The sequence below is a fragment of the Streptomyces sp. NRRL S-350 genome (assembly GCF_000719705.1).
Classification (GTDB): Bacteria; Actinomycetota; Actinomycetes; order Streptomycetales; family Streptomycetaceae; genus Kitasatospora.
This window is the reverse complement of sequence record NZ_JOHO01000005.1, coordinates 1-112,866: the sequence shown is the minus strand read 5'-3', so window position 1 is coordinate 112,866 and position 112,866 is coordinate 1. Positions and strand designations below refer to the sequence as shown.

The following is a 112,866-nucleotide window of genomic DNA, read 5'->3' as shown; positions in this document are numbered from 1 at the left end:
CGCCTTGGAGGCGGCGCGGGCCAGCACGGCGGCCTTCTCGGTCTCGCCGGCGGCAGCGGCCTCGCGGGCCTTGCGCAGAGCGGTCTTCAGCGAGGACTTGACGGCCTTGTTGCGCAGGCGCGCCTTCTCGTTGGTCTTGTTGCGCTTGATCTGGGACTTGATGTTCGCCACGAAGGAGCCTCAGTCTGTCTAAAGGTTTGAACGGGGTCGCACCCGACGGCCGTCGGACCAGCTGAGAGGGCATGCCGAGAGGCCAGGTGCAGCAACCCACGCTACCAGGGGCCCGCCGCCCGCCCCAAACCGGCCTCTCGCAGCCCCCGAACCGGCCTGCCGCCGCCCCGGAACGGATCTCCCGCTGCCCTGGAACCGATCTCCCGCGGCCCCGCCACCGGAGCGGCCGCTACGCGCCGAGCAGCGGTTCGCCGTAGTGCTCGACCTCCGGGAACGGCTGGTAGTAGTGGTGCAGCAGCTCCCGCCAGCGCCGGTACTCGGGGGAGGTGCGGAACCCCTCGGTGTGGTCGGTGAGCGTCTCCCACCGCACCTGCAGCAGGAAGCGCGAGCCGCGCCCCACGTCGAGGCAGCGCCGTAGCTCCAGTGAGTGGAATCCGCGTTGGACGGCGATCAGCGGCCGGGCTTCGGAGAAGGCGGAGAGGAACTCGTCCTCCCGGCCGGGCAGGACGTCGAGCAGGGCGTTTTCGAGGATCACGGAAGGCCATCCTGCCGCCCGGGCGCCTGCGGGGGAAGGCCGACGGACGGGGCCGGAACAAGCCCGAGGCGGGGCCGGCGGACGAGACCGAGCGGGGCCGGGACGGGCCGCCGGACGGGGCTGGGGCGGGACCGGGACGGCCCTGGGAGGGACCGGACGGTGCCCGAACGGCAGCCGGGCCCGCGCTCGTGGGAGGATGGGAGGAACTATTTCGATCGGACGAGACTGTCCGGTCCCCGGGAAACCGGTCAGCGATGACCCGGACACCCCCGGCCCCGGACCAACGGAGAATCGGACCAAGGTGCCCGCGACCCCCAGCAATGTGCCAGAGCCCAGCCGTACCGACCCGGCGCTGATCCGCAACTTCTGCATCATCGCCCACATCGACCACGGCAAGTCGACGCTCGCAGACCGGATGCTGCAGATCACCGGTGTGGTCGACCCCCGGCAGATGCGTGCCCAGTACCTCGACCGCATGGACATCGAGCGTGAGCGCGGCATCACCATCAAGTCGCAGGCGGTCCGCCTTCCGTGGGCGCCGACGACCGGGCCGAACGCCGGGACGACGCACATCCTCAACATGATCGACACGCCCGGTCACGTGGACTTCACGTACGAGGTGTCCCGTTCGCTCGCCGCGTGCGAGGGCACGATCCTGGTGGTCGACGCGGCCCAGGGCATCGAGGCCCAGACCCTCGCCAACCTGTACCTGGCGCTGGAGAACGACCTCACGATCGTCCCGGTGCTGAACAAGATCGACCTGCCGGCCGCCCAGCCGGAGAAGTACGCCGCGGAGATCGCGCACATCATCGGCTGCGACCCCTCGGACGTGCTGCAGGTCAGCGCCAAGACCGGTCTCGGTGTCGAGGACCTGCTGGACCACATCGTCAACACCATCCCGGCCCCGGTCGGCGTCAAGGACGCCCCGGCCCGCGCGATGATCTTCGACTCGGTCTACGACTCCTACCGCGGCGTGGTCACCTACGTCCGGGTGGTCGACGGCCAGCTCACCAAGCGTGAGCGGATCGCGATGATGTCCACCGGCGCAACGCACGAGCTGCTGGAGATCGGCGTCATCTCGCCCGAGCCGAAGGTCGCCGACGGCCTCGGCGTCGGCGAGGTGGGCTACATCATCACCGGTGTGAAGGACGTCCGGCAGTCCAAGGTCGGTGACACCATCACCTCGATGCACAAGGGGGCGACGGAGGCGCTGGGCGGCTACAAGGACCCGCGCCCGATGGTGTTCTCGGGCCTGTACCCGCTGGACGGCTCGGACTACCCGCTGCTGCGCGACGCCCTGGACAAGCTGCGGCTCAACGACGCCGCGCTGGTCTACGAGCCGGAGACGTCGGTCGCGCTCGGCTTCGGCTACCGCTGCGGCTTCCTCGGCCTGCTGCACCTGGAGATCATCCGGGAGCGCCTTGAGCGCGAGTTCAACCTCGACCTGATCTCGACCGCGCCCAACGTGGTCTACCGGGTGATCATGGAGGACGGCACCGAGCACACCGTCACCAACCCGAGCGAGTTCCCCTCCGGCAAGATCGCCGAGGTGTTCGAGCCGGTGGTGCGCGGCACCATCCTGGCGCCGAACGAGTTCGTCGGCGCGATCATGGAGCTCTGCCAGTCCCGCCGCGGCAACCTCCAGGGCATGGACTACCTCTCCGAGGACCGTGTCGAGCTGCGCTACACCCTGCCCCTCGCCGAGATCGTCTTCGACTTCTTCGACCAGCTGAAGTCCAAGACCCGCGGTTATGCCTCGCTCGACTACGAGCCCATCGGCGAGCAGAGCGCCCAGCTGGTGAAGGTCGACATCCTGCTGCACGGCGACGCGGTGGACGCCTTCTCCGCGATCGTGCACAAGGACAAGGCCTACGGCTACGGCGTGATGATGGCCGGCAAGCTGCAGAAGCTGATCCCCCGCCAGCAGTTCGAGGTGCCGATCCAGGCCGCCATCGGCTCCCGGGTGATCGCCCGTGAGACGGTCCGCGCGATCCGCAAGGACGTCCTCGCCAAGTGCTACGGCGGTGACATCTCGCGTAAGCGCAAGCTGCTGGAGAAGCAGAAGGAGGGCAAGAAGCGGATGAAGATGGTCGGCCGGGTGGAGGTCCCGCAGGAGGCCTTCATCGCCGCGCTGTCCACCGACGCCGAAGCGCCCAAGGACGGCAAGAAGTAGCCGCGAGCGGCACCGGAAGGGCTCGGGCGGTGGCCCGGGCCCTTCCGCGTTCCCGGCGGCTACTTCAGCGCGCCGAGGACGGCGGTGACGATCCCGGCCTTGGCCAGCCGGCCCGCGGTGCCGGTGAGGACGGTGGGCTTCATCGAGTCGTCCGGGTGGACGAGTTGGAGCAGCCCGTCGCGCCGGCCGAGGCTCAGGCACTGCACGGCGTACCGGAACGAGAACGGCGCCGCGGTGCGCCCGTCGAGCAGCTTGCCGACGTACTGGCCCTGCGGCAGGGCGGTGGCGCAGCCCATCCGCAAGGTGCCGACGCCGGGGACGGTGACCGCCGCGGCGTCGCCGACCACGTGGACGTCGGGGTGGGAGACCGACCGCAGGTGGTCGTCGACGAGGGCCCGGCCGCGGTCGTCCACGGCCAGGCCGGCCTCGGCGGCCAGTGGGTGCGGTTCCATGGAGGCGGCCCAGACGGTGAGGTCGGCGTCGATCGGTCCGGCGGTGGTGCGCAGCCCGTCCGGGGTGACCTCGGTGACGGTGGCGTTCTCGTGGACGGTGACGCCCAGCCGGTCGAGGACGCGGCGGATGTGGGCGCGTCCCTTGGGCGAGTAGCTGCCGCCGACCTGGCCGGCGGCGACGATCCGCACCTGCCGGCCGGGGTGGGCCTCGGCGAGTTCGGTGGCGAGTTCGATGCCGGTGGCGCCGCCGCCGACGACGGCGAGGGTGCCGAACCGGTCGTTCTCGCGGAGCAGGCGCCGCACCTCGGCGGCGCGCTCCACGGGGTGGGCGTGTTCGGCGGCGCCGGGGACGTCGTGCCAGGCGGTGCGGCTGCCGAGGGCGTAGACCAGGGTGTCGTAGCCGAGGGTGGTGCCGTCGTCGAGGACGATCTCGTGTCCGGCCGGGTCGAGTGCGACGGCCCGGGCCCGGCGGTGCCGGATCCGCCGCCCGCGCGCCAGTTCGCCGATGGCGGGCCACTCGCGTCCGCGGCCGGCCGCCGTCTCGTGCTGGCGGATGCGGTGCAGGAGTCGTTCCTCGGGGGCGACCAGGGTGACGGTGCGGTGCCGTCCGGCGCCCTTGGCCGCGGCGAGTCCGGCATAGCCGGCGCCGAGTACGACGATCCGCTTGCCGGTGTCGGTGGTGCTGCTGCTCATCTCGTCCGCCTCCTCGTGAGGCGCTCCGGGGGAGCGCCGTCCGGCTCCTGTGGAGCGCTGGTCGGGAGGGGGACGACGCGGGAGGCCGGGGTGTGACAGTGGTCCGCGTCACACGCCCGGCGGGAGGGTGGGCAGGGGGCCTCAGGGAGCGGTGACGGGGCTGATGTGGCCGAGCTTCTCGGGGTTGACCACGACGAACGCCTCGGTGACCCGCCCGTCGGCCACGGTGAAGGCCAGCACGCCGCCGATGGTGCCGGTGGTCCGGTCGTACCAGACCAGGCCCGGTTCGCCGTTGACCACCGCGTGCCTGGTCGCCACGTCGGGGGTGAACCACTTGGCGACCAGGCCGGTCACCAGGCGGGCGACCCGGTCGGCGCCGCGGACCGGGCGGACGGCGGCGCGGACGATGCCGCCGCCGTCGGCGTGCCAGACCACGTCGGGGTCGAGGACCTCCATCAGGGCGAGGATGTCGCCCCGGGTGCTGGCGGCGGCGAAGGCCCGTACGGCCTGGCGGTGCTCGGCCGGGTCGGCGCCGCCGGGGCGCCGGCCGCCGTCCCTGACCCGGCGGCGGGCCCGGGAGGCGAGTTGGCGGGCGGCGTCGGGGGAGCGGTCCAGGGAGGCGCCGATCTCCTCGAAGTCGACGGCGAAGACGTCGTGCAGGACGAAGGCGGCCCGCTCGGCCGGGGAGAGCTGTTCCAGGACGGTGAGCAGGGCGAGGGAGACGGACTCGCCGCGTTCGGCCAGGTCGGCGGGGGAGTCGGGGGTGTCCGTGCAGGAGACGGCCGGTTCGGGCAGCCATTCGCCGTAGTAGGCCTCGCGGCGGGCGCGGGCGGAGCCCAGCTGGTCGTAGCAGAGCCGGGTGACGACGGTGGTGAGGAAGGCGCGCGGGTCGCCGACGGCGGAGCGGTCGGCGGCCTGCCAGCGCAGCCAGGCGTCCTGCAGTACGTCCTCGGCGTCGGTGAAGGAGCCGAGCAGCCGGTAGGCGACCGAGCCCAGGTAGCGGCGGTGCGCCTCGAAGGCGTCCGAGGCGTGCGGAGCGTCCGGGGGCTGCGGTGTCTCGGGTGCGTCCGGGGCCGGGTCGTCGGTCACGGTGCCCAAGGTAGCGCCGCCCGGCGGCCGTGGCGAAGACCGGGGGCCAGGGCCGGGGCCAGGGCCAGTGCCTGGGGTGGGCTCAGGGGCGGGGCCGGGGGCGGGGCGCCGGAACGCGGGGGCCGGAGCGGGACCTCCCGCTCCGGCCCCCGGCGCCCCGGCCCCCGGTGGCGCGGTGTCAGTCGACCTCGGCCACGGCCTCGGCGAACTGCGCCTGGTAGAGCCGGGCGTAGGCCCCGTCGGCGGCGATCAGTTCGTCGTGCGAGCCCTGTTCCACGATCGAGCCGTTCTCCATCACCAGGATCACGTCGGCGTCCCGGATGGTGGAGAGCCGGTGGGCGATGACGAAGCTGGTGCGGCCGGTGCGCAGTCGGGCCATGGCCCGCTGGATCAGCACCTCGGTGCGGGTGTCGACGGAGCTGGTCGCTTCGTCCAGGACCAGGATGGACGGCTGGGCGAGGAACGCCCGGGCGATGGTGATCAGCTGCTTCTCGCCGGTGCTGACGCCGGTGCCCTCGTCGTCGATGACGGTGTCGTAGCCGTCCGGCAGGGTGCGGACGAAGCGGTCGACGTGGGCGGCCTTGGCGGCTTCGACGACCTGTTCGTGGGTGGCGCCCTGGGCGCCGTAGGCGATGTTGTCGGCGATGGTGCCGCCGAACAGCCAGGTGTCCTGGAGCACCATGCCGATGCCGGAGCGCAGGTCCTCGCGGGACATCGCGGCGATGTCGACGCCGTCGAGGGTGATCCGTCCGGAGCTGACCTCGTAGAACCGCATCAGCAGGTTGACCAGGGTGGTCTTGCCGGCGCCGGTGGGGCCGACGATGGCGACCGTCTGGCCGGGTTCGACCTTGAGCGAGAGGTCTTCGATGAGCGGCTTGTCGGGGTCGTAGCGGAAGGCGACGTCCTGGAAGGCGACCCGGCCGCGGAGGGTGTCGGGCTTCTCGGGCATGGCCGGCTCGGGGCTCTGCTCGGCGGCGTCGAGCAGTTCGAAGACGCGTTCGGCGGAGGCGACGCCGGACTGCACCAGGTTGGCCATGCTGGCGACCTGGGTGAGCGGCTGGCTGAACTGCCGCGAGTACTGGATGAAGGCCTGCACGTCGCCGATGGACAGGGCGCCGCCGGCCACCCGCAGGCCGCCGACGACCGCGACCAGCACGTACTGCAGGTTGCCGATGAGCATCATCGCGGGCTGGATGATGCCGGAGATGAACTGGGCCTTGTAGCTGGCCTCGAACAGCGCCTCGTTGTGCTGGCGGAAGGTCTCGGCGGCTTCGCGTCGGCGGCCGAACACCTTGACCAGGGTGTGGCCGGTGTACATCTCCTCGACGTGGGCGTTGAGTTGGCCGGTGGACTTCCACTGCTGGACGAACTGGGGCTGCGCGCGCTTGCCGACCTTGGTGGCGACGACCACCGAGACCGGCACCGAGACCAGGGCGATCACGGCGAGCAGCGGGGAGATCCAGAACATCATGGCCAGCACGCCGACCACGGTGAGCAGCGAGTTGACGACCTGTCCCATGGTCTGCTGCATGGACTGGCCGATGTTGTCGATGTCGTTGGTGACCCGGCTGAGCACCTCGCCGCGCGGCTGCTTGTCGAAGTAGCTGAGCGGCAGCCGGGACAGCTTGGCCTCGACGTCCTGGCGGAGCCGGTAGCTGGCGAGCTGGATGGCCTTGGTGGCGAGCCGGCCCTGGAAGATGCCGAAGACGGCGGAGGCGACGTAGATGCCGAGGACCCAGAGCAGGACGGAGCCGATGGCGTCGAAGTCCATGCCCTGGCCGGGGGTGAAGTCCACGGCGGAGAGCAGGTCGGCGATGCCGCCGTCGCCGTGGGCGCGCAGCCCGTCGATGACCTGGGCCTTGGTGGTGCCGGCCGGGAAGCGGGCGCCGACGACGCCGGCGAAGATCAGGTCGGTGGCGTCGCCGAGCACCTTGGGGCCGATGACGGCGCAGCCGATGCCGAGGACGCCGAGGAGCAGGACGCCGACGAGGAGGTTGCGTTCGGGGCGCAGCAGGCCGAGGACGCGCTTGCCGGAGCCCTTGAAGTCCATGGACTTCTCGACGCCCTGGCCGCCCATGAAGCGGCCCGGTCCGGCGGGGCCGCGGCGGGCGGCGGCGGCCTGGGAGTCGCTGGGGAGTTCGGCGTCGTCCTTCTGCTTCGGGTCGCTCTTCTTCAGGTCGGCTCTCTGCTGCGGGCCTGCCTTCTGCAGGTGGTCCTTGTCCTGCGGGCCGGCCTTCGCGGCGTCGGCCGTGGGCTTTCCGGGGGTGGTCACGCCGCCTCCTGCTCGGTGAGCTGGGAGAGCACGATCTCCCGGTACGTCGGGTTGTCGGCCATGAGTTCGTGGTGGGTGCCGGTGCCGACGACGGCGCCTTCGTCGAGGACGATGATCCGGTCGGCGTCGCGGATGGTGGACACCCGTTGGGCGACGATCAGGACGGTGGCGTCGGAGGTCTCGCGGGCGAGGGCCTTGCGCAGTCGGGCGTCGGTGGCGTAGTCGAGCGCGGAGAAGGAGTCGTCGAAGAGGTAGACGGAGGGTTTGCGGACCAGGGCCCGGGCGATGGCCAGGCGTTGGCGCTGGCCGCCGGAGACGTTGCTGCCGCCCTGGGCGATGGGGGCGTCCAGGCCTTCGGGGAGCTTTGCGACGAAGTCCTTGGCCTGGGCGGTCTCCAGGGCGTGCCAGAGTTCCTCGTCGGTGGCGTCGGGCCGGCCGTAGCGGAGGTTGCTGGCGACGGTGCCGGAGAACAGGTAGGGCTTCTGCGGGACGATGCCGACGGTTTCGGCGAGTGCGTCGGCGTCGAGTTCGCGCACGTCGATGCCGTCCAGCAGGACGCGGCCGGAGGTGGCGTCGAAGAGGCGGGGGACGAGGCCGAGGAGGGTGGACTTGCCGCTGCCGGTGGAGCCGATGATGGCGGTGGTCTCGCCGGGGCCGGCGGTGAGGTCGATGCCGCGCAGGACGGAGGCTTCGGCGCCGGGGTAGCGGAAGTCGACGGCGCGCAGTTCGAGGTGGCCGCGGCGCGGCACCTCGGTGACGGGCGTGGCGGCGGGGACGACGCTGGATTCGGTGCCGAGGACTTCCTGGACGCGTTCGGCGCAGACTTCGGCGCGGGGCACCATCATGAACATGAAGGTGGCCATCATGACGCTCATCAGGATCTGCATCAGGTAGGAGAGGAAGGCGGTGAGCCCGCCGATCTCCATGTCGTGGCTGTCGATGCGGTGGGCGCCGAACCAGAGCACGGCGACGCTGGAGACGTTCACGACCAGCATGACGGCCGGGAACATGATGGACATCAGCCGGCCGACCTGGCGGGCGACCTCGGTGAGGTCCTCGTTGGCGTCGGCGAAGCGGGCCTGCTCCTGGTCGTCCTTGACGAAGGCGCGGATGACCCGAATGCCGGTGATCTGTTCCCGCAGGATCCGGTTCACGGTGTCGATCCGCTTCTGCATGCTGCGGAACTTGGGGCGCAGCGCGCGGACGAGCAGGACGACGACGACGCCGAGTGCGGGGATGACGGCGAGCAGCAGGCCGGAGAGCGGGACGTCCTGGTTGAGCGCCATGATGATGCCGCCGACGCACATGATCGGTGCGGCGACCATGAGCGTGAAGCTCATCAGGGCGAGCATCTGGACCTGTTGGACGTCGTTGGTGGTGCGGGTGATCAGGGAGGGCGCGCCGAACTGGCCGACCTCGCGGGCGGAGAAGCTCTGGACCTGGTCGAAGACGGCGGCGCGGACGTCCCGGCCGAAGGCCATGGCGACGCGGGCGCCGATGTAGACGGCGCCGATGGCGCAGAGCGCCTGGACGATGGTGACGCCGATCATCACCCCGCCGATGCGCAGGATGTAGCCGGTGTCGCCCTTGACGACGCCGTCGTCGATGATGTCGGCGTTGAGTGTCGGCAGGTAGAGGGCCGCGAGGGTGGACACCAGCTGGAGTACCACCAGCAGGGTGATCGGTCGGGAGTAGGGGCGCAGGTACGCCCGGAGCAGTCTGATCAGCACTTGCACACTCTTGTCGTCGCCGGTCGGGTTCGCACCCCAATTCTCGTTGTTCTGTAGCGTCGTACAGGCCATTCGGCGTGTGGGAACCGGGGGTTTGCCGGGCTTTTGCCGAACTGCCCGGCGGCCCGGCCGTCGATGCCGCGGTTTCCCCCGCGGTCGGCGTCTTCGCCGGGGCCGCCGCCTCCGCTCCCGCCTCCTCTCCCGCCTCCGCCCTCGCTCTGTCGGTCGCCGCGGTGCGGCTGTCACCGGGGCCGCGGCGGCGTGCCGACTGGAGCCGCCCTCTTACGGAATGACCGGTTTCCCCCTAGGCTGCTGATTGCCCCCTTGTTACTGACCGGTACCGCTCAGGTGAACCGGGGCCCGGCGACCGCCCCCACGGACGCCGCGACAATCCCTCAGACGGCCACCCGCCCCCGGAGGTCCTCGTTGAGTTCCGCGCAGTCCCTGATCGACTCCGGCAGGCCCGACCTCGTCGCCGGGCGTCCCGCCTCCGTCGCCCACCTGTTCCTGGAGCGGGTCGCCGCGACCCCGGACGCCGAGGCCTACCGCTACCCGGCCCCGGTCGACGAGCAGGCCGCGGACGGCGCGCCCGGCGCCGAGCAGTGGCGCTCGCTGACCTGGGCGCAGACCGCGACCCGGGTCAAGGCGGTGGCCGCCGGCCTGATGGCGCTCGGCATCCGGCCGGAGGACCGGGTCGCCCTGGCCTCCTCCACCCGGATCGAGTGGATCGTCGCCGACCTCGGCGCCATGTGCGCGGGCGCCGCGATCACGACGGTCTATCCGAGCACCAACACGGACGAGACCGCCTTCATCCTGTCCGACTCCGGCTCCCGGGCGCTGTTCGCGGAGAACACGGCCCAGCTCGCCAAGGCCGTCGAGCAGATCGAGCAGCTGCCCGAGCTGCGTACCGTCATCCTCTTCGACGCCCCCCACGGGGCCCCCGAGACGGCCGGCCTGGAACTGCTCACCCTCGCCGAGCTGGAGCGGCGCGGCGCCGAGTACCTGGAGCAGCACCCGGACGCGGTGGAGAAGGCCGTCGACGGGCTCGGCAAGGAGCAGCTGGCCACCCTGATCTACACCTCCGGCACCACCGGCCGCCCCAAGGGCGTGCGCCTGGTGCACGACTGCTGGGCGTACGAGGGCCGGGCGCAGGAGGCCAGCGGGCTGCTGCGCCCCGACGACGTGCAGTTCATGTGGCTGCCGCTGTCCCACGTGTTCGGCAAGACGCTGATCTCCGGGCAGATCGCCACCGGCCACGTGATGGCGGTGGACGGCCGGGTGGACCGGATCATCCACAACCTGCCGGCGATCCGGCCGACCGTCATGGCCTCGGCGCCGCGCATCTTCGAGAAGGTCTACAACGGCATCGCGGGCAAGGCCCGGGCCGAGGGCGGCGCCAAGTACAAGATCTTCCTGTGGGCCGCCAAGGTCGCCCGCGAGCACGCCCGGGTCGTCCAGGAGAGCCGGATCGCCACCGGTGCCGGCCGCGCCCCGCTGGGCCTGCGGGTGCAGCACGCGCTGGCCGACCGGCTGGTGTACGCGAAGATCCGGGCGGCCTTCGGCGGCCGGCTGCGCGGGGCGGTCTCCGGCAGCGCCGCGCTCGCCCCCGAGATCGGCTACTTCTTCCTCGGCGCCGGGGTGCCCATCCTGGAGGGCTACGGCCTGAGCGAGACCAGCGCCGGCTCCTGCGTCAACCGCGAGGAGGACGTGCGGATCGGTACGGTGGGGCGCCCGCTGCCCGGCACCGAGGTCCGGATCGCCGAGGACGGCGAGATCCTGCTGCGCGGCCCGGGCGTCATGCGCGGCTACCACAACCTGCCGGAGAAGACCGCCGAGGTGCTGGAGCCGGACGGCTGGTTCCACACCGAGGACATCGGCGAGCTCGGCGCGGACGGCTTCCTGCGGATCACGGACCGCAAGAAGGACCTGTTCAAGACCTCCGGCGGCAAGTACGTGGCGCCCAGCGAGGTCGAGGGCAAGTTCAAGGCGGTCTGCCCGTTCGTCAGCAACATCCTGGTGATCGGCAACGGCCGCAACTACTGCACGGCGCTGATCGGCCTGGACGAGGCGGTCCTCCTGCCCTGGGCGGCCGAGCACGGCCTGGCCGGCAAGTCGTACGCGGAGCTGGCCGTCGAGCCGGCCGTCCACGAGCTGGTGGACGGCTTCGTGCAGCGGCTCAACGCGGGGCTGCAGCGCTGGCAGACGATCAAGAAGTTCCACCTGCTGCCGCGCGACCTGGACATCGAGCACGGCGAGCTCACGCCGAGCCTGAAGATCAAGCGCCCGGTGGTCGAGCGGACCTACGCGGACGCCGTCAGCGCGATGTACGCGGGCGCCAACGAGGCCTGACCGCCCCCTCCCGTACGGTCCGCGCAGGCTTCGCGGGCCGTACGGGACAATGGGGTCATGCCCTCCGCACTCCCCGACGGCGAACCGGTGCCGTCCGACGGTTCCCTGCCCGCGTCCGCCCTCGACGGGCTCGGCCGCCGGCCGTTCGGCTTCTACCTGCACGTGCCGTACTGCGCGAGCCGCTGCGGCTACTGCGACTTCAACACCTACACCGCCACCGAGCTGCGCTCCTCCGGCGCGGTCGCCTCCCAGGAGACCTACGCGGACAACGTGGTCGCCGAGGTGCGGCTGGCCCGCAAGGTGCTGGGCGACGCCGACCTGCCGGTGCGGACCGTCTTCCTCGGCGGCGGCACCCCCACCCTGCTGCCCGCCCGAGACCTGGTGAAGATGCTCGCCGCGATCCGCGAGGAGTTCGGGCTCGCGGACGGCGCCGAGGTCACCACCGAGGCCAACCCGGAGTCGGTGGACCCGGCGTACCTGGCCGAACTGCGCGAGGGCGGCTACAACCGGATCTCCTTCGGCATGCAGAGCGCCCGCCCGCACGTCCTGAAGCTGCTCGACCGCCACCACACCCCGGGCCGCCCCGAGGCCTGCGTCGCCGAGGCCCGCGCGGCCGGCTTCGGGCACGTCAACCTCGACCTGATCTACGGCACCCCCGGCGAGTCCGACGACGACTGGCGGGCCTCCCTGGCCGCCGCCGTCGGCGCCGGGCCCGACCACGTCTCCGCCTACTCCCTGATCGTCGAGGACGGCACCCGGCTCGCCGCCCGGGTCAAGCGCGGCGAACTGCCGATGATCGACGACGACGTGCACGCCGACCGCTACCTCATCGCCGAGGAGGCCCTGAGCGCCGCCGGCTACTCCTGGTACGAGGTCTCCAACTGGGCCGCCGCCCCCGAGGGCCGCTGCCGCCACAACGAGCTGTACTGGACCGGCGCCGACTGGTGGGGCGCCGGCCCCGGCGCCCACAGCCACGTCGGCGGCGTCCGCTGGTGGAACGCCAAGCACCCCGCCGCGTACGCGCAGGCCCTCACCGAGGGCCGCACCCCCGGCCTGGGCCGCGAGGTCCTGGCAGCGGAGGACCGCCGCGTCGAGCGCATCCTCCTGGAGCTGCGCCTCGTCGAGGGCGTGTCGCTGGACCTGCTGACGGACACCGGCCGCAAGGCCGCCGACCGGGCCCTGGCCGACGGCCTCCTCGCCGCCGGCCCGTACGGGCTGGGCCGCGCCGTCCTCACCCTCCGGGGCAGGCTGCTGGCGGACGCGGTCGTGCGCGACCTCGTGGACTGACGTCGGCTGGCGCGGTGCCGGCCGTCCGAGGGGGGGCGCGCCGTGACCGCCGTCGACGACCGGAGGACGGGGATCCCCGAGAACCCGGATGCCGACCTGCTCGGCGCCGTCCCCGACACCTCGGCGTTCCGGACCTACGCCTGCTCCGGCAGCGTCACGAAGTCGATCAGTTCCTCGACGCGGCCCAGGAGTTCGGGTTCCAGGTCCCGGTAGCTGTCCACCTTCGACAGGATGTGCTTCCACGCCGCCGGGGTGTCCGCCGGCCAGCCGAGGCGGCGGCAGGTGCCCTCCTTCCAGTCCTCGCCGCGGGGGACGGCCGGCCAGGCGGGGATGCCCACGGAGGACGGCTTCACGGCCTGCCAGATGTCGATGTAGGGGTGGCCGACGACCAGGACGGACTCGCCGGTGACCCGGGCCGCGATGCGGTGCTCCTTGGTGCCCGGCAGCAGGTGGTCGACCAGGACGCCGAGGCGCCGGCCGGGGCCGGGGGCGAAGTCGGCGACGATCGACGGCAGGTCGTCGATGCCCCGCAGGTACTCGACGACGACGCCCTCGATGCGCAGGTCGTCGCCCCAGACCCGTTCGACCAGTTCGGCGTCGTGCCGGCCCTCGACGTAGATCCGCGACCCGCGGGCGACCCGGGCGCGCGCCCCGGGCACGGCGATCGAGCCGGAGGCCGTCCGGGCCGGCGCCCGGACGGGGGCCGGGCCGGACGGGCGGACCAGGGTGACGACCCTGCCCTCCAGCAGGAAGCCGCGCGGGACCATCGGGAACACCCGGTGCTTGCCGAAGCGGTCCTCCAGGGTGACGGTGAAGCCCTCGGCGGTCTTCTCGCAGCGCACCACCGCCCCGCAGAAGCCGGTGGCCGCCTCCTCGACGACCAGGTCCGGCTCGGCGGGCACCTCCGGGGCGGGCTGCTGCTTCTTCCAGGGCGGGGTGAGGTCCGGTCCGTACCGGTGGCTGCGCATACGGGTGATCATAGGGAGGGCGGACGGCCCGTCAGAGGCCGGGCGCGCCCCAGACCGGGAACCAGCGGCCGAGGTCCTTCTCCAGCCGCAGGTCGTTGCCCAGCATCGCGTTGACCTGCAGCTCCAGCGGGCTGTTGCGCTTCTCCCCGCCGCCCGGCACGGGGGCGAAGGGGTAGAAGGTGCCGCGCTTGAAGAGGTAGACCAGGGCCAGCGACTGCCCCTCCCCGTTCCGGAAGCCCACCAGCGAGCAGAGCAGCTGCGGCCCGAAGCCGTTCGCCTCCAGCTCGCTGTTGACCGCGTGCAGGTCGTTCACCAGCTCCGGCAGCTCCTCGGGCGTGTGCCGGGCGAGCAGCCAGGAGTAGCCGTAGTCGTCCTTGGAGGCCTCCACCGGCACACCGCCGCGCTCGGTGTCGGCGTCGAGCAGCGCCCGGACCTGCTGCTCCACCTGGACGAATGCGGCGCCCTCGACGGCCGCGAAGCAGACCGAGCCGAGCCCGGTGGGCCGGAACCCGGCCCCGGCCTCCAGGGTGAGGGCCGCGGAGGGCACGCCGAACAGCTGGTCGAGGTCGGGCTTGACGGGCTTGGTGCGGCCGAACAGGGTGTCCAGGAAACCCACGGCGGTCCTCTCGGGTCGGAGCGGCGTCAGCGGCCGAGCTGCTCGGAGATCTTCGCCAGCTGGGCCAGCCGCTTCTCCAGCGTCGGGTGCGTGGAGAACAGCTGGGAGGCGGTCTCCCGGGCGTTCAGCGCGGGGGCGAAGTAGAAGGCGTTGTAGGGCTGCGACCTGCGCAGGTCCTCGGTGGGGATGGCCGCGATCTGCCCCGTCACCTTGGTGAGCGCCGAGGCGAGCGCGCTGGGCCGTCCGGTGAGCTGGGCGGCGGCGCGGTCGGCGGCCAGCTCGCGGTAGCGCGAGAGCAGCCGGGTGAGCAGGAAGCTGATCGCGTAGACGACCATCGAGACCAGCGGGATGACCAGGGCCGCGATGGCCGCGTTCTGGTCGTTGCTGTTGCGGCTGCCGCCCATGAACCCGCCGTACATGGCGATCCGGGTCATCGCGCCGGCGAGGACGCCGAGGAAGCCGGCGATCGTCATCACCGCGACGTCGCGGTGGGCGACGTGGGACAGCTCGTGCGCGAGGACGCCCTCCAGTTCCTCCGGCTCCAGGCGGCGCAGCAGGCCGGTGGTGACGCAGACCACCGCGTTCTGCGGGTTGCGGCCGGTCGCGAAGGCGTTCGGCATGTCGTTGGCGGCGACCGCCACGCGGGGCTTGGGCATGTCGGCCAGCGCGCAGAGCCGGTCGATCGTGCCGTGCAGTTGGGGGAACTCCTCCGGGGACACCGGGCGGGCGCCCATCGCCCGTTCGGTGATCTTGTCGCTGAACCAGAACTGGGCCACGAACAGCCCGCCGGAGATCAGGACGATCAGTGGCCAGGCGCCGCGCAGCAGCGCGATCAGCAGGCCGGTGAAACCCACGTACAGCAGCCCGATCACGAACATCGTCGCGACCATGCGGCCGGTCAGGCCGCGGTCGGGAGCGAAGCGGGTGTGCTGGCCCGAGCTCGACATCGCTTGGTCCTCCATTCGCCGTCGCTTTCGATGCTGCCACCCGGACGGCCCCGGGGCACCACCCCCGCGCCGGGAACCGTGAACGGTCGGCGTCGGGCGGGACGTTCCCGGAACTGCGGGCAGGATCACGCCGGTCGGGCCGTTCCTGCCGTAGGACCCGGGCCTTACACTGGCAGGTACGGTTCTGGCACTCGGGCGTTCAGAGTGCCAGAGGCGGGGCCCTTCGGAGCCCCGCGACAGGACACAGGGACACAGACGGACAACGTGCGAAGACGGAGGTGCGTGCCCCATGGCCGGTGAGGTCCGCCAGCTGGACGACCGCAAGCTCGCCGTGCTCCGCGCGATCGTGCAGGACTACGTGGGCACCGAGGAGCCGGTCGGCTCCAAGGCCCTGGTGGAGCGGCACAACCTCGGTGTCTCGCCGGCGACCGTCCGCAACGACATGGCGGCGCTGGAGGAGGAGGGCTACATCCACCAGCCGCACACCAGCGCCGGGCGCATCCCGACCGACAAGGGGTACCGCCTCTTCGTCGACCGGCTCGCCGAGGTCAAGCCGATGAGCGCCCCCGAGCGCCGGGCGATCCGGCACTTCCTGGACGGCGCGGTCGACCTGGACGACGTGGTCGCCCGCACCGTGCGGCTGCTCGCCCAGCTGACCCGGCAGGTCGCGGTGGTGCAGTACCCCTCGCTGTCGCGCTCCACCGTCCGGCACATCGAGCTGGTGGCCCTGGCCCCGGCCAAGGTGATGCTGGTGCTGATCACCAACACCGGCCGGGTCGAGCAGCGGATGGTCGACTGCCCGGGCACGGTCGGCGAGACGCTCCTGGCGGACCTGCGGTCCGTGATCAACACCAGAGCCGCCGGCCGGCGCCTCCCGGAGGTCCCCGGCCTGCTGGAGGAGCTCCCGGCGCAGTTCGAACAGGCCGACCGGCCGACCGTCAGCACGGTCCTGGCGACGCTCTTCGAGACGCTCGCGGAACAGAACGAGGAGCGGATCATGCTGGCCGGCACGGCCAACCTGACCCGCTTCGGCCACGACTTCCCGCTCACCATCCAGCCGGTGCTGGAGGCCCTGGAGGAGCAGGTCATCCTGCTCCGCCTCCTGGGTGAGACCGGGGACGCCGCGATGACGGTGCGGATCGGGCGCGAGAACGCCTACGAGGGGCTGAATTCCACCTCCGTCGTGTCGGTCGGTTACGGTTCGGGCGAGGAGAGCGTGGCCAAGCTGGGTGTGATCGGTCCGACCCGGATGGACTACCCGGGCACAATGGGGGCGGTGCGGGCGGTGGCACGGTACGTGGGCCAGATCCTGGCCGAGTCGTAGCAAACGGCCGCTCGTCAGATATGTGACGCGCGGTGACCAGTCGCAGCACTACTACAGGCGGAACAAGCGGAGCATTTGGTGGCCACGGACTACTACGCGGTACTCGGCGTCCGACGGGATGCGGGGCAGGACGAGATCAAGAAGGCGTTCCGGCGCCTGGCACGCGAACTGCACCCGGACGTCAACCCGGACCCGAAGACGCAGGAGCGGTTCAAGGAGATCAACGCCGCCTACGAGGTGCTCTCCGATCCGCAGAAGCGCCAGGTCTACGACCTCGGCGGCGACCCGCTGTCGCCGGGCGGCGGCGGTGGCGCGGGCGGCTTCGGCGCCGGCGCGGCGGGCTTCGGCTTCTCCGACATCATGGACGCCTTCTTCGGCGCCGCGGCCGGCCAGCGCGGGCCGCGCTCGCGCACCCGCCGCGGCCAGGACGCCATGATCCGGTTGGAGATCACCCTGGAGGAGGCCGCCTTCGGCACCACCAAGGAACTCCAGGTCGACACCGCCGTCACCTGCACCACGTGCAGCGGCGAGGGCGCGGCCCCGGGCACCTCCGCGCAGACCTGCGACATGTGCCGCGGCAAGGGCGAGGTCTCGCAGGTCACCCGGTCCTTCCTGGGCCAGGTCATGACCTCCCGCCCCTGCCCGCAGTGCCAGGGCTTCGGCACCGTCGTGCCGACCCCGTGCCCCGAGTGCGCCGGCGACGGCCGGGTCCGCGCCCGCCGCACCCTGACCGTCAAGATCCCGGCCGGTGTCGACAACGGCACCCGGATCCAGCTGGCCGGCGAGGGCGAGGTCGGCCCCGGCGGCGGCCCGGCCGGCGACCTGTACGTCGAGATCGCCGAGACCAGCCACGCCATCTTCCAGCGGCGCGGGGACGACCTGCACTGCACCGTCACCATCCCGATGACAGCGGCCTCGCTCGGCACCCAGGTGCCGCTGCAGACCCTGGACGGCCTGGAGGAGGTCGACATCCGGCCCGGCACCCAGTCCGGCCAGTCGATCCCGCTGCACGGCCGGGGCATCACCCACCTGCGCGGGGGCGGCCGGGGCGACCTGATAGTGCACGTCGAGGTGAAGACGCCCACCAAGCTCGACGCCGAGCAGGAGGACCTGCTGCGCCGCCTCGCGGTGCTGCGCGGCGAGGAGCGGCCGTCCGGCCAGTTCGCGCCGGGCCAGCAGGGCCTGTTCTCCCGCCTGAAGGACGCCTTCAACGGCCGGTAGCCGTCCGCACGGGGGTGCCGGGGGCCTGCCCCGGCACCCCTTTCGCGTCCCCTCCCTCGGACCCCTCGGACCCCTCGGCCCGTAGGCCCCACCCCGGAAAGGCCCCCCGCATGACCGCGCCCGTTTTCGTCGTCGAGACCGAGCGGATCGCCGCCGCCGCCCCCGGGGCCCTGGTGCGCCTGGACGGCCCGGAGGGGCGGCACGCGGCCGCGGTGAAGCGGCTGGAGCCGGGCGAGGCGCTGACCCTGGCCGACGGGCTGGGCCTCGGCGTGGACGGGACGGTCGCCGGAGTGCTCGGCAAGGACGCGATCGACGTGGCGGTCACCGCCGTGCGCCGGGAGCCGGAGCCGGCGCCGCGGATCGTCGTCGTCCAGGCACTGCCCAAGGGCGACCGCGGCGAACTGGCCGTCGAGACCATGACCGAGGTCGGCGTGGACGTGGTGATCCCCTGGGCGGCCTCCCGCTGCATCACCCAGTGGAAGGGCGAGCGCGGCGCCAAGGCGCTCGCCAAGTGGCGGTCCACCGCCCGGGAGGCGGGCAAGCAGTCCCGCCGGCTGCGCTTCCCCGAGGTCCGCGAGGCGGTGACCACGAAGCAGCTGGCCCCCGTCCTGGCGGGCGCCGCGTTCGCCGCCGTGCTGCACGAGGAGGGCGCCGAGCCGCTGGCGCAGGCCGGGCTGCCGCAGGGCGGCGACCTCGTGCTGGTGGTCGGCCCGGAGGGCGGGGTCTCCCCGGAGGAGCTGGCCGCGTTCGCCCAGGCGGGCGCCAAGCCGTACCGGCTGGGCCCCTCGGTGCTGCGCACCTCCACCGCCGGGGTGGCCGCCGGCGCGCTGCTGCTGGGGCGCACCGGCCGCTGGTCGTAGGCCCCCGGCGCGCGGCGGGGCGCGGCGGGCCCGCCCGGGCGGGCGAGTCTGCGGAAAGGCGGGCGGCTCGTGCGCGTACGTGCTTACGCTGGCCGCGTGACGGACTCCCTGAGCACCCCCGCCGGCGCCTACCTGCGCCACCCGCACCTGCACGGCGACCTGGTCACCTTCGTCGCCGAGAACGACATCTGGCTCGCCCCGCTGGAAGGCGGCCGGGCGTGGCGGCTGACGGCCGATCACCAGCCCGTCCGGGATCCCAGGTTCTCCCCGGACGGGCGGCACATCGCCTTCACCTCCACCCGGGACGGCGCGCCCGAGGTGCACGTGGTGCCGGCGGACGGCGGGCCGGCCCGCCGGCTCACCCACTGGGGCAGCGGCCAGACCCGGATGCAGGGCTGGACGGCCGACGGCCGCCCGATCGCCACCACCACCGCGGGCCAGGCCACCGCGCGCCGCACCTGGGCGCACGCCGTACCGCTGGACGGCGGCGAGCCGGTGCGGCTGCCGTACGGGCCGGTCGGCGGGATCGCCGTCGAGCCGGGCGGCGACCGGGTGCTGCTGGCCAGCGCCGCGATCCGCGAACCGGCCTGGTGGAAGCGCTACCGCGGCGGCCGGGCGGGCAAGCTGTGGATCGGCCGGGAGGAGTTCGCCCGGATCCACGAGGACCTGGACGGCCAGCTGTCCTCGCCGCTGTGGGTGGCCGGCGGCCCGTCGGCCGAGGGCGGGCCGGGCGGCGGCAGGATCGCCTTCCTGTCCGACCACGAGGGCGTCGGCGAGCTGTGGTCCAGCCTCCCGGACGGTTCCGACCTGCGGCGCCACACCAGTGGCCCGGACGGCTTCTACGCCCGGGACGCGACCACCGACGGCACCCGGGTGGTGTTCCACCGGGCCGGGGACCTGTGGCTGCTGGCGGGCCTGGCGGAGGGCGTCGAGCCGCGCCGCCTGGACGTCCGGCTGGCCGGGCCGCGCAGCGGCCGCCGCCCCCGCCCGGTGCACGCCGCGCACTGGCTGGAGTCCGTCGCCCCCGACCGCACCGGCCGGGCCAGCGCCGTCGTGGTGCGCGGCAGCGTCCACTGGCTGACCCACCGCGAGGGCCCGGCCCGGGTGCTGGACGAGACGCCGGGCGTGCGGGGGCGCCTGGCCCGGGTGGTGCCCGGCGAGGACGGTGCCCAGGGCGTGCTCTGGGTCTCCGACGCCGAGGGCGAGGACGCCCTGGAGTTCGCTCCCACCGTGCACGGTGCCGAGCGCCGCCGGCTCGCCGCCGGGCAGCTGGGCCGGGTCGACGCGCTGGCCGTCTCCCCGGACGGCAAGCAGGCCGCGCTCGGCGTGCACGACGGCCGGGTGCTGCTGGTGACGCTCGCCGACGGCGCCGTCCACGAGCTGGACCGCAGCACCGACGGCCAGGTCAGCGGGCTCGCCTTCAGCCCGGACTCGGCCTGGCTGGCCTGGTCGCGCCCGGTGCCTGGGCTGGGCCCGTACTCGCTGCGCCAGATCGTGCTGGCCAACCTGGCGACCCGGACGGTGAGCGAGGCCACCCAGCAGCGCTTCATCGACACCTCGCCGGCCTTCACCGCGGACGGCCGTTACCTGGCCTTCCTGTCGGTGCGGAACTTCGACCCGGTCTACGACTCGCACGTCTTCGACCTGTCCTTCCCCAACGGCTGCCGCCCGTACCTGATCACACTGGCCGCCGACACGCCGTCCCCGTTCGGGCCGCTGCGGGCCGGGCGCCCGCTCGGCGGGGAGGAGGACGAGGCGCGGGCCAAGAAGGCGGACGGCGAGGAGGGCGGCGCCGAGACCGGGCCGGTGACCAGGGTGGACCTGGACGGCATCGCCGACCGGATCGTCCCGTTCCCCGTCGAGGGCGGCCTGTTCGGCACCCTGCGGACCGCCCGGGACGGCGTGCTGTGGACCAGGGCCCCGCTGATCGGCGAACTCGGCGACGAGGCGGCCTCGTTGGAGGACGAGCGGCCCCGGCCGGTGCTGGAGCGCTTCGACCTGAAGAAGCGCCGGGTCGAGCAACTGGTGCACGACGTCGACGGCTTCGCGGTCAGCGGGGACGGCGGCCGGGTGGCCGTGCTGGACGAGGGCGAGCTGCGGATCGTCCCGGCCGACCACAAGGCTGGCGGCGAGGACGACGAGACCACCGTCGACCTCGCCCGGCTGCGGGTCACCGTCGACCCGGCCGCCGAGTGGCGGCAGATGTACGACGAGAACGGCCGGCTGATGCGCGACAACTTCTGGCGCCCCGACCTCTCCGGCGTCGACTGGGCCGGCGTCCTGGCCCGCTACCGGCCGCTGGTGGACCGGGTCGGCTCGCACGACGACCTGATCGACCTGCTGTGGGAGGTGCACGGCGAACTGGGCACCTCGCACGCCTACGTCATCCCGTACGGCCCGCACACCGAGCCCGCCCGGCGCCAGGGCCTGCTCGGCGCCGACCTCGTCAAGGACGGCGGGCAGTGGCGGATCGCCCGGATCCTGCCCGGCGAGTCCTCCGACCCGAGGGCCCGCTCGCCGCTGGCCGCGCCCGGAGCGGCGATCCGCCCCGGCGACGCCGTCCTCGCCGTCAACGGCCGTCCCGTGGACCCGGTCACCGGGCCGGCCCCGCTGCTGGCCGGCACCGCCGGGCAGCCGGTCGAGCTGACGGTGGCCGGCAAGGACGGCACCGACCAGCGCCACCCGGTCGTCGTCCCGCTCGCCGACGAGGAGGCGCTGCGCTACCACGACTGGGTGGCCGGGCGGCGGGCCGCGGTGCGCGAGCTGTCCGGCGGCCGGCTCGGCTACCTGCACATCCCCGACATGCAGACCACCGGCTGGGCCCAGATCCACCGAGACCTGCGCTCCGAGATGGCCAAGGAGGGCGTGATCGTCGACATCCGGGAGAACCGCGGCGGCCACACCTCGCAGCTGGTGATCGAGAAGCTCGCCCGCCGGATCGTCGGCTGGAACGTCAGCCGGGACACCGACCACCCGGTCCCGTACCCCGGCGACGCCCCGCGCGGGCCGGTCGTCGCGCTCGCCGACCAGGACTCCGGCTCGGACGGGGACATCGTCAACGCCGCCATCCAGGCGCTGGGGATCGGCCCGGTCGTCGGCACCCGCACCTGGGGCGGGGTGATCGGCATCGACAGCCGCTACCGGCTCGTCGACGGCACCCTGGTCACCCAGCCCAAGTACGCGTTCTGGCTGGAGAACTACGGCTGGGGCGTGGAGAACCACGGCGTCGACCCGGACGTCGAGGTGCCGATCGCCCCGCACCAGTGGGCGGCCGGCGAGGACCCGCAGCTGGCCGAGGGCGTCCGGATCGCCCTGGCCGCGCTCGCCGGGACCCCGGCGCGCACGGCACCGCCGCTGCCCTGGCAGTAGCGGGCGCCCCCCGGATCGGAGCGGGAAGTCGGACGGGCCGACTTCCCGCTCCGACCGGTGAGTAGGATGCGGGGCTGTTCTTGATCGCGAATTCGACCGACAGCTCACGGGGGAGCACATGGCGCAGGGCTATCCGCCGCCGCAGTACGGCCAGAACCCTTACGCACAGCCGCAGGCGCAGCCGTACCCGCCGCAGGGGTACGCACCGCAGGGGTACGCGCCGCAGCCGCAGCAGGGGTACGCACCCGCGCCGCAGCCGTATCCGCAGCAGGAGCACGGCGGGCAGCAGTACGGCGGGTACGGCCAGCCGCAGCCGCAGCCTTACCCGAACCCCTACCCGGTGCAGCCGCACCCGCGGCCCGCCGCGGCGCTGCCGCCCTGCCCCAAGGAGGCGGGCGGCGGCCGGCGCTTCCTGGCGATCGTGCTCGACTTCTGCCTCGCCGTCGGCCTCGGCTTCGCCGCCGCCATCGCCGCCGACCGTCCGAAGACGGTGTCGCACGCGGCCGGCCACACGGCGCACACCAGCGGCGGCCCGGTGGTGCCGTACTTCGTGGCACTGGTCGGGGTCGGCCTCCTCGCGTCCTTCCTCAACCAGGTGGTGCTCGCCCGCCTCGTCGGCTTCAGCGTCGGCAAGGGGATCATGGCGATGCGGGTGGTGCGCACCAAGCGCGTGATGCGCCCGAACACCTGGCGGCTCACCAGGCGCTGGCTGCTCGGCTTCGTCTTCCTCGCGGTGGCGTTCCTCTCCGAGGACTTCGACCTGGACGACGGCGACTTCGTCGGCATGCGCGCGGTGCGCTGGAAGCACCTGCGGGAGTACCGGCAGGCCGTGGCCGGGCTCGGCTAGGCTGCGCCCGTACCGCCCCACCGCCCCACCGATCACGAGGAGAATCCGATGGCCGGCGAGCCGCAGTCCGACTGCCTGTTCTGCAAGATCGTGGCGGGCGAGATCCCGGCGACGGTGGTGCGCAAGACCGAGCGCACCCTCGCCTTCCGCGACATCGCCCCGAAGGCCCCCGTGCACGTCCTGGTCATCCCGCACGTCCACTACCCGAACGCCGCCGCGCTGGCCGCCGCCGAGCCGGAGATCGCCGGCGAGCTGCTCGCCGAGGCGGGCCGGGTGGCCGAGGACGAGGGCATCGCGGACTACCGGCTGATCTTCAACACCGGTGCGGGCGCCGGGCAGACCGTCTTCCACGCGCACGTCCACGTGCTCGGCGGCACCCGCATGACCGAGAGCATGGTCTGATCCCAGGTGTCCCAGCGCGAACTCGTCGTCCTCGGCACCGCCAGCCAGGTGCCCACCCGGCACCGCAACCACAACGGCTACCTGCTGCGGTGGGACGGCGAGGGCCTGCTGTTCGACCCCGGCGAGGGCACCCAGCGCCAGATGCTGCAGGCTGGGGTCACGGCCACCCAGATCACCCGGATCGCGGTCACCCACTTCCACGGCGACCACTGCCTGGGCCTGGCCGGGGTGATCCAGCGGATCAACCTGGACCGCGTCCCGCACCCGGTGGACGTCTACTTCCCGGCCTCCGGCGAGGTCTACTTCGAGCGGCTGCGGCACGCCACCGCCTACCACGAGACGGCCGTGCTGCGGCCCCGGCCGATCGACGGGCCGGGCCCGCTGCCCGCGCCCGGCGCCCGCTTCGCGCTGGACGCCGTGCGCCTGGACCACCCCGTGGAGTCCTTCGGATACCGGCTGTCCGAGCCGGACGGCCGCAGCCTGGTGCCCGAACGGCTCGCCGCGCTCGGCGTCTCCGGTCCGGCGGTGGGCCGGCTGCAGCACGAGGGCGCGATCGAGGCGCACGGCCGCCGGGTCACCCTGGAGGAGGTCAGCGAGCCCAGGCCGGGACAGCGGTTCGCCTTCGTGATGGACACCCGGCTGTGCGAGGGCGTGTACGCCCTCGCCGAGGGCGCGGACCTGCTGGTGGTCGAGGCCACCTTCGCCGACGCCGACGCCCGCCTCGCCGAGGAGCACGGCCACCTCACCGCCGGGCAGGCGGCCAAGGCTGCCGCCGAGGCCGGGGTGCGCACCCTGGTGCTGACCCACTTCTCGCAGCGCTACCCGGACCTGGGCCAGCACCTGGCCGACGCCCGCAAGCACTTCGACGGCGAGCTGGTGCTGGCCGCCGACCTCGCCCGGGTGCCCGTGCCCGCCCGCCGCCGGCCGTGACCGGCGGACGGCGGAGCACGGGGGAGGGCGGCCGGGTGCGGCGGGCGGCGGCGGAGCGCGCGGACGGAAAAAGGGCTCGCGCCGTGCCCCGAACTGCCGCAGCATCGACGGGTGCGGCCCCGCCGCCCGCCGCAGCGATCACGCTCGCGGCGTACCCTGGTGCCCCGGAGACCGCGCGGCACACGACACCACGGATGGGATGAGGCAGGCCCCAGCGCCGACCTATGAGTGACACATCGCAGACCCGTACGAACGGACAGTCGCGCCCCGAACCGGCCGATGACGGCCGCGTCAGCGCCAGGATCGTCATCCCCGAGAAGCACCCGATGGTCACCCTGCTCGGCACCGCGGACTCGCTGCTGCGGGTGATCGAGCAGGGCTTCCCCGCCGCCGACATCCACGTCCGCGGCAACGAGGTGACCGCCACCGGGGCGCGCGCCGAGGTCGCCCTCGTGCAGAAGCTCTTCAGCGAGATGATGCTGGTGCTGCGCACCGGCCAGCCCCTGACGGAGGACTCCGTGGAGCGCTCCATCGCCATGCTCCGAGGCCAGGCGGAGGATCCGGACAGCCCGGCGCCGTCCCAGGTGTTCACCGCGAACATCCTGTCCAACCGGGGCCGGACGATCCGCCCCAAGACCGTCAACCAGCAGCGCTACGTCGAGGCGATCGACAAGCACACGATCGTCTTCGGCCTCGGCCCGGCCGGTACCGGCAAGACCTACCTGGCGATGGCCAAGGCCGTCCAGGCCCTGCAGGCCAAGGAGGTCAACCGGATCATCCTGACCCGTCCGGCGGTCGAGGCGGGCGAGCGGCTGGGCTTCCTGCCCGGCACCCTCTACGAGAAGATCGACCCGTACCTGCGCCCGCTGTACGACGCGCTGCACGACATGATGGACCCGGACTCCATCCCGCGCCTGATGGCGGCCGGCACCATCGAGGTCGCCCCGCTCGCGTACATGCGCGGCCGCACCCTCAACGACGCCTTCATCATCCTCGACGAGGCCCAGAACACCTCGCCCGAGCAGATGAAGATGTTCCTCACCCGCCTCGGGTTCAACTCCCGGGTGGTGGTCACCGGCGACACCAGCCAGATCGACCTCCCGGGCGGCACCCGCAGCGGCCTCAAGGTCGTCCAGGAGATCCTGGCCGACGTGCCCGACATCCACTTCTCCGTCCTCACCAGCACCGACGTGGTCCGCCACAAGCTGGTCGGCCGGATCGTGGACGCCTACGAGCGCTGGGACGCCCGGCAGGAGGCCGACGAGGCCCCCCCGACCGCCCGCAAGGCCGCCCAGCGGCGCCCGGGCAAGGCGACGGCGCCCCGCGCACCCCGACAGTCCCATCGCACCGAAAGCTGAGCACACAGCCCGTCATGTCGATCGACATCGCCAACGAGTCCGGTTGGGACGCCGATGAGGAATCCATCCTCGACGTCGCCCGCTTCGCCCTGGACAAGATGCGGATCCACCCGCAGTCCGAACTGTCCGTGATCCTGGTGGACGCAGCGGCGATGGAGGAGCTGCACATCCAGTGGATGGACCTGCCCGGGCCGACGGACGTGATGTCCTTCCCGATGGACGAGCTGCGTCCCGGCAAGGACGGCGAGGAACTGCCGCAGGGCCTGCTCGGCGACATCGTGCTCTGCCCCGAGGTCGCCGAGCAGCAGGGCAAGGCGGCCCCCTCGAAGCACTCGATGGACGAGGAACTGCAGCTGCTCACCGTGCACGGCGTGCTGCACGTCCTCGGCTACGACCACGAGGAGCCCGAGGAGGAGGAGGAGATGTTCGCCCTCCAGAAGCGCATCCTGGACGACTGGCGGGCGGGCCGCGGCCTCGGCGGCATCTCCCCGGCCCCCACCACCCACTGAGCGCGGAGCCCGAACCCCTGTGAGTGGTGAGAGTACGAGCTTCATCCTGGGCGCCGTGCTGCTCGTCGTCCTCGGCTGGCTGGCCGCGTGCGCCGAAGCGGGCATCTCCCGGGTCTCCCGGTTCCGGGCGGAGGAGGCCGTGCGGGTCGGGCGGCGCGGCTCGGCGCGGCTGCTGACCCTCGCCGCCGACCCGATCCGCTACCTCAACCTGGCGACCCTGATCCGGGTCGCCAGCGAGATGGCGGCGGCCGTCCTGGTCACCGTGGTGTGCGTGCGCAACGTGACCCCGATCTGGCAGGCCGTCCTGCTGGCGTTCGGCGTGATGGTGCTGGTGTCGTTCGTCGCGGTGGGGGTCTCGCCGCGCACGATCGGGCGCCAGCACCCGCTGACCACGGCGACGGCGGCCTCCTTCGTGCTGCTGCCGCTGGCCGCGGTGCTCGGCCCGATCCCGCGGCTGCTGATCCTGCTCGGCAACGCGCTGACCCCGGGCAAGGGCTACCGCGAGGGGCCGTTCGCCTCCGAGGCGGAGCTGCGGGCCCTGGTGGACCTCGCCGAGAAGGACGACCTGATCGAGGACGAGGAGCGCCGGATGGTGCACTCGGTCTTCGAGCTGGGCGACACCATCGTGCGCGAGGTGATGGTGCCGCGCACCGACCTGGTGATGATCGAGCGGCACAAGACCGTCCGCCAGGCGCTCACCCTGGCGCTGCGCTCGGGCTTCTCGCGGATCCCGGTGGTCGGCGACAACGAGGACGACGTGGTCGGCATCGTCTACCTCAAGGACCTGGTGCGCCGCACCCACATCAACCGGGAGGCGGAGTCCGAGGAGGTCGGCGCGGTGATGCGCCCGGCGGTGTTCGTCCCGGACTCCAAGCCGGCCGGCGACCTGCTGCGCGAGATGCAGCAGCGCCGCTCGCACGTGGCGATCGTGATCGACGAGTACGGCGGCACGGCCGGCCTGGTGACCATCGAGGACGTCCTGGAGGAGATCGTCGGCGAGATCACCGACGAGTACGACCGGGAGATCGCGCCGGTCGAGGACCTCGGCGACGGCTCGTACCGGATCACCGCCCGGCTGCTGGTGGAGGACCTGGGCGAGCTGTTCGGCATCGAGCTGGAGGACGAGGACGTCGAGACCGTCGGCGGCCTGCTGGCCAAGCACCTGGGCCGGGTGCCGATCCCCGGCTCCGCCTGCGAGATCCCGCTGCCGGAGCCGGCCGGGGACGGCCTGACCGGCATCCTGCTGACGGCCGAGTCCTCGGCCGGGCGCCGCAACCGGATCGGCTCGATGGTCGCCGCCCCGGTGCGCGGGGCCGACGACCCCGGGGACGGCCCGGGCGAGTAGCGGGTGGGCGGCCGCCGAGCGACCATGGAGGGCATGACGCACAAACTGCGCGCGGAATACGGCCCGAAGGGGGCGGCCGGCGGAGTCAAGTCCTGGCACGTGGTGCGGGACGAGAACCTGGCGGTGGCGCTCTGCGGCCGCACCATGTCCGAGGACTCCGAGACGCGGCCCGAGCAGGAGTGGGGCACCGGACTGCGCTGCTGCCAGCAGTGCGGCTCGCTCTACATGCACGAGGTGCCGCACATGCAGGGGAGCCATCCGTACAGCTAGGCCGTGGCCGGGTTCTGGAGGTCGCCATGAAGCTGCAAGACGAACTGCCCGTCGACAACCGGCTCGCCCTGGTGTGGCGGATCGGGGCGGGGCTCGGGGGGATCTTCCTGATCGTGTTCGGGTGCCTGGGGCTGGCGAACCACTCCGGCTTCCTGTCCACCCACGGTGACCGGGTCGCCGGGTTGTCGACCGACGGCGCGCTGAGCATCCTGTCCATCGTGGTGGGCGCGGTCCTGGTGGTCGGGGCGGTGATCGGCGGGAACTTCGCGTCCAACCTCAACATGGTGGTGGGCGTGCTGTTCGTGCTGTCCGGTTTCTACGGTCTGACGGTGCTCGGGCGCCCGGACGCCAACATCCTCAACTTCCGGATGTCGAACGTGCTGTTCGCGTTCGTGTTCGGGGTCGTCCTGACGACCTTCGGCATGTACGGCCGGGTGAGCAGCCACCTGCCGCACGACAACCCGTTCTGGCGCGAGCGCGTCGGGCGCGAGGAGGCGCTGCCCTCGGGGCCGAAGACCTTCGTCAAGGTCATCAACCCGAACCCCGGCCGGACGCACCCGGTCGGCCACTGATCCGCGGGGGGTGCCTATGCTCGGCGGCATGAGTGACATCGTCGAGCTGGACCCCGAAGACAAGAAGATCATCACCCTGGCCCGCTCGGTCCGCGCCCGCAACGGCGTCCCCGAGGGGGCCGCGGTGCGTGACGAGACCGGCCGCACCTACGTGGCCGGGACGGTCGCGCTGGAGTCGCTGCGGCTGAGCGCGCTGCAGACGGCGGTGGCGATGGCGGTGGCCAGCGGCGCCAAGTCGCTGGAGGCGGCGGCCGTGGTGAGCGAGGCGGAGCAGCCGGCCGCGGCGGACCTGGCGGCCGTGCGGGACCTGGGCGGCCCCGGGACCCCGGTGCTGCTGGCCGGGCCGGACGGGACGCCGCGGGTGTCCGTCGAGGCGCGCTGAGGGGCTGCCGGGGCCCTCGCCGGGGCTTCGACGGGGGCTTCCACGGGTGCGTCCAGGAGCGGCGCGGTCGCAGGGCGGCTCGGGTTCGCACGGGCGGCGCGGGCTCGCACGGGTGGGGCGGCCCGGCATGGTGACCCCAGGGCTTCTGCGGATAATCTCACCGGGGGAGCGGGCGGGGGCGCGTGGACGCGGTGAGGGGGCTGGGGGCATGGGGGCGGTGGCGTTCTTCGCCGGGCTGCTGTTGTTCGTGATGGGGCTGGGCAAGTGGCAGGAGACCGGTTCGCCGTTCTGGCTCTGGGGCTCGCTGGGGTTCCTGCTGGTGCTGGTGGTGGTGTCGCTGGTTCCCGGGAACGGCAAGGGCGGGAAACAGGGCTGAGCGCGCCCGCGGGCCACCCCGGACGGCGGAGCTCCGGTGATCAGGGAGAATGGGGCCCATGAATGCCCCTTCCTCCTCGTACCGCTCCGGGTTCGCGTGCTTCGTCGGCCGGCCCAACGCGGGCAAGTCGACCCTGACCAACGCCCTGGTGGGGACGAAGGTCGCGATCACCTCCGACCGACCGCAGACCACCCGGCACACCGTGCGCGGCATCGTGCACCGTCCGAACGCCCAGCTCGTCCTGGTCGACACCCCCGGCCTGCACAAGCCGCGCACCCTGCTCGGCGAGCGCCTCAACGACCTCGTCCGCACCACCTGGGCGGAGGTCGACGTGATCGGCTTCTGCCTGCCCGCCGACCAGAAGATCGGCCCCGGCGACAAGTTCATCGCCAAGGAGATCGCCGGGATCAAGAAGACCCCGAAGGTCGCCGTCGTCACCAAGACCGACCTGGTCGACTCCAAGCGCCTGGCCGAGCAGCTGATCGCCGTCCAGCAGCTCGGCGTCGAGCTGGGCTTCGAGTGGGCCGAGATCATCCCGGTCTCCGCGGTCGGCGACAAGCAGGTCGAGCTGGCCGCCGACCTGCTCACCAAGCTGCTGCCGGAGGGCGACCAGCTCTACCCCGACGGCGACCTCACCGACGAGCCCGAGCAGATCATGGTCGCCGAACTCATCCGCGAGGCCGCCCTGGAGGGCGTGCGCGACGAACTGCCGCACTCACTGGCCGTCGTCGTCGAGGAGATGCTCCCGCGCGAGGGCCGCCCGGCCGACCGCCCGCTGCTGGACATCCACGCCAACGTCTACATCGAGCGCCAGAGCCAGAAGGCGATCGTGATCGGCGCCAAGGGCTCGCGGCTCAAGCACGTCGGCACCACCGCCCGCAAGCACATCGAGGCGCTGCTCGGCACGCCCGTCTACCTGGACCTGCACGTCAAGGTCGCCAAGGACTGGCAGCGCGACCCCAAGCAGCTGCGCAAGCTGGGCTTCTGACCGAGGGTTCGCCTCACCGGGAGGGCCTCACCGGGAGGGCCGCCCCGGGAGGGCCGCCCCGGGAGGGCCGACCACCGGGAATGCCGAGGGCCCGGCCGGACGTCGATCGTCCGGCCGGGCCCGTCTCGTCGGCCCGGCCGCACGGGTCGTCAGGAGGGTGCCGCGGTGCGGACCGCCCGGGTGCCGGCCACGACGTCCACCGGGACGACCTCGGGGGCCTCAGCGCCCGGCGCCCGGCTCCGGGCGGCGGTCGGCGCGGTCCGGCGCTACGCGCCCTCGCGCAGCACGAGGGAGACCAGTTCGCGCTGGGAGTCGGTGAGCTTCGGGTCGGCGCAGTGCACCGTCCGGCCGTCGACGGTGATCTCGTAGTGGAAGCCGTCCGGCACCCCGTACGAGGGGGCGCGCAGCCCGCCCGCGACGGCCTCGCGGGCGAGTGCGTGCACGTGCGGGGCGTCCGTGCGGTCGGCGGTGTCGAGCTCCGCGTGGCGGACGATTCCCGCGAAGCCGCCGGTCCGGGTCACCTGGATGCGCATGGTGTCCATGGTGCTACCCGGGGATGGGGTTTGCCGGGCTTTTCCCGGACCGTGACCTTCGGCCCCCTTCCGCCCGGTCCCGACCGCGGCCGGGCCGTCACCCCGGGCTGATCCCGACCTGCGCCCAGGAGGCCGTGACGGTGTCCGCGATCGAGGGCTGGTCGGGGTAGCGGGCCTTCGCGGCGGCCACGGTGGCCCGGGCGAAGGCGGTGAAGTCGGAGTTCGCGGTCAGCGCGCGCCCGGTCAGCGCGTCGTACCAGATCCGCCCGGCGCGCTCCCAGGACGAGCCGCCGAGGGCGGTGGCCAGCAGGTAGAACGCGTGGTTGGGGATGCCGGAGTTGATGTGCACCCCGCCGTTGTCGTCGCTGGTGCGGACGTAGTCCCGCATGTGCGCGGGCTGCGGGTCCTTGCCGAGCCTGGGGTCGTCGTAGGCGGTGCCGGGCGCCTTCATCGAGCGCAGCGCCACGCCCTGCACGCCGGGGGCGAGCAGCCCGGCGCCGATCAGCCAGTCGGCGTCGGCGGCGTCCTGGTGCAGGGCGTACTGCTTGACCAGCGAGCCGAAGACGTCGGAGACCGACTCGTTGAGCGCGCCGGGCTGGTCCTGGTAGTCCAGTCCGGCGGTGAACTGGGTGACGCCGTGGGTGAGTTCGTGGCCGATGACGTCGATGCAGGCGGTGAAGTCGCCGAAGATCTCGCCGTCGCCGTCGCCGAAGACCATCTGGTGGCCGTTCCAGAAGGCGTTGTCGTAGTTGCGGCCGTAGTGGACGCTGGCGTCCAGCCGCAGGTCGTGGTCGTCGATCGAGTGCCGGCCGAAGGCGTCGGCGTAGAGCGCGAACGTGGCGCCGAGGCCGTCGTAGGCGTGGTTGACGGAGGCGTCCGGGCCGGCGGCCTGGCCCTCGGTGCGCACGGTGCGGCCGGGCAGCCGCTGGCCGTGGCCCGCGTCGTGGACCACCCGGTTCAGGCCCGGGGCGCTGCCGGTCGGCGGGGGCGGGGAGAGGCGGGCCGCGCGGTGCGCGGCGTCGAGCACGCGGGAGTGGGCGGCGGCTTCGTGACCGGCCTCGGCGAGGCGGTCCAGGACGTACGGCGGGACGATCGCGCAGATCGGTACTGCTGCAGTCATGCGGCCCAGGGTGAGGCCTCGATGACCGGTTGTCACCACCTTTGCCGTGACCGGTCCACGTCTCAAGGAGTGGAACGGGAGCCCGGATCACTTCGGGGGCGCGCGGGGCTGGGTTACGCTGGGTTCCATCATGCGCAACGGGCTGCTTCTTCTTAGCTGCCGCGTCGAGGGCCTGTAGTCCAGCGGGGCCGGCTCCCTCGCCGCGGGGAACGAGCTGTGCGCGGATTCGGCGATCCAACGGCGGGTCGCGAGCGCCAGCAGAGGCCGGCCAGTCGGTGTCGATCCCTCCCGACCGCCCGCTACCCAAGCATCCACAGGAAGCCGAGAGTCACCTCCATGACCGAGCAGACCTCCGCCGCGTCCGTCCCCGCCGCCCGCGCCTTCGTCGACCGGCCCACCCCGATCACCGCCGCCTCCGTGCGCCAGCGGCCCTCCGGCATGCGGTACGGGCGGTACCTGCCGTTCGGCACCGTGGACCTGCCGGACCGCACCTGGCCGGACGCGGTGATCACCAAGGCTCCGCGCTGGCTCTCGACCGACCTGCGGGACGGCAACCAGGCGCTGATCGACCCGATGTCCCCGGCCCGCAAGCGCAAGATGTTCGACCTGCTGGTCGCGATGGGCTACAAGGAGATCGAGGTCGGCTTCCCGTCCTCCGGCGCCACCGACCACGCCTTCGTACGGTCGCTGATCGAGGAGGGGGCGATCCCCGAGGACGTCACCATCTCGGTGCTGACGCAGGCCCGCGAGGAGCTGATCGAGAAGACCGTCGAGTCGCTGGTCGGAGCCCCGCGCGCGACCGTCCACCTGTACAACGCGACCGCGCCGCTGTTCCGCCGGGTGGTGTTCCGCAACGACAAGGCCGCCACCAAGGCGATCGCCGTGGACGGCACCCGGCTGGTGATGGAGTACGCCGAGAAGCTGCTGGGCGACGACACCGTCTTCGGCTACCAGTACTCGCCGGAGATCTTCGTCGACACCGAGCTGGACTTCGCGCTGGAGGTCTGCGAGGCGGTCATGGACGTCTGGCAGCCGGGCAAGGGCCGCGAGATCATCCTGAACCTGCCGGCCACCATCGAGCGGGCCACCCCCAACGTGCAGGCCGACCAGTTCGAGTGGATGTCGCGCAACCTGTCGCGCCGCGAGTTCGTCTGCCTGTCGGTGCACCCGCACAACGACCGGGGCACCGCCGTCGCCTCCGCCGAGCTGGCCTACATGGCGGGCGCCGACCGCATCGAGGGGTGCCTGTTCGGCCAGGGCGAGCGGACCGGCAACGTCGACCTGGTGACGCTGGGGATGAACCTGTTCTCGCAGGGCATCGACCCGCAGATCGACTTCTCCGACATCGACGAGGTGCGCCGCACCGCCGAGTACTGCAACCAGATGGAGGTGCACCCGCGCCACCCGTACGCCGGCGACCTGGTGTACACCTCCTTCTCCGGCTCGCACCAGGACGCCATCAAGAAGGGCTTCGACACCCTGGAGGCGGACGCCAGGGCGGCGGGCGTGCCGGTGGAGGAACACACCTGGGGCGTGCCGTACCTGCCGATCGACCCGAAGGACGTCGGCCGCACCTACGAGGCGGTCATCCGGGTCAACAGCCAGTCCGGCAAGGGCGGCGTGGCGTACGTGCTGAAGAACGACCACAAGCTGGACCTGCCGCGGCGGATGCAGATCGAGTTCTCCCGGATCATCCAGGCCAAGACCGACGCCGAGGGCGGCGAGGTCACCCCGGCCGAGATCTGGCGGGTCTTCGAGGACGAGTACCTGCCGACCACCGACAACCCGTGGGGCCGGATCTCGCTGACCGGCTCGCGGACCCTGACCACCGAGGACGGCCGGGACGCGCTGACCGCCGAGGCCGTGGTGGAGGGGGCGCCGGTCACCCTGAGCGGTACCGGCAACGGCCCGGTCTCGGCCTTCGCGGACGCGCTGGCCAGGATCGGCGTGGACGTCCGCGTCCTGGACTACGCCGAGCACGCGCTGAGCGAGGGCGGTGACGCCCAGGCCGCCGCGTACGTCGAGTGCGCCGTGGACGGCAAGGTGCTGTGGGGCGTGGGCATCGACGGCAACACCGTGCTGGCCTCGCTGAAGGCGATGATCAGCGCCGTCAACCGGTCGCAGCGCGGATAGTTCGTACGGGTGATACGCGGCGGGGCCGTCCTGCGGGGCGGCCCTCGGCCGTGCCTGAGGACCGTTGCCGGAGGCTGTGTCCTGCGCCACATTTTTCGGGATCGGAAGCCGTTCGAGGTACTGACACGTGCCGGTAACCATGGCAACATCGATCCACCGGAAAGCCGGGTCGGTGGGCGGCTCGTCGTCCGGTCGCGTGACCTGCCCAGTGTCGAGCAGGCCGCCTGCCATGTCTGGGGAGTGGCGCCGTGACCAGGTTGTGGGGTGTTCGCCCGAGGTGGCGGACTGACGTTCTCGGTGACTTCTTCTGCCCGGGCTGCGGCGGGGACCGCAACTACCGGCGCCAGCACGGCCGGCGGTGGCTGCGGCTGCTCGGGACACCGGTGGTCCCGCTCGGACCGGTGATCGGCAGCGTGCAGTGCACCAGCTGCCACGGCCGGTACGGCGTCGAGAGCCTCGAACAGCCGACCTGCGTGCGCCTCGGCGCCATGCTGCGGGACGCCCAGTACACCGTCGCGCTGGTGCTGCTCGCGGCCGGCGGCACCGCCCACCGGGCCGCGCGCGAGGCGGCCTGCACGGCGGTGCGCGAGGCCGGGTTCGACGACTGCGGCGAGGCCCAGGTGCTGGCCGCGCTCGCCGCGCTCTCCGGGCTCGGCGGCGAACTCCACGAGGCCCACGAACTGGACGCGGCCCCCGGCCGGCAGCTCGGGGAGGCCGGCGGCCTGGCCGTGGAACTGCACGCGGTCCTCGAACCGCTCACCCCGCACCTCGCCCACCAGGGCCGCGAACGGCTGCTGCTGCAGGGCGCGGCGATCGCCCTGGCCGACGGCCGCTACCTGCCCCAGGAGCGGGAGGCGCTGGCCGCCGTCGGGCGCTGCCTCGACCTGCCGCAGGCCAGGGTCGCGGAGCTGCTGGAAGCGGCCGCCCGGACGCCGTACAAGTAGCCGGGGCCGTCACCGGCGCACACCTCCTGGACCCTCCGAATCCCCCACAAACGGGCCCGACCCCCTCCGGGCCCGCCGTGACCCGCACCGCAGTGGTCCTCCCCCACGGCCCCGGTGCGGGCAACACGGCTGTCCGGGGCGGTCCGCGGCTGGGGGAGAATGGTCTGCATGAGCCTTTTCCGGGACGACGGCGTCGTGTTGCGGGCGCAGAAGCTCGGCGAGGCCGATCGGATCATCACCCTGCTGACCCGCCAGCACGGCAAGGTGCGGGCGGTGGCGCGCGGGGTGCGCAAGACCAAGTCCAAGTTCGGCGCCCGCCTGGAGCCGTTCTCCCACGTGGACGTGCAGTTCTTCAGTCGGGGGAGTGAGCTGGTCGGCCGCGGCTTGCCGCTGTGCACCCAGGTGGAGACCATCGCGCCGTACGGCGGCTCGATCGTCACCGACTACGGCCGCTACACCGCCGGCACCGCGATGCTGGAGACGGCCGAGCGCTTCGCCGAGAACGAGGGCGAGCCCGCCGTCCAGCAGTACCTGCTGCTGGTGGGCGGGCTGCGCACGCTGGCCGCCGGGCTGCACGAATCGCACCTCGTCCTGGACGCCTTCCTGCTGCGCTCGCTCGCGGTGAACGGGTACGGCGCGAGCTTCACGGACTGCGCCAAATGCGGTCTGGAAGGGCCGAACCGTTTCTTCTCGCTCCCCGCGGGCGGGGTGCTCTGCCCGGACTGCCGAGTGCCCGGATGTGCCGTACCCTCCCCTGAGACACTGGTACTGCTCGGAGCGCTGCTGTCAGGGGACTGGCAGACGGCCGACACCTGCGAGCCGCGGTACTGGCGGGAGGGCAGCGGCCTGGTCGCGGCCTATCTGCAGTGGCACCTGGAGCGGGGCATCCGCTCGATGAGATACGTGGAGAAGTGAGCACATGGCAGCGCGACGGCTCTTCGGCGGTGGCAAGCAACGGGAGTACGCTCCTCCGACCCCGCACCCCAGCGGCGCAAAGCCCCCGAAGATCCCCGGCGAGCTGGTCCCCGACCACGTCGCCATCGTGATGGACGGCAACGGCCGCTGGGCCAAGGAGCGCGGGCTGCCCCGCACCGAGGGCCACAAGGTCGGCGAGGCCGTGGTGCTGGACGTCCTCAGGGGCGCCATCGAGCTCGGGGTCAAGAACATCTCGCTGTACGCGTTCTCCACCGAGAACTGGAAGCGCTCGCCCGACGAGGTGAAGTTCCTGATGAACTTCAACCGGGACGTCATCCGCCGCCGCCGCGACGAGATGGACGCGATGGGCGTGCGGATCCGCTGGGCCGGCCGGATGCCCAAGCTGTGGAAGAGCGTCGTCCAGGAGCTCCAGGTCGCCGAGGAGCAGACCAAGGGCAACGACGCCGTCACGCTCTACATGTGCGTCAACTACGGCGGCCGGGCCGAACTCGCCGACGCGGCGCAGGGGATCGCGCGGGACGTCGCCGCCGGGAAGCTCGACCCGAAGAAGGTCAACGAGAAGACGCTGGCCAGGTACATGTACCACCCGGACATGCCGGACGTGGACCTCTTCCTGCGCCCCAGCGGCGAGCAGCGCACCTCCAACTTCCTGCTCTGGCAGTCGGCTTACGCCGAGCTCGTGTTCCAGGACGTGCTCTGGCCGGACTTCGACCGCCGCGACCTGTGGCGCGCCTGCGAGCAGTACGCGATGCGCGACCGGCGCTTCGGCGGAGCCATCCCCAACGAGCTCCCCGCGCCGGTGCCGTCCCAGCGCTGAGGGCTCGGTACGTGCCCCGGCGACCGCGAGGATGCGCTCGACGGCGCTCGACGACAGGAGGACCCGCCGATTCCGGCGGGTCCTCCTGTCGTTCGCGTTGTCGTTCGCGGCCCGGTCAGGCGCTCTTGGCGCACTCCGCGCAGGTGCCGAAGATCTCCAGCGTGTGCGCGATGTCGCTGAACCCGTGCTCGGCGGCGACCGAGTTGGCCCAGCGCTCCACCGCGGGGCCCTCCACCTCGACGGTGGCGCCGCAGTGACGGCAGACCAGGTGGTGGTGGTGCCCGCTGCTGCACCGGCGGTAGACCGCCTCGCCGTCGGCGGTGCGCAGCACGTCCACCTCCCCTGCGTCCGCGAGCGACTGCAGGGTGCGGTAGACCGTGGTCAGACCGACGGAGTCCCCGCGGTGCTTGAGCAGGTCGTGGAGCTCCTGCGCGCTGCGGAAGTCCGCGATCTCGTCCAGGGCAGCCGAGACGGCGGCACGCTGCCGGGTCGATCGGGCGCGCGGCGACGGGCCTGCGGTGGTCACCGTGGGTCCTCCTGGGGTCGTGGTCGTCTCGCACATCATTGTGCCAGTCCGGCCCCCCGCCCAGGAGCGGTCGCGTCGGAGGAACTCCGCTCCGGCGACTGGAGCGGCAGCCGGACGTCGCAGACCGCCGGCCCCTGCTCGGTGTCGGCGCGGTGGCGCCGCCGGGCGAGCGGCGCGGCGAGCACGCTGAACACCGCGAAGACGGCGATGGCGAGCAGCACGATGGCCGGTCCGGAGGGCACGTCGAGGTGGTAGGAGCCGGTGACGCCCGCCAGCGAGACCACCACGCCGAGCGCGATCGAGGCGGCCTGGGTGGCGGCGAAGGAGCGGGTGAGCTGCTGGGCGGCGACCACCGGGACCACCATCAGGGCGCTGACCAGCAGCAGGCCGACCACCCGCATGGCGACGGTGACGGTGACCGCGGCCATCACCGCGAGCAGCAGGTTGAGGGTGCGCACCGGCAGGCCGGTGACGCGGGCGAAGTCCTCGTCCTGGCAGATCGCGAACAGCTGGCGGCGCAGGCCGACGGTGACCGCGATGACCACCGCGCCGAGCACCGCGATGGCGGCCAGGTCGGCGGGGGCGACGGTGAGGATCGAACCCCACAGGTAGCTCTCCAGCGAGCCGGAGCCCGCCTCGGCGGAGAGCGAGACCAGGAGCTTGCCGCAGGCCATGCCGCCGTAGAAGAGCATCGCGAGGGCGATGTCGCCGCGCTGGTTGCCGCGCGAGCGGACCAGCTCCATGGCGACGGCGCCGAGCACGCAGACCAGTACGGCCATCCAGACCGGGCTGGTCCGGAAGATGAAGCCGAGGCCGACACCGGTCATCGCGACGTGGCCCATGCCGTCGCCCATCAGGGCCTGGCGGCGCTGCACCAGGTAGATGCCGACGGCCGGGGCGGTGATCCCGACCAGGACGGCGGCGAGCAGGGCGCGCTGCATGAAGTCGTAGGACAGCATCTCGGTCATGCGAGCAGCCTCGGCGGGGTCAGGTCGGCGTGCGGGTGGACGTGGTCGTGGCCGGGCAGCGCGTGCAGGCCGGTGTTGGGCACGGGCGGGCCGTCGTGGGCGACGCAGCCGTCCCGCAGGACGACGGTGCGGTCGATCAGCGGCTCCAGCGGCCCGAGTTCGTGGAGCACGAGGAGGACGGCGGCGCCGCGGCCGACCTCGGCTCGCAGGGTGTCGGCGAGCACCTGCTGGCTGGCGGCGTCCACCCCGGCCATCGGCTCGTCCATGATCAGCAGGTCGGGGGAGCCGACCAGGGCGCGGGCGATCAGTACCCGCTGCTGCTGGCCCCCCGAAAGGTCGGCCACGCCGTCCCCGGCCCGCTCCAGCATGCCGACGGCGGCGAGCGCGCGGTCCACCGCCTCGCGGTCCCTGCGGCGGAAGGGCAGCAGGCGGTGCTGCGGCAGCCGTCCGGTGGAGACCACCTCGCGCACGGTGGCCGGGACGCCGGAGGCGGCGGTGGTGCGCTGGGGGACGTACCCGATGCGGTGCCAGGCGCGGAAGGAGCCGTACGGGGTGCCGAACAGCTCCAGGGTGCCCTGTTCCATCGGGACGGAGCCGATCACGGTCTTGACGGTGGTCGACTTGCCGGAGCCGTTGGCGCCCAGCAGGGCGACGACCTCTCCGGGCCGGACGGTGACGTCGACGCCGCGCAGCACCGGCCGGCCGCCGCGGGAGGCGACGGCGTCACGGAGGCGGACGGCCGGGGGTATCGGGTGGGTCATGGTGCTTCCCGTCAGCTGGTCGCGGCAGGGGTGGTGGCGGAGGGGGTGGCGGGGGCGGCAGGGCTGTCGGCCGCCGGGGCGGCGGTCGCGCCGAGGGCGGCCCGGAGGTTGGCCAGGTTCTGCTTCATGACCGTGAGGTAGTCGTCCTTGGACGGGTCCTTGACGCCCTCCAGGGGGTCCAGGACGGCGGTCTTGAGGCCGAGGTCCTTGGCGACGGTGTCGGCGAGCTTGGGGCTGACGAGGGTCTCGAAGAAGATCGTGGTGACGCCGTTGTCCTTGGCGGCCTTCTGCACCTCGGCGAGGCGGGCCGGGGTCGGCTCGGACTCCGGGTCGACGCCGTTGATGGCGACCTGGGTGAGGCCGTAGTGGTCGGCGAGGTAGCCGAAGGCGGCGTGGCTGGTGACGAAGGTCTTGGTCGTGGTGTCCTTCAGTCCGGCGCGGAAGTCCTGGTCGAGCGCCGTGAGCCGGGTGACCAGTTCGTCGGTGTTCTTCCGGTAGTCCTCGGCGTGCGCCGGGTCGGCCTCGGCGAACCCGGCGCCGACGCTCCGGGCGATCGCCGCGTAGCGGGCGGGGTCGAGCCAGATGTGCGGGTCGCCGGCCGGCCCCTCGTGCTTGTGGCCGTCGGCGCCGTGGTCCTCGCCCGCGGCGCCCTCGTCGAGGTGGTGGTCGACCAGCGGGCTGGCGGCGGTGGCGTCGATCTTGTGCTTGCTGGACGACTGCGCGACGGCCTGGTCGACGGTGGGCTGCAGGCCCTTGAGGTAGAGGACCGCGTCGGCCTTCTGGACGGTGCCGACCTGCTTGGCGGTGAGCTCCAGGTCGTGCGGCTCGACGCCGGCCGCGGTGAGGTCGGTGACCGCGACGTGCTCCTTGCCGATCTGCTGGGCGAGGAACTCCATCGGGTAGAAGGAGGCGACGACCTTCAGCCTGCCGTTGCCGCTGTCGGCGCTGCTGCTGCCTCCGCAGGCGGTGAGGGCGAGGGAGGCGGTGAGCGCGGTGGCGGAGAGGGCCAGGGCGGTGCGGGTCCGTCGTCGGGTCAGTCCGATCATCATGACAATCATTCTCATCTGAGATGGAAATGATTGTCAACTCACTCGAATGGGTGAACAGCGGGTGGCGGTCGACGGGAGCGGCCGGACGATACCGATTTGAATCACGTACCCGTATGGCCGGTAACCTGAGGTATTCGGGTACGCGCAACCAGCCGTGCCCTGACCGTGCCGTACGTACTGAAGAGAGCACTGTGGCCGCCGACAAGATCGACACGATCGTCAGCCTGAGCAAGCGCCGTGGCTTCGTCTACCCCTGCAGCGAGATCTACGGCGGCACGCGTGCCGCCTGGGACTACGGTCCGCTGGGTGTCGAGCTCAAGGAGAACATCAAGCGCCAGTGGTGGCGCGCGATGGTCCAGGCCCGTGAGGACGTCGTCGGACTCGACTCGTCGGTCATCCTCGCCCGCGAGGTCTGGGAGGCCTCCGGCCACGTCGCCACCTTCAACGACCCGCTGACCGAGTGCCTCTCCTGCCACAAGCGCCACCGGGCCGACCACCTGGAGGAGAAGTACGAGGCCAAGCACGGCTTCCCGCCGCCGAACGGCCTCAAGGACGTCAACTGCCCCGACTGCGGCACCAAGGGCCAGTTCACCGAGCCCAAGGACTTCTCGGGCATGCTGAAGACCCACCTCGGTGTCACCGAGGAGGCCAGCGGCCTGGCGTTCCTGCGCCCGGAGACCGCCCAGGGCATCTTCACCAACTTCAAGGCCGTCCAGACCACTTCGCGCAAGAAGCCGCCGTTCGGCATCGCCCAGACCGGCAAGAGCTTCCGCAACGAGATCACCCCCGGCAACTTCATCTTCCGCACCCGCGAGTTCGAGCAGATGGAGATGGAGTTCTTCGTCAAGCCGGGCGAGGACGAGCAGTGGCACGAGTACTGGCTCCAGCAGCGCTGGGACTGGTACGTCGGCCTCGGCCTGCGCACCGAGAACATGCGCTTCTTCGAGCACCCGAAGGAGAAGCTCTCCCACTACGCCAAGCGCACCGTGGACATCGAGTACCGCTTCAACTTCGGCGGCTCCGAGTTCTCCGAGCTGGAGGGCGTCGCCAACCGCACGGACTACGACCTGCGGGTGCACAGCGAGGCGTCCGGCCAGGACCTCAAGTACTTCGACCAGGAATCCGGCGAGCGGTACTTCCCGTACGTCATCGAGCCGGCGGCCGGCCTCAACCGCGCCATGCTGGCCTTCCTGATCGACGCCTACTTCGAGGACGAGGCGCCGAACGCCAAGGGCGTCATGGAGAAGCGCGTCGGCATGCGGCTCGACCCGCGCCTGGCCCCGGTCAAGGTCGCCGTCCTGCCGCTGTCGCGCAACGCCGACCTCTCCCCGAAGGCCCGCGGCCTGGCCGCCGACCTGCGCACCGCGTGGAACGTCGAGTTCGACGACGCCGGCGCCATCGGCAAGCGCTACCGCCGCCAGGACGAGATCGGCACGCCGTTCTGCGTCACGGTCGACTTCGACACCCTCGAGGACAACGCGGTGACCGTCCGCGACCGCGACACCATGTCGCAGGAGCGCGTCTCGCTGGACCAGGTCAAGGCGTACCTCGGGGCGCGCCTGATCGGCTGCTAGGCCCGGACCTCCCGTTCGGGGAGCCCCCGTTCGCCCGGTCTGGGCGGGCGGGGGCTCCTTGCTGCTTCCGGGGCTTCCCGGGCTTCCGGGGCTTCCGGGGCTTCCGGAGGTCGGTCGCGGCCGTGCGGGGTTGCGCGCGCGTCGGCCGTCACCTCCGCCCCCAGCGGGACCGGGGTGCCGTGGGCGGGGTGGTCGGCAGGCCGGCCGAGCGGAGCGCGGCGAGAGTGGTGCGGTGGCGGGGCCCGTCGGCGAGCAGCGCGCCCAACAGCTCGCCGTACAGGATCCGGTTGCCGGCGCCGTCCAACGCGGCTGCCAGCCGCACCAGTTCGACGGGCGGGCGCAGTGCCGCCAGCTCGTGCAGCAGGGCGGTGGCGAGCGCCGGCGGGAGCTCGGCGGCGAGGGCGGTGAGGTCGGCGGTGGGGCGGCCGGCGGCCTGGCGCAGCAAGGTCCGGACGTCCCCGGGGCGGCCGTGCTGCCGGAGGCAGGCGGCGAGCGCCGTCAGCTCGGGCGTCGGTGCCGAGCCCCACTCCCACAGGAGCGTCGCCCTGTCGGCATGCTGCCCCGCCCGCTCCAGTGCCGCGAGGAGCCCGGGGACGGAGGCGGCCGGGTAGGCCCAGAAGGCGTGGAACAGCTCGGCGGCCTCCTCGGCCAGGCCCAGCTCGCGCAGCTCCGTCAGGACGGCGACGGCGTGTTCGGGGGCGGACCGTGCGGCGCTGCGGGCCAGGTGGAGGGAGGCGCCGGTGGGGCCGTACCGGGCGAGCATCCCGGCCAGCAGGGCGGCGTCGGCGGGGGTGAGACGGGCGGCGGCCTCGTCGATCAGCTCGGCGGCCCCGGGGGCGGCGCCGCTGCGGTGGAGGGCGGTGATCCGCTCGGTGAGGGCGCCGATGTCGGGCCGGGCGGGGTGCGGCGGGGGCTGTTCGGCCGGCGGTTCCGGCTGCGGCTGCGGCTGTGGCTGGGGTTGTGGCTGGGGCTGGGGCTGCGGTTGTGGCTGCGGTTGTGGCTGCGGTTGTGGCTCTGGTGCCGGACGGTGCTGCCGTGGGGGCTCCTGTTGTTGCGGCTCCGGTCGCCCGTGTCTGAGGCGGGTCTCCAAGGCCTCCAACCGGTCACTGAGTTGCAGGCAGCGGGCGCCCAGCCCCTCGCGGAGGGTGCGGGCCTGGGCGAGCTGCCGCAGCAGGTCGTCGTCCGGCCGCCGGCGGCCCGGGCTGGCCCGGACGGCCTCGTTCAACCGCCGTTCACGCTGACTCGCGTAGCGGCTCGCACGGAGTAACTCGTCCAGCTCTGCGCGGAGTTCGGCGGCCTGTTGCTCGCCCTCCAGCTGCTGGCCCGCGGATTGTGCCGTCGGCCGCATACGCATGATCGCCCCAACCTGTCCATCCAGACCCTGACTGCAGGACATCCTGGCGTCGGCATGTGGCGGGGGAGTTAAGAGAGCACGACCAGTCGTGCCCGAGTGGTGTCAAGGAGTGCGCAGAGGGCGGTCGTTGCAAGAAGTGCGCCGGTCGCGCTCCGGAGGCCGGTGGCCCGGCCCGCGCCGCCTCGCGGCGCCAGCAGGACCAGGACGGTGGCGGCCGAAGCCACCACCGCCCCGTCGAGCAGCGGAACGACTCTGCTCACGCGCTCACGCGTCGAGGCGCGCCGGTGCGCCGAGTCGCGCCCGCGCCTCCATCAGCGCGAAGCCGAGCAAGTTCAACCCGCGCCACTCGGTGGGTCGCTGCGCCCGGATGTCGTCGGCCGCGAGCCCGATGCCCCAGATCCGGTCCACCGGGCTGGCCTCGACCAGCACCCGGCTGCCGGTGCCCAGCAGGAACGTGCGCAGCGCCTCGTCCTGGCCGAACTTCGCGACGTTGCCCGTCACGACCAGCTCGAACCGCCCCGCCACCCAGACCTCGTCGTCGAAGCCCTCGACCAGCCGCCCCAGCTTCTTCGCCTCGGCGGGCGTCCGGGCCGCCAGCACCCGCTGCTCGATCGCCTCGTCCCCGAACATCCGGGCCTTGCCGGCCATCATCCAGTGCTCGGCGGAGGCGTACGTCACCCCGTCGACGGTGAACTCGCCCGGCCACCACTGGCTCAGGCACTCCTGCCGGGGGCCGCCGTCCCTGCGGGCCGTGTGCCCCCAGAACATCACCCACTTCGGGTGGACCCCGGCCGCCATCAGCGCCGCCAGCTCCTCACGGCTGCGGACGGCGGCAGGGTCCGCCACGGCAGGGACCGCCCCATGCGTCTCACTCATATCGTCATAGTGACACAAAGGCTGGAGGCGGCCCAACGGGTTTCGGGTGGCCGAGTGCCGGGGTGGTGCCGAGTGCCGGGGTCGTGCCGAGCGCCGGGCTGGCGGGGCGGCCGGGTTCCGGGTCACGCCGGGGAGGAGGCGGCCAGTTCCAGGAAGCGCAGCCCGACCTCGGTGACCTCGTCCGCCGTCCAGCTCTGCGCCGGCCCGGTGAGGCTGACCTCCGCCATGGCGAGACCGGGGGCGGCGTCCTCCCAGTGGGAGACGAACCAGGTGCCCTCCTGCTCGGCGAGCGCGAGGTGGGCGGCGTTCAACGCCCCGGCCGGGTGGGGGAGCCAGAGCTGGAACTCGTGGGTGGGCGGTGCCTCCGGGTACAGGCGGGCGCCGGGGAGCGCGGCCAGGGCGGGGATGAGGGTGGCGGCGTGGCGGGTGTAGCCGGGGATGCGGGGCAGGGCGGTGTCCAGGCCCTGGAGGGCGGCGAGCGCGGCCGGCCACTGCTGGAAGAGCTGCCCGCCGTAGCGGTGGCGCCAGGTGCGGGCGTAGGCGGTGAGGGCGGTGTCGCCGGCCAGGGCGGCCCCGCTCATGCCGCCCAGATCCTTGTAGAAGGAGACGTAGACGCTGTCGGCGAGGGCGGCGATCTCGTCGAGCTGCTTGCCGAAGTGAACCGTGGTGTTCCAGAGGCGGGCGCCGTCGAAGTGCACCCGGGCACCGGCTTCGCGGGCCGCGGCCACGAGTTCGGCCAGTTCGTCCCAGGTGGGGAGGAGGTAGCCGGGGTCGCGCAGCGGGAGTTCGACCACCAGGCTGCCGAACGGCTCGCCGAGCGCGGCGAGTTCGGCAGGCGTGGGCTGGCGCCGCTCGGTGGTGGGCCAGAGCCCGCGCAGCCCGGTGAGCTGGGTGTGGGCGTGGCGCTCGTGCCGCTCGATGTGGCTGAGCGGGTGCAGGGCGACCGCCGGACTGCCGGTGCGTTCCGCGTGGTACCGGAGGGCGACCTGCTGCGCCATGGTGCCGGTGGGGAAGAAGACGGCGTCCTCCTTCCCGAGCAGCGCGGCGGTCCGCTCCTCCAACTGCCGTACCGGACCGTCGCTGCCGTAGAAGTCGGGATGGACGTCCAGCCCGTCCAGGGCGGCGAGTCGGGTGAGGCGGTCGCGGATGGTGAGGGCGCGGTCGCCGGAGAGGAACCGCTTGCAGGAGATACGGGCCGCGCGGCGCCGCCGGAGCTCGCTCTGGTCATCGGTCATCCGCCGATTGTCGGCCGGATGGCGAGGGCGGGCCAGGGGTTTTTCCCCAGCTGGAGATCCCCAAGGTGGTGGCGACCTCCATGGGCCACCTGGAATCCCTCGTGGACGAACTCGCCGGCTTCGGCAGCACCACCACGAGCGTCGTCTACAGCCGGACGCTGCCCCTGCGCGGGCCCGCCCGGCCCTGACGGCGGCTCGGGAACGCTCCCTCGATCGGGGGAGGCCGCCTGCCGGCGGTGCGCCCAGACTGGCGCTCGTGACCAGGGAGGACTCTCCTCCCCACGATCCCAGAGGAGTCGACCCGTGCGCAGGAAGTCCCGCCACATGGCGCTCTCGCTCGCGGCCGCCGTCGCCGTCGGCGTCCTGATGCCGTCCACCGCGCGTGCCGTCCCGACGGCCGCCCCCGGAGCGGATTCCGTGCAGAAGGGCCTGAACGCGCTGGTGCGGACGGACGGGGTGCCCGCCGCGCTGGCGACCGTACGGGGCCGGAACGGCCGGGCCCGGTACTACACCGCAGGAGTGGGGGACCTGGCCACCGGGGCGAAGGCGCCGGTCGACGGGCAGATCCGGATCGGCAGCAACACCAAGACGTTCACCGCCGTCGTCGTCCTGCAACTGGTGGGGGAGGGCAGGGTCGACCTCGACGCCACGGTCGACACCTACCTCCCCGGCGTGGTCCGCAGCGAGGGCGTCGACGGGCGCGGCATCACCGTCCGCCAACTCCTCCAGCACACCAGCGGACTGCCCGACTACGAAGGGCTCCTCGACGAAGCCTCCCTGCGGTACCGGTACTTCGAGCCCCGCGAACTCCTCGACCTCGCCCTCGGGAAGAAGCCGGAGTCCGCCCCCGGGGAGAAGTTCGGCTACAGCAGCACCAACTACGTGCTGGCCGGCCTGATCGTCCAGAAGGTCACCGGCCGGCCGCTCGCCGAGGAGATCGACCGGCGCGTCGTCCGTCGCCTCGGACTGCGGCACACCTACTTCCCGGCAGCCGGTGACCGGACCATCCGGGAGCCCCACCCCAAGGGCTACCGCAAGGACTCCGCCGACGGGCCGCTGCGCGACTTCACGGAGATGGACCCCTCGGCGGGCTGGGCGGCCGGGCAGATGATCTCCACCGACTCCGACCTCAACCGGTTCTTCACCGAACTGCTCGTCCCCGGACGGCTCCTCCCCGCGGCCCAGCTCGCCCAGATGCGCACCACCGTCCCGATCGGGGACACCGGCGCGGGCGCCGGCCTGGGGATCCTCAGCAGGCCGCTCTCCTGCGGCGGGGTCTACTGGGGCCACGGCGGCGACATCCCGGGGTACGAGACCCGGGGCGGCGCCACCGACGACGGCCGGGCCGTCAGCATCGCGGTCACCACCGTCCCGACCGACTACGACGTCACCCGGCGGCTCGAAGGCGTCGTGGACACGGCCCTGTGCCGTTGAGCCGTCACCCCGGTGCCGGGGCACCGCTCCTGCGCGGGCGGACGTCAGGAGTGATGCCGGTACACCTCCTCGGCCGCCAGACCGGTGCCGTGGTGGACGGAGCGGCTCGTATAGGCCGTCCGCATGTACGCGGCCTGGGCGGTCCGCTGCTGCTCGATCAGGAGGCCGTCCGTGCCGTCCGGGCGGAGCCGCCGCGCCCGCTCGCGGCACGACAGGAAGACGGTGATGCCGACGACGGCGGCGGCGAGTGCGAGCAGGAACACCAGGACGAAGATCATGGCGTCATCCTCCCCCGGAGAGCCGAGTGCCGACCGCCGGGCACCATCGCGCCCGGGACGCCGCGCCGCCCGGGACGCCGCGCCGCCCGGGCCGCCGCGCCGCCCGGGGTCGGCTGCGGCGACGCCGACGGCCCCGCGATCGCCGTGCGATCGCGAGGCCGTTGCCGTCGCCGACGGGCCCGCGGGCCCGGCCGGTCAGCCGATGGACCGGGGGAGTCGGGTGGTCAGGTAGAAGATGGTGAACGAGCCGAGGAGCTGGATGCCCAGGCAGAGGGCGAGCGCTCGGTCCATGCCGAGGCTGGGCGAGAGCGCCAGGTACAGGCTGCCGAGGGTGGCGACGCCGAGGGCGAGGCTGGACTGCTGGCCGGTGGCGAGGACACCGCTGCCGACCCCGGCCCGGGCGGCGGGCACCTTGGCGAGGACGACCCGGAACAGCGGGGTGCCGATCAGGCCCTGCCCGATGCCCGCGAGGGCGACGCCCGGGGCCATGCGCAGCGGGGAGAAGTGCGCCCCGGAGGCGAGCACGGTCACGGCGAGGGTGGTGAGGCCGGCGGCCTGGACGACGGCGCCGGCGCTGAGCACCCGGCTGCCCCAGCGGCCGATCAGGCGCGGGCCGGCGAGCGAGGCGGTGAAGTAGCCGACGGCCATCGGGACGAGCGCCCAGCCCGCCGCGACGGGGCCGAGCTTCAGGCCCTGCTGCAGGGCGACCGCGATGACGAACATGAAGCCGCCGAAGCCCGCGAAGTAGGGGAGGGCGATGCCGAGGCCGCGCCGCATCTCCGGGATGCGCAGCAGGCTCGGCGGCACCAGCGGGGTGTCCCCGCGCTGCTCGGCGCGGCGTTCGACGACGGCGAAGGCGGCGGCCAGGACGGGGAACAGCCCGAGCAGCACCCAGGACCAGAGCGGCCAGCCGGCGGCGCGGCCCTCCATCAGCGGGATGAGCAGGGCGAGCAGGGTGGCGGTGAGCAGGACGGTGCCGGGCACGTCGACCCGGGCGGCCTGCTGGGCGCGGCTCTCCGGGACGAAGCGGACCGCCATCACCACGGCCAGCAGCGCGAACGGCACGTTGAGCAGGAACACCGAGCGCCAGCCGGTGCCGAAGACGTCGGCGGCGACCAGCATCCCGCCGAGCACCTGCCCGATCACGACCGCGATGCCGCCGACCGCGCCGTAGACGCTGAGCGCGCGGCCGCGCCGGGCGCCCTCGGTGGCGGCGGTGATGGTGCCCAGCACCTGCGGGATCAGCAGTGCGGCCGAGGCGCCCTGGGCGGCCCGGGCGGCGACCAGGGACCACGCGTCGGGGGCGAGACCACAGGCCAGCGAGGTGAGGGCGAAGGTGGCGGCGCCGACGACGAACAGCCGGCGGCGGCCGAAGATGTCGCCGAGGCGTCCGCCGAGGACGAGGAGGACGGCGAAGGCGATGCCGTAGCCGGCGGCGACCAGTTCGAGGACGGCGGGCCCGGCGGCCAGGTCCTTGTCGATGGTGGGCAGGGCGACGTTGACGATGAAGAAGTCGAGCATCGGCAGGAAGGCCCCGAGCAGGACGGTGACCAGCCCGGCGGTGCCGAGGGACGCGGTGGCGGGGGACGGGGTGCGGGGGGCCGCGGTGCCCGGGGTGGTGGCGGGGCGGCTCGGGGTGGGCGCGACGGCGAGTTGTTGGGTCACGGGTCATACGATCCGCCCCGCCTTACCCTGGTACCAGAGTGTGGTTATCCAGGTATAAGAAGTACCTGGCAACAGGCTGGGGACTGCCGCATGCTGGGGAGCATGAGCCTCGCCACCCCCGCCGCGCAAGCCCGTACGGCTCCCGCCACGCACGCCCGTACGGCTCCCGCCGCGCAAGCCCGCCCCGGTTCGGCCGGTCAGCACCGGGCCGCCCCCGACGACGCCCGCCGGCACGAGCTGGCCGCGTTCCTGCGCAGCCGCCGCGAGCGCATCGCTCCCGAGCAGGTGGGCCTGCCGTTGACCGGCCGCCGCCGTACGCCGGGCCTGCGCCGGGAGGAGGTCGCGCAGCTCGCCGCGGTCGGGGTGACCTGGTACACGTGGCTGGAGCAGGGGCGGGACATCCAGGTGTCCGCCCAGGTGCTGGACGCGGTGGCCCGGGCGCTGCTGCTGGACCCGAGCGAACGCGCGCACCTGTTCACCCTGGCCGGCGCGGACGACCCGGCCCCGGTGCGGGAGTGCCCCTCGGTGACCCCGAGCGTGCGGCTGGTGCTGGAGCAGATGGCCCCGTACCCGGCCGTGGTGGTCAACTCCCGTTACGACGTGCTGGCGTACAACGCCCAGTACACCGGCATCGTCGGCGACCTCGAGGCGATGGCGCCCGAGGACCGGAACCTGATGTGGATGGCGTTCACGCCCTCGCGGTTCCGCGACGTGCTGATCGACTACCGCACCGAACGCCTCGGCATGGTGGCCCGGTTCCGCGCGGCGATGGCCGACCACAGCTCGGAGCCGGCCTGGAAGGCGCTGCTTGCCCGGGTGCTCAAGGCCTCGCCGGACTTCGCGGAGCTCTGGCAGCGGCACGACGTGATGCGGCCCGGCAACGGCATCAAGCGCTTCCAGGTGCCCGGAGTCGGGCTGTTGAGCTGCGACTACACCAACTTCTGGCTCGGCCCCCGGCTCGGCAGCCGGATGATCACGTACACCCCGCTGGACGAGGAGACCCGCGCGCTGATGGACAAGCTGCCCACCGGGGCCCCGGCACACTGACCCGGCTGCCCCGGGGCGGCGGCGCCGCGGCCTACGCCGGGGCGGCCGCGTCCCGTCCGAGCAGCAGGCACGCGACCGCGAGCGGCAGCTCGACGCAGGCCGCCATGACGAGCGCCGCGAGCACCGCGTGGCCCGGGCCGGCGCAGGCGATGTCGGCCGTCGCGTCCGCGGTGAGCAGCAGGGCCACGGCGGCGCTCGCCCACAGCGCGGCGGGGCTGCGCCGGCGCAGCAGCGCGTCCAGCGAGAGCAGGGCGGAGAACTCCACCAGGTCGAGGACCACCCACGGGGTCTCGTGGTCGACGGCCAGGACTGCCAGCCAGGGCAGCAGCGCGACCGCCGCCATGGCCGGCACCCGGGCGAGGCGCGGGGGCAGGACGAACGCTGGTGTCGAGCGGGCGGACGGGACGGTACGGGCGGAGTCGACGGTACGGGCGGAGAGGACGGCGGTGCTCATGCGGCGCCCCCGTCGCGGCGCTCCCGGACGCGCTCCAGCGGCAGCCGCTCGACCGGCCCGCCCGCCGGGTGCTCGACCAGCACCGCGTCGAACGGCCCTTCGGCCCACGCGAGCCAGAACCGCCCGGCCACCGTGGTCGGTTCGGCCGCGACGGCGGGAAGGGCGGACCGACCCGACCGCCCCGCGCGGAACGGCGGCAGCGCACGGAACGGCAGGGCCGCCCGCAGCGGCCGCCGCCCGGTGAACACCACCGAGGGCGCCGTACCGTCGGCCGCCAGCCGCCCCCAGGCGAGCACCTGCCAGGTCCGCCCGCCGGCCGGGCTGCGCCGAGCCCCGCGCAGCAGCTGCGGGACGAGCCGGGCGGCGACCAGGACGTCGGCCAACTGGCCGTGCTGGTACAGCTCCAGCGCGGCCCGGCCGCGACCGGACCCGACGCTGCGGACCGACCACGGCCCGCCCCCGGCGGGCAGTGCTCCCTGCGGCCCCGGCGCCGGGTGGAGCGCGCCCCCGGGAGCACCCCCGTGGCTCCCGGGGACGGGCCGCCCGTGCGGCGGAGTGGCGGAGTGCGATGCGGTGCTCGTCATGTGCTCAAGCTTTCCGCCGGGCACCCCCTCCTGTCGGTGGTCCTCGACACCGAATCGGGGGTGTAGCCAGCTACACCCCCGAGCGGGAACCCCCCTTCATGGTGGCCGGTGATCACCGGGCCCTACGCTGTCCGGCATGCCCTCCACCACGTTGCGCCGAGCACTCGTCAGGAGCCTCCGGCGCCCACCGTGGTCGCCCGGGGCCTGGCGGGACACCCGCTTCATAGCCGCCGGAATCCCGTCGGCGCTGCCGGTCTGGCTGGCCGTCACCGACTCCAAGCTGCTGTTCCCGGTGATCGCCGCGGTCCTGGTCTGCACCCGCCCGCTGACCGCCCTCCACCGCGGCCGCCTGCGCGCCCTGCACGGGGTGGAGGTGCCGCCGCCGCGGCCGCCCGCCGGGCGCCGGGTCCTGCTGCTGGGCCTGACCTGGCGCCAGGTCCTCCACCACCTGCTGGTCGGCCCGCTGCTGGCGGCGGCCGCGCTGGGGGTGGTGTACGCCTGGGGCACCGCCTTGGTGCTGGCCACCCTGTACGGCTGGATCTGGCTGATGCCCCCCGGCACCGCGCTGCGCTCGGACCTGGCCGGGCTGGACGTCGGGCTCACGGCTGTCGGGGTGCTGCTGCTGGTCGTGCTGCCCTGGGCGGCGGCGCTGACGGCCCGGGTGGAGGTGTGGGCGGCGCGGCGGCTGCTCGGCCCGGACCGGGCGGAGGCCCTGGAGCGGCGGGTCGAGGAGATCGCCGAGAGCCGGGCCGGGCTGGTCGACGCGGTGGACGCGGAGCGCCGCCGGATCGAGCGCGACCTGCACGACGGTGCCCAGCAGCGCCTCACCTCCCTGGCGATGAACCTGGGCCTGGCCCGGCGCACCCTCAAGGACGTGCCGCCGGAGGTCATGCAGGTGATCGTCGACGCGCACGAGGAGGCCCAGGCGGCCATCGACGAGTTGCGCGACCTGGTCCGCGGCCTGCACCCGGCGGTCCTGGAGGACCGCGGCCTGGACGCGGCGCTGTCCGGCATCGCCGCCCGCTCCCCGCTGCCGGTGCGCCTGGACGTCGACCTGTCCCAGCCGGTCGCCCCGACCGTCGAGGCGGTCGCGTACTTCACCGTCTCCGAGGCGCTCACCAACGTGGCCAAGCACGCCCGGGCCGCCCGGATCGACCTCTCGGTGCGGACGGCCGGAGGCCGGCTGTTCCTGGTCGTCACCGACGACGGCGTGGGCGGCGCGGACCCCTCGCGCGGCACCGGGCTGACCGGTCTGCGCAAGCGTGCCGCCTCGGTCGACGGCACGCTGTCCGTTCTCAGCCCCCTCGGGGGCCCCACCACCATCACCGTGGAGTTGCCGTGCGCGCTGTGATCGCCGAGGACTCGGTCCTGCTGAGGGTCGGCCTGGTCAAGGTCCTGGAGGCGGTGGGCTTCGAGGTCGTGGCCGCCGTCGGGGACGCCACCGAACTGCTGGCCGCCGTCGAGGAGCACCGCCCGAAGGTGGTGGTCGCCGACGTGCGGATGCCTCCGGGCTTCCACGACGAGGGCGTGAAGGCGGCGATGGTGATCCGCCGGCAGTGGCCGGAGACGGCCGTCCTGCTGCTCTCCCAGTTCGTGGAGGAGCGCTACGCCGCAGACCTGCTGGCGACCAACACCAGCGGGGTGGGCTACCTGCTCAAGCAGCGGGTGGCCAACGTGGACGACTTCGTCGAGGCGCTGCAGCGGGTCGCCGAGGGCGGCACCGCGCTGGACCCGGAGGTGGTCGCCCAGCTGCTGGTGCGCCGCCACCGGGATCCGCTGGAGAAGTTGACCCCGCGCGAGCGGGACGTGCTCGGCCTGATGGCGGAGGGCCGCTCCAACGCGGCGATCGCGGCCGCGCTGGTGGTCAGCGACAGCGCGGTGGCCAAGCACATCAACTCGATCCTCACCAAGCTCGACCTGCCGCCGGCCGAGGACAGCCACCGCCGGGTGATGGCGGTGCTGCGGTTCCTGGAGGTCGGGTAGCAGTGGGCGCGGTGAAGGCCTGGCGGGTCACCGGGACGCTCGCGACCGTCCTGGTCGTGATCGGCGGCGGGTTGCAGACCTGGTCGGTGGTGGCGCAGCAGCACGCGACCGCCTCCCGGGCGTACGAGGGCGTCGCGGTGCACCGGCTGAAGCTGGACACCGGCAGCGCGTCGGTCAGGGTGCGGCCCGGGCGGGAGGGCCGCGTGGTGGTCCACCAGCGGCTGACCTGGATGGTGCGCAAGCCGGTGGTGTCGACCGTGTTCGCCGACGGCCTGGCCACCGTCGGCGTGCGGTGCCGGCAGGTCCTGCCGGTCGCGGATTTCGGCTGCGACGCCGCGATCGAGGTGGAGGTGCCGGCCTCGACCGAGGTGTCGGGGTCGGTGGGCTCCGGGTCGGTCCGGGTGGAGGGCCTGAGCGGGAGCGTGCGGATGGACCTCTCCTCCGGCGAGCTGCTGCTGGTGGACACCTCGGGGGACGTGTCCGCGCACGCCACCTCGGGGCACATCCAGGGCGACGGTCTGATCGCGCGGCGGGTCGAGGCGCAGACCACCTCGGGCGCGATGGACCTGAACTTCGCCAGGGCCCCGCAGGAGGTGACCACCAGCGCCACCTCCGGTTCCCTGACGATGACCCTGCCGCGGGACAGCCGCTACGCCTTCTCCAGCGAGGTCGGCTCCGGCAGCGGCGGCATCGACCCGCAGCTGGCGGACTCCGACAGTCCGAACCGGATCCACGCCTCGGTCACCTCGGGGTCGATCTCCATCCGTCCGTCCGAGCCGTCGTAGCCGGTCGGCGCGGCGCGGTGCGGGCCGGTCGCGGCGCGGCCCGGCCTGAGGGCGGTCCGCGGGCCGCTCACCCGGGTGGGGGACAATGGAGAGTCCCGTCCCCTTACCCGAGGTCAGCCGCGCATGACAGCCACGTCCGCACCCACCGCGTCCGACACCGAGTTCGCGCCGCTCGACATCGGCCCGATCCGGGTGTGGCCGCCCGTCGTGCTGGCACCGATGGCCGGCATCACCAACGCGCCCTTCCGCACCCTGTGCCGTGAGCAGAGCGGCGGCAAGGGCCTGTACGTCTCCGAGATGATCACCACCCGGGCGCTGGTCGAGCGCAACGCCAAGACCATGCAGCTGATCAAGTTCGACCCGAGCGAGAAGCCGCGTTCGATCCAGCTGTACGGCGTGGACCCGGTGACCGTCGGCAAGGCCGCCCGGATGATCTCGGACGAGGGCCTGGCCGACCACATCGACCTCAACTTCGGCTGCCCCGTCCCGAAGGTGACCCGCAAGGGGGGCGGCTCGGCGCTGCCGTACAAGCGCAACCTGCTGCGCGAGATCCTGCGCGAGGCCGTCGCCAACGCGGGTGACCTGCCGGTCACGATGAAGATGCGCAAGGGCATCGACGACGACCACCTCACCTTCCTGGACGCCGGCCGGATCGGCGCCGAGGAGGGCGTGGCCGCGATCGCCCTGCACGGGCGCACCGCCGCCCAGCACTACGGCGGGACGGCCGACTGGTCGGCGATCGCCCGGCTGCGCGAGTCCGTCCCGGCGCACGTGCCGGTGCTGGGCAACGGGGACATCTGGTCGGCCGACGACGCCCTGCGGATGATGCGCGAGACCGGCTGCGACGGCGTCGTGGTGGGTCGCGGCTGCCTCGGCCGGCCGTGGCTGTTCAAGGACCTGGTGGCGATCTTCGAGGGGGACGTCGACTACGCCCGCCCCGACTTCGGGTACGTGGCGCGGGCGATGGTGCGCCACGCGCAGCTGCTCGGCGAGTGGATCGGGGACGAGGCGCGGGGCGTCATCGACTTCCGCAAGCACGTCGCCTGGTACACCAAGGGCTTCTCGGTCGGCTCCGAGCTGCGGGTGCGGCTCGCCAACTCCTCCTCGCTGGCCGAACTGGCCGGAACCCTCGCGGAGGTCGACCAGACCCAGGGCTGGCCGGCCGGCGCGGACGGCCCGCGCGGGCGCACGAGCGGCAACAACCGGGTGGTCCTGCCGGAGGGGTGGTTGGACGATCCGTACGACTGCGCCCGCCCGGGCGAGGATGCCGAATCGGACACCTCCGGCGGCTGAGCTGTACGGAACGGCGAAGTCGACCTCTCTGGGCCGATTGCCGTCAGGTCCCAGCCCTCTTGTCCATTCTGGACAGGAGGGCTCCTTTCTGGCGTTCGAACATCACGGAACGAGCACGTTTCCGGACGCTGTGCGACGATCGTCGGAGTCGTTCTACGCTCGGCCGGTGCGACGGGCTCGTGACGCTTGCCACATGCGCTGGCGGCTGACGGCGGGTCAGTGGACGAATTGGACAGATCGGCGGCGGATCGCTTCCCGAAGCCGCCCGACCGGTGATCGGCCGATCCGGGTGCAGGAAATCAAGTCGGGGCAACGCGGCCGACCCACGCTCGCTACTCAGCGTCCGAATCGTGCGATCTTCGGGTTTCCTTGGCTTCAAGAGTTGAAGGCTTGCTAGCGTCAGGCGGACGATTTCACCAACAGAGGTGAACGCCTTTATGTGCATTCGATCTAGCGGGTTACCTCTCGGTACCGGCCTCGGGTGGCCTATTCAGGGCGGAGAAGAGCCTTCGAAATGGGTATGTTCTCCGGCGTCAGGGCAACCGCGTACGAGGAGACCGACCCGTGCCGTCCCAGCAGAAGTTTGTTTACTCCTTCACCGAAGGAAACAAGGACCTCAAGGATCTTCTCGGCGGCAAGGGCGCGAACCTGGCCGAGATGACGAATCTGGGCCTCCCCGTCCCGCCGGGCTTCACCATCACCACCGAGGCCTGCAAGGTCTTCCTGGAGACCGGCAGCGAGCCCTCCTCCCTGCACGAGGAGATCAGCGCCCACCTGGAGGCGCTCGAGCAGGAGATGGGGAAGAAGCTCGGCCAGGCCGACAACCCCCTCCTGGTCTCGGTGCGCTCCGGTGCCAAGTTCTCCATGCCCGGCATGATGGACACCGTCCTCAACATCGGCCTCTCCGACGCCTCGGTGGTCGGCCTCGCCGCCCAGTCCGGCAACGAGCGCTTCGCCTGGGACTCCTACCGCCGCCTGGTCCAGATGTTCGGCAAGACGGTGCTGGGCGTCGACGGCGAGCTGTTCGAGGAGGCCCTGGACGAGGCCAAGCACGCCAAGGGCACCGTCAACGACCTGGACCTGGACGCCGCCGACCTGCGGACCCTCGTCGAGGTGTTCAAGGGCATCGTCGAGCGCGAGACCGGCCGGGCCTTCCCCCAGGACCCGCGCGAGCAGATGGACCTCGCCATCCACGCGGTCTTCCACTCCTGGAACGGCGACCGCGCCCGGCTGTACCGCCGCCAGGAGCGCATCCCGAACGACCTCGGCACCGCGGTCAACGTCTGCACCATGGTCTTCGGCAACCTCGGCGAGGACTCCGGCACCGGCGTCGCCTTCACCCGCGACCCCTCCACCGGCGCGCAGGGCGTCTACGGCGACTACCTGTCCAACGCCCAGGGCGAGGACGTCGTCGCCGGCATCCGCAACACGCTGCAGCTGTCCGAGCTGGAGAAGCTCGACAAGAAGTCGTACGACGAGCTGATGGCGATCATGCAGAAGCTCGAGAACCACTACCGCGACCTCTGCGACATCGAGTTCACCATCGAGCGCGGCAAGCTCTGGATGCTGCAGACCCGCGTCGGCAAGCGCACCGCCGCGGCCGCCTTCCGGATCGCCGTCCAGCTGGTCGACCAGGGCCTGATCGACCTGGACGAGGCCCTGATGCGGGTCACCGGCAGCCAGCTCTCCCAGCTGATGTTCCCGCGCTTCGCCCCCACCGCCGAGTCCAAGCAGATCGCCTGGGGCCTCGCCGCCTCGCCGGGCGCCGCGATCGGCAGGGTCGTCTTCGACTCGTACACCGCCGTCAAGTGGTCCCGCTCCGGCGAGAAGGTCATCCTGGTCCGCCGGGAGACCAACCCGGACGACCTGGACGGCATGATCGCCGCCGAGGGCATCCTCACCTCGCGCGGCGGCAAGACCTCCCACGCGGCCGTGGTCGCCCGCGGCATGGGCAAGACCTGCGTCTGCGGCGCCGAGGAGCTGGAGGTCGACACCAAGGGCCGCCGCTTCACCACGGCCGACGGCCAGGTGGTCCACGAGGGCGACGTCGTCTCCATCGACGGCGCCACCGGCAAGGTCTACCTCGGCGAGGTGCCCGTCCTGCCGTCCCCCGTGGTCGAGTACTTCGAGGGCACCCTGCACGCCGGCGCCGACGTCCAGGGCGGGCTGGTCCAGGCCGTCCACCGGCTGATGTCGCACGCCGACGGCCGCCGCCGGCTCGCCGTGCGGGCCAACGCCGACAACGCCGAGGACGGCTCGCGCGCCCGCCGCTACGGCGCCCAGGGCATCGGCCTGTGCCGCACCGAGCACATGTTCCTCGGCGAGGAGCGCCGCAAGGAGGTCGAGCACCTGATCCTGGCGGACAACGACAAGGACCGCGAGCTCGCCCTCTCCACGCTGCTGCCGATGCAGAAGGGCGACTTCCTGGAGCTCTTCCAGGCGATGGACGGCCTGCCGGTCACCGTCCGCCTGCTCGACCCGCCGCTGCACGAGTTCCTGCCGGACATCACCGAGCTGTCGGTGCGCGTCGCCCTCGCCGAGGCCCGCAAGGACCCGAACGAGAACGACCTGCGCCTGCTCCAGGCGGTGCACAAGCTGCACGAGCAGAACCCGATGCTCGGCCTGCGCGGCGTCCGCCTCGGCCTCGTCATCCCCGGCCTGTTCGGCATGCAGGTCCGGGCCATCGCCGAGGCCGCCGCCGAGCGCAAGCTGGCCGGCGGGGACCCGCGCCCCGAGGTGATGATCCCGCTGGTCGGCACCGTCCAGGAGCTGGAGCTGGTCCGCGACGAGTGCGAGCGCGTGCTCGCCGAGGTCTCCCAGTCCACCGGCGTCCAGCTGGACATCAAGCTCGGCACCATGATCGAGCTGCCGCGCGCCGCCGTCACCGCGGGCCAGATCGCCGAGGCCGCCGAGTTCTTCTCCTTCGGCACCAACGACCTGACCCAGACGGTCTGGGGCTTCTCCCGGGACGACGTGGAGGCCTCGTTCTTCACCGCCTACCTGGAGAAGGGCATCTTCGGGGTCTCCCCGTTCGAGACCATCGACCGCGACGGCGTCGGCTCCCTGGTCAAGCACGCCGTCGAGGCCGGCCGGGCCACCCGCCCCGACCTCAAGCTCGGCGTCTGCGGCGAGCACGGCGGCGACCCGGACTCGGTCCACTTCTTCCACGAGGTGGGGCTGGACTACGTCTCCTGCTCCCCCTTCCGGATCCCGGTGGCGCGCCTGGAGGCCGGCCGCGCCGCCATCGAGACGGCGGGCAGCGACTCGCGCTGAGTGAGGGAAGGCATCCCCTTCCTCACGCGCGGGAACGACTGACCGCTCCCTCCCAGCGGGAGGGCGTACACCGGAGCTCGGCGCAGGAGAACCGGCGTACGTGACACGGCCGGGCGGGGACGGACAACGGCGTCCGTCCCCGCCCGGCCGTACGTCTGCGCACGGGCGGGTGTGGCCGTGGCCACGCCCCCGACCCGCCGGACCGGGCCCGGCCGCCTGCCAAGCTGGTGCGCATGACCAGTCGCAAAAACCCGCTCGTCGTCGTGGCCGTGCTGATCCTGGCGGTCATGGCCGGAGCCGGGTACCTCCTCGCGGACAAGGGGAGCGGCCACCCCAAGGCAGCCGCGAGTCCCACGGCCGCCGCCGCAGGTCCTTCGACGTCCGGGACCTCGGGCCCCAAGCCCTCGGCACCCAAGCCGTCCCCGCCGCGCGGCGGCCCGTCCGCCCCGGCCGGCACCTGGGTTCCCGCCGATCCCGCACTGGCCGACGTCTGCCTCACCAAGCTCCCCAGCCAGGCCCAGGACACCGTCGGCCTGATCGCCAAGGGCGGCCCCTACCCCTACAGCCGCGACGGCATCGTCTTCGAGAACCGCGAGAGCCGCCTCCCCAAGAAGGCCGGCGGCTACTACCACGAGTACACCGTGGTCACCCCGGGCTCGGACGACCGCGGCACCCGCCGCGTGGTCACCGGCAACTCCGGCGAGGAGTACTGGTCCGGGGACCACTACGCGACCTTCCAGGAGATCGATCCCCGCTGTTGAGCCTCCGCTGTTGAGCCCCTGCCGACACGGCCCCCGCCCGCACGGCCCCCGCCCGCACGGCCCCGCCCGCATGGCCCCGCGCTCATCTCGCCCGGCGCCAGGTGATCCGGGCGTGGGGGCCGTGCGGGCCGGTGGTGACCAGGGCGGTCAGCTCGTGCAGGACCGGCGTCGGATCGCGGCGGAGCTGGACCGGCGTGGTGCGGACCACCGGGAGGCCCACGGCGGTGAGGCGGTTGGCGCGGGCCAGGCCGCGTTCGTGGTCGGCCGGGCGCAGGTGCCAGGCACGGGAGTCGATCTCCAGCGCGACACCGGCGTGCGGCCAGAAGGCGTCCGGGACGGCGAGGAAGCGGCCGTCGAGGAAGAGCACCGGGTTCCACAGCGGTTCGGGCAGGCCCGCGTGCGCCAGCAGCCGCCGGGCCTCGCCCTCGACCACCGAACGCACCCCGGCGGTCAGGTCCTCCACCACCCGGGCCACGTGCGGCAGCCCGAGCGCGCCCGGCCTCGCCAGCAACTGGTCGAGCAGTTCGCCCAGTTCGCAGTGCCGCCGCTGGACGGCCTCGGCGCACAGCGCGCGGAACCGGCGCTGCCCGCTCTCCCGCGGCGCGAGGTCCGCCAGGGCCCGCGCGACCGTGGTGCTCCACAGCCCGTCGTCCCGCTCGAACCCGCCCGGCATCGCCCCCGACGACCGGTGGATCCTGACGAACCCCCGGTCGCAGACCCGGCGTTGACGTGGGACCAGGACATCCACCGAGTCGAGGTCGGCGGGGTGCCCGGCGCTCGGCAGCCCGGCGTCGGACAGCACGGCGAAGCCGGTCAGCAGCACCTCCCCGGCCCGCGGCTCGCTCCCCTTCGGGCCCGCGTACGCGAGCGCCGCCCGCAGTCGCTGATGCGGCGTCAGCCGCCCGCTCTGCAGGCAGATCACCCGGGGCAGCACCTGCTGCCAGGGCCCGCCCGGGCGCAGCCGGTGGGCGATCGTGCCGGAGGGCACCCCGAGTCGGCGCAGCTGCGCCCGGGTGGCGATGTGCTGCTGGTCGGCGCCGAGCAGGGCGACCGGGTCGAGCGGGTTCGCGCGGGTCATGCCAGGGTGCTGCCCGCCCGGATCGGGGGTATGCGGAACATCCCCCGTCGGGGGCTGCCCGGCAAACGTGTTGACGAACCGGCGGCCGAGCGGTTGAGCTGGCCCCCACATGACCACTCCACACACCGGCCCCGCGCTCGACGCACTCGACGGCCTCTCCGTCGGCGACGCCCTCGGCGCCCAGTTCTTCGTCCCGGAAACCGCCCGTACCCACCTCGCCGCCCGCACCGAACCACCCGGCCCGTGGCCGTGGACCGACGACACCGAGATGGCCTGCTCGGTGTACGCCGCCCACACCGAGCGCGGCGCGATCGACACCTTCGACCTCACCCACGCCTTCGCCGTGCGCCACGACTTCGACCGCGGCTACGGCCCGGCCGCCAACCGGATGCTGCGGCTGGTCCGGGAGGGCGGCGACGCGAAGCGGCTGGCCGCCGAACTCTTCGACGGCCAGGGCTCGTACGGCAACGGCGCCGCGATGCGTGTCGCCCCGCTCGGGGCCGCCCACGCCGACGACCCGGACGAGGCCGTCCGGCAGGCTGCGCGGACGGCGGTGACCACCCACACCCACCCGCAGGCGGTGGACGGCGCGATCGCCGTCGCGGTGGCCGCCGCGTACGCGGTCCGGACCCGGACGGCGGCCATGACCCCGGAGTCCTTCCTGGGCGCGGTCGCCCGCCACACCCCGCCGGGCGCCGTCCACGACGGCCTGGCCGAGGCGATCGGCCTGCTCGCCGAACCGGACCCGCGGGTCGCCGCCGGTGTCCTCGGCAACGGCAGTCGGACGTCGGCCGCCGACACCGTCCCGTACGCGCTGTGGTGCGCCGCGCGCCGACTGACCGACTACCCGGCCGCCGTGTGGGAGGCGATCGCGGCGGGCGGCGACATGGACACCGTCGCGGCGATCACCGGGGGAGTGGTCGCGGCCCGCACCGGCGCGCGCGGCATCCCGGCCGCCTGGACGGCCGCGCGGGAGCCGCTGCCCGGCTGGGCGTTCCCGGAGCCGGGCAGCGTCCCCGACGGCCGGGGCGGTGAGGGGATGCTGGTGCCGCGTCCGTGCCCGGTCCCCGAGGTGGTGTGGACCGACGGGCAGTGGCAGCGCATCCGGACCGGGTCCGGTGCCGATGCGGCGGTCCACCGCTGGCGGGCCCACACCCACGAGGGCACCCTCCGGCTGTGCCGTCCGGGGGGACCGGCCCGCTGGGAGGTGACGGTCGCCCGCGTGCGCAACGGTTGGCGGCCGGTGTCCGCCGTCGCCGAGGCGGCCCCGACCCGGTTCCCGCCGGATGCGGACGAGGGCCCGGACCTCCTCGGCCGGATCCTGGGGGACGCCGCCGACGGCGGGCGGGGCTCCCTCAGGCCCTGACCATCAGCTGCCCGGCGCCGCTGCCGCCCTGTCTAAGGCACTCCTGGTTGATCGCCGGATCCGGGGCGCTCGGCGAGGTGGCGGCGGCGATCCGCAGCTCGATGATGTCCCGGACGGCCGGCCACTCGGTGTCGAGGATCGAGTAGAACGCGGTGGAGCGCACCACCCCGTCCAGCCCGCGCGAGTGGGCCCGGCGCACGCCCTCGGCCGTCGCTCCCAGCCGCTCGATGGCGGCGCGGGAGCGCTGGTTGCGGGCGTCCGCGCGCAGCGAGATCCGCTGCACGCCCCAGGTCTCGAAGGCGTGGCGCAGCATCAGCAGCTTGGCCTCGGTGTTGATGCCGGTGCCCTGGGCGCGCGGCGAGAGCCAGGTGTTGCCGATCTCGGCGGCGTCCGGGACGGCCGTGGCCGGATCGCCGAACGGCACGCCGGGCACCGGCGGCCACACCATCGGGCCCTGCCAGTAGTCCAGTTCCAGGAACCGGGTCGAGCCGACCACCCGGCCGTCGGCGACGTTCACCGTCGCGAACGGCAGCGACCGTCCCGCGGCCTGGTCGGCGAGAGCCCGCGCGATGTAGTCGCGGGCCGCTTCCAGGCCGTGGGGGACGGGGGTGAAGGCGTAGGTCGTACGGTCCTCGGCGCCGGCCTTGGCGATGGCCTCGGCGTGGTGCGCGGCGAGGGGCTCCAGCCGCACGGTGCGGCCGGTGAGGATGACAGGTACTGGCACGGAACCTTCGGTCCTTCATCGGTCGGAGGATGCCTCCCGGGCCGGGGTGCGGCACGGGGTGCGGGGGACTTCGCCCCGGTCCGGATCCGTCCGCCGGGTGGCCGCGCACGCCGGAGGATCCGGTCGGGCTGGGCGGGGGGCGGCGGCCCGGAACGGGCGGCGCGGGTGCCGGAACGGACACGGGTCCTCGGACCGGTCCGGCGGGAAGAGCGAGGGGACAGTGTGCGTCCGCGAAATGGCCGAGGAGGAAACGAGAGCGCGAAGGGAAGCAGGCGGCCAGGTGAAGGCAAGATGCGTCGTGGGTGACTGGCCGAGCACCGGACCGGGACGTGGCCGACGGCGTTACGAACGACGTGACGACGACGCGACGATGCGAGGCAGCGAGAGGACGATACCCGCCAGAAGGCGGTGCGTCACTTCGCGGCACGCGAATGGCCGCGCGGGCCGTTCCCGAGGGTCCGGGACCGGTCCCGCCCGGGCCTGTGACCAGGCACTTCTCCATCGGGTGCGATCATGGTCCGCAGGGGCGGAAAGGGCCGCCGGGCGGCTCGTCCGGCGTGGCGGGAATTCCGGCGGCGCCGGGCACGCTGCACAGGACGAGAAGCCGGTCGGCCGGGACGAGCAGAGAACGGGGTTGGGTGCGCGGTGCGTGACTTCCAGGCGTTGTACGAGCTGGATCAGCAGGGCGTGGCCGCGGTGGCCACGGCCAACGCGCAGTTGCGCGACACCGGTGCCGGCCTGGTGCTGCTCCACCACTTCGAGGGCTTCATGGACGCCGGGGACGCCGGCGGCCAGGTGGTGGCGCACCTGCTGGAGACGGGATCGCCGCAGGTGGTGGCCCGTTTCGACCACGACCGGCTGGTCGACTACCGGGCGCGCCGCCCGGCGATGCTCTTCGACCGCGACCACTGGACGTCCTACGACCCGCCGGAGATCCTGCTCCAGCTCGTCCACGACGCCGCGGGCGCGCCGTTCCTGCTGCTCACCGGCCCCGAGCCGGACGTGGAGTGGGAGCGCTTCGCGCGCGCCGTCCGCGAGCTGGTGGAGCGCCTGGAGGTCCGGCTCACGGTCGACTTCCACGGCATCCCGATGGGCGTGCCGCACACCCGCCCGGTCGGCCTCACGCCGCACGGCAACCGGCTCGACCTCGCGCCGGGGTACCCCCAGTGGTTCGAGCAGGCCCAGGTCCCGGGCAGCGCGCAGGCGCTGCTGGAGTACCGGCTGGCCGAGGCCGGGCACGATGTGCTGGGCTTCGCCGTGCACGTCCCGCACTACGTGGCTCGCTCGGCCTACCCGGCGGCGGCCGTGCTGATCCTGGAGGCGGTGCAGTCCGCCACCGGCCTGGTGCTGCCCGGCACCCGGCTGCGCGAGCGGGTCGGCGAGGTCTACGCCGACATCGAGGAGCAGCTGACGCAGGGGGACGGCGAGCTGCGCTCGGCGATCCGCGGCATGGAGGGCCAGTACGACGCGGTGGCGGGCGCCGAGGGCCGTGAGAGCCTGCTGGCCGAGCCGGCGGACCTGCCCTCGGCGGACGAACTGGGCCGCCGCTTCGAGCAGTTCCTGGCCGAGCACGAGCGCGGCGCGGAGTGACGACGCGGATCGACGCCGCAGCGTAGGTGCCCTCCTCTCTCCCGGGGCTTTCCGGACAACTTTCCCAGGGCTTTCCCCGACGGCCGCTCCGAACCGGGAGCCATCGCCGGAGGCCGTTCGTTGGAGCCGGAGGTGCCCGGGGGACGGGCTGCCGCAAGGAGCCGACCGTGACCCGTCGTACCCCCGGGGGGATGCCATGCCCAGGACCACACGCCCGACCGTCGCCCTGACGGCCGGGCTGGCCGCGCTGCTGCTGGCGGGCTGCACCGGCGCGGGGGGTTCGGACACCGGCCGGGGGCAGGGCTTCGCGGGCGCCGTGCCCGGCCCGGCCCAGGCCGGTGCCGTCCAGTCCGGCGCGGCCCCGTCGCCGACTCCCACACCGCCACCCGCCGGTCCGTACGTCGCGCTCGGCGACTCGTACACCGCCGGGATCCGCATTCCCCCGCTGACCGGCGAGCCGCGCGGCTGCTCCCGCTCCGGGGCCAACTACCCGTCCCTGGTGGCCAAGGAGCTCGGCCTGGCCGCCGCGCAGTTCCACGACGCCAGCTGCAGCGGGGCCCGCACCGGGGACCTGACGGCGCCGCAGGACACCGGCGACGGCACCAACCCGGCCCAGCTGGAGGCGCTGACCCCGGACACCCGGCTGGTCACCGTCGGGATCGGCGGCAACGACGCGGGCTTCACGGACGTCGTCGTCCAGTGCGCCAAGGACAACCTGGTGGACGCGGTGAAGAGCGCGGTCAAGCAGACCCGCGCCGCCTCGCCCTGCCGCGACCACTACTCGGCCGGCGACGGCACCGACGAGGTCCAGCGCAAGGTGGACGCGGTCGGCGACCGGCTCGGCCGGGTCCTCCAGGACATCAAGCGCCGCTCCCCGCAGGCCCGGGTGTACGTGATCGGGTACCCCACGCTGTTCCCCGCCGACCCGGCGAGCTGCCTGCCGGTGCTCGGCACCGCCCTGGCCGGGCCCGATCTCGGCTTCCTCGGCGAGAAGGAGCAGCAGCTCAACGGCATGCTCAGGAAGCGGGCCCAGGCCGCCGGCGCGGTGTTCGTGGACACCGCCGGAGCCTCGGCCGGGCACGACATGTGCGCGGGCGAGGACGAGCGCTGGATCGAGCCGCCGTTCCCGAGCCGGGGCCTGGCGCCGATCCACCCCAACGCCAGGGGCCAGGAGGCGGTGGCCGGAGTCGTCCTCAAGGCGCTCCGGGGCTGAGCCGTCCGGGTGGGGCGGACCCACCGGGGCGGCCGCCCGCGGGCCGCGCGGCGTTCACGCCCCGGCCCGCGCCCCTTCGCGCGCGGCACACCCCGCGTGTCGGGGGCGCGGCGTACCGTGAGGACCATATGGATGACACCGCGTACCGCCTCGCCGCCCCGATCCCGTACGACCACGCCGCCGAGGCCCGCTGGGTCCCCGAACCCGACAAGCGCCCGGGCCGTACGGCGTTCCAGCGCGACCGCGCCCGGGTGCTGCACTCGGCGGCGCTGCGCAGGCTGGCCGGCACCACCCAGGTGGTCGCCCCGATGCGCAGCGACTTCCCGCGGACCAGGCTCACCCACTCCCTCGAATGCGCCCAGGTCGGACGGGAGTTGGGCGCGGCCCTGGGGTGCGACCCGGATCTGGTGGAGACCGCCTGCCTGGCCCACGACATCGGCCACCCGCCCTTCGGCCACACCGGCGAGGAGGCCCTCGACCAGGCCGCCGAGGCGTGCGGCGGCTTCGAGGGCAACGCCCAGTCGCTGCGCATCCTCACCCGGCTCGAACCCAAGCGCTTCGCCCTCCAGGACGAGCCCTCGACCCGGCTCGCCCCCTGGCCCGGCCGCAGCGTCGGGCTCAACCTGACCCGCGCCGCGCTCGACGCCGCCACCAAGTACCCGTGGACCAAGGGCGCCCACCCCGCCGACCCGCAGTCGCCCAAGTACGGCGTCTACGCCGACGACCTGCCGGTCTTCCGCTGGCTGCGGGCCGGCTCCCCGGCCGGGCGCAAGTGCTTCGAGGCCACCGTGATGGACTGGTCCGACGACGTGGCCTACTCCACCCACGACGTCGAGGACGGCCTCCAGGCCGGCCACCTCGACCCGGCCGCCCTGCGCGCCCCGAGCGAGCGCGCCGAACTCTTCAAGGTCGCCGAGCGCTACGCCCGCGACGCCGAACCGGAGGAGCTGGCCGCCGCCCTGGACCGGCTGCTCGCCCAGGAGTGGTGGCCCCGCTCGTACGACGGCACCGCGCGCGCCCGCGCCGGGCTCAAGGACCTCACCAGCCAGCTGATCGGCCGCTTCTGCCTGGCCGCCGAGCAGGCCACCCGCGCCCGCTACGGCCCCGGCCGGCTCACCCGCTACGCGGCGGAGCTGGTGGTGCCGCGCGAGGTGCGGCTGGAGTGCGCGGTGCTCAAGGCGGTCGCGGTCCGCTTCGTCATGCAGCGCGACGAGCAGGCCCAGCTGCGGGCCCGCCAGCGGATCGTGATCGCCGAGCTGGCGCAGGTCCTCACCCGGAACGCCCCCGACGGCCTGGATCCGGTGTTCGCCGACATGTACCGCGAGGCCGAGGACGACCGCGCCGCCCTCCGCACGGTCATCGACCAGATCGCCACCCTGACCGACGCCTCGGCCCTGGCCCTGCACGCCAAGCTGGTCGGCGCGGCCTGGGCCTGACAGCCGGCGGGGGGCGGGGCGGTGCCCCGGGCACCACGCCCGGTCGGAAAGCCCGGCCACCCCAGTAGACTTCCGGGGTGGCCGGGCGGATCAGGGACGAAGACGTACAGGCGGTGCGCAGCGCACTGCCGATCGACGCGGTGGTCGGCGACTACGTACAGCTCACCAACGGTGGCGGCGGTGAGTACAAGGGCGTCTGCCCCTTCCACGACGAGAAGTCCGCCTCCTTCTACGTGAACCCCGCCAAGGGCGTCTTCCACTGCTTCGGCTGCCAGGAGAACGGCGACACCATCGCCTTCCTGATGAAGATCGAGCACTTCACCTTCGCCGAGGCCGTCGAGCGGATGGCCGCCCAGGCGGGCATCACCCTGCGCTACGAGGAGGGCGGCTACAGCCCCCGCCACCAGCAGGGCGAGCGCACCAGACTGGTCGAGGCGCACAAGGTGGCCGCCGCCTACTACCAGGAGCAGCTGGCCTCGCCGGAGGCGGAGATCGGCCGCCGCTTCCTGGCCGAGCGCGGCTTCGACGAGGAGGCGGCGAGGACCTTCGGCGTCGGCTACGCCCCGGTCGGCTGGGAGCACTTGGTCCGCTACCTGCGCGGCAAGGGCTTCACCGACAAGGAGATCCTGCTCGGCGGCCTGGCCTCGCAGGGCCAGCGCGGCGGCCTGACCGACCGCTTCCGGGGCCGGCTGGTCTGGCCGATCCGGGACATCGCGGGCGAGGTGGTCGGTTTCGGTGCCCGCCGTCTGCGCGAGGACGACAACGGCCCGAAGTACCTGAACACCCCCGAGACGCCGATCTACAAGAAGTCCCACGTGCTGTACGGCATCGACCTGGCGAAGAAGGAGATCGCCAAGTCGGGCCGGGCGGTGGTGGTCGAGGGCTACACCGACGTGATGGCCTGCCACCTGGCCGGGGTCACCTCGGCGGTGGCCACCTGCGGCACCGCGTTCGCCGAGGACCACATCAAGATCATCCGTCGGCTGCTGATGGACACCTCGCAGTACCGGGGCGAGACGGTCTTCACCTTCGACGGCGACGCGGCCGGGCAGAAGGCCGCCCTGCGCGCCTTCGAGGACGACCAGAAGTTCGCGGCCAAGACCTCCATCGCGGTCAGCCCCGGCGGCATGGACCCGTGCGAACTGCGCCTCGCCCAGGGGGACGAGGCGGTCCGGCTGCTGATCGACAACCCCGTCCCGCTGTTCGAGTTCGCGCTGACCTCGGTGGTGGCCCGGCACCGGGTGGACACCCCGGAGGGGCGTTCGGCGGCGCTGGAGGAGGCGGCCCCGATCGTCGCCAAGATCAAGGACCGCTCGATCCAGCACGAGTACGCCGTCCGCCTGGCCGGCATGCTCGGCATCCTGGACGAGCAGTTCGTCGTCCGCCGGATCTCCCAGCTGGCCCGCTGGGACCGCGAACGCCAGCAGAACCCGCGCGGTGGCGCCGCCCAACGCCGCCCGGAGCCGGCGCAGCCGGCGCGCCCCGTGCAGCCCGCCTTCCGGCTCAACCCGCGCGACCCGGCCCAGTTCGTCGAGCGCGAGCTGCTCAAACTGGCGCTGCAGCACCCGGACCTGGTCAGCCCGGCCTTCGACCACTACGGGGACGACGAGTTCCCGACCCCCCCGTACACCGCCGTCCGCCAGGCCATCGCGAAGGCGGGCGGCGCCGCCTACGGGGCGACCCTGCCGGACTTCACCAGCGCGGTGCGCGAGGCGGCCCCGGACGACCAGGTGCGCTCGCTGGTCACCGAGCTGACCGTCGAGCCGGTCCGGTCGCGCCGCAAGGCGGACGCGATCTACGCGGGCGAGTTCCTGGTCAAGCTGCGGCTGCTGGCCGTGGACCGCCGGGTCGCCGAGGTCCGCGGCTACCTCCAGCGGCTCGGCCCCCGCGCCGACGCCGAGCAACTGCACGCGGTGCAGACCGAGTTGTGGCAACTCCAGCAGTACGGCCAGCAGCTGCGCAGCCAGGGCGCCGCGGCGCTGTAGCGCGCCGCCGAGCCGGCGCTCGGAGCGCCGCCGGGCAGAAAGTCGGCGCACGAGTCTCGGCCACGGAGCGTGGCGTACCGCACACTGGAAGGCGTCCCACCTCCCACCAGCGCGGGTCCGCCAGAGTCGCGCCCGCCCCGAGGGGATGCCCGTGGAGCAAGGCCTCGCCGCAGCGACCACCACCAGTACGAGCGCGGAAACCGCCGGACAGGCCGGGGAACAGGACGCCGACCACGGCCGGGCCGGGTCGGCGCCCCCGGACGGCGCGAGGATCCCCACCCAGGGACTGCCGGAGGGCCACCCGGACAGACCGGAACGCCCGGAGCGCCCGGACCCCGAGCCCGACGCGGCCACCGACCCGGACACCGACGCCGACCCGGACATCGACACCGACCCGGACGCCGATGTGGACGCCGGCGCGGCGGACGAGCGCCGCGCCCCGACCGAGGGCGGCCCGGCCGCCGACCTGCTGCGTCAGTACCTGCGCGAGATCGGCCGGATCCGGCTGCTCACCGCCGCGGAGGAGGTCGAGCTGGCCCGCCGGGTGGAGGCCGGCCTGTTCGCCGAGGAGCGGCTGAACGGCCACCCGACGCCGGCCGACCCCCTGGCTGCCGAACTGGACACCCTGGTGGTGCGCGGTCGGATCGCCAAACGCCGGCTGATCGAGGCCAACCTGCGACTCGTCGTCTCCGTCGCCAAGCGCTACGTCGGCCGTGGGCTGACCCTGCTGGACCTGGTCCAGGAGGGCAACCTGGGCCTGATCCGGGCGGTGGAGAAGTTCGACTACACCCGCGGCTACAAGTTCTCCACGTACGCGACCTGGTGGATCCGGCAGTCGATGAGCCGGGCGCTGGCCGACCAGGCCCGGACGATCCGGGTGCCGGTGCACGTGGTCGAGCTGATCAACCGGGTGGTCCGGGTGCAGCGGGGCCTGCTGCAGGAGCGCGGCGTGAAGCCGACGGCCGCCGCGATCGCCGCGGCCCTGGACCTGACCGAGGAGCGGGTGCGGGAGTTGCTCCGGCTGGCCCAGGAGCCCGTCTCGCTGCACACCCCGGTGGGCGCGGAGGACGACGTCGCGCTCGGCGACCTGATCGAGGACGCCGATGCCGCCTCACCCGCCGAATCCGCGACCTTCCTGCTGCTGCGCCGGCACCTCGACGCGGTGCTGGCCACCCTGGGCGAACGGGAACGCCAGGTCGTCCAGCTCCGCTACGGGCTGGACGACGGCCGCCCGCGGACGCTGGAGGAAATCGGCGCGGTGTTCGGTGTGACGCGGGAGCGGATCCGGCAGATCGAGTCGAAGACGCTGGTCAAGCTCCGCGACCACGCCTTCGCCGACCAGCTGCGCGGCTACCTCGACTAGGACGGCCCCGGCGCGATGGCCGTGGCCGGTGCGGTCGCCGGTGCCGTGGTGGCCGTGGCCGCCGGTGCGGTCGTCGCCGCCTCCCCACCCGTGCCCGGGGGCGGCGAGGCGGGGCCGATCGGGATCGGGGTGGAGGCCACCACCGAGGCCGGGTCGGAGACGGCCGCGGTGCAGTCGTGCCCGGCCGGCTGGTAGCCGCAGACCTTGAAGACGGCGGCCGGGTCCGCCGCGTTCAACATCGGCGAGTAGTTGTCGTAACCCCAGTGGATGAGCGCCGTCTCGCTGTCGCCGACGCCGTCGGTGATCGTCGCGTAGTCCTTCGGCTCGCCCTCGGTGATCGCCGCCCAGGCGGCCCGGCAGGTCTGGCTGTACCGGAGGTAGACGACGACCTTGCCGATCACCTGGGTCTGCAGTGTCCGGGCGTCCTTGCCGCAGCCGGTGGTCTTCGGGTCCTTGTGCGCGCAGCCGACGGCCTGGCAGGCGGGTTCGGTCGGGTCGGGCTTGGCAGCGGAGGTCGCTTCGGCGGTCGGGGAGGGTTCGGCGGCCGCCGAGGCCTGCCCGTCGTGCCGGGAGATCCGCAGGCCGACCAGCACCAGCAGGAGAGCCAGTACGGCCGCCACGGAGAGCAGTGCCGCCGGACGCCGGCGCCAGACGGCGCGGGCGGGCTCGGGGGCTTCCTCGGCCACCGCACCGTCGGTCCCGGCCTCCGCCGGGGCGGGCTCCTCCGGAGGGGTTCCGGTCTCCCCCGGAGCGGTCTCGCCCGGAGCGGGCTCCTCCGACCGCGTCCCGGTCTCCGCCGGGGCGGCCTCCTCGGAGTCGACGGCGGACGGTGCCCGGGCACCGTCCGCCCCGACGGCCGGCTCGTCGGTCGGCTCCACCGCCTGCCGCCACCGCCGGCGCAGCTCCGCCGCGTCGCAGTCCACCGCCCGGATCAGCGCTTCCAGGGCCTGCTCGGTGACCACCCGCTTGCCGTTCAGCCAGCGCTCCCAGGAGGCCCGGCTGTAGTGGGTGCGCGTGGCCAGCTCGGACAGCGAGAGCCCGGCGGCATCCTTGATGGCCCGGAGCTCCTCCGCCAGGTGTCGGGCGGGCTCGGACAGCTCCTCGGGCAGCTGCTTCCAGACGGAACCCACTGCGGTGCTCCAAGTCACGAACGGGGGACGGGGACCGGGACGGGGGCGGGCGGGTGACGGGGCCCGGCCGGGGCCGTCCGGTTGTCTCCCCCTTCTCCAACCTCGGCGCAGCGGCCTCCCAAACCCCAGGTCATGGCGTTGAGACGGACGGAAGTGTCTCACAACCCCCGGGAACCCTCGAATGGTCATGCGTTCGTCGTGCAGAGTTGCCCGGCCGGTGCGCTTCGCTGCCCGGCAGCCTGGTTCGGACCCGACCGGTCAGCCGTCGTCGGGTCCGGCATCCGGTCCCGGATTTCCCCCACGGGCCGGGGCAGCCTCGCGGGGGGAGGCTGCCCCGGCCGTCCGGGACACCCGACGGGAGGGTGCTTCACCGCACCCTCCCGTCGTGGCGGCGTCCACGGGCGGGCGGCTCCCGGCCGTGGACGCCGTCGTCAGTGGTGGAAGGCCGACCGGGCCGGCACGCCGAACTCCTTGAGCGGGACGGGCTGGCGCCGCAGCTCCGGCAGCAGCCGGTGGAGGTCGTTCAGCAGCAGGTCCGCGAGGTCCCGGGAGAAGCCGTTGCGGCACACCACCCGCAGCACCGCCAGGTCCTCCCGGTTCGCGGGGAACTTGTACGCGGGCACCTGCCAGCCGCGCTCGCGCAGCCGCCGTGAGACGTCGAACACGTCGAACGGGACGTCGCCGTCGGTGGTGAAGGCGAACACGGGTAGCTGGTCGCCGTCGGTCAGCAGCCGGAAGCAGTCCAGTTTGCCGATCTCCCCGGCCAGGTAGGTGGCGACCTCGCGGCAGGCGCCCTGGACGGCCCGGAAGCCCGCCCGGCCGAGCCGCAGCAGGACGTAGTACTGGGCGATCACCTCCGCGCCGGGCCGGGAGAAGTTGAGCGCGAAGGTCGGCATCTCGCCGCCGAGGTAGTTGACCCGGAAGACCAGTTCCTCCGGGAGCGCCGCCCGGTCGCGCCACAGTGCCCAGCCCACGCCCGGGTAGACCAGGCCGTACTTGTGGCCGGAGGTGTTGATCGAGGCGACCCGGGGGAGTCGGAAGTCCCAGGCCAGCTCGGGGTCGAGGAAGGGCGCCACCATGCCGCCGGAGGCGCCGTCCACGTGCACCGGGACGTCGATGCCGGTGCGTTCCTGGAACGCGTCCAGGGCCGCGCAGATCTCCGCGATCGGCTCGTACGAGCCGTCGAAGGTGGAGCCGAGGATGCCGACCACGCCGATGGTGTCCTCGTCGCAGAGGGCGACGGCCCGCTCGGCGTCGAGGTGGAAGCGTTCGCCCTCCATGGGTGCGGTGCGCGCCTCGACCTCCCAGAAGGTGCAGAACTTCTCCCAGCACACCTGCACGTTGACGCCCATCACCAGGTTGGGCCGGGCCCCGGCCGCGTAGCGCTCGGGGTTGCGGCGCATCCAGCGGCGCTTGAGCGCCATGCCGGCCAGCATGCAGGCCTCGCTGGAGCCGGTGGTGGAGCAGCCGATCGCGGTGTCCGGGTCGGGGGCGTGCCAGAGGTCGGCGAGGATCGCCACGCAGCGCCGCTCCAGTTCGGCGGTCTGCGGGTACTCGTCCTTGTCGATCATGTTCTTGTCGAGGCACTCGGTCATCAGCCGGGTGGCCTGCGTCTCCATCGACGTGGTGACGAAGGTGGCGAGGTTGAGCCTGGCGTTGCCGTCCAGCATCAGCTCGTCGTGGATCAGCTGGTACGCGGTCTCGGCCGGGACGGGCCCCTCGCCGAGCCGGTGCAGCGGTGGGGCGAGCTCCATCGAGCCCAGCGGGTCGGAGGTGGCCGCGAACGGGCCGATGCTCAGCCGGCGGTCGTCGTCGGCTCCCTTGTGCAGCGCCATGGAGTCCTGCCGCCCTTCGCGTCGGTGGCCGTGTCCCGTCCCACGCTTCCACCGGGCGCCGGGTGACGCATCTTCACAGCGGGCGGCCGGGCGGCCGGGCGGTCAGGCCGAGGCCTCCGGGTGGACCTGGTCGCGGGCGGCCCGGTACTGCTGGCGCACCGCCGAGCCGATCGCGAGGTCCTGCTCCCCGTCGGGCTCGACGGTCTCGGCGCCCGGCAGCTCCCACTCCGGCGGCTCGGGGGTGCCCGCCAGGGCCCAGGCGGCCTGCCGGGCGGCTCCGCGGGCGGCGTGCGCGCCGGGCGGCGGCACCACGACCGGCACGCCGAACAGCATGGGGGCGATGTGCCGGACGGCGGGCAGCCGCCCGGCGGTGCCGAGCAGGAACACCCGCTTCACCTCGACGTTCTGGGCGCGCAGCACGTCCAGGGCGTCCGCGATGTTGCACAGCATGCCCTCGACGGCGGCCCGGGCGAGGTGCTGGGGGGTCATCGCCTCGGCCCGCAGACCGGTCAGGGTGCCCGCCGCGTGCGGCAGCGCGGGCGTCCGCTCGCCGTCCAGGTACGGCAGCAGCACCAGCCCGTACGCGCCGGGCGAGGAGTGCAGGGCGAGGTCGCTCAGGCCCTCCAGGTCGCGGCCGAGCAGTGCGGCGGTGGAGAGCAGCACCTGGGCGGCGTTGAGGGTGGCGACCATCGGCAGGTGCCGGCCGCTGGCGTCGGCGAAGGAGGAGACCAGGCCGGAGGCGTCCACGACGGCGTTCTCGTGCACCGCGAAGATCGTCCCGGCGCTGCCGAGCGAGACCACCGCATCGCCGGGGCCGAGGCCCAGGCCCAGCGCGGCGGCCATGTTGTCGCCGGTGCCGGCCGAGATCAGCAGTCCCTCGGGGGTGTGCCCGGCGGGCTCGGCGGGCGGAAGGACGTCGGGCAGCCTGAGTTCGTGGCCGAGCGCGAGTTCGACGAGGTCCTGGCGGTACTCGCCGGTGATCGGCGACCAGTAGCCGGTGCCGGAGGCGTCGCCGCGGTCGGTGGTGCGGCGCCTGGGGTGGCCGAGCAGCTGCCAGACCAGCCAGTCGTGCGGCAGCAGCACCTCGGCGACCCGGCGGGCGTTGGCCGGCTCGAACTCGGCCAGCCAGCGCAGTTTGGCGATGGTGTACGTCGGGGCCGGCACCGCGCCGATCGCGGCGGTCCAGGCGGCGGGGCCGCCGAGGGCGTCCAGCAGCTTGGCGGCGGCGCCGCTGGAGCGCGGGTCGTTCCACAGGATCGCGGGGCGGACCTGCACGCCGCCCGCGTCCAGGCCGATCATGCCGTGCTGCTGGGCGCTGACGCCGATCGCCCGGACGCCCTCCAGCAGGCCTCCGGCGGCGGCGTCGCCGAGGGAGTGCAACCAGACCTGCGGGTCGGCCTCGCCGGGGCGCAGGTCCTGGTCCTCGGGGACAGGGTGGGGCGCCTTGCCGGAGCGCAGGACGGCGCCGGTGTCCGTGTCGCACGCGACGATCCTGGTGCGGCTGGTCGAGCTGTCTATCCCCGCGACGATGGCCATGTCGAGATCATGCCTCAGCCCGGCCCCGGACGCGTCCGGGCCGGGTGAGCCGTTGCCGGTTCGCGACCGCCGGTTGGGGCGCGCTTTGCCCTGGGCCCGTCGTCCGGGCTCCCGTCCGCGGGGTGGCGGCGGGAGCCCGGCGGCGGGCCCTGCGCGTCACCGCCCCGTCACGGGCGGACGGTGCCCCAGCCGTCGTCCTCCGGCCGGGTCCGGTTGAAGTACGGCACCCGGTCGGTGACGGCCGTCGGCAGCCGGCCGCCGACGCGGTCCGCGACCGCGCCCGCGGCCTTCCCGGCGACCGCCCCGGCCTGCTGCCGGGCCCGGTCGGTCGCGCCCTGCACCGTGGGGTTCTGGGCGATCTGACGGGTGACCTTGGCGATCTGCTCGTAGCGCCGGCGCCCGGCCCGCGAGCCCAGGACGTAGCCGGCCGCGAAACCCGCGGTCAACGACAGCTTCCACATGATCGGATCCACCCTCTCCTGGCGGCCTTCTGCCGCATTGCCCTACCCGTCCGTCGGGGCGGCGAACCGTCCCGCGACCCCCAGCATCCCCGCGTACGGCGCCGGGCGCGCGCGGGGCACGCCGGGCGGCAACCCCGGGGGCAGCCTGGGAAAGCGATTGGCGGACCACCCCCCCGAGTGCGCTAATGTATGTCCCGCAGCGAGCGCCGCGGAGTCCGGGAAACCGGGGCCGGGGCGGAAGCCGATCCCCCATAGCTCAATTGGCAGAGCAGCCGACTGTTAATCGGCAGGTTATTGGTTCGAGTCCAATTGGGGGAGCTCGGGACGAGGCCCCTCCGGGGCTCCCCTCCCGTCCGTGGTGCAGAAGTCGAGTACCGCGATCCCGCATAGCTCAATTGGCAGAGCAGCCGACTGTTAATCGGCAGGTTATTGGTTCGAGTCCAATTGCGGGAGCTGCACCGGGCCCGCCCGGTGACTGCTCAGAGCGAAGGCCCCTCGGTCACCGGGGGGCCTTCGTGTTGTCTCCGCGCGGTTCCGGGTCCGCCAACGCGCCGGGCGGGGAGGGCCGCGCCGCCCGCCCGGGGCCGGGGTCAGGCCGTCGCCTCCCGGTAGAGGTCGGCGACCCGCTGGTCGAAGGTGACGCTGTACGAGGTGCCCGAGGTGCTGCCGCCCTCCTCGTAGCCGCCGATCACGCCGACCACGGCGCCGTTCTCGGCCACCCACGGGCTGCCGCTGGTGCCGTCGGTGTAGCCGCCGCAGTCGAAGCGCTCCTGGGTGGCGCTGTGCGAGCGGGTCCGGACCGCGCAGGTGATCGGCTCGTCGCTCGCGTTCGGGTAGCCGGTCACGGAGACCGGCAGCCCGAAGCCCCGGCCGGTGCCGAGCGGGTTGCCGCCCACCGCGTCCTCGACCTGTCGGCCGTCGACCGGGCCCACGGTGACGAAGGCCACGTCGTACTCGGGGTCGTCGTCCGCCGCCCAGTGCGGGTCGACGGTGACCGTCCGCACCGGCCAGGTCCCGTAGGGGGCGGACCCGTTGCGGTAGCCCGGCGTGAAGACCAGGCCGCCCAGCACGCCGATCCGGCGGCTCTGCACGCAGTGTGCCGCGGTGACCAGCAGGTTGTGCCGGGGGCTCTGCACGACGCTCGCGGTACAGGCACGGGGGCCCTGCGCGGTGTGGATGGAGAGGGTGCCGATCCGGTCCCGGTCGGCGCTCTGCCGCGCGACCTCGGCGGTCGGTGGCGCCCCGTCCTGCTGACCGCTGCACGCGGTGCCGGCGGCGAGCAGCAGGACGGCCAGCGCGGCCGCTCGTGCCGGGTGCGCGGGCCGTACCTGGCGGGGCGCCATCGGGGCTCCGTCTCGTTCCTCGGGGGCGGGCACCGGACTGTGCGTTCCACCGTTCGTCAGGAAGATCTACCAGGCCGTGCCCGGCGGTGCCACCGCCGGGTTGCGGTGTCGGCCCGGTCAGCCGGTGGCGCGGTCGTACAGCGCCTGGACGCGGTCGCCGAAGTAGCTGCTGTACGAGGTGTCGGGGCTGTTGCCGCCCTCCTGGTAGCCGCCGATCACGCCGACGGCGGTGCCGGTCCTGGTCGCCGGGTCGAAGTCGGTGACCCAGGGGCTGCCGCTGGTGCCGCCGGTGTAGTCGGGGCAGTCGATCCGCAGCTGGGTGGGGCTCTGCTCGGAGGTGGTGTTGGAGCAGGTGATCGGCACCTCGCTGCTGCCCGGGTAGCCGGTGACCCGCACCGGGAGCCGGTAGCCGCGGTTGACGCCGAGTCGGTTGGCGCCGAGCACCTGCTGGACCTGCTGCCCGTTCTGGGCCTGGACGACCGCGAAGGCGACGTCCACGTCCGGGTCGGCGTGGTCCTTCCAGGCGTCGTCCACGGTGACGGCGAGCAGCGGCCAGACGCCGCTGGGGGTGTCGCCGTCCCGGTAGCCGGGGACGAAGACGAGGTCGCTGCGCCGGCCGAGCTTCGGATCCCACACGCAGTGGGCGGCGGTGACGATGAGGTTGAGTCCGGCGCTGTCGATCACGCTGGCGGTGCAGAAGTGGTCGCCGTCGGCGTTGCGGGTGAAGAGCGCGCCGACCAGTCCGTTGAGCACGGTGGGCTTGGCGGTGCGGGTGACCCCGGTGCGCCGGCCGACCGCGCCCTTGAACCGCTGCCTGGTCCAGCCGTGGCCGCCCCCCGGGGCGGCCGACGCCGAGGCGGCCGTGGCCGGGGCCGAGGTGACCGTGGGCGCGCCCCCGCCGGGCCCGGCCGAGGTGGTGCAGCCCGCCGCGGCCAGTACCGGGGCGAGCACCCAGGCCGCGACCCCCTCCCTACGTCTCGTCATCCGCCCAGGCTGCCCCGGACCGGCGCTCAGCCGCCACCCGGGCTGCACCGCCCGGAGGCGCACGCCCTCCCGTACCCGGGTGCGCCCCCGGCGCGCACCACGGGTGATCGACCGGCTATGCTGCCCGGGACGGCCTCGCTGGGGCCGTCTGCTGCTGCCGTGGCCGATGACCGGCGCGCGGCGAACCGGGGCGGTAGCTCAGCCGGTTAGAGCAGGGGACTCATAATCCCTTGGTCGTGGGTTCGAGTCCCACCCGCCCCACCTTCGCGATGGACGACGAGGGTCGTCCGACCCCTCCGCGGGCAGGCCCCTGAGCTGGGCTCGGCCGCCTGCGACGACGCAGAGTCTAGGACGCGGCCACCTCCTCTCCCGGGTGGCGCGCCGGAATTCACCCGCCTGTGGGCATCGGTCCCGGCGTCCTTCCGACGGTTCCCCGCCTCCGTCCCCCTCGGTGCCCCCGCTGCCGACCCCTGGCGCCGTGCGCGAAAAAAGTGATATCACTTTGACAGCTGCAGCGGACACTCGCGCAGCTGACGCCCGCACAAGGGGGATGGGTTCCATGGCCACACCGCGTCACGCCGTCGAGGACGGTGCCGTTCCGGACCTTCCGGTCCCCAGGATCACCGAACGGGTCATCACCGGGGCGGCCGGGCTGCCGATGCTCTTCGGTTCGCTGTCCGGCGTGGTCGCGGGCGTCGGGTCGATCGTCGCCGGGGCGGTGCAACTGGCGCACGGGCAGCAGGGGTTGGGCGCGGCGCTGATGGTGCTCGGGTCGGTGCTGGCGGTGACCTCGCTGGTGCTGCTGGGCGGGCTGACGGTGGTCTCGCCCGGTCAGGCCCGGGTGGTCCAGCTGCTCGGGCGCTACCGGGGCACCATCCGCGCCGAGGGGCTGACCTGGATGAACCCGTTCACCAGCCGCCGGCGCATCTCCCTGCGGATCCGCAACCACGAGACCGAGACCACCAAGGTCAACGACGCGGACGGCAACCCGATCGAGATCGCCGCCGTGGTGGTCTGGCAGGTCGAGGACACCGCGATGGCCGTGTTCGAGGTGGACGACTACACCGACTTCGTCGCCATCCAGACCGAGACGGCCGTCCGGCACATCGCCACCAGCTACCCGTACGACGCCCACCACGAGGGCCAGTTGTCGCTGCGCGACGGTGCGGACGAGATCGCCCGCAAGCTCTCCGCCGAGATCGCCGAGCGCGTCGCCGCGGCCGGGGTGCGGGTCGTCGAGTCCCGGATCACCAGGCTCGCGTACGCGCCGGAGGTCGCCCAGGTGATGCTCCAGCGCCAGCAGGCCGGAGCCGTGGTGGCGGCGCGCAGGCTGATCGTCGAGGGCGCCGTCGGTATGGTCGAGGAGGCGCTGGACCGCCTCGCCGAGCGCGACGTCGTCGAACTCGACGAGGAGCGCAAGGCGGCCATGGTGAGCAACCTCCTGGTGGTGCTCTGCGGCGACCGCGGTACCCAGCCCGTCGTGAACACCGGTTCCCTCTACCAGTAAAGGCGCGGCAGTGGCGACGGAACGGAAGAAGATCCTGCTGCGACTGGACCCTTCAGTTCACGACGCACTCGCCAGATGGGCCGCGGACGACCTGCGCAGCACCAACGCGCAGATCGAGTTCCTGCTCCGCCGGGCCCTCACGGCCGCGGGCCGGATGCCCGGCGGCGCGAACCGGCTTCCCCGGCGCGGACGCCCGCCCAAGGAGAGCCCGGAGGACGGCGGCTCCGACGAGAGCTGACCGGCGACCGGGCGCGCGACCACCTTTCGGAGACCGACATGGACCTGCCCGCCACCCTCCCCGAGAAGCTGTACCTGTTGGCCTACCACCCCGAGCGCGAGCGGCTCACCGCCACCGACCGGCTCGACCTGGTGGTACGGGCGGCGGCGCTCACCGAACTCCTGCGGCGGGGCCTGGTCCGTGAGGACGGCCGGTACCCGGTCGCCGTCGCCGGCGGGCCGACCGACGGCCTCGACCCGCTCACCGCCGCGCTGCTGGAACGGATCCGGCAGGAGCGCCGGCGCAGCTGGCAGAGCTGGATCGGCCGGAGCCGGGGCTCGACGTCCCGCGCCGCGCGCGTGGTCCGGGACGGCCTGGCGGCGGACGGCCGGATCCGGATCGAGCAGCACCGGCTGCTCGGACTGTTCCCGTGCGCCCGGGTCGTCCTGGCCCAGCCCCGGCTGCGCAAGTCGCTCGTGGCGTCGCTCGGTTCGGCGCTGAGGGGCCCGTTCAGCCGGGTCGACCCGGAGGACGCCGCCCTGGTCGCCCTGGTCGACGCGGCCCAGCTGGGCTCGGCGCTGAGCCGGCGCGAGAGGCGCGAGTTCCGGGCCCGCATCGAGAAGCTCGCTCCCGCCGCCGGTCCCGTCCCGCGCGCCCTGCGCCGGGCCGTCAACGCCAGGCGCTCGGACGTGTCGGCCGGGGGCTGAGCCGCCCCACCCCGGGCCCGGCCGCCGACAGGGCGGCCGGGCTCCCGCCGTGCGCGGGCCCGTAAGCTGGCCGGGTGCTCGAACCCGCCCTGCTGCCGACCCCGCTGGTGGACTGCACCGACGAGGTGTTCGCCCGGGCCGGGGTGGAGCTGCGGCTCAAGCGGGACGACCTGCTGCACCCGACCGTTCCCGGCAACAAGTGGCGCAAGCTGGCCCCCAACCTGGCCGCCGCCGTCGAGCGGGGCCACACCCGGCTGCTGACCTTCGGAGGGGCGTACTCGACCCACCTGCGGGCCGTCGCGGTCGCCGCCGGGGCGCTCGGGCTGGAGAGCGTCGGGCTGGTGCGCGGCGAGGAGCTGGCCGACCGGCCGCGCAACTGGTCGCTGCGGGCCGCCGAGGCGGCCGGGATGCGGCTGGAGTTCCTGACCAGGGCCGCCTACCGGGAGGCCACCGGCCGGGCCGGCGGCGAACCCGGTACGGAGGACCTTCAGCGCCGCTGGGGCCCCTGCCTGGTGCTCCCGGAGGGCGGCTCCAACGCCCTGGCCGCCGTCGGCGCGGCCGCGATCCCCGCCGAGCTGCCCGACCTGGGCGAGCGCGACCTGGTCTGCTGCCCGGTCGGCACCGGCGGCACCCTGGCCGGCGTCGCGGCGGGCCTGCCGCCGGGGGCGCGGGCGCTCGGCGTGGCCGTGTTGCGCGGCGGCGAGGGCTACCTGGAGGCGGAGGTCTCCCGGCTCCACCGGGCCGCCTACGGCCGCGAGTTCGGGAACTGGCGGATCGACCACGGGCACCACGGGGGCGGCTACGGCAGGGTACCGGCGAGCCTGGCCGCCTTCGCCGAGCTGTTCGAGCGCCGCCACGGCATCCCGTTGGAGCGCCGCTACGTCGCCAAGCTGCTGGCCGCGCTGGCCGACCTGGCCGGAGCGGGTGCCTTCCCGCCCGGTACCCGCCTCACCGCCGTGGTCACCGGGCTGCCGGACCCGGACCCGGACCCGGCACCGGACCAGGACCAGGACCAGGAGTAGGGCGTCAGCCGAAGGTCAGGTCGGCGCAGGGGTCGGTGTCGGCGTTGCGGGTGTTCTCCGCTATGCCGGTGGGGACGGCGGAGGGCTGGGGGGCGGGGGCGCCGGTAGCCGTGCCGGGAGCGGCACCGGGCCCCGGGCTCGGGGAGGACACCGAGTCGTTCCGGCCGGCCGCGGGACTGTAGTCGGCGCCGAGGGTGACGGTGATCGCTCCCGAGCCGGGCTCCTCGACGGCCCGGGCGCCGGGGAAGAGCGCCGCGACCTGGTCGGCGGTGGTCTTCAGGGCCGGGTCGTAGGCGATCCGGGTGGTCTGGTGCCCCGGCTCGTTGGCGCCGAGCGTGACGTTGCGGAAGCCCCGGCCCTTGAGCGCCTCCGCGCCGGAGCCGGCCAGTCCGGCGGTGCCGACCCCGTTGACCACGGTGACGGGTGCCGCGGCCTGCTCGGGAGTGAGCGGGGTGAGCGGGGCGTCGGCGCCGCCCGTCGCGCCCGGGCCGGCGGTGGGGGAGGTGGTCACCTGGCCCGTCCCGGTGGTGCTCTGCCCGTCCAGGGTGCGGTCCTCGCGCAGCAGCTTCCAGAGCGCGTCGGCGTCCGGCTGGACCAGTCGCACCCGCTCGCCGGCGAAGCGCCAGGGCGCGGTGACGAAGGTGACGTCGGAGAGCTTGATGTCCTGCACCGAACGGGCGAAGTCCACCAGCTTCATCGCGGTGCCCAGCCCCTCGTCCACGGTGAGCGACTTGGTGGCCGCGTCGGCCAGCGGCAGCAGGGTGGGCAGGGAGAAGCCCTGGCTCTGGACCTTCCTGACCATCGAGGAGAGGAAGGCCTGCTGGCGCTTGATCCGGCCTATGTCGGAGTTGTCGCCGATGCCGTGGCGGGCCCGGAGGTAGTCCACCGCGGACTGGCCGGAGAGCTTCTGCAGGCCCTTCTTGAGGTGGATGCCGTACTGGTTGACGTCGTTGGGCACGCAGGCCTCCACGCCGCCCACGGCGTCGGCCATCGCGGCCGCGCCCTTGAAGTCGACGACGACGGTGTGGTCGATCCGCAGCCCGGTGAGCTTCTCCACGGTGTTCTGCGTACAGGCCGGGTTGCCCTGCGGGTAGTCGCCCACGGTGAAGGCGGAGTTGAACATCTGGTCGGTCTTCGGGGCCGTCCACGTGCCGTCCCGCAGCTTGCAGGACGGCACGGTGAGCAGGGTGTCGCGCGGGATGGAGACGCCGACGGCGTGCTTGTGGTCGGCGTAGACGTGCACCACGATCGCGGTGTCCGAGTGGCCGACGCCCTCCTCGCCGCCGCCCAGCGAGTCGTTGCCGTTGTCGCGGGTGTCCGAGCCGAGCAGCAGCACGTTGACGGGGACGGAGGCGCCCGGGCTGGCCGGTACGGGGGCCGGCGGGCGTTCGGTGGCGACGCCGCCCGCGTCGAAGGTGGTGATGTTGCTGTCGAGCCGGTGGTAGAACCAGGCTCCGGCACCCACGACCGACAGCACCAGAACGGCGGCCAGGCCGATGGCGGTCCGCAGGTAGCGGCGTCGGCGCGTGCTGGTGCTCATCCTCCGTGCCCCCCGTCCTCAGGTCTCTCGCGTTCGATGTTCGAACGTTAGACGTTCCGGAAGGCCGTTCGGTTACCGCCGAAGGGCGAACGGTTCGCCCGGCGGACCTGTGATGCTGGTCACGCGCCGGGGCCGGCGGCGCCCGCGAGCATCCGCCGGAGCAGGTCGCGCAGGACCGTCCGCTCCTGCGAGCCGAGCGCTGCCAGCGGCTCGCGGGCGAAGTTCAGCGACTCGCGCAGCTCCTCGGAGGCGGCCGAGCCGGTGGGGGTGGCGGCGACCAGCTTGACCCGGCGGTCCTGCCGGTCGGCCTCGCGCGTCACGAAGCCGCGGGTCTCCAGCCGGTCGACGATGCCGGTGATGTTGGACGGCTCGCAGCTGAGCGTCTGGGCGATCTGGCGCATCGGCATCGGCCCGCGCCGCAGCAGGGCGAGCACCTTGGCCTGGGCGCCGGTGAGCGAGCGGGCGGCGGCGGCCTCCTCGTACTCGCGGTGGAAGAGCGCGACCAGGTTGGCCATCAGGTCGACGACCTCGCGGGTGATCTCGTCGGGCTGCGGCGTGGCGTCCTGGGTCGGCTGAGTGTCCATGCTCCAGAGTCTACCTGAAAAGTTGACAAGGTGAACCTTTCATGTCCATCGTTACTTAAGTTTCTCAACCTTTCATGCAGCTGACCGCAAGGAGCATCATCCATGGCAGAGCAGGCCACTCCCGCGACCGCCCGTGAATGGCACCTCGCCGCCCGCCCGCAGGGTTGGCCGGTGCCGACCGACTTCGCCCTCGTCGAGGCCCCGGTCCGCACCCCCGGCCCGGGCGAGATCCTGGTCCGCAACGCCTTCCTCTCGGTCGACCCGTACATGCGCGGCCGGATGAACGACGTGAAGTCCTACGTGCCGCCGTTCCGGCTCGGCGAGGCCATGGACGGCGGCGCCGTCGGCTACGTCGTCGCCTCGGAGGCCGAGGGCTTCGCCCCCGGCGACGCGGTGCTGCACGGCCTCGGCTGGCGCGAGTACGCGACCGTCGACGCCAAGCGCGCCGTCAAGGTCGACGCCTCCGCCGCCCCGCTCTCCGCCTATCTCGGCGTGCTCGGCATGCCCGGCCTGACGGCCTACGCCGGCCTGCTCGCCGTGGGCGGCCTCAAGGAGGGCGACAAGGTCTTCGTCTCCGGCGCGGCCGGCGCGGTCGGCTCGCTGGTCGGCCAGATCGCCCGGCTCAAGGGCGCCTCCCTGGTGGTCGGTTCGGCCGGCTCCGCGGAGAAGGTCGCCAAGCTGGTGGACGAGTACGGCTTCGACGCCGCGTTCAACTACAAGGACGGCTCGGTCGCCGAGCAGCTCGCGAAGGCCGCCCCGGAGGGCATCGACCTCTACTTCGACAACGTCGGCGGCGACCACCTGGAGGCCGCGATCGGCGCGCTCGGCGTGCACGGCCGCGCGGTGCTCTGCGGGGCGATCGCCCAGTACAACGAGACCACCGCACCCGCCGCCCCGCGCAACCTCGCGCTCGCGATCGGCAAGCGGCTGCGCCTGGAGGGCATGCTGGTCGGCGACCACGCCGCGCTCCAGCCGCAGTTCGTCGCCGAGGTCGCGGGCTGGCTCGCGGCCGGTGAGCTCCGGTCCGACGAAACCGTGGTGGACGGTTTCGAGAGCGCCGCCGAGGCCTTCATCGACCTGCTGCGCGGTGCCAACACCGGCAAGATGGTCGTCCGCCTGGAGAGCTGACGCCCAGTCAGGGCCTCTGACCGCCCCGCCGCCCCCACCGGGCGAGCGGGGCGGTTCGCTGTCGGAAGGTTCGCGGTCGGGCGCAGGGCGCGCGGTCGCACTACCGCAATCGGGCCGGATCCGAAAGTGCGTCAGCCACGGTGCGGGGCGGCGCGGTACGGTGGTCCCGCCCGGCGATGGGGCCGTTCGGGGGAGAGATCCGGCCGAGGGGTAGACCTCGTTGAGGATTCGACTAGCATTGAGCGAAAGCCTGTCCGTTTTGCTCAAATTAGTGGCTTAATGTCGGCTAACGTGGGTAACTGTGGATCACCTGCAGGCATACGAGGCAGCTGGGGAAGGCGACCCTCGTCCACAGCCTGGAGGTCCCGGTGACGACACGTGGAGTTCTGTACATCCACTCCGCGCCCCGCGCGCTGTGCCCGCACGTCGAGTGGGCCGTCGCGGGGGTGCTCGGTGTGCGGGTGAGCCTGGACTGGATCCGCCAGCCGGCCTCACCCGGCCATTGGCGTGCCGAGCTCTCCTGGCAGGGAGAGCCCGGCACGGCCTCGAAGCTCGCCTCCGCGCTGCGCGGCTGGCAGCTGATGCGGTACGAGGTGACCAGCGAGCCCTGCGCCACGGCGGAGGGCGAGCGCTACAGCAGCACGCCCTCGCTCGGCATCTTCCACGCCGTCACGGGCATCCACGGCGACATCCTGATCCCCGAGGACCGGCTGCGCGCCGTCCTGCTGCGCGCCCGCAGCGAGGGGGCCGACCTGGAGGCCGAGATCGCCCGGCTGCTCGGCAAGCCCTGGGACGACGAGTTGGAGCCGTTCCGGTACGCGGGTGAGGGCGCGCCGGTGCGCTGGCTGCACCAGGTGGTCTGAGACCGGCAGGACCGGTTCGGCGGACACGACGAAGGGGCCGGCGCTCGCGGAGAGCGCCGGCCCCTTCGTCGTGTCCTCGTGGCTTTGCGGCCTCGCGGAGGTCAGCGGGTGCGGAAGGCCAGCACCACGTTGTGGCCGCCGAAGCCGAACGAGTTGTTCAGCGCCGCGATCCGGCCCTCGGGCAGCTTGCGGGCCTCGCCGCGCACGATGTCGGCGTCCACGTCGTCGTCCAGGTCGTCGACGTTGATGGTCGGCGGGGCCAGACGGTGGTGCAGCGCCAGCACGGTGGCGACGGTCTCGACGCCGCCGGCGCCGCCCAGCAGGTGGCCGGTCATCGACTTGGTGGCCGAGACGGCGATGTGGTCGAGGTCGTCGCCGAGCTCCTTGCGTAGGGCCTTCAGCTCCGCGGTGTCGCCCTGCGGCGTCGAGGTGGCGTGCGCGTTGACGTGCACGATCTCGGCCTTGTCCAGCTGGGTGCGCTCGAACAGGTCGGCCAGCGCGCGGGCCACGCCCGCACCGGTGGGCTCGGGCTGGGCGATGTGGTGGGCGTCCGAGGACAGGCCCTGGCCCACGGCCTCGCAGTAGATCCGGGCGCCGCGCGCCTCGGCGTGCTCGATCGACTCCAGGACCACCACGCCGGCGCCCTCGCCCAGCACGAAGCCGTCACGGGCCTTGTCGTACGGGCGGGAGGCGTGCTGCGGGTCGTCGTTGTTCTTGGACATCGCCATCATGCTGGCGAACGCGGCGATCGGCAGCGGGTGGATCGCCGCCTCGGTGCCGCCGGCCACCACGACGTCGGCGCGGCCGGTACGGATCATCTCGATCGCGTAGCCGATCGCCTCGGCGCCGGAGGCACAGGCGGAGACAGGGGTGTGCACACCCGCGCGGGCGCCGACCTCCAGACCGACGTTGGCCGCCGGGGAGTTGGGCATCAGCATCGGGACGGTGTGCGGGGAGACCTTGCGGGCGCCCTTCTCCTTCAGTACGTCGTACTGGTCGAGGAGGGTGGTCACGCCGCCGATGCCGGAGGCGACCACGGTGCCCAGGCGTTCGGGGGCGAGCTTGGAGGACTCGTCGGTGGCGGGGGTCTCGTAGCCGGCGTCGGCCCAGGCCTCGCGGGCCGCGATCACGGCGAACTGGGCCGAGCGGTCCAGCTTGCGGGCCAGCGGGCGCGGCAGGATCTCGCCGGGCTCGACGGCGGTGCGCGCGCCGATCCGGACCGGCAGCTCTTCGGCCCACTCCTCGGTCAGGGCCGCCACACCGGACTTCCCGGCGACCAGGCTCTCCCAGGTGCTGGCGGCGTCGGCGCCCAGCGGCGTGAAGGCGCCGATACCCGTGACGACCACGGTGCGGTTTTCAGCGGTCACTGGTTTCTTCTTCTCTCACGTTTGTGCGGGGGGTCGGCGGGAGCCGAGGACGGGCCCGGCCGGGCGCCCCAGTGGGGCGTCCCGGCCGGAGGGGTCGGCCTGGCTCGGGTGAGCCGGGCCGACAGGTCAGCCGTCGGAGGCGTGTGGAACGCCGGACGGGCCGGCCGAGGCGAACGAGTGGATCGTTCAGGCGGCGGCGTTGGCGAGGATGTAGTCCACGGCGTCGCCCACGGTCTTCAGGTTCTTGACCTCGTCGTCCGGGATCTTGACGTCGAAGCGCTCCTCGGCGGCCACGACGACCTCGACCATGGACAGCGAGTCGACGTCCAGGTCGTCGGTGAAGGACTTGTCGACCGCGACGTCCTCGACCGGGATGCCGGCGATCTCGTTGACGATGTCGGCGAGACCGGACAGGACCTCGTCCTTGGTAGCCATACTGGCTGCTCCTCTGCAGTGTTGAACGCGTCCGACCGGCGGCCGGACACAGGTTTGTGGATGAGTGGGCGAAACGCGCCTAGGGGAGCGTAACGACTGCCGCGGCGTACACGAGACCCGCCCCGAACCCGATGATCAGCGCCAGGTCCCCGCTGTGGGCCTCGCCGGCCTCCAGCATGCGCTCCATCGCCAGCGGAATGGAGGCGGCGGAGGTGTTTCCGGTCTCGGCGATGTCGCGGGCGACCGGCACCGACTCCGGCAGCTTGAGCGCCTTGATCATGGCGTCGGTGATCCGCATGTTGGCCTGGTGCGGGATGAACGCGCCGAGCTGGTCGGCGGTCACCCCGGCGGCGTCCAGCGCCTGCTGGGCCACCTTGGCCATCTCCCAGACCGCCCAGCGGAAGACCGGCTGGCCGTCCATCCGCAGGGCCGGCCACTTGACGCCCTGCTCGGGGTGCTCGCCCGCGCCGTTGACGGCGTCGGGCTTGGCGAAGGCGGTGTCCCACGCCTCGGTCTGGGTGATCAGGTCGGCCTGCGAGCCGTCCGAGCCCCAGATCAGCTTGCCGATGCCGGGGACGTCGGACGGGCCGACGATCGCGGCGCCGGCGCCGTCGCCGAAGATGAAGGCGGTCGAGCGGTCCGACCGGTCGGTCAGGTCGCTGAGCCGCTCGACACCGATCACCAGCACGTACTCGGCGTTGCCGCCGCGGATCATGCCGTCGGCCAGGCCCAGGCCGTAGCCGAAGCCGGCGCAGGCGGCCGAGATGTCGAAGGCCGGGGCGGTGCCGCAGCCGAGCCGCTCGGCGATCTCGGTGGCGACCGCCGGGGTCTGCTTGAAGTGCGAGACGGTGGCGACGATCACGCCGCCGATCCGGTCGGCGGAGATCCCGGCCTGCGCGATGGCCTTGCCGGCGGCCTGGACCGACATCTCGGTGACGGTCTCCTCCGGGCCGGCCCAGCGGCGCTCGGCGATCCCGCTGCGGGTGCGGATCCACTCGTCGGAGGAGTCGATCCACTCCAGGACCTCGGCGTTGGGAATCACCCGGACCGGGCGGTAGCCGCCGACGCCGAGGATGCGCGAGTACTGCGCGCCGCCGGCCGGGCGGATCTGGGGCTTGGTCATGCCTGGGTCTCCTGGTCCTGGCCGCCGTGCTCCGCGACGAGCTCGCGGGCCCTGTCCAGGTCGGCGGGGGTCTTGAGGGCGAGCGTGGCCACACCCTTGAGGTTGCGCTTGAGCAGCCCGGTGAGGGTGCCCGCGGGCGACAGCTCGATCACGGCCGTCGCGCCCAGCTGCCCGAGGGTCTCCATGCAGAGGTCCCAGCGGACCGGGTTGGAGACCTGCGACACCAGGCGCGCGAGCACCTCGGCGCCGGAGTCCACCACCCCGCCGTCCTTGTTGGAGACGAAACGGACCTGCGGGTCGGCCGCGGTCAGGGTCGGGGCCAGTTCGGCCAGCCGCTCGACGCCGGGGGCCATGTGCTCGGTGTGGAACGCACCGGCCACCTTCAGGGCGATCAGCTTGGCGCCGGCCGGCGGGTCCGCCTTCAGCGCCTCCAGCTGGGCCAGCGTGCCGGCGGCGACGATCTGGCCGCCGCCGTTGTTGTTGGCCGCGGTCAGGCCGTGCTCGGCCAGCTTCGCCGCGACGGCCTCCGGGTCGCCGCCGAGCACGGCGGTCATGCCGGTCTCGGTGACGGTGGCGGCCGCGGCCATGGCCCGGCCGCGCTCACGGACGAAGGCCAGCGCGTCGTGGGCGCTGAGCACCCCCGCACCGGCGGCGGCGGTGATCTCGCCGACGCTGTGGCCGGCCACCGCGCCGACCTGCTTGCGGGCGAGTTCCTCGTCCGGGAAGAGCGCACGGGCGGTGACCAGGCCGGCCGCGACCAGCAGCGGCTGGGCGACGGCGGTGTCCTTGATGTCCTCGGCGGACGCCTCGGTGCCGGCGTGCACCAGGTCGAGCCCGGCGACATCCGACCAGCCGCGCAGGCGGTCGGCGACGCCGTCGAGCTCCAGCCAGGGGCTGAGGAAACCGGGGGACTGGGCACCCTGTCCAGGGGCGACGATTACGAGCACGGTTCAACCCTCTCTCGCCAGGCGCCCAGGGGCGGGTAGGCGACGGTAACGAAGAAAACCATCCGGGATTGTATGGTCCCTACACTCCGGCTCAGCCGGGCTCGCCGACGGCGGTCAGCCGGCCGAGGGCCAGTGCGATCCGCAGGGTGAACGCCGAACGTACGTCGGAGGGGGCGTACCCCGTGACGTCGGTCACACGTCGTAGCCGGTAGCGCACCGTATTGGGGTGGACGAAGAGCATCCGGGCGGCGCCCTCCAGGGAGGACGCCTGCTCCAGGTACACGCTCAGCGTCTCCAGCAGCGCGGAGCCCGCCTCGTCCAGCGGTGTGTAGATCTCCTCCACCAACTGGCGGCGGGCGGCCTGGTCGCCGGCCAGCGCGCGCTCGGGCAGCAGGTCGTCGGCCAGCACCGGCCGGGGGGCGTCCGGCCAGGCGGCGCAGGCCCGCAGGCCGGCCGCGGCCGCGTGGGCCGAGCGGGTCGCCGAGAGCAGGTCCGGCACGGTCGGCCCGACCACCACCGGGCCCGGCGCGAACTGGCCGATCAGCGCCCTGGCCGCCTGCACCGGCTCCTTGTCGCCGCCGACCACGACCACCAGGCGCTTGCCCAGCACTCCGGTCAGCACGTGCAGCTTGGCGTAGCGGGCGGCCCGACGGATCGCCTCGACCACCAGCTCGCTGTCGCCGTCGGGAGCGCTGCCCACCACCACCCGGATCTGGCTGGGCTGGCCCCAGCCGAGCGCGGCCGCGCGGGACAGGACCCCCTCGTCCGCGTCCCCGGACAGCAGCGAGTTGACCACCAGCGCCTCCAGCCGGGCGTCCCAGGCGCCGCGCGCCTCGGCCGCCTGGGCGTACACCTGGGCCGTGGCGAAGGCGATCTCCCGGGCGTAGACCAGCACCGACTCGCGCATGTCCGCCTCGTCGCCGGGCGCGGCCACCTCCTCGATGGCCTCCTCCATCACCTCGATCGTGGTGCGGATCAACTCGACGGTCTGGCGCAGGGTGATCGCCCTGGTGAGCTCGCGCGGGGCGGTGCCGAAGACATCGGTGGAGATCGCCTTCGCCGCCTCGGGGTGGCGGTACCACTCGGTGAAGGCGGCGATGCCGGCCTGGGCGACCAGGCCGATCCAGGAGCGGTGCTCCGGCGGCATCCGCCGGTACCAGCCGAGCTGGTCGTCCATCCGCGCGATCGCGGCGGTGGCCAGCTTGCCCGCGGACTTCTCCAGCCGCTTGAGGGTCGCCGCCCGGCGCTCCGCACGCTCGGCGGCGTTTCTGCGCTCCTGAGCCGTCAGGCGGGGCGCCGCGCGGCCGGGGCGGTCGCGGCCCGGCCGATGGGCCGGGCTCTTCCCGGTCGGTTCGGGTACGGGGCTGGGTTCGCTCTGGGAGTTCGCGGAAGCGGCTGGCACAGGGACAAGCCTGCCTCACGTGAGTGACTGCTCGTGCACACCCCCCGGCCGTGCGGCGCCGTGGCACGAGTCACACGCGCGAGCCGACGGGCGCCCCGGCGCCCGGGGACGAACCGGTCGGCGGGGGTACGGTAAGGCGCGTGACCGACGCCGCTGACCGCCCCCGCGCCGACCTGCGCCGCACCGCCGAGCGCTACCGCTCCACCCCGGCCGAGGGCGTCGAGACCCGACACGCGTTCTCCTTCTCCGGCCACTACGACCCGAGGAACACGCACTTCGGCGCACTGCTCGCGTGCAACGAGGAACTCCTCGCCCCCGGTGCCGGGTTCGAGGAGCACAAGCACCGGGACACCGAGATCCTCACCTGGGTGCTGGAGGGCGCGCTGGCCCACCGGGACTCGCACGGCCACAGCGGGGTGGTCCGCCCCGGGATGATCCAGCACCTCAGCGCCGGCTCCGGCGTCACCCACACCGAACGCAACGTCGGCGGCGCCGCCGGCCCGGTCCGCTTCGTCCAGATGTGGCTCCAGCCGGACGAGTTCGGCACCGCCCCCGCCTACGGACTGCGCAGGGTGGAACCGGCGGACGGCGGGTTGACGCTGCTCGCCTCCGGGCTGGAGCGCGACGCCGGCACCGGCGCCCTGCGGCTGCGCCGTGGCGACGCCGCGCTCTGGCTGGCGACCGCCGGGCCGTGGCAGCCGCTGCCCGAACTGCCCGCCGCCCCTTGGCGATACGCGCACCTGACGGCCGGCTCGCTGGGCTACCGGACCATCCCGGGGCCCAAGGGGGGCGGTCGTTCGATGGCCTCGGGCGACAGCGTGCGGATCACCGGCGAGGCCTTCGCCGACCCGACGGCGGGCGAGACCGGCGCGGAACTCCTGCTGTGGGAGATGCACTCGCCGGTCTCGTACGGCTAGGGCCGCCGGGGCGGGCGGGGCCGCTCGGCCCGTCGGCCTCGTGCGCGGGCCCCGCTCAGCCCTCCAGTTCGGCGAGCACCGCGTCCGAGAAGGCCGGCCAGGCCTCGACGGCCCAGGGCCCGAAGTCCAGGTCGGTCAGGGCGATGCAGGCCGCGCCCGCCTGCGGGTCGACCCACAGGAAGGTGCCGGACTGGCCGAAGTGGCCGAAGGTGGCGGGGGAGTTGCCGGTGCCCGTCCAGTGCGGACTCTTGCCGTCGCGGATCTCGAAGCCGAGGCCCCAGTCGTTCGGGCGGCGGTGGCCGTAGCCGGGCAGCACGCCGCTGGTGCCGGGGAAGGCGACCTCGCGGGTGGCCCGCCGCACGGTGGACGGGTCCAGCAGCTTGGGGGCCTGCAGTTCGGCGGCGAACCGGGCGAGGTCGGCGACGGTGGACAGGCCGCCGGCTCCGGCGGGCGACTTGTGCGCGGTGTTGATCAGGGTGTCGGCCATGCCGAGCGGCTCGAACACCGCTTCGGCGGCGTAGCGGGAGAACTCGATCCCGGCGGCCTCGGACAGGGCCCGCGCCAGCGCGTCGAAGCCCGCGTTGGAGTAGAGCCGGCGGTTGCCCGGCTCGGCGAACACCCGGTCCTCGTCGAAGCCCAGGCCGGAGGTGTGCGCGAGCAGGTGGCGGACGGTCGCCCCGGGCGGCCCGGCCGGGTCGTCCAGCTCGAACACGCCCTCCTCGACCGCGACCAGGGCCGCGTACGAGCTGAGCAGCTTGGTCACCGACGCCAGCGGGAACAGGTGCTGCTGCGGTCCGTGCGCCCCCAGCACCGCGCCGTCCGCCCCCCGGACCACCGCCGCCGCGGCATGGGGCACCGGCCAGTTCTCGATCATCCGCAAGCTCTCCATGGGCCCGACTCTAGTGCGGGCCGGAGACTGGTGGCGGGGGCACCCGGCTGCCGGGCTTGCTTGGAGTGCACTCCAACTCGGTAGCGTTTTTTCCGTCGGACGAGACAGGGGGAAAGATCCATGGCCGTACCCGCACGCATCGAGGTCGACCTGCGCAGCTGCGCCGAGGTGTTCGGCAGCCCGGTGGGCGATCCGGACCGGACGCCGCGGCACACCATCAGCGAGGTCGCCGCGGCGAGCGGACTGACCGCCCACACCCTGCGCTGGTACGAGCGGATCGGCCTGCTGGACCCGGTGGACCGCGCGGTCGGCGGCCAGCGCCGCTACTGCGACGCCGACCTGCACCGGCTGGCCTTCCTGGGCCGGCTGCGGCTGACCGGCATGTCCGTGGCGGACATGCTCAAGTACGTCGACATGGCCCGTCAGGGCGAGGAGACCTACGAGGGGAGGCGCCGGCTGCTGGAGGCCCAGCGCGAGGAGGTCCGGCAGCGGATCGTCGACCTCCAGGCCACCCTCGCCGTCCTCGACTACAAGATCGATCTCTATGCCGGGAGGGTGGCCGACAAGGTCGGCATCCCGGCTAAATGCCAGTACAACCGCGTAGAGGAAGAGCAGAGCGCATGACTCACCAGATCCTTCCCACCGCCGAACTCGGCACCGGCGGCCCGCTCGTGGGCGTCCAGGGCCTCGGCTGCATGGGCATGAGCGAGTTCTACGGGCCGACCGACTCCGGCGAGGCACTCGCCACCCTCGACGCCGCGCTGGAGTCCGGCGTCACCCTGTTCGACACCGCCGACATGTACGGCTTCGGCCGCAACGAGGAGTTCGTCGGCCCCTTCGTCCGGGCCAACCGGGACCGGGTGGTGATCGCCACCAAGTTCGCCATCGAGCGCTCGGAGGACGACCCGACCCGCCGCGCCGTGCGCAACGACCCGGCCTACATCCGGTCCGCCGTGGACGCCTCGCTGCGCCGCCTCGGCGTGGACGAGATCGACCTCTACTACATGCACCGCCGGAACCCGGCCGTGCCGCTGGCCGAGTCGGTCGGCGCGATGGCGGAGCTGGTCCGGGCCGGCAAGGTGCGCCACCTCGGGCTCTCCGAGGTGACCGGGGCCGAACTGCGCGAGGCGCACGCGGTCCACCCGATCGCCGCGCTGCAGTCCGAGTGGTCGGTGTTCGCCCGGGACGTCGAACGGTCGGCGGTGCCGGCCGCGGCGGAGCTGGGCGTCGCCTTCGTGCCGTACTCGCCGCTCGGGCGGGGTTTCCTGACCGGCGCGTTCCAGGACGGTGCGCAGCTCTCGGAGAACGACTTCCGGCGCACCCACCCGCGCTTCTCCGGCGACAACGCGGCCGTCAACGGCGGTCTGCTCGACCCGCTGAGGGAGATCGCGCAGGCCCGCGGCGTGACGCTCGCCCAGGTCGCGCTGGCCTGGGTGCACCAGCGGGCCGAGGTGCACGGACTGACCGTGGTGCCGATCCCGGGCACCCGCAAGCGCAGCCGCCTCGCGGAGAACACCGCGGCGGCGACGCTGCGGCTCACCGCCGAGGAGCTGGCGCTGCTGGAGCCGGTGGCCGAGCGGGTGGCGGGGCCGCGCTACGCGGACATGAGCTTCACCTCGGCCGGGCGGGAGTAGCCGGAAGCGGGGGTGCGGGGAGGCGGCGGCGGGCGGTCGGGTCGGCGGACGGCCGACCCGACCCGACCCGACCCGACCGCGTGCGGCTCAGGCCGTGCGGCCCATCCAGGCGGCCAGCCGGGCGTGGACGTCGGCGTCCTCGGCGACCGGCTGGGCCGGGCCGAACGGGACGTCGCCGCCGCGCTGCTCGGTCGGCAGGACGGCCTGGGCGATGCCCAGGGCGGTGTGCGCCAGGGCGTCGTCCAGGACGAACCCGCTGCCGAGGCTGGTGGCGATGTCCCAGGTGTGGGTCACCAGCTCCATCAGGTAGCCGCCGACCGCGGCGCCGCCGGGCACCTCGCCCCACGGCGCGGCGGTCGGGCGGCCGAGCTTGGCGTCGTCCGCCCAGGCGGCGACGGCCCGGGCGCGGGCCCGGCCCAGTGCGGCCGGCCAGCCGTCGTCCGCCGGGTCCTCGATGGCGGCCACGACGTCCTCGGAACGGCCGCCCTCACCCATGTACGCGAAGCGGTGGATGCCGCCGACCACGTGGTTCAGCAGCCGGCGCAGCGTGAACTCGGTGCACGGGGTGGGCCGGTCGAGGTCCGCCGGGGTGATCGCGACGAACAGCTTCTCCACCTGGTCGAGGGCGAGCAGGTACTGGGGACGGGCGTCCTGGACGGCGCTCATGTGGGGTCAACTCCGTAGTGTCGGGCGGTCTTTCGGGCTCGGAACGCAATCTCCCAGTAAAACCTGACAAGTGCCGTCAGGATTTCTGGGATTCTTGGCACATGAAGGCCGACCGCCTGCTCTCGATCCTCCTGCTGCTCCAGACCCGCGGCCGGGTGTCCGCCACCGAACTCGCCGAACGGCTGGAGGTGTCCGTCCGCACCATCTACCGCGACGTGGACTCGCTCTCCGCCGCCGGGGTGCCGGTGTTCACCGAACGCGGGCGGCACGGCGGCATCGGCCTGCTGCCCGGCTACCGCACCGACGTCACCGGCCTGACCGCGGACGAGGCCAGGGCGCTGTTCGTCCTCTCCGCCCAGGGCGCCCACAGCGACCTCGGACTGGACGGCGCGCTCGGCTCCGCCCTGCGCAAGGTGATGGCGGCGCTGCCGGCCCCGCACCGGCCGGGCGCCGAGCGGACCAGCGAGCGGATCCTGGTCGACCCGGCGCGGTGGATGCAGGGCGCCGCGGCCGCTGCCGGGCCCGGCCCGGACCTCGGCGAGCTGCAGTACGCCGTCTTCGCCGACCGGCGGCTGCGGCTGCGCTACCGGCACGGCGGCACGCCCGCGCCGGTGGAGTACACCGTCGACCCGTACGGGCTGGTGAGCAAGGCCGGGGTCTGGTACCTGGTGGCCGATCTGCACGGCGAGCCGCGGCTGTTCCGGGCCGACCGGGTGCTGGCCGCCGAGACCACCGAGGAGGTGGTGCGCCGCCGGGCCGGGGTGGGGCTGGGCGACGCGTGGGCGGTGCTGCGCGAGCAGGTGGAGCGGCTGCCCCGGGAACTGCCCGTCCGGGTGCGGGTCCGGCGGGGACGGCTGGACATGTTCCTGCGCCTCCACGGCGGCCGGGTCACCGTGCCGCCGGACCCGGACCCGGGCCCGGACCACCGGGGCACCGGGCCGGCCGAGGACTGGGTGGAGGTGGAGATGGCCTTCCCGGCGCCGGGGGCCGTCCGGTCGCTGCTGGCCCTGGGGGCGGACGTCGAGGTGCTGGCGCCCCTGGCGGCCCGGCGCGAGTTGGCCCGGGCGGCGGCGGACGCCTTGCGGCTGTACCAGGAGCAGCAGGCCTGAACCGGGGTGGGCCCGGGGCGCCGCGGGGGCGCCGGGGCCGGGCCCGCGCGGGCGTCAGGAGCCGGAGTTCGGCCGGACCACGTCCTGGTAGTGGCCGAGCGAGATCGCCGCGAAGTTGTGCAGGCTGTCGGTGCCCTCGGTGAAGTACCCGGTGTGGCCGACCGCCCGGGCCGAGGAGATCTGCTCGGCGCCGAAGCCGCTCGCGGTCGGGTCGGCGCCGTGGCCGAGTCCGCCGACCTCCAGGAACGGCACGTTGCCGATCCAGTCGCTGGGGTTGCGGGTGGCCCAGACGTGCACGCCGGTGCCCAGCTCGGTGGTGCTCTGCACACCCATGCCGGGGCTGCCGAAGACCATCATGTCGGTGATGCCCGAGGTGTCGGACGGCGAGGCGGCGGCGCGCGGGATCTCGGGGGCGACGGTGCCGCAGACGACCGAGCCGTAGGAGTGGCAGAGCAGGGACGGCGGCGCGTCCGGCCGGGTGGTCTCCTTGAGCCCGGCCAGCAGCCGCTGGAGCCGGGGCGCGCCGACGTCGGCGAGCCGGGAGGTGGCCGCGTCCGGGCCGAGGCCGGAGGGGGTGACGTAGCCGGTCCAGGACACCACCGCGGTACGGGTGCCCGGGGCCTGGCGCTGCTCCTCGGCGAAGAGGGCGCGGGCCATTCCGGCGGGGGAGCGCAGCGGGTCGACCGCCTGGTCGAAGTGGCCGAGGTCGGCGTCCGAGCCGGGGATGACGACGGAGATCCGCTCGGCGTCGGCGAGGTCGCCCCACACCTCGGTGACCAGGCCGCGGCCGCGCGGGTCGAAGGCGAGGATCTGGCGGCCGGGGGCGAGCAGGTGCTCGACGTCGTTGGCGCGGGAGACGGCCAGCGCGCGGCTGTCGGCGTCGAGCTTCGGGTCGGCGGCGCGGGCCCGGGCCCTGTCGCGCTCGGCGGCCAGCGCGATCCGGTTGGCGCGGTAGCGCAGGTCGAGCGGGGCGCCGTCGTAGTTGCCGACGACCAGCGGGTAGTCCTGGATCAGCCGGTCGAGCTCGGTGGGGGCGAGCGAGGCGAAGAACTCGGCGGCGGTGGCCGGGGTGGCGGTGGCCGGGTCGGGCAGGGCGCGGCCGAAGGAGTGGTCCTGGACCCAGGCGGCGCTGCCGGCCGGGGGCGTGGAGATCGCCAGCTGTTCGGAGGAGACCGCGGCGGCGGCGGCCGACGCTCCGGCGTCGGCGAGCACGGCGCAGCCCGCGAACGCTCCGATCAGTACCCGCTTCCAGCGACGACCGTTGCGCACCGCACCAACTCCCTTGGGGCCCGTCACCGTTTCGCGGGCGGTGCCCGGAGGGTGCGATAGGACTGCTGACTTCCCTGCGCAAGCCTAGGGGGCCCGAAGGGGTGTCGGGCCCGCCCAAACTGTGGGATGGATCACATGAACCGGGGGTGTCCTGTCGACGTCTTCCAGTGGTTCGAACGCGGTGGTCCGTACGGCTTCCGTGGGGGCGCCGAACTCCCCGACACCATGGCGAGGGTAGAGCAGGGCGTCGACGACCCGCCCCCGGCGCGCGGGCGGCGCAATGGGGCGTGGACCGGCCGGTCCACGCCCCATTGCGCCGCTCACCGGCAGCGGCGGCTCACACCACGCCCAGCGCGTACGCCGCGAACAGCGCCGCCGCGGCGCCGGCCGCCGCCTTCCCGGCGCGGGAGAAGGCCGTCCACGGCCCGTCGAACCGCCGGGTGAACCACCCGATCGCCACCAGGACGGCGCCGAACAGCGGCAGCAGCGCCAACCGGGCGGCCACCCAGCCGATCGACTCCGGTGCGGTGGTCAACCCCTGGACGGCGCCCAGGCCGGCCGCGCCGGGCACCGCCACCGCGAGCATCGCGCTCTGGTGCCAGCAGAAGATCGTCATCGCCGACAGGTTGACCACCACCACCGGCAGCCACAGCAGCGGACGGTTCGTCAGCAGCCGCCCCAGCCGCTCCCGCAGCAGCACCGCGGCGCCGCACTGGAACGCCGCCAGGGCGAGCACCAGCAGGGACGGCGGGTGCGAGTTGGTGCGCCCGGCCCCGGGCACGCCGACCATGCTGGCCGGGTAGTGGAACACCACCAGCAGCACCGCGAACAGCGCGCCGCCGCCGAGCAGCAGCACCCGGGCCGTCGGGCGGCCGAGCCGGCCCTGCGCCCACAGCACGCCCAACTGGTAGCCGAACAGCCAGCCCGGAAGGATGTTCAGCAGCGCGACCCAGGACGGCACCGCCTCCGCCCACGGCCCGTACCGCAGCACGTCGACGGCGGCGACCGAGGCCACCAGCAGGGCCGCCGACCAGCCCCCCAGCCGGCGCCCGGCGGCCACGCAGAGCGGGGTCAGCGCGGTCAGCCCCAGGTAGACCCCGATGTACCAGAGCGGCTGCACCACCAGCGTCGCGCCGGTGCGCACGGTGTCCGCGGGGACGCCGAGCGCGGGCAGCAGCGGGATCAGCAGCGCCCACACCGCCGTGACCCCGAGCACCGGGCGCAGCAGCCGGACCGTGCGGGCGCGCAGCCAGCCGCCGTACGTGCCGCCCCGGGCCCGGGCCCGTTCCAGCGAGCGGACCGAGGAGTGGCCGCCGACCAGGAAGAACACCCCGAGCATCTGGAGGCCCCAGCTGATCGGGGCCAGGGAGCCGAGCGAGGAGAGCGGGCTGGCGTTGTGCAGGGCGCCGTCGTCCGAGAGGGCGAAGCCGCCGAGCATCCAGTGGCCGACCGGTACGGCGAGCAGGGCGAGGGCGCGCAGGCCGTCGAGGGCGCGGTCGCGGGTGGCGGGGGTCCTGGCGTCGATCTGCCGGGCGGCGTGGCGCAGCGCGGTGAGGGGGTGGGCCATGGTGGGGCTCCTTCCGGTGCGGGCGGTCAGGCGCGGCCGGCGGCGACGGCGGCGTAGGCGGTGAGGGAGGCGGTGCCGGGGGCGAAGTAGCCGGTGTGTCCGTGGGATCCGGTGGCGGGCAGCGGTCGGGCGCCGAATCCGGGGGCGGTCGGGTCGGCGCCGTGGCCGAGGCCGAGCAGCCGGACGTTGGGCACGTCGCCGATCCAGTCGGAGCCGTTGCGGGCGGTGGCCCACAGCGGGACGCCGGGGTCGAGGTCGGCGGCGGAGTCGACGCCCATGCCGGGCGAGCCGAGCACCACCACGCCGGAGGCCTGCGCCGGGGTGGGGCGGGCCAGGCCGCAGACCACCGAGCCGTAGCTGTGGCAGAACACCGTGGCGGGGGCCTGGGGGTGGGTGCTGACGGCGAGTCCGTCGAGGAGTCGGGTCAGGCGGGTGGCGCCGGCCCGGGCGAGGTCCTCGGTGGCGGCGTCCAGGCCGAGGCCGACGGGGGTGGTGTAGCCGGCCCAGGCGATCACGGCGGTCTGCCGGTCGGTGGCCCGGTGCTGTACGTCGGCGTGCTGCTCCCCGGCGTGCTGTTCGTCGCCGTGCTGCTCCTCGGCGTAGAGGGCGCGGGCCATGCCGGCGGGGGTGCCGTACGGGTCGGTGGTGCGGTCGAAGTCGAGCAGGTCGATGTCCGAGCCGGGGACGATCACGGCGGTGTGGCGGGCGGCGGCGAGGTCGCCGTAGACCTCGGCGACCTGGCCGCGGCCGCGCGGGTCGAAGGCGAGGATCCGGCGCCCGCCGTCCAGCAGGGTGCGGTAGCGCTCGGCACGGGTGCGGGCGGCTTCGTGGTCCTGCGGGGGTAGGGCGGGGTCGGCGGCCCGGGCGAGTTCGCGGGTGCGTTCGGCGGCGAGGGCCAGGGCGTTGGCCCGGTAGCGCAGTCCGATCGGCGCGCCGTCCAGGTTGCCGACCACCAGGGGGTGCCGGACGGCCAGGGCGTCCTGCCGGTCGGGGCTCAGCCCGGCGAAGAACGCGGCGACGTCGGCCGGGGTGGTGGTGGCCGGGTCCGGCAGCGGCAGGCCGAGCGAGGTGTCGGATGTCCACGCGGCGCTGCCGGGCGGCGGACCGGTGACGGCCGTCCGGCTGTCGGCGGCCCAACCACCCGCGCCGAGCACCGCCGCCAGCGCCACCGCGGCGGCGACCGCCCGCCTGACTCGAAATCTGCGCATGTCCCGGCTCTCCCTCGTCCGTTCTGCTTCCGACGGAGAGGAAGGTAGGAATGCGACGGCCCCGCGGACGTCACACCGCGGGGCCAACTCCCGGGTCCTACCCGGGTATCAGAGGGGCCGGGGACTACTGGCCCGGGGCTACGAGGCCCGACTCGTAGGCCAGCACCACCGCCTGGGCGCGGTCGCGCAGGTCGAGCTTGGCGAGGATGCGGCCGATGTGGGTCTTGACGGTCTGCTCGGCGAGCACCAGCCGGGCGGCTATCTCCTGGTTGGACAGGCCCCGGGCGATCAGCTCCAGCACCTCGGTCTCGCGCGGGGTCAGGCCGTTGAGCCTCACCTTGGGGTCGCGGCGCCGGGCCGGGCGGGTGCGGGCGAAGTCCTCGATCAGCCGGCGGGTCACCGAGGGGGCGAGCAGGGCCTCGCCGGCCGCGACCACCCGGACCGCGGCGATCAGGTCGGCCGGCGGGGCGTCCTTGAGCAGGAAGCCGCTGGCTCCGGCGCGCAGCGCCTCGTACACGTAGTCGTCCACGTCGAAGGTGGTCAGCATCAGCACCTTGGGCCGGTACGCGCCGTTCCCGCCGCGCCCGCCGGCGGTGGGGTCGAGGAGCCGCCGGGCCGCCTCCAGGCCGTCCATCACGGGCATCCGGACGTCCATCAGCACCACGTCCGGGTGGGTGCGGCCGGCGGTCTCCAGGGCCTGGGCGCCGTCCGCCGCGTCCCCCACCACGTCGATGTCGCTCTGCGCGTTGAGCAGGGCCGCGAAGCCCGCGCGCACCATGGCCTGGTCGTCGACGATGATCACGCGGATGGTCATGCGGCGCTCTCCTGGGGGAGGTCGAGGGGCAGGGCGGCGGCCACCTTGAAGCCGCCGTCCGGCAGCGGGCCGGTGTCCAGACTGCCATCGACCAGCCGGACGCGTTCGCGCATCCCGACGAGGCCGTGCCCGGTGCCCTCGACCGACGCCTCCAGCGACTCGGTGCGCTCCGGCGGGGGCGCGTTGACCACGGTCACCAGCAGGGCCGGCCCGTCGCAGGACAGCGACACCCAGGTCCGCGCCCCGGGCGCGTGCCGCACCACGTTGGCCAGCGCCTCCTGGACGATCCGGTACGCGGAGAGGCCGACGGCCTGCGGCACCGTCTCTGCCAGCCCCGCATCGGCCGTCAGCTCGGCCGGCACCCCGGCCCGCCCCACCGTCTCGACCAGTTGGGCGATCTGGCCGACCCCGGGCTGGGGGGCCGTCTCCCCGCCGGACTCCTCGCTGCGCAGCACGCCGAGCAGCCGGCGCATCTCGGCGAGCGACTCGCGGGCGGTCGCGGCGATCGTGCCGAACTCCTCGGCGGCCTCGGCCGGCACGTCGGCTATCCGGTACGGCGCGCTGGCGGCCTGCACCGCGATCACCGACATGTGGTGGGCCACCACGTCGTGCAACTCCCGTGCGATCCGGGCGCGTTCCTCCAGGAGGGTGCGTCGTTCGCGTTCGACCCCGCTGATGTGCTCCTGCTCGCTGAGCAGTCGGCGCGCCTCCGCGCGGTCCCGGACGGCCCAGCCGAGCAGCAGCGCGGCGCCGCTGAGCGCGATCAGCAGCATGGTGGTGCCGTCACCGGGGCGGGGCAGGCCGAGCGTGGTGGCGACGGCGGTGAGCAGGACGGTGGCGAGCCAGACCGCGACCAGGGTGGCCCGGCTCTCCCGCAGCGCCAGGGCGACCAGCAGGAAGACGTACGAGAGGATCATCGGCGCGGTCCACGGCCAGGTGCCGCCGTGCTGGTCGTACCGGGCGGTGATGGCGGCGGTGGCGACCAGGGTGGCCGCGCTGATCCACCAGGCGGCCAGCGGCCGGGTGATGGCGAGCAGCAGCGGCATGGTCTGCGCGACGGTGAGCGCGGCGGCCACCGGGAGCACCACGCCGTAGAAGTCGACCAGGTTGGCGATCCCGGTGGGGATCAGCGAGGCCAGCATGGCCAGCGCGACCGCGTACGGAAGGCGGCGCAGCCAGGGCCGGGGCGACTGCCCGAGCAGCGGCGTGTGGTCGCCGTCCGGGCTGGTGAGGTGGTGCCAGAGCAGGCGCAGCAGGCGCAGGGCGTGGTGGCGGGGGTCCGCGGGGGTGAGGTTCTTCATCGCGGGCCAGCCTAGGAGGGCGGCGGCCGCGGGGCGTCGCACCGGAGCCCGAACTTCCGGGTGCCACCGGGGTATCGGGTGATACCCCGGTATGACACGCGCGGGGCTGTGCGGGGGTGCTGTCCGGGGTGGCCCGGGGTGTTGCGCGAGCGCTGCGTCGGGTGCTGCACGGGGTGTTGGGCGAGTGCTGCGTCGGGTGCCGCACGGGGTGTTGGGCGAGTGCTGCGTCGGGTGCTGCGCCCGGCGTCACGCGGAGTGCTGCGCGGGGGTGCGCCAGTGGCCGGCCAGGGCCGGTCCGAGCTGGTCGAAGTGGCGCTCGATCAGGGCGATCATTCCCTCGGGCCCGTCGGGTTCGCGGTCGGCCGTCCAGGACAGGTGGGCGGCGCGCAGCACGCTGCCGAAGACGGCGGCCAGCACGGTGGGGCGCAGGTCCTCGCGCGGGTCCAGTCCCTCGCGTTCGGCGAGCACCTGGACCACGATCCGCTCCTGTTCGGTGACCCGCCGCAGGTGGGCGGCGAGCAGGGTGGGCGCGTCCTCGATCATCCGCATGAGTTCGAGGGCGCTGGTGATCGAGTCGGGGCCGGAGGCCTTGGCGTTTCCGAGGTCGCGCCAGGCCTTGACGATCGAGGCGCGCAGGGCCTGGAGCGGGGCCTCGTGGGCCGGGCGGTGGCGCAGGCACTCGATGAAGTAGTCCTCGGCCTCGGCCATCACGGCGAGCGCGACCTCGTCCTTGTTCGCGAAGTAGCGGAAGAAGGTGCGCTGGGAGACGTCGACGGCGGAGGCGATCTCGTCGACGGTGGTCCGGGCGAAGCCCTGGCCGAGGAAGAGTTCGTGGGCGGCCTGGACCAGGGCGTGCCGGGTCTGCTGCTTCTTGCGCTCACGCAACCCGGGTGCCCGCCCGGTGTCCTCCGGGGTCTCGGCGGGGGGAGGGGGGTGAGCGGCCATGGCGGGGGCCTTCCGGAGCGCGGGGTGGCGGGTGGGAGCACAACCTTAGCGTTCTGACAAATGTCAGCAACGAGCAGAAGTCACTGTTTGCCGATTGTCAGCGACTGACATAATCTGCGGACGAGTGGCGCCCGTCGGGCCGGGGCACCTGTGGGGACGGGTGGGCCGGGGCGCCACGACCACGTCCCGAACGAGCCACGCCCCCGGAGGGCCCAGATGAGCCAGTCCGTCGTCAAGAACTCCGAGGCGGACGCCCCGCCGCCGACGCCACCGTCCGGGGGAGGCCTCAAGGGGCACCCCTGGCTGACCCTGCTGACCGTCGCGGTCGGCGTGATGATGGTCGCCCTGGACGGCACGATCGTCGCCATCGCCAACCCCGTCATCCAGGAGAAGCTGCACGCGGCGCCCTCCGAGATCCAGTGGGTGACCAGCGGCTACCTGCTCGCCCTGGCGGTCTTCCTGATCACGGCCGGCAAGATCGGCGACCGGTTCGGCCACAAGACCACCTTCCTGGTCGGTGCGGTCGGCTTCGCCGCGACCTCGGCCGCGATCGGCTTCGCCGGCAACATCCAGACGGTGATCGTCTTCCGGGTGCTGCAGGGCCTCTTCGGCGCGCTGCTCCAGCCGGCCGCGCTCGGCCTGCTGCGCGGGGCCTTCCCCGCCGAGCGGCTCAACATGGCCATCGGCATCTGGGGCGGCGTGATCGGCGCCTCCACCGCGGCCGGCCCGATCGTCGGCGGCCTGCTGGTCGAGCACGTCAACTGGGAGTCGGTGTTCTTCATCAACGTCCCGGTCGGCCTGCTCGCGCTGGCGCTGGGCCTGTGGGTCCTCAAGGACGTCCGGGCCGAGAACGCCGCCAAGTCCTTCGACGTGCCCGGCATCGCGCTGCTCTCGGTCGGGATGTTCGCGCTGGTCTTCGGCATCATCAAGGCCCCCGAGTGGGGCTGGGGCGACACCAGGACGCTGCTGTTCCTGGGCGGTGCGGTGGTGCTGATGGTGTTGTTCGCGCTCTGGCAGGGCAAGGCGCGCGAGCCGCTGATCCCGCTCGGCCTGTTCCGCTCGGTGCCGCTGTCGGCGGGCGTCCTGCTGATGGTGCTGATGGCGTTCGCGTTCTTCGGCGCGATCTTCTTCGTGACCTTCTACCTGCAGAACGTGCACGGGATGAAGCCGGTCGAGGCCGGCGTCCACCTGCTGCCGATGACCGGCATGATGATCGTCGGCTCGCCGCTGGCCGGCCTCGCGATCGGCAAGCTGGGCCCCCGGATCCCGATCGTGGCCGGCATGCTGATCACCACCACCGCGATGTTCGGCATGTCCACCCTGGACAGCGGCTCCGGCACCGGCGTGATGTCGCTCTGGTTCGTCCTGATGGGCCTCGGCATCAGCCCCGTCATGGTCGGCGCCACCGAGGTCATCGTCGGCAACGCTCCGCTGGAGCTGTCCGGCGTGGCCGGCGGCCTCCAGCAGGCCGCGATGCAGGTCGGCGGCAGCCTCGGCACCGCGGTGCTGGGCGCGCTGATGGCCGCCAAGGTCGGCGACGTGCTCCCCGGCAACTGGGCCAAGGCCGGCCTGCCGCCGGTCCAGGGCGCCGAGGCCGAGGGCCTCAAGCAGGCCGCCCAGCTCGGCATCGCCCCGCCGGCCCCGCCCGGCACCCCGCAGCAGGCGGTGGACGCGATGGCCGGCGCCGTCCACGAGTCCTTCGTCAGCGGCATGTCGCTCGCCTTCGCGGTCGCCTCCGTGGTGGCCTTCGCCGCCGCCGTACTCGGCCTGCTCACCCGCCGCGGCACCACCGACGCGGGCCCGGCCGTGCACATCTGACCCGCGCCCCGGCGCGACGGCCCGCGACGGCCCCGGACTCGGCGGAGTCCGGGGCCGTCGTGCTGTGCCTGTGCCTCTGCTGTCCCTGTCTCTGTCTCTGTCCTTGTCCCTGTGCCGGCCCCGGGCGGGCCCGGGGCCGTCGAGCCCGCCGCCCGCTCGGGCGGGTGGCCGCCCGGGAACGCCGAAGGGGCCGGACCTCGGTGGAGGTCCGGCCCCTTCAGTGCCTAGCGGGCGATCAGGCGTCGCCGCCGGCGGCGCCCGGGTCGGCCGCCGCCACGTCGAGCAGCTGGTAGCGGTCGATCGCGTCCTTCAGCGCCGAACGGTCGACCTTGCCCTGCTTGGCGAGCTCGGTGAGCACCGCCAGGACGACCGACTGCGCGTCGATGTGGAAGAAGCGGCGGGCCGCACCGCGGGTGTCGGCGAAGCCGAAGCCGTCGGCACCCAGCGACTGGTACTGGCCCGGCACCCAGCGGGCGATCTGGTCCGGCACCGCGCGCATCCAGTCGGACACCGCGACGACCGGGCCCTCGGAGCCCTGGAGCTTCCGGGTGACGTACGGCACGCGCTGCTGCTCCTCGGGGTGCAGCAGGTTGAACTCCTCGGTCTCCACCGCGTCGCGGCGCAGCTCGTTCCAGGAGGTCGCGGACCAGACGTCGGCCTTGACGTTCCACTCCTCGGCGAGGATGCGCTGGGCCTCCAGGGCCCACGGCACGGCCACGCCGGAGGCGAGGATCTGGGCCGGGATCTGGCCCGCGGTGCCCGGCGCGTACTTGTGCAGGCCCTTGAGGATGCCCTCGACGTCCACGTTCTCGGGCTCGGCCGGCATCTTGATCGGCTCGTTGTAGACGGTCATGTAGTAGAACACGTCTTCACCGTGCGGGTGCTCCTCGCTGGAGCCGTACATCCGCCGCAGACCGTCCTGGACGATGTGCGCGATCTCGAAGCCGTACGCCGGGTCGTACGCGACGACGCCGGGGTTGGTCGAGGCCAGCAGGTGCGAGTGGCCGTCGGCGTGCTGCAGGCCCTCGCCGGTCAGCGTGGTGCGGCCGGCGGTGGCGCCGATCACGAAGCCGCGGGCCAGCTGGTCGGCCATCTGCCAGAACTGGTCGCCGGTGCGCTGGAACCCGAACATCGAGTAGAAGACGTACACCGGGATCAGCGGCTCGCCGTGGGTGGCGTACGAGGAGCCGGCAGCGATCAGCGAGGCCGTGCAGCCGGCCTCGGAGATGCCGTCGTGCAGCATCTGCCCGGTCGGCGACTCCTTGTAGGCGAGCAGCAGGTCCCGGTCGACGGACTCGTAGGTCTGGCCGAGCGGGTTGTAGATCTTCGCCGAGGGGAAGAGCGAGTCCATGCCGAAGGTGCGGTACTCGTCCGGCGCGATCGGCACGAAGCGGTTGCCGATGCCCTTGTCCCGCATCAGGTCCTTGAGCACCCGGACGAACGCCATGGTGGTGGCGATGGTCTGGTTGCCCGACCCCTTCTTGACCGCCTTGTACGCGTCGTCGCCCGGCAGCTCCAGCTTCCGCGGGCGCACCTTGCGGGTGGGCACGTAGCCGCCCAGCTCCTTGCGGCGGTCGTGCATGTACTGGATCTCTTCGGAGTCGCGGCCCGGGTGGTAGTAGGGCGGGTAGCCCTCGTCGAGCTGCTTGTCCGTGATCGGCAGGTGCAGCCGGTCGCGGAAGCGCTTCAGGTCCTCGACCGTCAGCTTCTTCATCTGGTGGGTGGCGTTGCGGCCCTCGAAGTTGGGGCCCAGCGTCCAGCCCTTGACCGTCTGGGCGAGGATGACCGTCGGCTGGCCCTTGTGCTCGCGGGCCGCCTTGAACGCCGCGTACACCTTGGCGTGGTCGTGGCCGCCGCGACCCAGGTGCTGGATCTGCTGGTCGGTCATGTTCTCGACCATCTTGCGCAGGCGCAGGTCGCTGCCGAAGAAATGCTCGCGGATGTACGCGCCGGTCTCGGTGGCGTACGTCTGGAACTGGCCGTCCACGGTGGTGTTCAGCTTGTTGACCAGGACGCCGTCGCGGTCCTGCGCGAGCAGCGGGTCCCAGCTGCGGTCCCAGACCAGCTTGATCACGTTCCAGCCGGCGCCCCGGAACTGGGACTCCAGCTCCTGGATGATCTTGCCGTTGCCGCGGACCGGGCCGTCGAGGCGCTGCAGGTTGCAGTTGACCACGAAGGTCAGGTTGTCCAGGCCCTCACGGGCGGCCAGGGACAGCTGGCCGAGCGACTCGGGCTCGTCCATCTCGCCGTCGCCGAGGAAGGCGTACACCTGCGAGTCGGAGGTGTCCTTGATGCCGCGGTGCTCCAGGTAGCGGTTCATCCGCGCCTGGTAGATCGCACCGAGCGGGCCGAGGCCCATCGAGACGGTCGGGAACTCCCAGAAGTCCGGCATCAGCCGCGGGTGCGGGTAGCTGGACAGGCCGTACGGGGCCTTCGACTTCTCCTGGCGGAACGCGTCGAGCTGCTGCTCGGTGAGCCGGTCCAGGAGGAAGGCGCGGGCGTAGATGCCGGGAGAGGCGTGGCCCTGGAAGAAGATCTGGTCGCCGGACTCGCCTTCGGCGTCCTTGCCGCGGAAGAAGTAGTTGAAGCCGACGTCGTAGAGCGACGCGGAGGAGGCGAAGGTGGCGATGTGGCCACCGACGCCGATGCCCGGGCGCTGCGCCCGGGAGACCATGACGGCCGCGTTCCATCGCGTCGCGTTGAGGATCCTGCGCTCGATCTCCTCGTTGCCGGGGAAGAACGGCTCGTCCTTGGTGGCGATGGTGTTGACGTAGTCCGTGCTGCGCATCTCGGGCACGGCGACACGCTTCTCGCGGGCGCGCTCGATCAGGCGCAGCATCAGGTAACGGGCACGCTCACGCCCCCGCTCGTCGATGGCCGCATCGAGCGACTCCAGCCATTCCGCGGTCTCCTCGGGATCGAAGTCCGGGACCTGACTCGGAAGGCCGCCAATGATGATCGGGTTGCGATCGGATCCGGAAGCCACGCTGTTCCTTCACTGTCGGTCGAAACTGAGGTGTGTCGCGCCGCCTCCATCGTGCTACCGCGCTCGGAGATCCGTCATCTCTACCGATCGGTAACCGTTCCGCCTGGTGGGCGGGACGGTCTGGCGGCGCGCGGCGCGGGCTTCTTCGTCCGCTCCGCACACCCCCGGGTGTTACGAAAAGAGGTGGTCCGACCTGGTGTCCCGTCCGCCCGATGGCGGGCGGCCGGGGTGAGGGCCAACAGGAGACTCTACGCCCGCGCACGCGCGGACCCCGAATGCCGTTCGCATCTCGGGCACGCGTACGGCCTGTTGGGCCGGGACCACCCGAAGCATCCTTGTCCCACACAGAGAAGGGCAAATCGTTGTGATTCCCGACACGTCGAGCGGCGCGTCCCCGGTGTGGCACGTCAACCTTTGGAGGGGATCGGGGGTCGGGTACTTGCGCGAACCGCCGCGCCCGTGTGGACTACGGCCACAGCCTCGGCATGGACGCCGAGCCGAATACTGGAGGTTATTCCCGTGAGCGCGACCGCGGACCCCGCGGACAAGTCCAACCCGGCGACCCGTCTCGGCTTCGAAGAAGGCCAGATCATCCAGGAGCTGGGGTACGACGAAGACACTGACCAGGATCTCCGCGAGGGAATCGAGGAGATCTCCGGGACGGATCTCGTCGCCGAGGACTACGACGACGTCGCGGACGCCGTCCTCCTGTGGCACCGCGACGACGACGGGGACCTCACCGACGCCCTCGTCGACGCGCTGGAGTACCTGGCCGAAGGCGGCGTGATCTGGCTGCTGACGCCCAAGACCGGGCGGGCCGGCCACATCGAGGCCTCCGACATCAACGAGGCCGCGCGCACCGCCGGCCTCTCGCAGACCAGCTCGATCAACATCGCCAAGGACTGGGCGGCCACCCGGCTCGCGACCAAGTCCACGGCGAAGCCGGGCGGCAAGCGCTGAGCGGGCTCTGAGCCCCGTGCCGGGCCCCGCCGGAGGAACCCTCCGGCGGGGCCCGCGCCTTTCCGGGGGCAGGCGGCAGGGGCCGGTCGCGGGCCGGCGGGGCTCTGCCGCTCCGGCCTCGTCCGTCGCTCCGAGCGCCCCCGGTGGCCGGCTCGGGGCGGGGTCGGCGCCCAGCCCGGAGCGGGTGGCGCGGCGTTCGCCCAGAGCGGAAGGGCAGGGGTGCCCGTCCGGGCCGCCTCACCCGTTCGGCCGAACGGCCTTGAACGAATGCGAGGATGTGGCCTGCGCGCACCCGCCGAAGGGCGCGGTCGGTCGGCGTCCGGTCGACCGCGGACCGGCGTCGGACCCGGCGTCGGACCCGGGGTCGGACCGCGTCGGACAGCGTCGGACAGCGTCGGATCAGAAAGGTCCCGTTCATGGCCATCGAGGTCGGCACCCAGGCCCCGGACTTCGAGCTCAACAACCAGCACGGAGAGACGGTCCGCCTGGCCGACTTCCGCGGCGAGAAGAACGTCGTCCTGGTCTTCTACCCGTTCGCCTTCACCGGCGTCTGCACCGGCGAGCTGGGCGCGATCCAGCGCGAGCTGGCGGCGCTGCAGAACGACGACGTCCAGGTCCTCGGCCTCTCCTGCGACTCGCAGTTCTCCCAGCGCGTCCTCGCCGACCGGGAGGGCCTGGAGTTCCCGCTGCTGGCCGACTTCTGGCCGCACGGCGAGGTCGCCCGGGCGTACGGCGTCCTCGACGGGGAGCGGGGCTGCCCGCTGCGCGGCACCTTCGTGATCGACAGGGCCGGCACGGTGCGCTGGAGCGTCGTCAACGGCCTCCCGGACGCCCGGGACGAGCAGGAGTACCTGAAGGCCGTCGCCGCGCTCTGAGGCCCCGCCCGCGGCCGCCAGGTGCGGTCCGCCACCCGTCCGGCGGGGTGGCGGACGTCGTGTCGAGCCGAACCGCGCTGCCCACGGGAACCGCGTACTACGCTCGGGCCGTTGGCGGGGTGGGGTACGGGAGCCGGTGCGCTCCCGGCGCCCCGGACCGCACCACCGGGGGCACCACCACAGGGCGTGCCTCCTGATTCTTGGAGGACACGTGGGAGTCAGCCTCAGCAAGGGCGGCAACGTCTCGCTCACCAAGGAGGCCCCTGGCCTCACGGCCGTGGTCGTCGGCCTGGGCTGGGACGTCCGGACCACCACCGGGACGGACTTCGACCTGGACGCCAGCGCACTGCTCTGCAACGCCCAGGGCAAGGTCGCCTCGGACGGCAACTTCGTGTTCTTCAACAACCTGAAGAGCGCGGACGGCTCCGTCGAGCACACCGGCGACAACCGCACCGGTGAGGGCGAGGGCGACGACGAGGCGATCAAGGTCAACCTGGCCGGCGTCCCGGCGGACGTGGAGAAGATCGTCTTCCCGGTGTCGATCTACGACGCCGAGAACCGCGGCCAGAACTTCGGCCAGGTGCGCAACGCGTTCATCCGCGTCGTGAACCAGGCCGACAACACGGAACTGGCCCGCTACGACCTCTCCGAGGACGCCTCCACCGAGACGGCGATGGTCTTCGGCGAGCTGTACCGCAACGGCGCCGAGTGGAAGTTCCGCGCCATCGGCCAGGGCTACGCCTCCGGTCTGCGCGGCATCGCGCAGGACTTCGGCGTCAACGTCTGACGCCCGACGGCTGGCGGCCGACGCCCGACGGCTGAGGGCCGAGGGCGGGCTGGAGCGTCAGCGCCGATCCGGCAGACATACAGGTCGCACGGGGTCTGATCCTTTCGGATCAGGCCCCTTTTCCGTCCGGTTTCCCGTCCGGGTTTCCGTTCGGTTTCCCGTCCGCCACGGACGCTCCGTGGCGTCCTCGCCCCTTCCTCCGTCGAGCCTTTCCCGCTCTCCGAGCGCCGGTTCGGTCCCCGGTTCCGTCGGGCCGCCGGAGGGCGGGCGGGGGGTTCGTCCGACCGCGTGCCGGGGCGGTCCGCCGCGCTGCGAGGATGGGAGTTCAGGAAGTTCAGCCGACCAGAGCCGGTCGGTCCGGGGCGCGGGGGACTACACCTGGAAGGCGCCCCGGGAGAAGCAAGGGAGGAAGAACGACATGGTGGTCACGCTCGCCAAGGGTGGGAACGTCTCGCTCACCAAAGCCGCGCCGAACCTGACGCAGGTCCAGATCGGCCTCGGCTGGTCCGCCCGTTCGACCACGGGCGCCCCGTTCGACCTCGACGCGAGCGCCCTGCTCTGCGGTGGCGGGCGAGTGCTCGGTGACGAGTACTTCGTCTTCTACAACAACCTCAAGAGCCCCGAGGGCTCGGTGGAGCACCAGGGCGACAACCTCACCGGCGGCGACGACACGGGTGACGACGAGGTGGTCCTGGTCAACCTGGAGCTGGTTCCGGCGCAGGCGGACAAGGTGGTCTTCGCGGTGTCGATCTATGACGCCGAGGTGCGGCTGCAGAACTTCGGGCAGGTCCGCAACGCCTACATCCGGGTCGTCAACTCGGTCGACGGGCAGGAGATCGCCCGCTACGACCTGTCCGAGGACGCGTCCGACGAGACCGCGATGATCTTCGGCGAGCTGTACCGCTACGCGGGCGAGTGGAAGTTCCGCGCGGTGGGCCAGGGGTACGCCTCCGGTCTGCGCGGGATCGCGCTCGACTTCGGCGTGAACGTACAGTAAGGGCGGTTATAGGACCATCGGACTTATTACGCCCGATCTGATCGAGAACAGAGGGCAGTGCGGGGGTGACCTGACCGGGCCCGGCCCGGTCAGGGCGTCCCGGGACGAGGCCGCCGCACGGCCAGAACCCGAAAGGTAGCCAACTCCCGTGTTCCTCCGCACATTCGGCTGGTCGTTCGCGATCACAGCCATCGGCCTGGTCGCGGCCGGACTGCTCTGGGGAGCCCAAGGCTTCGGCATCGTGCTGATCCTCTCCATCCTGGAGATCTCCCTGTCGTTCGACAACGCGGTGGTCAACGCCACGGTGTTGAAGCGGATGAACCCGTACTGGCAGAAGATCTTCCTGACCGTCGGCGTGCTCATCGCCGTCTTCGGCATGCGCCTGATCTTCCCGCTGCTGGTCGTCGGCCTCACCGCGAAGCTCAACCCCGCCACGGTCATCGACCTCGCGCTGCACACCGACAAGACCTACGAAGGCCTCACGTACGGCCAGTACCTGGAGGCGGCCAACCCGGCCATCGCGGCCTTCGGCGGCGTCTTCCTGCTCATGATCTTCCTGGACTTCGTGTTCGAGGAGAAGGAGCACACCTGGCTGAGCTGGCTGGAGCGCCCGCTGGAGAAGGTCGGCAAGCTCGACGCGCTCTCCAGCATCGTCGCCCTGGTCGCCCTGGTCGTGGCCTCGCGCTTCTTCGCCGCCGAGCACGCCGAAACCGTCCTGCTCGCCGGCGTCCTGGGCCTGATCACCTACCTGGCCGTCAACGGCCTCTCCTCGATCTTCGAATCGGGGCTGGAGGACGAGGCCGAGCGCGAGGAGGAGGCCGAGAAGTCCGGCAAGTCGGTCGTCCAGGTCGCCGGCAAGGCCGCGTTCTTCCTCTTCCTCTACCTGGAGGTCCTGGACGCGTCGTTCTCCTTCGACGGCGTGGTCGGCGCGTTCGCCATCTCCAGCGACATCTTCCAGATCACCCTCGGCCTCGGCATCGGCGCGATGTACATCCGCTCGCTGACGGTCTTCCTGGTCCGCAAGGGCACCCTGGACGACTACGTCTACCTGGAGCACGGCGCGCACTACGCGATCGGCGCGCTGTCGGTGATCCTGCTGGTCGGGATCAAGTACCACATCCCCGAGATCGTCACCGGCCTGATCGGCGTCGCCTTCATCGGGCTGGCGCTCGGCTCGTCGATCCTGCGCAACCGCCGCGAGGGCGCGGACGAGGAGCCGGAACTGGTCGGCAGCGACAAGTAGCCCACCGGGCACGTGAAACGGCCGCCACCGGGATCCCCCGGCGGCGGCCGTTCGCGTTGCTCCCGAAGGAAGCCCGGTCAGCCGAGCTGCTGCTCGATCGCGCGCAGCTTGCGCTCCAGCGAGTCCAGCTTCGGCATCGACAGGGTGTCGTCGTCGGCCGTCAGGTCGACGGCCGAACTGCGGTGGGACGAGCCCGAGTAGGAGGACGAGGACGAGTACGACGACGAGCCCGAGTAGGAGGGCGAGGAGTCGGACAGCGAGGACGAACCCGAGTACGAGGACGAACCCGAGTACGAGGAGGAGCCGCCGGACAGCGAGGACGAGTAGGACGACCCGACGGCGGCGCGGGGGCGGCGGCCGGCGTCCAGGGCGGCGTGCTCGGACGAGGAGGACGAGGTGGTGGCGTCGGACTCCGCGGCTAGGGCAGGCTCCGTAGCGCTCGGGCCGTCTCCGGCAGCCGTGAGGGCGGGCACCTGGCGGCCGCCACGGGCCCGGGACAGCATGCCGCCGCCCTGGCGGGAGATGGCCTTCAGCTCGGCGCGCTCGCGGCGGTCGGCGGTGCGGGCGCGGACCTTGGCGTCCAGCTTCGCCTGCCGCTCCTCGCGCACCTCCTCGACCGCCTCGTCCAGGCTGCGGACGTTCTCCAGGAGCATCAGCGACCACGCCGCGTAGGTCTCGCGCGGGGCGCGCAGCCAGCGGACGATGCGGATCTGCGGCAGCGGGCGGGGCACCAGGCCCTGCTCCCGCAGTGCGGCCTTGCGGGTCTGCTTCAGCGCCCGGTCGAACAGGATCGCCGCCGAGATCGACATGCCGGAGAAGAACTGGGGGGCGCCGGCGTGGCCGAAGCCGCGCGGGGCGTGCACCCAGTTGAACCAGGCCGAGGCGATCGCGAACACCCAGACCAGCAGGCGCGAACCGAGCGCCGCGTCACCGTGGCTGGCCTCGCGGACGGCCAGCACCGAGCAGAACATGGCGGCGCCGTCCAGACCGAACGGGACGAGGTACTCCCAGCCGCCGGACAGGCCCAGGTTCTCGGTGCCGAAGCCGACCAGCCCGTGGAAGGACAGTGCGGCGGCGACACCGGCACAGCAGAACAGCAGCGTGTACGAGGAGATTCCGTAGATCATCTCCTTGCGGCGGCGGCGCTCCTCGCTGCGCTCCCAGGAGTCGGTGGACTCGTCCTTCTTCGAGCTCTTGAAACGCAGCGTCGCCATCAGGACGGCGACGAACAGCAGGGCTGCGCCGCCGACGACGGTCCAGACCAGCTGTATGGAGGTCAGGTTCATTGCGGGTCGGGCCTCGGGTTTCCGCAGGGGACAGGTTCACGGTGCGACACAGGCAATCAGGTCCCGCCGAGCGGGCGCTGCCTGACGCTTCGTTCGTCGCCGCACGGCGTGCCCCACCGCGCCCGCGCAGGGGCGGACGGGACACCTGTGCGGCTAGACGATATCGCGTCCGAAGGGGCGGCATGTTACGGGAGGTCGGCCGGCTCCGGCCAATCGGCCCGCCGGTTGGGCCCGCCTGATCGAGTCGTGGGGGCGGGGCGGGGCGGGGCGGGGCAGGGCGGGGGCAAGGGG

100 protein-coding genes, 3 tRNA genes and 1 pseudogene (1 of these 104 only partly in view) are annotated in these 112,866 nt (G+C 73.2%); 57 read left to right on the top strand and 47 right to left on the bottom strand.

Translation table 11 applies throughout. The features are described 5' to 3' along the window. Both rpsT and IF30_RS0107390 read right to left on the bottom strand, forming a co-directional pair. Positions 1-171, bottom strand: partial view of a 30S ribosomal protein S20 gene (gene rpsT, locus IF30_RS0107395; protein ID WP_030233686.1) — the 5' portion only. It extends 99 nt beyond the left edge of the window; the window shows 171 of its 270 coding nt (coding positions 1-171); it begins with the start codon at positions 169-171; the stop codon falls past the left edge of the window. A gap of 229 nt (positions 172-400) precedes the next feature. Continuing rightward, positions 401-706: an antibiotic biosynthesis monooxygenase family protein gene (locus tag IF30_RS0107390; protein WP_030233684.1), complete on the bottom strand. Its 306-nt coding sequence runs from the start codon at positions 704-706 to the stop codon at positions 401-403. A gap of 301 nt (positions 707-1,007) precedes the next feature. Here IF30_RS0107390 and lepA point away from each other — a divergent pair, with 301 nt between their 5' ends. Further along, the gene (gene lepA / locus IF30_RS0107385; RefSeq protein WP_078891200.1) at positions 1,008-2,879 is read left to right on the top strand and encodes a translation elongation factor 4; all 1,872 of its coding nucleotides are present in this window, start codon (positions 1,008-1,010) and stop codon (positions 2,877-2,879) included. A 59-nt stretch (positions 2,880-2,938) separates the two neighbouring features. Here the strand turns inward: lepA and IF30_RS0107380 are convergent, their stop codons facing one another. The 4 genes from IF30_RS0107380 to IF30_RS0107365 form a co-directional block, all read right to left on the bottom strand. Continuing rightward, positions 2,939-4,024 (bottom strand): NAD(P)/FAD-dependent oxidoreductase, encoded by a 1,086-nt coding sequence (locus IF30_RS0107380; protein WP_030233680.1) that lies wholly within the window; start codon positions 4,022-4,024, stop codon positions 2,939-2,941. 141 nt (positions 4,025-4,165) lie between these two features. Next, a complete protein-coding gene (gene sigJ / locus IF30_RS0107375) occupies positions 4,166-5,113 on the bottom strand; it encodes an RNA polymerase sigma factor SigJ (protein WP_078891210.1) in 948 nt (315 codons plus the stop codon). A 178-nt stretch (positions 5,114-5,291) separates the two neighbouring features. Further along, on the bottom strand, positions 5,292-7,190 hold the full coding sequence (locus tag IF30_RS0107370; RefSeq protein WP_030233675.1) for an ABC transporter ATP-binding protein: 1,899 nt from the start codon (positions 7,188-7,190) through the stop codon (positions 5,292-5,294). A gap of 191 nt (positions 7,191-7,381) precedes the next feature. Continuing rightward, positions 7,382-9,115 (bottom strand): ABC transporter ATP-binding protein, encoded by a 1,734-nt coding sequence (locus tag IF30_RS0107365; protein WP_030233672.1) that lies wholly within the window; start codon positions 9,113-9,115, stop codon positions 7,382-7,384. Between the two features lie 426 nt (positions 9,116-9,541). Here IF30_RS0107365 and IF30_RS0107360 point away from each other — a divergent pair, with 426 nt between their 5' ends. Both IF30_RS0107360 and hemW read left to right on the top strand, forming a co-directional pair. Beyond that, positions 9,542-11,464, top strand: a complete 1,923-nt coding sequence (locus IF30_RS0107360) for an AMP-dependent synthetase/ligase (RefSeq protein ID WP_030233670.1) — start codon at positions 9,542-9,544, stop codon at positions 11,462-11,464. Positions 11,465-11,521: 57 nt separating this feature from the next. Further along, complete coding sequence (gene hemW / locus IF30_RS0107355) at positions 11,522-12,751, top strand: radical SAM family heme chaperone HemW (RefSeq protein WP_030233668.1); 1,230 nt, start codon at positions 11,522-11,524, stop codon at positions 12,749-12,751. Between the two features lie 134 nt (positions 12,752-12,885). Here hemW and IF30_RS0107350 read toward each other — a convergent pair whose 3' ends face one another. The 3 genes from IF30_RS0107350 to htpX are packed head-to-tail and all read right to left on the bottom strand — an operon-like array spanning position 12,886 to position 15,282. Continuing rightward, the gene (locus IF30_RS0107350; RefSeq protein ID WP_030233665.1) at positions 12,886-13,719 is read right to left on the bottom strand and encodes a DUF3097 domain-containing protein; all 834 of its coding nucleotides are present in this window, start codon (positions 13,717-13,719) and stop codon (positions 12,886-12,888) included. A gap of 31 nt (positions 13,720-13,750) precedes the next feature. Further along, positions 13,751-14,335, bottom strand: a complete 585-nt coding sequence (pspAB, locus tag IF30_RS0107345; protein ID WP_030233663.1) for a PspA-associated protein PspAB — start codon at positions 14,333-14,335, stop codon at positions 13,751-13,753. Positions 14,336-14,361: 26 nt separating this feature from the next. Then, positions 14,362-15,282: a zinc metalloprotease HtpX gene (gene htpX, locus IF30_RS0107340; protein WP_030233659.1), complete on the bottom strand. Its 921-nt coding sequence runs from the start codon at positions 15,280-15,282 to the stop codon at positions 14,362-14,364. A gap of 289 nt (positions 15,283-15,571) precedes the next feature. On the opposite strand from htpX, the gene hrcA reads away from it, so the two are divergent. The 15 genes from hrcA to era all read left to right on the top strand — a co-directional run bounded on the left by hrcA (position 15,572) and on the right by era (position 30,035). After that, positions 15,572-16,606: a heat-inducible transcriptional repressor HrcA gene (hrcA, locus tag IF30_RS0107335; protein WP_030233656.1), complete on the top strand. Its 1,035-nt coding sequence runs from the start codon at positions 15,572-15,574 to the stop codon at positions 16,604-16,606. Between the two features lie 78 nt (positions 16,607-16,684). Then, positions 16,685-17,827, top strand: coding sequence for a molecular chaperone DnaJ (gene dnaJ / locus IF30_RS0107330; RefSeq protein ID WP_030233654.1), 1,143 nt, complete (start codon positions 16,685-16,687; stop codon positions 17,825-17,827). A 110-nt stretch (positions 17,828-17,937) separates the two neighbouring features. Further along, positions 17,938-18,687 carry a 16S rRNA (uracil(1498)-N(3))-methyltransferase gene (locus IF30_RS0107325; protein WP_030233651.1) on the top strand — a complete coding sequence of 250 codons (750 nt, stop codon included), beginning with the start codon at positions 17,938-17,940 and terminating at the stop codon, positions 18,685-18,687. A gap of 96 nt (positions 18,688-18,783) precedes the next feature. Next, positions 18,784-22,056, top strand: coding sequence for a S41 family peptidase (locus tag IF30_RS0107320; protein ID WP_420791126.1), 3,273 nt, complete (start codon positions 18,784-18,786; stop codon positions 22,054-22,056). 118 nt (positions 22,057-22,174) lie between these two features. After that, positions 22,175-22,903, top strand: coding sequence for an RDD family protein (locus tag IF30_RS43290; protein WP_030233645.1), 729 nt, complete (start codon positions 22,175-22,177; stop codon positions 22,901-22,903). Positions 22,904-22,951: 48 nt separating this feature from the next. Next, positions 22,952-23,305 (top strand): histidine triad nucleotide-binding protein, encoded by a 354-nt coding sequence (locus tag IF30_RS0107310; RefSeq protein ID WP_030233643.1) that lies wholly within the window; start codon positions 22,952-22,954, stop codon positions 23,303-23,305. Between the two features lie 6 nt (positions 23,306-23,311). Further along, entirely contained in the window at positions 23,312-24,235 is a 924-nt protein-coding gene (locus IF30_RS0107305) for a ribonuclease Z (RefSeq protein WP_030233640.1), read from the top strand. A 326-nt stretch (positions 24,236-24,561) separates the two neighbouring features. Then, positions 24,562-25,593 (top strand): PhoH family protein, encoded by a 1,032-nt coding sequence (locus tag IF30_RS41075; RefSeq protein ID WP_078891209.1) that lies wholly within the window; start codon positions 24,562-24,564, stop codon positions 25,591-25,593. 14 nt (positions 25,594-25,607) lie between these two features. Further along, the gene (gene ybeY, locus IF30_RS0107295; RefSeq protein ID WP_030233636.1) at positions 25,608-26,102 is read left to right on the top strand and encodes an rRNA maturation RNase YbeY; all 495 of its coding nucleotides are present in this window, start codon (positions 25,608-25,610) and stop codon (positions 26,100-26,102) included. Between the two features lie 19 nt (positions 26,103-26,121). Further along, on the top strand, positions 26,122-27,447 hold the full coding sequence (locus tag IF30_RS0107290; protein WP_030233633.1) for a hemolysin family protein: 1,326 nt from the start codon (positions 26,122-26,124) through the stop codon (positions 27,445-27,447). A 33-nt stretch (positions 27,448-27,480) separates the two neighbouring features. Then, on the top strand, positions 27,481-27,717 hold the full coding sequence (locus IF30_RS0107285; RefSeq protein WP_030233632.1) for a hypothetical protein: 237 nt from the start codon (positions 27,481-27,483) through the stop codon (positions 27,715-27,717). A gap of 26 nt (positions 27,718-27,743) precedes the next feature. Then, the gene (locus tag IF30_RS0107280) at positions 27,744-28,289 is read left to right on the top strand and encodes a DUF4383 domain-containing protein (RefSeq protein WP_030233631.1); all 546 of its coding nucleotides are present in this window, start codon (positions 27,744-27,746) and stop codon (positions 28,287-28,289) included. Between the two features lie 28 nt (positions 28,290-28,317). Then, positions 28,318-28,671, top strand: a complete 354-nt coding sequence (locus tag IF30_RS0107275; RefSeq protein ID WP_030233630.1) for a cytidine deaminase — start codon at positions 28,318-28,320, stop codon at positions 28,669-28,671. A gap of 208 nt (positions 28,672-28,879) precedes the next feature. Next, on the top strand, positions 28,880-29,047 hold the full coding sequence (locus IF30_RS47560) for a hypothetical protein (protein WP_158834810.1): 168 nt from the start codon (positions 28,880-28,882) through the stop codon (positions 29,045-29,047). A 58-nt stretch (positions 29,048-29,105) separates the two neighbouring features. Beyond that, entirely contained in the window at positions 29,106-30,035 is a 930-nt protein-coding gene (gene era / locus IF30_RS0107265; protein ID WP_030233629.1) for a GTPase Era, read from the top strand. Positions 30,036-30,301: 266 nt separating this feature from the next. Here the strand turns inward: era and IF30_RS0107260 are convergent, their stop codons facing one another. Next, positions 30,302-30,568, bottom strand: coding sequence for a protealysin inhibitor emfourin (locus tag IF30_RS0107260; RefSeq protein ID WP_030233628.1), 267 nt, complete (start codon positions 30,566-30,568; stop codon positions 30,302-30,304). Positions 30,569-30,665: 97 nt separating this feature from the next. Next, on the bottom strand, positions 30,666-31,688 hold the full coding sequence (locus tag IF30_RS0107255) for a M4 family metallopeptidase (RefSeq protein WP_030233626.1): 1,023 nt from the start codon (positions 31,686-31,688) through the stop codon (positions 30,666-30,668). 336 nt (positions 31,689-32,024) lie between these two features. On the opposite strand from IF30_RS0107255, the gene leuA reads away from it, so the two are divergent. The 4 genes from leuA (at position 32,025) to IF30_RS0107235 (ending at position 36,518) form a co-directional block, all read left to right on the top strand. Beyond that, a complete protein-coding gene (gene leuA, locus IF30_RS0107250; RefSeq protein WP_030233623.1) occupies positions 32,025-33,821 on the top strand; it encodes a 2-isopropylmalate synthase in 1,797 nt (598 codons plus the stop codon). 248 nt (positions 33,822-34,069) lie between these two features. Further along, positions 34,070-34,765 (top strand): TerB family tellurite resistance protein, encoded by a 696-nt coding sequence (locus IF30_RS0107245; protein ID WP_078891199.1) that lies wholly within the window; start codon positions 34,070-34,072, stop codon positions 34,763-34,765. Between the two features lie 168 nt (positions 34,766-34,933). Further along, positions 34,934-35,680: a DNA repair protein RecO gene (recO, locus tag IF30_RS0107240; RefSeq protein ID WP_030233617.1), complete on the top strand. Its 747-nt coding sequence runs from the start codon at positions 34,934-34,936 to the stop codon at positions 35,678-35,680. 4 nt (positions 35,681-35,684) lie between these two features. Then, complete coding sequence (locus IF30_RS0107235) at positions 35,685-36,518, top strand: isoprenyl transferase (protein WP_030233615.1); 834 nt, start codon at positions 35,685-35,687, stop codon at positions 36,516-36,518. A 115-nt stretch (positions 36,519-36,633) separates the two neighbouring features. Here the strand turns inward: IF30_RS0107235 and IF30_RS0107230 are convergent, their stop codons facing one another. The 4 genes from IF30_RS0107230 to IF30_RS0107215 are packed head-to-tail and all read right to left on the bottom strand — an operon-like array spanning position 36,634 to position 39,810. Further along, positions 36,634-37,044 carry a Fur family transcriptional regulator gene (locus IF30_RS0107230; protein WP_030233612.1) on the bottom strand — a complete coding sequence of 137 codons (411 nt, stop codon included), beginning with the start codon at positions 37,042-37,044 and terminating at the stop codon, positions 36,634-36,636. A gap of 35 nt (positions 37,045-37,079) precedes the next feature. Next, on the bottom strand, positions 37,080-38,012 hold the full coding sequence (locus IF30_RS0107225) for a metal ABC transporter permease (RefSeq protein ID WP_051709403.1): 933 nt from the start codon (positions 38,010-38,012) through the stop codon (positions 37,080-37,082). Next, positions 38,009-38,773 carry a metal ABC transporter ATP-binding protein gene (locus IF30_RS0107220; RefSeq protein WP_030233607.1) on the bottom strand — a complete coding sequence of 255 codons (765 nt, stop codon included), beginning with the start codon at positions 38,771-38,773 and terminating at the stop codon, positions 38,009-38,011. Before IF30_RS0107220 ends, IF30_RS0107225 begins: the two co-directional genes overlap by 4 nt. 11 nt (positions 38,774-38,784) lie before the next feature. After that, entirely contained in the window at positions 38,785-39,810 is a 1,026-nt protein-coding gene (locus IF30_RS0107215; protein ID WP_420791127.1) for a metal ABC transporter substrate-binding protein, read from the bottom strand. Positions 39,811-40,013: 203 nt separating this feature from the next. Between IF30_RS0107215 and IF30_RS0107210 the strand changes: the two genes are divergently transcribed. After that, the gene (locus tag IF30_RS0107210; protein ID WP_030233601.1) at positions 40,014-41,396 is read left to right on the top strand and encodes a glycine--tRNA ligase; all 1,383 of its coding nucleotides are present in this window, start codon (positions 40,014-40,016) and stop codon (positions 41,394-41,396) included. A gap of 148 nt (positions 41,397-41,544) precedes the next feature. Here the strand turns inward: IF30_RS0107210 and IF30_RS50160 are convergent, their stop codons facing one another. From IF30_RS50160 to IF30_RS0107195, 3 genes are all read right to left on the bottom strand, one after another. Further along, a complete protein-coding gene (locus IF30_RS50160) occupies positions 41,545-42,750 on the bottom strand; it encodes a hypothetical protein (RefSeq protein WP_158834807.1) in 1,206 nt (401 codons plus the stop codon). 264 nt (positions 42,751-43,014) lie between these two features. Next, entirely contained in the window at positions 43,015-43,626 is a 612-nt protein-coding gene (locus IF30_RS0107200; RefSeq protein WP_078891197.1) for an NADAR family protein, read from the bottom strand. Positions 43,627-43,748: 122 nt separating this feature from the next. Then, entirely contained in the window at positions 43,749-44,861 is a 1,113-nt protein-coding gene (locus IF30_RS0107195) for a threonine aldolase family protein (RefSeq protein WP_030233593.1), read from the bottom strand. Positions 44,862-44,923: 62 nt separating this feature from the next. Here IF30_RS0107195 and IF30_RS46395 point away from each other — a divergent pair. Together IF30_RS46395 and IF30_RS0107185 are read left to right on the top strand one after the other, a co-directional pair. Next, positions 44,924-45,049 (top strand): annotated as a pseudogene (locus IF30_RS46395) (Lrp/AsnC family transcriptional regulator); the annotation flags it as partial. A gap of 136 nt (positions 45,050-45,185) precedes the next feature. Next, positions 45,186-46,295, top strand: a complete 1,110-nt coding sequence (locus IF30_RS0107185; RefSeq protein WP_030233590.1) for a serine hydrolase domain-containing protein — start codon at positions 45,186-45,188, stop codon at positions 46,293-46,295. A gap of 44 nt (positions 46,296-46,339) precedes the next feature. Here IF30_RS0107185 and IF30_RS0107180 read toward each other — a convergent pair whose 3' ends face one another. Together IF30_RS0107180 and IF30_RS0107175 are read right to left on the bottom strand one after the other, a co-directional pair. Continuing rightward, the gene (locus tag IF30_RS0107180; RefSeq protein ID WP_030233587.1) at positions 46,340-46,573 is read right to left on the bottom strand and encodes a hypothetical protein; all 234 of its coding nucleotides are present in this window, start codon (positions 46,571-46,573) and stop codon (positions 46,340-46,342) included. A 195-nt stretch (positions 46,574-46,768) separates the two neighbouring features. Then, positions 46,769-48,238 (bottom strand): MFS transporter, encoded by a 1,470-nt coding sequence (locus IF30_RS0107175; RefSeq protein WP_030233584.1) that lies wholly within the window; start codon positions 48,236-48,238, stop codon positions 46,769-46,771. 102 nt (positions 48,239-48,340) lie between these two features. Between IF30_RS0107175 and IF30_RS0107170 the strand changes: the two genes are divergently transcribed. Further along, on the top strand, positions 48,341-49,285 hold the full coding sequence (locus IF30_RS0107170) for a helix-turn-helix transcriptional regulator (RefSeq protein ID WP_063752534.1): 945 nt from the start codon (positions 48,341-48,343) through the stop codon (positions 49,283-49,285). Between the two features lie 31 nt (positions 49,286-49,316). Here IF30_RS0107170 and IF30_RS43285 read toward each other — a convergent pair whose 3' ends face one another. Together IF30_RS43285 and IF30_RS0107160 are read right to left on the bottom strand one after the other, a co-directional pair. Next, a complete protein-coding gene (locus IF30_RS43285; RefSeq protein ID WP_051709401.1) occupies positions 49,317-49,739 on the bottom strand; it encodes a hypothetical protein in 423 nt (140 codons plus the stop codon). Then, entirely contained in the window at positions 49,736-50,323 is a 588-nt protein-coding gene (locus tag IF30_RS0107160; protein ID WP_030233576.1) for a hypothetical protein, read from the bottom strand. The genes IF30_RS43285 and IF30_RS0107160 overlap by 4 nt, the downstream gene beginning before the upstream one ends. 136 nt (positions 50,324-50,459) lie before the next feature. Here IF30_RS0107160 and IF30_RS0107155 point away from each other — a divergent pair, with 136 nt between their 5' ends. The 6 genes from IF30_RS0107155 (at position 50,460) to IF30_RS0107130 (ending at position 58,418) form a co-directional block, all read left to right on the top strand. Then, complete coding sequence (locus IF30_RS0107155; protein ID WP_030233575.1) at positions 50,460-51,674, top strand: sensor histidine kinase; 1,215 nt, start codon at positions 50,460-50,462, stop codon at positions 51,672-51,674. After that, a complete protein-coding gene (locus IF30_RS0107150; protein WP_030233573.1) occupies positions 51,662-52,306 on the top strand; it encodes a response regulator in 645 nt (214 codons plus the stop codon). The genes IF30_RS0107155 and IF30_RS0107150 overlap by 13 nt, the downstream gene beginning before the upstream one ends. Before the next feature lie 2 nt (positions 52,307-52,308). Continuing rightward, positions 52,309-53,091, top strand: coding sequence for a DUF4097 family beta strand repeat-containing protein (locus IF30_RS0107145; protein WP_030233572.1), 783 nt, complete (start codon positions 52,309-52,311; stop codon positions 53,089-53,091). A 123-nt stretch (positions 53,092-53,214) separates the two neighbouring features. After that, entirely contained in the window at positions 53,215-54,384 is a 1,170-nt protein-coding gene (gene dusB / locus IF30_RS0107140; protein WP_030233570.1) for a tRNA dihydrouridine synthase DusB, read from the top strand. 564 nt (positions 54,385-54,948) lie between these two features. Continuing rightward, positions 54,949-57,657 carry a pyruvate, phosphate dikinase gene (gene ppdK, locus IF30_RS0107135; RefSeq protein WP_030233569.1) on the top strand — a complete coding sequence of 903 codons (2,709 nt, stop codon included), beginning with the start codon at positions 54,949-54,951 and terminating at the stop codon, positions 57,655-57,657. Between the two features lie 233 nt (positions 57,658-57,890). After that, the gene (locus tag IF30_RS0107130) at positions 57,891-58,418 is read left to right on the top strand and encodes a ribonuclease (protein WP_030233566.1); all 528 of its coding nucleotides are present in this window, start codon (positions 57,891-57,893) and stop codon (positions 58,416-58,418) included. An 82-nt stretch (positions 58,419-58,500) separates the two neighbouring features. On the opposite strand, the gene IF30_RS43280 is transcribed toward IF30_RS0107130, so the two are convergent. After that, positions 58,501-59,496: a hypothetical protein gene (locus tag IF30_RS43280; protein WP_051709398.1), complete on the bottom strand. Its 996-nt coding sequence runs from the start codon at positions 59,494-59,496 to the stop codon at positions 58,501-58,503. A 109-nt stretch (positions 59,497-59,605) separates the two neighbouring features. Here IF30_RS43280 and IF30_RS0107120 point away from each other — a divergent pair, with 109 nt between their 5' ends. Beyond that, the gene (locus IF30_RS0107120; RefSeq protein WP_063752527.1) at positions 59,606-60,862 is read left to right on the top strand and encodes an ADP-ribosylglycohydrolase family protein; all 1,257 of its coding nucleotides are present in this window, start codon (positions 59,606-59,608) and stop codon (positions 60,860-60,862) included. On the opposite strand, the gene IF30_RS0107115 is transcribed toward IF30_RS0107120, so the two are convergent. Beyond that, positions 60,852-61,586, bottom strand: a complete 735-nt coding sequence (locus tag IF30_RS0107115; RefSeq protein ID WP_030233557.1) for a GNAT family N-acetyltransferase — start codon at positions 61,584-61,586, stop codon at positions 60,852-60,854. The two genes, IF30_RS0107120 and IF30_RS0107115, sit on opposite strands and share 11 nt — an antisense overlap. Before the next feature lie 645 nt (positions 61,587-62,231). Here IF30_RS0107115 and IF30_RS0107110 point away from each other — a divergent pair. From IF30_RS0107110 to IF30_RS0107090, 5 genes are all read left to right on the top strand, one after another. Beyond that, complete coding sequence (locus IF30_RS0107110) at positions 62,232-63,176, top strand: PAC2 family protein (RefSeq protein WP_030233553.1); 945 nt, start codon at positions 62,232-62,234, stop codon at positions 63,174-63,176. Between the two features lie 196 nt (positions 63,177-63,372). Beyond that, complete coding sequence (locus tag IF30_RS0107105; RefSeq protein WP_051709396.1) at positions 63,373-64,389, top strand: SGNH/GDSL hydrolase family protein; 1,017 nt, start codon at positions 63,373-63,375, stop codon at positions 64,387-64,389. 128 nt (positions 64,390-64,517) lie between these two features. Beyond that, complete coding sequence (locus IF30_RS0107100) at positions 64,518-65,825, top strand: deoxyguanosinetriphosphate triphosphohydrolase (RefSeq protein ID WP_030233548.1); 1,308 nt, start codon at positions 64,518-64,520, stop codon at positions 65,823-65,825. Positions 65,826-65,902: 77 nt separating this feature from the next. Then, on the top strand, positions 65,903-67,810 hold the full coding sequence (dnaG, locus tag IF30_RS0107095; RefSeq protein WP_030233545.1) for a DNA primase: 1,908 nt from the start codon (positions 65,903-65,905) through the stop codon (positions 67,808-67,810). A gap of 145 nt (positions 67,811-67,955) precedes the next feature. Beyond that, positions 67,956-69,173 (top strand): RNA polymerase sigma factor, encoded by a 1,218-nt coding sequence (locus IF30_RS0107090; RefSeq protein ID WP_107054341.1) that lies wholly within the window; start codon positions 67,956-67,958, stop codon positions 69,171-69,173. Here IF30_RS0107090 and IF30_RS0107085 read toward each other — a convergent pair. The 4 genes from IF30_RS0107085 to IF30_RS0107070 form a co-directional block, all read right to left on the bottom strand. Continuing rightward, positions 69,170-70,303, bottom strand: a complete 1,134-nt coding sequence (locus IF30_RS0107085) for a helix-turn-helix domain-containing protein (RefSeq protein ID WP_030233540.1) — start codon at positions 70,301-70,303, stop codon at positions 69,170-69,172. The two genes, IF30_RS0107090 and IF30_RS0107085, sit on opposite strands and share 4 nt — an antisense overlap. Before the next feature lie 431 nt (positions 70,304-70,734). Next, positions 70,735-72,138: a glutamate decarboxylase gene (locus IF30_RS0107080; RefSeq protein WP_030233537.1), complete on the bottom strand. Its 1,404-nt coding sequence runs from the start codon at positions 72,136-72,138 to the stop codon at positions 70,735-70,737. Between the two features lie 102 nt (positions 72,139-72,240). Further along, positions 72,241-73,674 (bottom strand): FGGY family carbohydrate kinase, encoded by a 1,434-nt coding sequence (locus IF30_RS0107075; RefSeq protein ID WP_030233534.1) that lies wholly within the window; start codon positions 73,672-73,674, stop codon positions 72,241-72,243. A 167-nt stretch (positions 73,675-73,841) separates the two neighbouring features. Next, positions 73,842-74,147, bottom strand: a complete 306-nt coding sequence (locus IF30_RS0107070) for a hypothetical protein (RefSeq protein ID WP_324605621.1) — start codon at positions 74,145-74,147, stop codon at positions 73,842-73,844. A 233-nt stretch (positions 74,148-74,380) separates the two neighbouring features. On the opposite strand from IF30_RS0107070, the gene IF30_RS0107065 reads away from it, so the two are divergent. Beyond that, positions 74,381-74,453 (top strand) — tRNA-Asn (locus IF30_RS0107065). A gap of 62 nt (positions 74,454-74,515) precedes the next feature. Then, a tRNA-Asn gene (locus IF30_RS0107060) sits at positions 74,516-74,588 on the top strand. A 137-nt stretch (positions 74,589-74,725) separates the two neighbouring features. Here the strand turns inward: IF30_RS0107060 and IF30_RS0107055 are convergent. Together IF30_RS0107055 and IF30_RS0107050 are read right to left on the bottom strand one after the other, a co-directional pair. Continuing rightward, entirely contained in the window at positions 74,726-75,478 is a 753-nt protein-coding gene (locus tag IF30_RS0107055; protein WP_030233528.1) for a trypsin-like serine peptidase, read from the bottom strand. Between the two features lie 117 nt (positions 75,479-75,595). Further along, on the bottom strand, positions 75,596-76,462 hold the full coding sequence (locus IF30_RS0107050; protein WP_030233525.1) for a trypsin-like serine peptidase: 867 nt from the start codon (positions 76,460-76,462) through the stop codon (positions 75,596-75,598). A 187-nt stretch (positions 76,463-76,649) separates the two neighbouring features. On the opposite strand from IF30_RS0107050, the gene IF30_RS0107045 reads away from it, so the two are divergent. From IF30_RS0107045 to IF30_RS0107025, 5 genes are all read left to right on the top strand, one after another. After that, positions 76,650-76,723, top strand: a tRNA-Ile gene (locus tag IF30_RS0107045). Positions 76,724-77,021: 298 nt separating this feature from the next. Continuing rightward, positions 77,022-77,969: an SPFH domain-containing protein gene (locus tag IF30_RS0107040; protein ID WP_030233522.1), complete on the top strand. Its 948-nt coding sequence runs from the start codon at positions 77,022-77,024 to the stop codon at positions 77,967-77,969. A 10-nt stretch (positions 77,970-77,979) separates the two neighbouring features. Next, complete coding sequence (locus IF30_RS0107035; RefSeq protein WP_037899235.1) at positions 77,980-78,207, top strand: hypothetical protein; 228 nt, start codon at positions 77,980-77,982, stop codon at positions 78,205-78,207. 38 nt (positions 78,208-78,245) lie between these two features. After that, positions 78,246-78,893, top strand: a complete 648-nt coding sequence (locus tag IF30_RS0107030; RefSeq protein ID WP_030233516.1) for a GOLPH3/VPS74 family protein — start codon at positions 78,246-78,248, stop codon at positions 78,891-78,893. Positions 78,894-78,967: 74 nt separating this feature from the next. Then, positions 78,968-79,915: a 1-aminocyclopropane-1-carboxylate deaminase/D-cysteine desulfhydrase gene (locus IF30_RS0107025; RefSeq protein WP_030233513.1), complete on the top strand. Its 948-nt coding sequence runs from the start codon at positions 78,968-78,970 to the stop codon at positions 79,913-79,915. Between the two features lie 4 nt (positions 79,916-79,919). Here IF30_RS0107025 and IF30_RS0107020 read toward each other — a convergent pair whose 3' ends face one another. Then, positions 79,920-81,455, bottom strand: a complete 1,536-nt coding sequence (locus IF30_RS0107020; protein ID WP_063752526.1) for an LCP family protein — start codon at positions 81,453-81,455, stop codon at positions 79,920-79,922. 119 nt (positions 81,456-81,574) lie between these two features. After that, on the bottom strand, positions 81,575-82,039 hold the full coding sequence (locus tag IF30_RS0107015) for a MarR family winged helix-turn-helix transcriptional regulator (protein WP_030233507.1): 465 nt from the start codon (positions 82,037-82,039) through the stop codon (positions 81,575-81,577). Between the two features lie 102 nt (positions 82,040-82,141). Here IF30_RS0107015 and IF30_RS0107010 point away from each other — a divergent pair, with 102 nt between their 5' ends. Then, the gene (locus IF30_RS0107010) at positions 82,142-83,167 is read left to right on the top strand and encodes an NADP-dependent oxidoreductase (RefSeq protein ID WP_030233504.1); all 1,026 of its coding nucleotides are present in this window, start codon (positions 82,142-82,144) and stop codon (positions 83,165-83,167) included. Between the two features lie 368 nt (positions 83,168-83,535). Next, a complete protein-coding gene (locus tag IF30_RS0107005; RefSeq protein ID WP_030233500.1) occupies positions 83,536-84,030 on the top strand; it encodes a DUF3145 domain-containing protein in 495 nt (164 codons plus the stop codon). Positions 84,031-84,131: 101 nt separating this feature from the next. On the opposite strand, the gene fabF is transcribed toward IF30_RS0107005, so the two are convergent. From fabF to IF30_RS0106980, 5 genes are all read right to left on the bottom strand, one after another. After that, the gene (gene fabF / locus IF30_RS0107000) at positions 84,132-85,397 is read right to left on the bottom strand and encodes a beta-ketoacyl-ACP synthase II (protein ID WP_030233498.1); all 1,266 of its coding nucleotides are present in this window, start codon (positions 85,395-85,397) and stop codon (positions 84,132-84,134) included. A 186-nt stretch (positions 85,398-85,583) separates the two neighbouring features. Then, positions 85,584-85,832 carry an acyl carrier protein gene (locus IF30_RS0106995; RefSeq protein WP_030233495.1) on the bottom strand — a complete coding sequence of 83 codons (249 nt, stop codon included), beginning with the start codon at positions 85,830-85,832 and terminating at the stop codon, positions 85,584-85,586. 79 nt (positions 85,833-85,911) lie between these two features. After that, positions 85,912-86,955 carry a beta-ketoacyl-ACP synthase III gene (locus IF30_RS0106990; RefSeq protein WP_030233493.1) on the bottom strand — a complete coding sequence of 348 codons (1,044 nt, stop codon included), beginning with the start codon at positions 86,953-86,955 and terminating at the stop codon, positions 85,912-85,914. Continuing rightward, complete coding sequence (locus tag IF30_RS0106985) at positions 86,952-87,902, bottom strand: ACP S-malonyltransferase (protein ID WP_030233490.1); 951 nt, start codon at positions 87,900-87,902, stop codon at positions 86,952-86,954. Before IF30_RS0106985 ends, IF30_RS0106990 begins: the two co-directional genes overlap by 4 nt. 91 nt (positions 87,903-87,993) lie before the next feature. After that, on the bottom strand, positions 87,994-89,190 hold the full coding sequence (locus IF30_RS0106980; RefSeq protein ID WP_051709432.1) for a PucR family transcriptional regulator: 1,197 nt from the start codon (positions 89,188-89,190) through the stop codon (positions 87,994-87,996). Positions 89,191-89,444: 254 nt separating this feature from the next. On the opposite strand from IF30_RS0106980, the gene IF30_RS0106975 reads away from it, so the two are divergent. After that, a complete protein-coding gene (locus IF30_RS0106975) occupies positions 89,445-90,221 on the top strand; it encodes a pirin family protein (RefSeq protein ID WP_030233485.1) in 777 nt (258 codons plus the stop codon). 55 nt (positions 90,222-90,276) lie between these two features. On the opposite strand, the gene IF30_RS0106970 is transcribed toward IF30_RS0106975, so the two are convergent. Next, a complete protein-coding gene (locus IF30_RS0106970) occupies positions 90,277-91,110 on the bottom strand; it encodes a serine hydrolase domain-containing protein (protein WP_030233481.1) in 834 nt (277 codons plus the stop codon). A gap of 120 nt (positions 91,111-91,230) precedes the next feature. On the opposite strand from IF30_RS0106970, the gene IF30_RS0106965 reads away from it, so the two are divergent. After that, entirely contained in the window at positions 91,231-91,734 is a 504-nt protein-coding gene (locus IF30_RS0106965; protein WP_063752525.1) for a MerR family transcriptional regulator, read from the top strand. Then, positions 91,731-92,744, top strand: a complete 1,014-nt coding sequence (locus IF30_RS0106960) for an aldo/keto reductase (RefSeq protein WP_030233475.1) — start codon at positions 91,731-91,733, stop codon at positions 92,742-92,744. Before IF30_RS0106965 ends, IF30_RS0106960 begins: the two co-directional genes overlap by 4 nt. 87 nt (positions 92,745-92,831) lie before the next feature. On the opposite strand, the gene IF30_RS0106955 is transcribed toward IF30_RS0106960, so the two are convergent. After that, the gene (locus IF30_RS0106955; protein ID WP_030233471.1) at positions 92,832-93,410 is read right to left on the bottom strand and encodes a TIGR03086 family metal-binding protein; all 579 of its coding nucleotides are present in this window, start codon (positions 93,408-93,410) and stop codon (positions 92,832-92,834) included. A gap of 101 nt (positions 93,411-93,511) precedes the next feature. On the opposite strand from IF30_RS0106955, the gene IF30_RS0106950 reads away from it, so the two are divergent. Beyond that, positions 93,512-94,519: a helix-turn-helix transcriptional regulator gene (locus tag IF30_RS0106950; protein ID WP_030233468.1), complete on the top strand. Its 1,008-nt coding sequence runs from the start codon at positions 93,512-93,514 to the stop codon at positions 94,517-94,519. Between the two features lie 54 nt (positions 94,520-94,573). Here the strand turns inward: IF30_RS0106950 and IF30_RS0106945 are convergent, their stop codons facing one another. The 6 genes from IF30_RS0106945 to IF30_RS0106920 all read right to left on the bottom strand — a co-directional run bounded on the left by IF30_RS0106945 (position 94,574) and on the right by IF30_RS0106920 (position 101,623). Next, positions 94,574-95,788: an alpha/beta hydrolase gene (locus IF30_RS0106945; RefSeq protein WP_037899232.1), complete on the bottom strand. Its 1,215-nt coding sequence runs from the start codon at positions 95,786-95,788 to the stop codon at positions 94,574-94,576. A gap of 337 nt (positions 95,789-96,125) precedes the next feature. After that, entirely contained in the window at positions 96,126-97,355 is a 1,230-nt protein-coding gene (locus tag IF30_RS0106940) for an acyltransferase family protein (protein ID WP_030233461.1), read from the bottom strand. Between the two features lie 26 nt (positions 97,356-97,381). After that, a complete protein-coding gene (locus IF30_RS0106935) occupies positions 97,382-98,563 on the bottom strand; it encodes an alpha/beta hydrolase (protein ID WP_030233459.1) in 1,182 nt (393 codons plus the stop codon). Positions 98,564-98,687: 124 nt separating this feature from the next. Continuing rightward, positions 98,688-99,377, bottom strand: coding sequence for a response regulator (locus IF30_RS0106930; RefSeq protein WP_030233458.1), 690 nt, complete (start codon positions 99,375-99,377; stop codon positions 98,688-98,690). Further along, a complete protein-coding gene (locus tag IF30_RS0106925; protein WP_063752532.1) occupies positions 99,374-100,678 on the bottom strand; it encodes a sensor histidine kinase in 1,305 nt (434 codons plus the stop codon). The genes IF30_RS0106930 and IF30_RS0106925 overlap by 4 nt, the downstream gene beginning before the upstream one ends. Before the next feature lie 246 nt (positions 100,679-100,924). After that, complete coding sequence (locus tag IF30_RS0106920; protein WP_030233456.1) at positions 100,925-101,623, bottom strand: TetR/AcrR family transcriptional regulator; 699 nt, start codon at positions 101,621-101,623, stop codon at positions 100,925-100,927. 216 nt (positions 101,624-101,839) lie between these two features. Between IF30_RS0106920 and IF30_RS0106915 the strand changes: the two genes are divergently transcribed. After that, a complete protein-coding gene (locus tag IF30_RS0106915) occupies positions 101,840-103,441 on the top strand; it encodes an MFS transporter (RefSeq protein WP_030233455.1) in 1,602 nt (533 codons plus the stop codon). Positions 103,442-103,676: 235 nt separating this feature from the next. On the opposite strand, the gene aceE is transcribed toward IF30_RS0106915, so the two are convergent. Then, entirely contained in the window at positions 103,677-106,427 is a 2,751-nt protein-coding gene (gene aceE / locus IF30_RS0106910; protein ID WP_030233452.1) for a pyruvate dehydrogenase (acetyl-transferring), homodimeric type, read from the bottom strand. A 519-nt stretch (positions 106,428-106,946) separates the two neighbouring features. Between aceE and IF30_RS0106905 the strand changes: the two genes are divergently transcribed. The 5 genes from IF30_RS0106905 to IF30_RS0106885 all read left to right on the top strand — a co-directional run bounded on the left by IF30_RS0106905 (position 106,947) and on the right by IF30_RS0106885 (position 111,289). Further along, positions 106,947-107,387 carry a DUF3052 domain-containing protein gene (locus tag IF30_RS0106905; RefSeq protein WP_030233450.1) on the top strand — a complete coding sequence of 147 codons (441 nt, stop codon included), beginning with the start codon at positions 106,947-106,949 and terminating at the stop codon, positions 107,385-107,387. 416 nt (positions 107,388-107,803) lie between these two features. Further along, on the top strand, positions 107,804-108,262 hold the full coding sequence (locus IF30_RS0106900; RefSeq protein ID WP_030233447.1) for a peroxiredoxin: 459 nt from the start codon (positions 107,804-107,806) through the stop codon (positions 108,260-108,262). A 211-nt stretch (positions 108,263-108,473) separates the two neighbouring features. Further along, positions 108,474-109,049: a TerD family protein gene (locus IF30_RS0106895; protein WP_030233444.1), complete on the top strand. Its 576-nt coding sequence runs from the start codon at positions 108,474-108,476 to the stop codon at positions 109,047-109,049. A 418-nt stretch (positions 109,050-109,467) separates the two neighbouring features. After that, positions 109,468-110,046 carry a TerD family protein gene (locus IF30_RS0106890; protein ID WP_030233441.1) on the top strand — a complete coding sequence of 193 codons (579 nt, stop codon included), beginning with the start codon at positions 109,468-109,470 and terminating at the stop codon, positions 110,044-110,046. Positions 110,047-110,194: 148 nt separating this feature from the next. Next, entirely contained in the window at positions 110,195-111,289 is a 1,095-nt protein-coding gene (locus IF30_RS0106885; protein WP_030233438.1) for a DUF475 domain-containing protein, read from the top strand. A 77-nt stretch (positions 111,290-111,366) separates the two neighbouring features. Here IF30_RS0106885 and IF30_RS0106880 read toward each other — a convergent pair whose 3' ends face one another. Continuing rightward, entirely contained in the window at positions 111,367-112,575 is a 1,209-nt protein-coding gene (locus IF30_RS0106880) for a DUF2637 domain-containing protein (protein WP_030233435.1), read from the bottom strand. Positions 112,576-112,866: the final 291 nt, after the last annotated feature.

What these genes read in the sequence shown, in the direction of transcription:
- htpX (WP_030233659.1), bottom strand. Translation starts at nt 15,282, where the DNA reads ATGTCGAGCTCGGGCCAGCACACCCGCTTCGCTCCCGACCGCGGCCTG.
- IF30_RS47560 (WP_158834810.1), top strand. Translation starts at nt 28,880, where the DNA reads ATGGGGGCGGTGGCGTTCTTCGCCGGGCTGCTGTTGTTCGTGATGGGG.
- IF30_RS0106970 (WP_030233481.1), bottom strand. Translation starts at nt 91,110, where the DNA reads ATGGAGAGCTTGCGGATGATCGAGAACTGGCCGGTGCCCCATGCCGCG.
- IF30_RS0107090 (WP_107054341.1), top strand. Translation starts at nt 67,956, where the DNA reads ATGCCCGTGGAGCAAGGCCTCGCCGCAGCGACCACCACCAGTACGAGC.
- IF30_RS43280 (WP_051709398.1), bottom strand. Translation starts at nt 59,496, where the DNA reads ATGACCCGCGCGAACCCGCTCGACCCGGTCGCCCTGCTCGGCGCCGAC.
- recO (WP_030233617.1), top strand. Translation starts at nt 34,934, where the DNA reads ATGAGCCTTTTCCGGGACGACGGCGTCGTGTTGCGGGCGCAGAAGCTC.
- IF30_RS0107370 (WP_030233675.1), bottom strand. Translation starts at nt 7,190, where the DNA reads ATGGGCGGCCAGGGCGTCGAGAAGTCCATGGACTTCAAGGGCTCCGGC.
- IF30_RS0107105 (WP_051709396.1), top strand. Translation starts at nt 63,373, where the DNA reads ATGCCCAGGACCACACGCCCGACCGTCGCCCTGACGGCCGGGCTGGCC.
- IF30_RS0107325 (WP_030233651.1), top strand. Translation starts at nt 17,938, where the DNA reads ATGACCGCGCCCGTTTTCGTCGTCGAGACCGAGCGGATCGCCGCCGCC.
- IF30_RS0107185 (WP_030233590.1), top strand. Translation starts at nt 45,186, where the DNA reads ATGGCGCTCTCGCTCGCGGCCGCCGTCGCCGTCGGCGTCCTGATGCCG.
- IF30_RS0106925 (WP_063752532.1), bottom strand. Translation starts at nt 100,678, where the DNA reads ATGAAGAACCTCACCCCCGCGGACCCCCGCCACCACGCCCTGCGCCTG.
- IF30_RS0107055 (WP_030233528.1), bottom strand. Translation starts at nt 75,478, where the DNA reads ATGGCGCCCCGCCAGGTACGGCCCGCGCACCCGGCACGAGCGGCCGCG.
- IF30_RS0106935 (WP_030233459.1), bottom strand. Translation starts at nt 98,563, where the DNA reads ATGCGCAGATTTCGAGTCAGGCGGGCGGTCGCCGCCGCGGTGGCGCTG.
- IF30_RS0106995 (WP_030233495.1), bottom strand. Translation starts at nt 85,832, where the DNA reads ATGGCTACCAAGGACGAGGTCCTGTCCGGTCTCGCCGACATCGTCAAC.
- IF30_RS0107280 (WP_030233631.1), top strand. Translation starts at nt 27,744, where the DNA reads ATGAAGCTGCAAGACGAACTGCCCGTCGACAACCGGCTCGCCCTGGTG.
- IF30_RS0107020 (WP_063752526.1), bottom strand. Translation starts at nt 81,455, where the DNA reads ATGAGCACCAGCACGCGCCGACGCCGCTACCTGCGGACCGCCATCGGC.
- hrcA (WP_030233656.1), top strand. Translation starts at nt 15,572, where the DNA reads ATGGCCGGTGAGGTCCGCCAGCTGGACGACCGCAAGCTCGCCGTGCTC.
- IF30_RS0106950 (WP_030233468.1), top strand. Translation starts at nt 93,512, where the DNA reads ATGAAGGCCGACCGCCTGCTCTCGATCCTCCTGCTGCTCCAGACCCGC.
- IF30_RS0107160 (WP_030233576.1), bottom strand. Translation starts at nt 50,323, where the DNA reads ATGACGAGCACCGCATCGCACTCCGCCACTCCGCCGCACGGGCGGCCC.
- dusB (WP_030233570.1), top strand. Translation starts at nt 53,215, where the DNA reads ATGACAGCCACGTCCGCACCCACCGCGTCCGACACCGAGTTCGCGCCG.
- IF30_RS0106960 (WP_030233475.1), top strand. Translation starts at nt 91,731, where the DNA reads ATGACTCACCAGATCCTTCCCACCGCCGAACTCGGCACCGGCGGCCCG.
- IF30_RS0107050 (WP_030233525.1), bottom strand. Translation starts at nt 76,462, where the DNA reads ATGACGAGACGTAGGGAGGGGGTCGCGGCCTGGGTGCTCGCCCCGGTA.
- IF30_RS0106900 (WP_030233447.1), top strand. Translation starts at nt 107,804, where the DNA reads ATGGCCATCGAGGTCGGCACCCAGGCCCCGGACTTCGAGCTCAACAAC.
- IF30_RS0107310 (WP_030233643.1), top strand. Translation starts at nt 22,952, where the DNA reads ATGGCCGGCGAGCCGCAGTCCGACTGCCTGTTCTGCAAGATCGTGGCG.
- IF30_RS0107200 (WP_078891197.1), bottom strand. Translation starts at nt 43,626, where the DNA reads ATGAGTGAGACGCATGGGGCGGTCCCTGCCGTGGCGGACCCTGCCGCC.
- hemW (WP_030233668.1), top strand. Translation starts at nt 11,522, where the DNA reads ATGCCCTCCGCACTCCCCGACGGCGAACCGGTGCCGTCCGACGGTTCC.
- IF30_RS0107195 (WP_030233593.1), bottom strand. Translation starts at nt 44,861, where the DNA reads ATGACCGATGACCAGAGCGAGCTCCGGCGGCGCCGCGCGGCCCGTATC.
- IF30_RS0107180 (WP_030233587.1), bottom strand. Translation starts at nt 46,573, where the DNA reads ATGATCTTCGTCCTGGTGTTCCTGCTCGCACTCGCCGCCGCCGTCGTC.
- IF30_RS0107075 (WP_030233534.1), bottom strand. Translation starts at nt 73,674, where the DNA reads ATGGCCATCGTCGCGGGGATAGACAGCTCGACCAGCCGCACCAGGATC.
- IF30_RS0107030 (WP_030233516.1), top strand. Translation starts at nt 78,246, where the DNA reads ATGGACCTGCCCGCCACCCTCCCCGAGAAGCTGTACCTGTTGGCCTAC.
- IF30_RS0107225 (WP_051709403.1), bottom strand. Translation starts at nt 38,012, where the DNA reads ATGACCGAGATGCTGTCCTACGACTTCATGCAGCGCGCCCTGCTCGCC.
- ybeY (WP_030233636.1), top strand. Translation starts at nt 25,608, where the DNA reads ATGTCGATCGACATCGCCAACGAGTCCGGTTGGGACGCCGATGAGGAA.
- IF30_RS0107380 (WP_030233680.1), bottom strand. Translation starts at nt 4,024, where the DNA reads ATGAGCAGCAGCACCACCGACACCGGCAAGCGGATCGTCGTACTCGGC.
- IF30_RS0106880 (WP_030233435.1), bottom strand. Translation starts at nt 112,575, where the DNA reads ATGAACCTGACCTCCATACAGCTGGTCTGGACCGTCGTCGGCGGCGCA.
- IF30_RS0107015 (WP_030233507.1), bottom strand. Translation starts at nt 82,039, where the DNA reads ATGGACACTCAGCCGACCCAGGACGCCACGCCGCAGCCCGACGAGATC.
- era (WP_030233629.1), top strand. Translation starts at nt 29,106, where the DNA reads ATGAATGCCCCTTCCTCCTCGTACCGCTCCGGGTTCGCGTGCTTCGTC.
- IF30_RS0107255 (WP_030233626.1), bottom strand. Translation starts at nt 31,688, where the DNA reads ATGACTGCAGCAGTACCGATCTGCGCGATCGTCCCGCCGTACGTCCTG.
- IF30_RS0107155 (WP_030233575.1), top strand. Translation starts at nt 50,460, where the DNA reads ATGCCCTCCACCACGTTGCGCCGAGCACTCGTCAGGAGCCTCCGGCGC.
- IF30_RS0106940 (WP_030233461.1), bottom strand. Translation starts at nt 97,355, where the DNA reads ATGGCCCACCCCCTCACCGCGCTGCGCCACGCCGCCCGGCAGATCGAC.
- IF30_RS0106920 (WP_030233456.1), bottom strand. Translation starts at nt 101,623, where the DNA reads ATGGCCGCTCACCCCCCTCCCCCCGCCGAGACCCCGGAGGACACCGGG.
- IF30_RS0107120 (WP_063752527.1), top strand. Translation starts at nt 59,606, where the DNA reads ATGACCACTCCACACACCGGCCCCGCGCTCGACGCACTCGACGGCCTC.
- IF30_RS43285 (WP_051709401.1), bottom strand. Translation starts at nt 49,739, where the DNA reads ATGAGCACCGCCGTCCTCTCCGCCCGTACCGTCGACTCCGCCCGTACC.
- IF30_RS0106930 (WP_030233458.1), bottom strand. Translation starts at nt 99,377, where the DNA reads ATGACCATCCGCGTGATCATCGTCGACGACCAGGCCATGGTGCGCGCG.
- IF30_RS0107100 (WP_030233548.1), top strand. Translation starts at nt 64,518, where the DNA reads ATGGATGACACCGCGTACCGCCTCGCCGCCCCGATCCCGTACGACCAC.
- IF30_RS0107260 (WP_030233628.1), bottom strand. Translation starts at nt 30,568, where the DNA reads ATGCGCATCCAGGTGACCCGGACCGGCGGCTTCGCGGGAATCGTCCGC.
- IF30_RS43290 (WP_030233645.1), top strand. Translation starts at nt 22,175, where the DNA reads ATGGCGCAGGGCTATCCGCCGCCGCAGTACGGCCAGAACCCTTACGCA.
- IF30_RS0106955 (WP_030233471.1), bottom strand. Translation starts at nt 93,410, where the DNA reads ATGAGCGCCGTCCAGGACGCCCGTCCCCAGTACCTGCTCGCCCTCGAC.
- IF30_RS0107220 (WP_030233607.1), bottom strand. Translation starts at nt 38,773, where the DNA reads ATGACCCACCCGATACCCCCGGCCGTCCGCCTCCGTGACGCCGTCGCC.
- IF30_RS0107170 (WP_063752534.1), top strand. Translation starts at nt 48,341, where the DNA reads ATGAGCCTCGCCACCCCCGCCGCGCAAGCCCGTACGGCTCCCGCCACG.
- IF30_RS0107285 (WP_030233632.1), top strand. Translation starts at nt 27,481, where the DNA reads ATGACGCACAAACTGCGCGCGGAATACGGCCCGAAGGGGGCGGCCGGC.
- IF30_RS0107130 (WP_030233566.1), top strand. Translation starts at nt 57,891, where the DNA reads ATGACCAGTCGCAAAAACCCGCTCGTCGTCGTGGCCGTGCTGATCCTG.
- IF30_RS50160 (WP_158834807.1), bottom strand. Translation starts at nt 42,750, where the DNA reads ATGCGTATGCGGCCGACGGCACAATCCGCGGGCCAGCAGCTGGAGGGC.
- IF30_RS0106890 (WP_030233441.1), top strand. Translation starts at nt 109,468, where the DNA reads ATGGTGGTCACGCTCGCCAAGGGTGGGAACGTCTCGCTCACCAAAGCC.
- IF30_RS0106990 (WP_030233493.1), bottom strand. Translation starts at nt 86,955, where the DNA reads ATGACCAAGCCCCAGATCCGCCCGGCCGGCGGCGCGCAGTACTCGCGC.
- IF30_RS0107080 (WP_030233537.1), bottom strand. Translation starts at nt 72,138, where the DNA reads ATGGCGCTGCACAAGGGAGCCGACGACGACCGCCGGCTGAGCATCGGC.
- IF30_RS0107040 (WP_030233522.1), top strand. Translation starts at nt 77,022, where the DNA reads ATGGCCACACCGCGTCACGCCGTCGAGGACGGTGCCGTTCCGGACCTT.
- IF30_RS0107010 (WP_030233504.1), top strand. Translation starts at nt 82,142, where the DNA reads ATGGCAGAGCAGGCCACTCCCGCGACCGCCCGTGAATGGCACCTCGCC.
- IF30_RS0106915 (WP_030233455.1), top strand. Translation starts at nt 101,840, where the DNA reads ATGAGCCAGTCCGTCGTCAAGAACTCCGAGGCGGACGCCCCGCCGCCG.
- leuA (WP_030233623.1), top strand. Translation starts at nt 32,025, where the DNA reads ATGACCGAGCAGACCTCCGCCGCGTCCGTCCCCGCCGCCCGCGCCTTC.
- IF30_RS0107275 (WP_030233630.1), top strand. Translation starts at nt 28,318, where the DNA reads ATGAGTGACATCGTCGAGCTGGACCCCGAAGACAAGAAGATCATCACC.
- IF30_RS0107235 (WP_030233615.1), top strand. Translation starts at nt 35,685, where the DNA reads ATGGCAGCGCGACGGCTCTTCGGCGGTGGCAAGCAACGGGAGTACGCT.
- IF30_RS41075 (WP_078891209.1), top strand. Translation starts at nt 24,562, where the DNA reads ATGGTCACCCTGCTCGGCACCGCGGACTCGCTGCTGCGGGTGATCGAG.
- IF30_RS0107350 (WP_030233665.1), bottom strand. Translation starts at nt 13,719, where the DNA reads ATGCGCAGCCACCGGTACGGACCGGACCTCACCCCGCCCTGGAAGAAG.
- IF30_RS0106965 (WP_063752525.1), top strand. Translation starts at nt 91,231, where the DNA reads ATGGCCGTACCCGCACGCATCGAGGTCGACCTGCGCAGCTGCGCCGAG.